The 115343-nt window shown below is 35.4% G+C and carries 99 protein-coding genes, 2 tRNA genes and 1 other RNA gene (1 of these 102 running past the window's edge); 42 read left to right on the top strand and 60 right to left on the bottom strand.

The window, feature by feature from the left end; translation table 11 throughout:
* Nucleotides 1-325 precede the first annotated feature (325 nt).
* The 3 genes from M4I44_RS20945 to M4I44_RS20935 all read left to right on the top strand — a co-directional run bounded on the left by M4I44_RS20945 (nucleotide 326) and on the right by M4I44_RS20935 (nucleotide 2293).
* The gene (locus tag M4I44_RS20945; protein WP_249965985.1) at nucleotides 326-904 is read left to right on the top strand and encodes a DUF4833 domain-containing protein; all 579 of its coding nucleotides are present in this window, start codon (nucleotides 326-328) and stop codon (nucleotides 902-904) included.
* A 517-nt stretch (nucleotides 905-1421) separates the two neighbouring features.
* Nucleotides 1422-1889, top strand: a complete 468-nt coding sequence (locus tag M4I44_RS20940; RefSeq protein ID WP_249965984.1) for a Panacea domain-containing protein — start codon at nucleotides 1422-1424, stop codon at nucleotides 1887-1889.
* Nucleotides 1886-2293, top strand: a complete 408-nt coding sequence (locus M4I44_RS20935; protein ID WP_249965983.1) for a hypothetical protein — start codon at nucleotides 1886-1888, stop codon at nucleotides 2291-2293. Before M4I44_RS20940 ends, M4I44_RS20935 begins: the two co-directional genes overlap by 4 nt.
* A gap of 54 nt (nucleotides 2294-2347) precedes the next feature.
* Here M4I44_RS20935 and M4I44_RS20930 read toward each other — a convergent pair whose 3' ends face one another.
* The 5 genes from M4I44_RS20930 to M4I44_RS20910 all read right to left on the bottom strand — a co-directional run bounded on the left by M4I44_RS20930 (nucleotide 2348) and on the right by M4I44_RS20910 (nucleotide 7860).
* Nucleotides 2348-2923, bottom strand: a complete 576-nt coding sequence (locus M4I44_RS20930) for a sce7726 family protein (RefSeq protein ID WP_249965982.1) — start codon at nucleotides 2921-2923, stop codon at nucleotides 2348-2350.
* A 61-nt stretch (nucleotides 2924-2984) separates the two neighbouring features.
* Nucleotides 2985-4001 carry a beta family protein gene (locus tag M4I44_RS20925; protein WP_249965981.1) on the bottom strand — a complete coding sequence of 339 codons (1017 nt, stop codon included), beginning with the start codon at nucleotides 3999-4001 and terminating at the stop codon, nucleotides 2985-2987.
* Nucleotides 4002-5383: 1382 nt separating this feature from the next.
* Complete coding sequence (locus M4I44_RS20920) at nucleotides 5384-5788, bottom strand: helix-turn-helix transcriptional regulator (protein WP_249965980.1); 405 nt, start codon at nucleotides 5786-5788, stop codon at nucleotides 5384-5386.
* Between the two features lie 222 nt (nucleotides 5789-6010).
* Nucleotides 6011-6407, bottom strand: a transfer-messenger RNA (tmRNA) gene (gene ssrA / locus M4I44_RS20915).
* Between the two features lie 250 nt (nucleotides 6408-6657).
* On the bottom strand, nucleotides 6658-7860 hold the full coding sequence (locus M4I44_RS20910; RefSeq protein WP_249967435.1) for a serine hydrolase: 1203 nt from the start codon (nucleotides 7858-7860) through the stop codon (nucleotides 6658-6660).
* Nucleotides 7861-8100: 240 nt separating this feature from the next.
* Here M4I44_RS20910 and M4I44_RS20905 point away from each other — a divergent pair, with 240 nt between their 5' ends.
* Nucleotides 8101-9303 carry an NAD(P)-dependent oxidoreductase gene (locus M4I44_RS20905; protein ID WP_017496137.1) on the top strand — a complete coding sequence of 401 codons (1203 nt, stop codon included), beginning with the start codon at nucleotides 8101-8103 and terminating at the stop codon, nucleotides 9301-9303.
* Nucleotides 9304-9458: 155 nt separating this feature from the next.
* Here the strand turns inward: M4I44_RS20905 and fumC are convergent, their stop codons facing one another.
* Complete coding sequence (gene fumC / locus M4I44_RS20900) at nucleotides 9459-10844, bottom strand: class II fumarate hydratase (protein WP_249965979.1); 1386 nt, start codon at nucleotides 10842-10844, stop codon at nucleotides 9459-9461.
* A gap of 68 nt (nucleotides 10845-10912) precedes the next feature.
* Between fumC and M4I44_RS22545 the strand changes: the two genes are divergently transcribed.
* A complete protein-coding gene (locus tag M4I44_RS22545) occupies nucleotides 10913-11038 on the top strand; it encodes a hypothetical protein (RefSeq protein WP_256472383.1) in 126 nt (41 codons plus the stop codon).
* A 492-nt stretch (nucleotides 11039-11530) separates the two neighbouring features.
* On the opposite strand, the gene M4I44_RS20895 is transcribed toward M4I44_RS22545, so the two are convergent.
* Both M4I44_RS20895 and arsC read right to left on the bottom strand, forming a co-directional pair.
* Entirely contained in the window at nucleotides 11531-14002 is a 2472-nt protein-coding gene (locus tag M4I44_RS20895) for an outer membrane beta-barrel family protein (RefSeq protein ID WP_249965978.1), read from the bottom strand.
* Nucleotides 14003-14091: 89 nt separating this feature from the next.
* Nucleotides 14092-14442: an arsenate reductase (glutaredoxin) gene (gene arsC, locus M4I44_RS20890; protein ID WP_070907284.1), complete on the bottom strand. Its 351-nt coding sequence runs from the start codon at nucleotides 14440-14442 to the stop codon at nucleotides 14092-14094.
* A 113-nt stretch (nucleotides 14443-14555) separates the two neighbouring features.
* On the opposite strand from arsC, the gene M4I44_RS20885 reads away from it, so the two are divergent.
* Together M4I44_RS20885 and M4I44_RS20880 are read left to right on the top strand one after the other, a co-directional pair.
* On the top strand, nucleotides 14556-15488 hold the full coding sequence (locus tag M4I44_RS20885) for a CPBP family intramembrane glutamic endopeptidase (protein WP_249965977.1): 933 nt from the start codon (nucleotides 14556-14558) through the stop codon (nucleotides 15486-15488).
* 11 nt (nucleotides 15489-15499) lie between these two features.
* Nucleotides 15500-16540: an AMP-binding protein gene (locus tag M4I44_RS20880; protein WP_017496130.1), complete on the top strand. Its 1041-nt coding sequence runs from the start codon at nucleotides 15500-15502 to the stop codon at nucleotides 16538-16540.
* 83 nt (nucleotides 16541-16623) lie between these two features.
* Here the strand turns inward: M4I44_RS20880 and M4I44_RS20875 are convergent, their stop codons facing one another.
* The 3 genes from M4I44_RS20875 to M4I44_RS20865 form a co-directional block, all read right to left on the bottom strand.
* A complete protein-coding gene (locus tag M4I44_RS20875; RefSeq protein ID WP_249965976.1) occupies nucleotides 16624-17844 on the bottom strand; it encodes an RsmB/NOP family class I SAM-dependent RNA methyltransferase in 1221 nt (406 codons plus the stop codon).
* Nucleotides 17845-17987: 143 nt separating this feature from the next.
* A complete protein-coding gene (locus M4I44_RS20870) occupies nucleotides 17988-19961 on the bottom strand; it encodes a KUP/HAK/KT family potassium transporter (RefSeq protein WP_017496128.1) in 1974 nt (657 codons plus the stop codon).
* Between the two features lie 133 nt (nucleotides 19962-20094).
* Nucleotides 20095-21306, bottom strand: a complete 1212-nt coding sequence (locus M4I44_RS20865) for a hypothetical protein (RefSeq protein ID WP_089076312.1) — start codon at nucleotides 21304-21306, stop codon at nucleotides 20095-20097.
* 117 nt (nucleotides 21307-21423) lie between these two features.
* Between M4I44_RS20865 and M4I44_RS20860 the strand changes: the two genes are divergently transcribed.
* Entirely contained in the window at nucleotides 21424-22485 is a 1062-nt protein-coding gene (locus M4I44_RS20860) for an oxidoreductase (RefSeq protein WP_017496126.1), read from the top strand.
* 65 nt (nucleotides 22486-22550) lie between these two features.
* Here the strand turns inward: M4I44_RS20860 and M4I44_RS20855 are convergent, their stop codons facing one another.
* The 4 genes from M4I44_RS20855 to M4I44_RS20840 form a co-directional block, all read right to left on the bottom strand.
* Nucleotides 22551-23009 carry a hypothetical protein gene (locus M4I44_RS20855; protein ID WP_017496125.1) on the bottom strand — a complete coding sequence of 153 codons (459 nt, stop codon included), beginning with the start codon at nucleotides 23007-23009 and terminating at the stop codon, nucleotides 22551-22553.
* 17 nt (nucleotides 23010-23026) lie between these two features.
* Nucleotides 23027-23440 (bottom strand): hypothetical protein, encoded by a 414-nt coding sequence (locus tag M4I44_RS20850; protein ID WP_017496124.1) that lies wholly within the window; start codon nucleotides 23438-23440, stop codon nucleotides 23027-23029.
* Between the two features lie 33 nt (nucleotides 23441-23473).
* Nucleotides 23474-24016, bottom strand: a complete 543-nt coding sequence (locus M4I44_RS20845; protein WP_249965975.1) for an RNA polymerase sigma factor — start codon at nucleotides 24014-24016, stop codon at nucleotides 23474-23476.
* A 61-nt stretch (nucleotides 24017-24077) separates the two neighbouring features.
* Nucleotides 24078-25211 (bottom strand): SRPBCC family protein, encoded by a 1134-nt coding sequence (locus tag M4I44_RS20840; RefSeq protein ID WP_249965974.1) that lies wholly within the window; start codon nucleotides 25209-25211, stop codon nucleotides 24078-24080.
* 430 nt (nucleotides 25212-25641) lie between these two features.
* On the opposite strand from M4I44_RS20840, the gene M4I44_RS20830 reads away from it, so the two are divergent.
* Entirely contained in the window at nucleotides 25642-26022 is a 381-nt protein-coding gene (locus M4I44_RS20830) for a nucleoside triphosphate pyrophosphohydrolase family protein (RefSeq protein ID WP_017496120.1), read from the top strand.
* Nucleotides 26023-26084: 62 nt separating this feature from the next.
* Here M4I44_RS20830 and M4I44_RS20825 read toward each other — a convergent pair whose 3' ends face one another.
* Nucleotides 26085-27155, bottom strand: a complete 1071-nt coding sequence (locus M4I44_RS20825; RefSeq protein ID WP_017496119.1) for a branched-chain amino acid aminotransferase — start codon at nucleotides 27153-27155, stop codon at nucleotides 26085-26087.
* Between the two features lie 317 nt (nucleotides 27156-27472).
* Between M4I44_RS20825 and mnmD the strand changes: the two genes are divergently transcribed.
* Nucleotides 27473-28138: a tRNA (5-methylaminomethyl-2-thiouridine)(34)-methyltransferase MnmD gene (mnmD, locus tag M4I44_RS20820; protein WP_249965973.1), complete on the top strand. Its 666-nt coding sequence runs from the start codon at nucleotides 27473-27475 to the stop codon at nucleotides 28136-28138.
* A gap of 166 nt (nucleotides 28139-28304) precedes the next feature.
* The gene (locus tag M4I44_RS20815; protein WP_017496117.1) at nucleotides 28305-28502 is read left to right on the top strand and encodes a hypothetical protein; all 198 of its coding nucleotides are present in this window, start codon (nucleotides 28305-28307) and stop codon (nucleotides 28500-28502) included.
* A 34-nt stretch (nucleotides 28503-28536) separates the two neighbouring features.
* Here M4I44_RS20815 and M4I44_RS20810 read toward each other — a convergent pair whose 3' ends face one another.
* Nucleotides 28537-29481, bottom strand: a complete 945-nt coding sequence (locus tag M4I44_RS20810) for a LysR substrate-binding domain-containing protein (protein ID WP_017496116.1) — start codon at nucleotides 29479-29481, stop codon at nucleotides 28537-28539.
* 107 nt (nucleotides 29482-29588) lie between these two features.
* Here M4I44_RS20810 and M4I44_RS20805 point away from each other — a divergent pair, with 107 nt between their 5' ends.
* From M4I44_RS20805 to can, 4 genes are all read left to right on the top strand, one after another.
* Entirely contained in the window at nucleotides 29589-30068 is a 480-nt protein-coding gene (locus M4I44_RS20805) for a Dps family protein (RefSeq protein ID WP_017496115.1), read from the top strand.
* Between the two features lie 133 nt (nucleotides 30069-30201).
* Nucleotides 30202-30486: a hypothetical protein gene (locus tag M4I44_RS20800; RefSeq protein ID WP_035746393.1), complete on the top strand. Its 285-nt coding sequence runs from the start codon at nucleotides 30202-30204 to the stop codon at nucleotides 30484-30486.
* Nucleotides 30487-30566: 80 nt separating this feature from the next.
* Nucleotides 30567-32219: a SulP family inorganic anion transporter gene (locus M4I44_RS20795; RefSeq protein ID WP_249965972.1), complete on the top strand. Its 1653-nt coding sequence runs from the start codon at nucleotides 30567-30569 to the stop codon at nucleotides 32217-32219.
* 117 nt (nucleotides 32220-32336) lie between these two features.
* Nucleotides 32337-32972, top strand: coding sequence for a carbonate dehydratase (can, locus tag M4I44_RS20790; RefSeq protein ID WP_017496112.1), 636 nt, complete (start codon nucleotides 32337-32339; stop codon nucleotides 32970-32972).
* 36 nt (nucleotides 32973-33008) lie between these two features.
* On the opposite strand, the gene M4I44_RS20785 is transcribed toward can, so the two are convergent.
* Together M4I44_RS20785 and M4I44_RS20780 are read right to left on the bottom strand one after the other, a co-directional pair.
* Nucleotides 33009-34211: an LETM1-related biofilm-associated protein gene (locus M4I44_RS20785; protein WP_249965971.1), complete on the bottom strand. Its 1203-nt coding sequence runs from the start codon at nucleotides 34209-34211 to the stop codon at nucleotides 33009-33011.
* A gap of 116 nt (nucleotides 34212-34327) precedes the next feature.
* The gene (locus tag M4I44_RS20780; protein WP_249965970.1) at nucleotides 34328-34855 is read right to left on the bottom strand and encodes a superoxide dismutase family protein; all 528 of its coding nucleotides are present in this window, start codon (nucleotides 34853-34855) and stop codon (nucleotides 34328-34330) included.
* Between the two features lie 208 nt (nucleotides 34856-35063).
* Between M4I44_RS20780 and M4I44_RS20775 the strand changes: the two genes are divergently transcribed.
* From M4I44_RS20775 to M4I44_RS20765, 3 genes are all read left to right on the top strand, one after another.
* Nucleotides 35064-35501, top strand: coding sequence for an META domain-containing protein (locus M4I44_RS20775; protein ID WP_249965969.1), 438 nt, complete (start codon nucleotides 35064-35066; stop codon nucleotides 35499-35501).
* Nucleotides 35502-35534: 33 nt separating this feature from the next.
* On the top strand, nucleotides 35535-36053 hold the full coding sequence (locus tag M4I44_RS20770; protein WP_017496108.1) for a DUF4251 domain-containing protein: 519 nt from the start codon (nucleotides 35535-35537) through the stop codon (nucleotides 36051-36053).
* Between the two features lie 72 nt (nucleotides 36054-36125).
* On the top strand, nucleotides 36126-36614 hold the full coding sequence (locus M4I44_RS20765; RefSeq protein WP_249965968.1) for a hypothetical protein: 489 nt from the start codon (nucleotides 36126-36128) through the stop codon (nucleotides 36612-36614).
* Between the two features lie 75 nt (nucleotides 36615-36689).
* Here M4I44_RS20765 and M4I44_RS20760 read toward each other — a convergent pair whose 3' ends face one another.
* The 8 genes from M4I44_RS20760 to M4I44_RS20725 all read right to left on the bottom strand — a co-directional run bounded on the left by M4I44_RS20760 (nucleotide 36690) and on the right by M4I44_RS20725 (nucleotide 46509).
* Nucleotides 36690-37784, bottom strand: coding sequence for a glycoside hydrolase family 18 protein (locus M4I44_RS20760; RefSeq protein ID WP_249965967.1), 1095 nt, complete (start codon nucleotides 37782-37784; stop codon nucleotides 36690-36692).
* Between the two features lie 230 nt (nucleotides 37785-38014).
* Nucleotides 38015-39820: an acyl-CoA dehydrogenase family protein gene (locus tag M4I44_RS20755; protein WP_017496105.1), complete on the bottom strand. Its 1806-nt coding sequence runs from the start codon at nucleotides 39818-39820 to the stop codon at nucleotides 38015-38017.
* Nucleotides 39821-39876: 56 nt separating this feature from the next.
* Nucleotides 39877-40254, bottom strand: a complete 378-nt coding sequence (locus M4I44_RS20750) for a four helix bundle protein (RefSeq protein WP_371922988.1) — start codon at nucleotides 40252-40254, stop codon at nucleotides 39877-39879.
* 101 nt (nucleotides 40255-40355) lie between these two features.
* Nucleotides 40356-41537: an acetyl-CoA C-acyltransferase gene (locus M4I44_RS20745; protein WP_017496103.1), complete on the bottom strand. Its 1182-nt coding sequence runs from the start codon at nucleotides 41535-41537 to the stop codon at nucleotides 40356-40358.
* 96 nt (nucleotides 41538-41633) lie between these two features.
* A complete protein-coding gene (locus M4I44_RS20740; protein WP_017496102.1) occupies nucleotides 41634-44024 on the bottom strand; it encodes a 3-hydroxyacyl-CoA dehydrogenase/enoyl-CoA hydratase family protein in 2391 nt (796 codons plus the stop codon).
* A 50-nt stretch (nucleotides 44025-44074) separates the two neighbouring features.
* Complete coding sequence (locus tag M4I44_RS20735; RefSeq protein ID WP_017496101.1) at nucleotides 44075-44533, bottom strand: MarR family winged helix-turn-helix transcriptional regulator; 459 nt, start codon at nucleotides 44531-44533, stop codon at nucleotides 44075-44077.
* 221 nt (nucleotides 44534-44754) lie between these two features.
* Nucleotides 44755-45792, bottom strand: coding sequence for a YafY family protein (locus tag M4I44_RS20730; RefSeq protein WP_249965966.1), 1038 nt, complete (start codon nucleotides 45790-45792; stop codon nucleotides 44755-44757).
* 102 nt (nucleotides 45793-45894) lie between these two features.
* Nucleotides 45895-46509, bottom strand: coding sequence for a hypothetical protein (locus M4I44_RS20725; RefSeq protein ID WP_249965965.1), 615 nt, complete (start codon nucleotides 46507-46509; stop codon nucleotides 45895-45897).
* A 547-nt stretch (nucleotides 46510-47056) separates the two neighbouring features.
* Here M4I44_RS20725 and M4I44_RS20720 point away from each other — a divergent pair.
* From M4I44_RS20720 to M4I44_RS20705, 4 genes are all read left to right on the top strand, one after another.
* Nucleotides 47057-47173 (top strand) — tRNA-OTHER (locus tag M4I44_RS20720).
* A 240-nt stretch (nucleotides 47174-47413) separates the two neighbouring features.
* Nucleotides 47414-49654: a hypothetical protein gene (locus M4I44_RS20715; protein WP_249965964.1), complete on the top strand. Its 2241-nt coding sequence runs from the start codon at nucleotides 47414-47416 to the stop codon at nucleotides 49652-49654.
* Nucleotides 49655-50057: 403 nt separating this feature from the next.
* Complete coding sequence (locus M4I44_RS20710; RefSeq protein ID WP_249965963.1) at nucleotides 50058-51479, top strand: RtcB family protein; 1422 nt, start codon at nucleotides 50058-50060, stop codon at nucleotides 51477-51479.
* A gap of 584 nt (nucleotides 51480-52063) precedes the next feature.
* Nucleotides 52064-52861, top strand: coding sequence for a TatD family hydrolase (locus tag M4I44_RS20705; RefSeq protein ID WP_249965962.1), 798 nt, complete (start codon nucleotides 52064-52066; stop codon nucleotides 52859-52861).
* A 6-nt stretch (nucleotides 52862-52867) separates the two neighbouring features.
* On the opposite strand, the gene M4I44_RS20700 is transcribed toward M4I44_RS20705, so the two are convergent.
* Genes M4I44_RS20700 through M4I44_RS20685 form a run of 4 tightly spaced genes read right to left on the bottom strand, consistent with a single transcriptional unit; the run spans nucleotide 52868 to nucleotide 55653 of the window.
* The gene (locus M4I44_RS20700) at nucleotides 52868-53662 is read right to left on the bottom strand and encodes a sensor histidine kinase (protein ID WP_249965961.1); all 795 of its coding nucleotides are present in this window, start codon (nucleotides 53660-53662) and stop codon (nucleotides 52868-52870) included.
* Nucleotides 53659-54306: a hypothetical protein gene (locus tag M4I44_RS20695; RefSeq protein WP_249965960.1), complete on the bottom strand. Its 648-nt coding sequence runs from the start codon at nucleotides 54304-54306 to the stop codon at nucleotides 53659-53661. The genes M4I44_RS20700 and M4I44_RS20695 overlap by 4 nt, the downstream gene beginning before the upstream one ends.
* A gap of 4 nt (nucleotides 54307-54310) precedes the next feature.
* Nucleotides 54311-55018 (bottom strand): hypothetical protein, encoded by a 708-nt coding sequence (locus M4I44_RS20690; RefSeq protein ID WP_249965959.1) that lies wholly within the window; start codon nucleotides 55016-55018, stop codon nucleotides 54311-54313.
* Between the two features lie 5 nt (nucleotides 55019-55023).
* The gene (locus M4I44_RS20685; protein ID WP_017496092.1) at nucleotides 55024-55653 is read right to left on the bottom strand and encodes a response regulator transcription factor; all 630 of its coding nucleotides are present in this window, start codon (nucleotides 55651-55653) and stop codon (nucleotides 55024-55026) included.
* 225 nt (nucleotides 55654-55878) lie between these two features.
* Here M4I44_RS20685 and M4I44_RS20680 point away from each other — a divergent pair, with 225 nt between their 5' ends.
* Both M4I44_RS20680 and M4I44_RS20675 read left to right on the top strand, forming a co-directional pair.
* A complete protein-coding gene (locus M4I44_RS20680; protein WP_249965958.1) occupies nucleotides 55879-56175 on the top strand; it encodes a hypothetical protein in 297 nt (98 codons plus the stop codon).
* 11 nt (nucleotides 56176-56186) lie between these two features.
* Nucleotides 56187-57341 (top strand): hypothetical protein, encoded by a 1155-nt coding sequence (locus M4I44_RS20675; RefSeq protein ID WP_249965957.1) that lies wholly within the window; start codon nucleotides 56187-56189, stop codon nucleotides 57339-57341.
* 357 nt (nucleotides 57342-57698) lie between these two features.
* Here M4I44_RS20675 and M4I44_RS20665 read toward each other — a convergent pair whose 3' ends face one another.
* Nucleotides 57699-59324: a reverse transcriptase/maturase family protein gene (locus M4I44_RS20665; RefSeq protein ID WP_249965955.1), complete on the bottom strand. Its 1626-nt coding sequence runs from the start codon at nucleotides 59322-59324 to the stop codon at nucleotides 57699-57701.
* Between the two features lie 358 nt (nucleotides 59325-59682).
* On the opposite strand from M4I44_RS20665, the gene M4I44_RS20660 reads away from it, so the two are divergent.
* Nucleotides 59683-60900: a hypothetical protein gene (locus M4I44_RS20660; RefSeq protein ID WP_249965954.1), complete on the top strand. Its 1218-nt coding sequence runs from the start codon at nucleotides 59683-59685 to the stop codon at nucleotides 60898-60900.
* A gap of 540 nt (nucleotides 60901-61440) precedes the next feature.
* Here the strand turns inward: M4I44_RS20660 and M4I44_RS20655 are convergent.
* Complete coding sequence (locus M4I44_RS20655; RefSeq protein ID WP_249965953.1) at nucleotides 61441-61839, bottom strand: helix-turn-helix domain-containing protein; 399 nt, start codon at nucleotides 61837-61839, stop codon at nucleotides 61441-61443.
* 169 nt (nucleotides 61840-62008) lie between these two features.
* Between M4I44_RS20655 and M4I44_RS20650 the strand changes: the two genes are divergently transcribed.
* The 8 genes from M4I44_RS20650 (at nucleotide 62009) to M4I44_RS20615 (ending at nucleotide 71990) form a co-directional block, all read left to right on the top strand.
* Nucleotides 62009-62158, top strand: a complete 150-nt coding sequence (locus tag M4I44_RS20650) for a hypothetical protein (protein ID WP_249965952.1) — start codon at nucleotides 62009-62011, stop codon at nucleotides 62156-62158.
* 175 nt (nucleotides 62159-62333) lie between these two features.
* A complete protein-coding gene (locus tag M4I44_RS20645; protein WP_249965951.1) occupies nucleotides 62334-63275 on the top strand; it encodes a multicopper oxidase domain-containing protein in 942 nt (313 codons plus the stop codon).
* Nucleotides 63276-63292: 17 nt separating this feature from the next.
* Nucleotides 63293-63721 carry a hypothetical protein gene (locus M4I44_RS20640; protein ID WP_249965950.1) on the top strand — a complete coding sequence of 143 codons (429 nt, stop codon included), beginning with the start codon at nucleotides 63293-63295 and terminating at the stop codon, nucleotides 63719-63721.
* A gap of 40 nt (nucleotides 63722-63761) precedes the next feature.
* Nucleotides 63762-65225, top strand: coding sequence for a tyrosinase family protein (locus tag M4I44_RS20635; protein WP_249965949.1), 1464 nt, complete (start codon nucleotides 63762-63764; stop codon nucleotides 65223-65225).
* 340 nt (nucleotides 65226-65565) lie between these two features.
* Nucleotides 65566-68670 (top strand): DUF6493 family protein, encoded by a 3105-nt coding sequence (locus tag M4I44_RS20630; protein WP_249965948.1) that lies wholly within the window; start codon nucleotides 65566-65568, stop codon nucleotides 68668-68670.
* 5 nt (nucleotides 68671-68675) lie between these two features.
* Nucleotides 68676-70004: an SWIM zinc finger family protein gene (locus M4I44_RS20625; protein ID WP_249965947.1), complete on the top strand. Its 1329-nt coding sequence runs from the start codon at nucleotides 68676-68678 to the stop codon at nucleotides 70002-70004.
* Between the two features lie 1257 nt (nucleotides 70005-71261).
* The gene (locus tag M4I44_RS20620) at nucleotides 71262-71765 is read left to right on the top strand and encodes a hypothetical protein (protein ID WP_249965946.1); all 504 of its coding nucleotides are present in this window, start codon (nucleotides 71262-71264) and stop codon (nucleotides 71763-71765) included.
* A 63-nt stretch (nucleotides 71766-71828) separates the two neighbouring features.
* The gene (locus M4I44_RS20615) at nucleotides 71829-71990 is read left to right on the top strand and encodes a hypothetical protein (protein ID WP_249965945.1); all 162 of its coding nucleotides are present in this window, start codon (nucleotides 71829-71831) and stop codon (nucleotides 71988-71990) included.
* Nucleotides 71991-72116: 126 nt separating this feature from the next.
* On the opposite strand, the gene M4I44_RS20610 is transcribed toward M4I44_RS20615, so the two are convergent.
* From M4I44_RS20610 to M4I44_RS20600, 3 genes are all read right to left on the bottom strand, one after another.
* Nucleotides 72117-73895, bottom strand: coding sequence for a long-chain fatty acid--CoA ligase (locus tag M4I44_RS20610; RefSeq protein WP_017496074.1), 1779 nt, complete (start codon nucleotides 73893-73895; stop codon nucleotides 72117-72119).
* 167 nt (nucleotides 73896-74062) lie between these two features.
* A complete protein-coding gene (locus M4I44_RS20605) occupies nucleotides 74063-74494 on the bottom strand; it encodes a hypothetical protein (protein ID WP_017496073.1) in 432 nt (143 codons plus the stop codon).
* 132 nt (nucleotides 74495-74626) lie between these two features.
* Nucleotides 74627-77029, bottom strand: coding sequence for a TonB-dependent receptor domain-containing protein (locus tag M4I44_RS20600; RefSeq protein ID WP_249965944.1), 2403 nt, complete (start codon nucleotides 77027-77029; stop codon nucleotides 74627-74629).
* A gap of 515 nt (nucleotides 77030-77544) precedes the next feature.
* On the opposite strand from M4I44_RS20600, the gene M4I44_RS20595 reads away from it, so the two are divergent.
* The gene (locus tag M4I44_RS20595) at nucleotides 77545-78960 is read left to right on the top strand and encodes a hypothetical protein (RefSeq protein ID WP_249965943.1); all 1416 of its coding nucleotides are present in this window, start codon (nucleotides 77545-77547) and stop codon (nucleotides 78958-78960) included.
* A 125-nt stretch (nucleotides 78961-79085) separates the two neighbouring features.
* Here M4I44_RS20595 and purL read toward each other — a convergent pair whose 3' ends face one another.
* From purL to M4I44_RS20580, 3 genes are all read right to left on the bottom strand, one after another.
* Complete coding sequence (gene purL, locus M4I44_RS20590; RefSeq protein WP_249965942.1) at nucleotides 79086-82757, bottom strand: phosphoribosylformylglycinamidine synthase; 3672 nt, start codon at nucleotides 82755-82757, stop codon at nucleotides 79086-79088.
* 221 nt (nucleotides 82758-82978) lie between these two features.
* Entirely contained in the window at nucleotides 82979-84832 is a 1854-nt protein-coding gene (locus tag M4I44_RS20585; protein ID WP_249965941.1) for an endonuclease, read from the bottom strand.
* Nucleotides 84833-85174: 342 nt separating this feature from the next.
* The gene (locus M4I44_RS20580) at nucleotides 85175-86692 is read right to left on the bottom strand and encodes a hypothetical protein (RefSeq protein WP_249967433.1); all 1518 of its coding nucleotides are present in this window, start codon (nucleotides 86690-86692) and stop codon (nucleotides 85175-85177) included.
* 245 nt (nucleotides 86693-86937) lie between these two features.
* Here M4I44_RS20580 and M4I44_RS20575 point away from each other — a divergent pair, with 245 nt between their 5' ends.
* The 4 genes from M4I44_RS20575 to M4I44_RS20560 all read left to right on the top strand — a co-directional run bounded on the left by M4I44_RS20575 (nucleotide 86938) and on the right by M4I44_RS20560 (nucleotide 89470).
* A complete protein-coding gene (locus M4I44_RS20575) occupies nucleotides 86938-87369 on the top strand; it encodes a PaaI family thioesterase (protein WP_017496067.1) in 432 nt (143 codons plus the stop codon).
* A gap of 5 nt (nucleotides 87370-87374) precedes the next feature.
* A complete protein-coding gene (locus M4I44_RS20570; RefSeq protein ID WP_249965940.1) occupies nucleotides 87375-88442 on the top strand; it encodes a chorismate-binding protein in 1068 nt (355 codons plus the stop codon).
* Between the two features lie 155 nt (nucleotides 88443-88597).
* Nucleotides 88598-89314, top strand: a complete 717-nt coding sequence (gene bshB1 / locus M4I44_RS20565; protein ID WP_017496065.1) for a bacillithiol biosynthesis deacetylase BshB1 — start codon at nucleotides 88598-88600, stop codon at nucleotides 89312-89314.
* An 82-nt stretch (nucleotides 89315-89396) separates the two neighbouring features.
* Nucleotides 89397-89470 (top strand) — tRNA-His (locus M4I44_RS20560).
* 691 nt (nucleotides 89471-90161) lie between these two features.
* Here the strand turns inward: M4I44_RS20560 and M4I44_RS20555 are convergent.
* The 9 genes from M4I44_RS20555 to M4I44_RS20515 all read right to left on the bottom strand — a co-directional run bounded on the left by M4I44_RS20555 (nucleotide 90162) and on the right by M4I44_RS20515 (nucleotide 102469).
* On the bottom strand, nucleotides 90162-91010 hold the full coding sequence (locus M4I44_RS20555; protein WP_017496064.1) for a neutral zinc metallopeptidase: 849 nt from the start codon (nucleotides 91008-91010) through the stop codon (nucleotides 90162-90164).
* Between the two features lie 92 nt (nucleotides 91011-91102).
* Entirely contained in the window at nucleotides 91103-95155 is a 4053-nt protein-coding gene (locus M4I44_RS20550) for a PAS domain S-box protein (RefSeq protein WP_249965939.1), read from the bottom strand.
* A gap of 94 nt (nucleotides 95156-95249) precedes the next feature.
* Nucleotides 95250-96038 (bottom strand): hypothetical protein, encoded by a 789-nt coding sequence (locus M4I44_RS20545; RefSeq protein WP_249965938.1) that lies wholly within the window; start codon nucleotides 96036-96038, stop codon nucleotides 95250-95252.
* 125 nt (nucleotides 96039-96163) lie between these two features.
* Nucleotides 96164-97492 carry an aldehyde dehydrogenase gene (locus tag M4I44_RS20540; RefSeq protein WP_249965937.1) on the bottom strand — a complete coding sequence of 443 codons (1329 nt, stop codon included), beginning with the start codon at nucleotides 97490-97492 and terminating at the stop codon, nucleotides 96164-96166.
* A gap of 77 nt (nucleotides 97493-97569) precedes the next feature.
* Nucleotides 97570-98259 (bottom strand): RluA family pseudouridine synthase, encoded by a 690-nt coding sequence (locus tag M4I44_RS20535; protein WP_249965936.1) that lies wholly within the window; start codon nucleotides 98257-98259, stop codon nucleotides 97570-97572.
* A gap of 203 nt (nucleotides 98260-98462) precedes the next feature.
* Nucleotides 98463-98813: a four helix bundle protein gene (locus M4I44_RS20530; RefSeq protein WP_249965935.1), complete on the bottom strand. Its 351-nt coding sequence runs from the start codon at nucleotides 98811-98813 to the stop codon at nucleotides 98463-98465.
* A 70-nt stretch (nucleotides 98814-98883) separates the two neighbouring features.
* The gene (gene panB, locus M4I44_RS20525; protein ID WP_017496058.1) at nucleotides 98884-99702 is read right to left on the bottom strand and encodes a 3-methyl-2-oxobutanoate hydroxymethyltransferase; all 819 of its coding nucleotides are present in this window, start codon (nucleotides 99700-99702) and stop codon (nucleotides 98884-98886) included.
* A gap of 50 nt (nucleotides 99703-99752) precedes the next feature.
* On the bottom strand, nucleotides 99753-100952 hold the full coding sequence (locus M4I44_RS20520; protein WP_249965934.1) for an SH3 domain-containing protein: 1200 nt from the start codon (nucleotides 100950-100952) through the stop codon (nucleotides 99753-99755).
* Between the two features lie 89 nt (nucleotides 100953-101041).
* On the bottom strand, nucleotides 101042-102469 hold the full coding sequence (locus M4I44_RS20515) for an L-serine ammonia-lyase (protein WP_249965933.1): 1428 nt from the start codon (nucleotides 102467-102469) through the stop codon (nucleotides 101042-101044).
* 317 nt (nucleotides 102470-102786) lie between these two features.
* On the opposite strand from M4I44_RS20515, the gene M4I44_RS20510 reads away from it, so the two are divergent.
* From M4I44_RS20510 to M4I44_RS20500, 3 genes are read left to right on the top strand one after another with little or no spacing between them, the layout of a single operon-like run.
* Nucleotides 102787-104934 carry a cation:proton antiporter gene (locus tag M4I44_RS20510; protein ID WP_249965932.1) on the top strand — a complete coding sequence of 716 codons (2148 nt, stop codon included), beginning with the start codon at nucleotides 102787-102789 and terminating at the stop codon, nucleotides 104932-104934.
* A 25-nt stretch (nucleotides 104935-104959) separates the two neighbouring features.
* A complete protein-coding gene (locus M4I44_RS20505; protein ID WP_017496054.1) occupies nucleotides 104960-105703 on the top strand; it encodes a DUF2625 family protein in 744 nt (247 codons plus the stop codon).
* A 33-nt stretch (nucleotides 105704-105736) separates the two neighbouring features.
* Nucleotides 105737-106099 carry a glyoxalase gene (locus M4I44_RS20500; RefSeq protein ID WP_017496053.1) on the top strand — a complete coding sequence of 121 codons (363 nt, stop codon included), beginning with the start codon at nucleotides 105737-105739 and terminating at the stop codon, nucleotides 106097-106099.
* Between the two features lie 27 nt (nucleotides 106100-106126).
* Here M4I44_RS20500 and M4I44_RS20495 read toward each other — a convergent pair whose 3' ends face one another.
* The 12 genes from M4I44_RS20495 to M4I44_RS20440 form a co-directional block, all read right to left on the bottom strand.
* Nucleotides 106127-106495, bottom strand: coding sequence for an iron chaperone (locus tag M4I44_RS20495; RefSeq protein WP_249965931.1), 369 nt, complete (start codon nucleotides 106493-106495; stop codon nucleotides 106127-106129).
* A gap of 42 nt (nucleotides 106496-106537) precedes the next feature.
* The gene (locus M4I44_RS20490) at nucleotides 106538-107005 is read right to left on the bottom strand and encodes an SRPBCC family protein (RefSeq protein WP_249965930.1); all 468 of its coding nucleotides are present in this window, start codon (nucleotides 107003-107005) and stop codon (nucleotides 106538-106540) included.
* Nucleotides 107006-107097: 92 nt separating this feature from the next.
* Nucleotides 107098-107604 (bottom strand): DUF1772 domain-containing protein, encoded by a 507-nt coding sequence (locus M4I44_RS20485; protein WP_249965929.1) that lies wholly within the window; start codon nucleotides 107602-107604, stop codon nucleotides 107098-107100.
* A 113-nt stretch (nucleotides 107605-107717) separates the two neighbouring features.
* Nucleotides 107718-108299, bottom strand: a complete 582-nt coding sequence (locus M4I44_RS20480) for a TIGR00730 family Rossman fold protein (protein WP_249965928.1) — start codon at nucleotides 108297-108299, stop codon at nucleotides 107718-107720.
* Complete coding sequence (locus M4I44_RS20475; protein ID WP_249965927.1) at nucleotides 108299-108826, bottom strand: GNAT family N-acetyltransferase; 528 nt, start codon at nucleotides 108824-108826, stop codon at nucleotides 108299-108301. The genes M4I44_RS20480 and M4I44_RS20475 overlap by 1 nt, the downstream gene beginning before the upstream one ends.
* A 30-nt stretch (nucleotides 108827-108856) precedes the next feature.
* Nucleotides 108857-109387: a GNAT family N-acetyltransferase gene (locus M4I44_RS20470; RefSeq protein ID WP_249965926.1), complete on the bottom strand. Its 531-nt coding sequence runs from the start codon at nucleotides 109385-109387 to the stop codon at nucleotides 108857-108859.
* Nucleotides 109388-109415: 28 nt separating this feature from the next.
* On the bottom strand, nucleotides 109416-110522 hold the full coding sequence (locus tag M4I44_RS20465) for an MBL fold metallo-hydrolase (protein ID WP_249965925.1): 1107 nt from the start codon (nucleotides 110520-110522) through the stop codon (nucleotides 109416-109418).
* Nucleotides 110523-110524: 2 nt separating this feature from the next.
* A complete protein-coding gene (locus tag M4I44_RS20460; RefSeq protein ID WP_089076536.1) occupies nucleotides 110525-110947 on the bottom strand; it encodes a DUF1801 domain-containing protein in 423 nt (140 codons plus the stop codon).
* A gap of 72 nt (nucleotides 110948-111019) precedes the next feature.
* Nucleotides 111020-111388 carry an ester cyclase gene (locus tag M4I44_RS20455; RefSeq protein WP_017496044.1) on the bottom strand — a complete coding sequence of 123 codons (369 nt, stop codon included), beginning with the start codon at nucleotides 111386-111388 and terminating at the stop codon, nucleotides 111020-111022.
* 69 nt (nucleotides 111389-111457) lie between these two features.
* A complete protein-coding gene (locus tag M4I44_RS20450) occupies nucleotides 111458-112138 on the bottom strand; it encodes an aspartate/glutamate racemase family protein (RefSeq protein WP_249965924.1) in 681 nt (226 codons plus the stop codon).
* Between the two features lie 19 nt (nucleotides 112139-112157).
* Entirely contained in the window at nucleotides 112158-112580 is a 423-nt protein-coding gene (locus M4I44_RS20445) for a hypothetical protein (RefSeq protein WP_249965923.1), read from the bottom strand.
* 77 nt (nucleotides 112581-112657) lie between these two features.
* Nucleotides 112658-113146 (bottom strand): SRPBCC domain-containing protein, encoded by a 489-nt coding sequence (locus M4I44_RS20440; RefSeq protein ID WP_249965922.1) that lies wholly within the window; start codon nucleotides 113144-113146, stop codon nucleotides 112658-112660.
* A gap of 264 nt (nucleotides 113147-113410) precedes the next feature.
* Here M4I44_RS20440 and M4I44_RS20435 point away from each other — a divergent pair, with 264 nt between their 5' ends.
* On the top strand, nucleotides 113411-115343 hold the 5' portion of the coding sequence (locus tag M4I44_RS20435) for a M14 family zinc carboxypeptidase (protein WP_249965921.1). Its footprint extends 575 nt past the window's final position; only the first 1933 of its 2508 coding nucleotides appear in the window; the start codon lies at nucleotides 113411-113413; its stop codon lies off the right edge, out of view.

The following is a 115343-nucleotide window of genomic DNA, read 5'->3' as shown; positions in this document are numbered from 1 at the left end:
GAGAAATAGCCAGTTGGTTGTAATTCGTGTTTTTTCTATGTGTTGAAAAAATAGCCACAGATTAACAGAATAGAGAGATTTGAAAATCTGCAAAATCTGCAAAATCTGCGTGAAAAATATGTAACACATAGTCCCGATGCATCAGGATATATGTTATAGAAGAAGACAAACGGAAACTAGTTTCTAACACATAGCGAACTATGTTTCTTTTAAACAAGTGAAACGCCTTTTTTAAGCGTCCTAAACCTATGTTTCTAGCCTGTACTGAGCGGAGTCGAAGTGTGTTAAAGTAATTACATCCAAAAGCTTATATAAAATTTAGTTTATGAACAAATTATCCTTTAAAGATTTCACAAAATCACTGATCGTTATAACGATCTTAGTATATATAATTCCAGGAAATCTATTGGCGCAATCCAAAAATCCATCGCCATTAAATTTCCCGACGCCTAAGAATGTAGATAATATGCTATTCTATATTCAGCGAGATCCCAATATAAACACGGCTATTTATGCCATAAACTACCAGGAAAATGGAAAGATAAACAAAAGCAATCCCATAAAAGCCTATTGGATTCGATATGCTGAGAAAGGAGAAAAAAAAGATTTCAATTATTTACAACGCAAATTTGCGTACGGAATAGAAACTAAAACTCTCGAAAATGAAGAGTTTGAGTTTAAATTTGTGTCATATAAAAAGCTGTCCTTGACCTTGAAAAAGATAGAGGCGGATCAAAAATACCATGTTTTCGCAAATGTAAACCAGAAAAAAATACAGGTAGAAAAAATATTTGTGCGTATTGAAGGAGGTTCTTTTTGGCTACCTAATGTAAAGTATGCCGAAGTGACCGGGATTGATGCTCTCTCCAATAAAACCATTACGGAAAGGATGTTGTTGAAATAAGATACCCTCGTTCTCCGAAGTTTTCTCATGAAAAGCTGCGCAAATGTCTCTGACTTTGCGCTTTTTTTGTTCCTTAGGAATTATAAACGGGATAAAAGTCTCCCGACTTTTTACGTTTAGATCTTATTTATTGTCGTGGATTTTTTTACATTCAGGGAAATATTCTAAGAAAGTTATTTTTAAAGTCAGAGACTTTATGAAGCTCCTGTTTTTCAATTATATTTGTTTAAAATGGCGCAAAGTCAGAGACATTTGCGCAGCGTAAAGGAGGACACTTCGGAGAGCGGGGGATTTTTTACATTCAGGAGAAATATTCTGCGAAAGTTATTTTTAAAGTCAGAGACTTTATGAAGTTTCTGTTTTTAATTGTATTTGTTTAAAAAGGCGCAAAGTCAGAGACATTTGCGCAGCGTAAAGAAGAACACTTTGGAGAGCGGAGATATACTTTTTATATATTATTTTAATCGACTTATTTTTAGTATTTTTACTGATAAAAATAGCTTCAAAAAAAAATATTATGCCTTGTAAACCTAGTGAAATAGCAAATTATTTTTTGCACAAAGGTCAGGATGATCCGAATATGACTCCTATGAAGCTTATAAAATTAGTTTATATAGCTCATGGTTGGAGTCTTGGTTTATACAAGAAACCGTTAATTAGTGAGTCACCGCAAGCGTGGAAATTTGGTCCTGTAATTCCAACTTTATATGATACGTACAAGAAATTTGGAAACAAAAAAATTGAAACTGAAATTAAATCTTTTGATGACTTGCCAGAAGGTGTTACAGCTTTTTTAGATAAAATTTGGGACGTTTACGGTAATTTTAATGGTGTTCAGTTGAGTGCGAAAACACATCAACCAAATACACCGTGGTCAATTACTTGGGAAAAAGCAAAAGATTATTTTCATGCATTTTCTTTGACAATTCCAGATGATCTTATTAAAAAACATTATTCATCTAAAATTGAAGGTGTAGAATTATGATCGAAGATTTGCTAGATAGTATTAGAGATACTGCGCCTGAAGATGATATTGATAATAGGGCTTATGCTGAACAAAATAGTTATGAGCAACAAAATGATCAAAGAGAGCTAACGGAAAATGATCTTTTAAAAGCACAAGTTTTAAAATTAGCTCTTAAAAATAGTCGTTACAAAGATAATACTGAAATTAGAAAATCTCTAGTTATAGCCTTTACTACTATTATAGTTTTTTGGTTGGTGGCTGTATTATTAATTTTAGTTGGTAACAACTCAAACAATTATCAATTATCAGAGAATACCCTAATTGCCCTACTTGTTACATCAAGTGCTAATGTAATTGGTATGATGATAGTTATTTTAAAGAATTTATTTCCTCAGGTGCAATCGTCTTCAAAACCATCATAATAAAGAATAAATATTACTTTGCATAATATTTATTCTTTATTCAAGTAAGCTTAATTAAAAAATATTTTCATCCTCTTTCCAACTCTTTCTTTTCTTTAGCTTATTTCTAACTATATTCGATATCGAATCTGTATCAAGATTATTAGATAAAGCTTCACATAAAAGCCAGTTTCTATCTTTTTTTCGGAATTTTATTTGAAGTTCTTCTAGGCATTCTATTAATTCTTCTCTCCAGAGAAGTTTAGCAATATAAATCGATTCTCTGCTTTCATTTTTGATAGGTTTTCGTAATTCGTTAATTGATTTAACCCCATTATTTTCATTGCAAATCAGAACTCCAATCCAGTCTGGTACATAATCTAGAATTTTTTGACCATATTTCTCTTCCGTTACAATTGATAAATAATCAAAGACCTTTGTGTATGCTTCAATTTGTGCAGGTAATCTTTGAAGAGTATCTGAAGCGCTTTTTATCTCATAACCATGTAGTGAACCATTTATAACGGCAATATCTATTCTAGCTTTTGCAACTGGAAGACTCAATTCTTCAACAATTTTGGAATCGTTATCGTTGATATAATGTTTAAGTTCAGTAGTTCTAAGCAATTCACGAATGCATGGATCTTTCATTTTAAGAGTAGTTTAGGAGTTACAAAAGTAAGCACTTTAAAGGAATTCAGCTGATAGATTCTTATAAAATAGATGCTAATAGGGTAATATGATGATTTTGTGAGATTTCAACCCAACTTCCAGCATTTCCAGTTTTTCTATTTGGATCAGTAAGTAATTGTGAAGCAAAGAAATCTATCCTTTCGTCCCCCCAAGAAAATGTTATTCCACTGTAATCTGCACTTGCGATTAGTTGGCTAGCAAAAGTTATATATTGACCATTGCCATCAGGGTGGTTACTGGATATCTCTCCTCGATAAATGACATATTCATTTATAACTGTGTATTTGATACTACAGCTACCTTGAAAACCAGCTTCGCTATAAATGGGATGTTTAGTTCCATAATCACTATATTTAATTGTCCCTTTGATTTTGGTTTGTGTTTGTAAAGTGGACCATAGTTGCCATTCATATCTCGGGAGCCTGTAAACTCTTCCCGCAGGATTAAGGCTTCCTAAATTGTCAAGGAATGAACCTGAAGAAATAATAACGTTATCATAATTATCGCGATTTGTGATAGAAGTTATCACATTTACGGCAAATGCCTCAATCAAGGCATAATTTGTTGTTCTTACAAATCCAAAATCCAGAAGGAGTGATACTTGGGAAGGGGTTGTTCCTAGAGTATTAATTAATGTTTCAATAGTTGTATTAATGTTAAGAAACCCTCCGCTATCATTTGAAAAGCGTATACAGATTTTATCTATTTCTAAGTTATTTATTAAGTTTCCAATTAAAGTTAGATATCTTTGGTTGCTGTTTTCTTGAACTACAGGAACTACATTAACACCATTAGATTGTAAATGTTTGATGAGTTTTGAAACAGTCGTTGAGCTAAAAGACTCAATTAGAGAAAAGTCTAAAAATAATTCATTGCCTTTAAAGTTCCAATGAGAATAAAAAGCTTCAAGTTTTTTTATTTGCTCAGGCAAGACTTGAATAATAGGGGCTACTTCATCCTTTGTTGTTTGACTTAATTTGGAAAGAGCTGTAAATTCTCCTGCTTTGGATAGAAGTATTGGGTAATATTTTTTCATTATTTATTGTTTATGATTAATAGATAGCTAAAATCAATTTTTAATTTTGAAGTTATTTACGGATTTCCATAAAAAAGTGAATAAAATTAGATTTTATCAAAGCTATTCATTCATAAGTGATTAGACCCAAGTAGAATTACCTGTTTTAAGTTTGACAAAACAGCGGAGTGCCTTAAAGGTAAATACTAGGAGTTTGTCAAAGAAGATATTGAGGTTGCTGTGAGCAAATGTCTCTGACTTTGCACTTTTTTGTTTCTTAGAAATTATAAACGAGATAAAAGTCTCCCCACCTTTTACGTTTAGTTCTTATTTATTGTCGCGGATTTTTTTACATTCAGAAGAAATATTCTAAGAAAGTTATTTTTAAAGTCAAAGACTTTACGAAGGCTCCGTTTTTCAATTACATTTGTTTAAAATGGCGCAAAGTCAGAGATATTTGTGCAGCGTAAAGAAGAATGCTTCGGAGAGCGAGCGGAGCGGGGCCTTTTTTAATTCTGTACTGTTTTTGTATTTTATAAAATGAAAATACAATGAAAGAGTTCGTAAAACTTGAAAAACTGTCGCTGGACTTAAAAAGTTAGAATTAGAGTAGGCATTTTGCAAAATCTCCAAAAACAAAAGCAATTAGACAGAAATAAAACAGTAAGAATAATTTGCTTTTTATTCTAAAAAGTATATATTCTACAGAAAATAAACTATTAGTTTAGGGGTTATGTTGTTGGTTGTCAGTGAAATAAATATTGAATGAAAAGTACCTCAATTTATGACTGTTGTTAAAAACTACGCCTGATTGTGAACAAGTTTGGCTTTTATTTTTAGCAACAAATGACAATCTTTGTAGAACAATGAGGGACAAAAAAAATGAGCCTAAGGACCCAGAAAGTCTATGGCTCAAATTTAAGTTTGTCACTATGTCGTTAATTTCGTTTGGTAGACTGGTTTACGACTGTGTGAAATTATTTATCGAAAGATAGAATAACTATTGTGGAAGCCGTAGATGTTATAAAAACATTTACGGTTTTCCTTTTACAAATATATACAAACAAAACAAATGTTTTCATTTTCAATACAAAAGTTAACTTTATTTTTATCAACAATAATATCTACTTTTTCATAACTAGAATCTTTCCTTACCACTTCTATAGTAACTACACCCACATATATTTAAAAACCTTACTTATCATTTATTTTAATAGGTACTATTTTATCTATTAAATAATCCTAATTACTAATTTGTTCCAATGTAGAGTTCCAGTTCTTCCAAGAGTTCTCATGAAAAGCTATACGAATCTCTCCTGACTTCATACCCATAATATAATATTCTAAAACAAAAAAAGAGACTCAAAAGTCTCTCTATAAAATTATATATCTTCTATAAATAATTATTTACGAATCAATTTTTCAAGCCTAATCATCATCTCATCTTTTTCCTTCAACATACGTTCGTATAATGCAATTTTTTCTTCGTGAATCTTTAGCACTTGCTCTATAGGATTAAAAATAGGGTTGTCATTTTTTTGGTATCCGATACTATTATCGCCAAAAGTATTAGAAATAATATTTATCGCTTGTTCCTCATCAAAATTCTGAAAAGCTTCAACAGGAATTTTTAATACCGCCGAAATTTGTTTCAGCAGACTGTCTTCAATTACATCTTTCTGCTCCAGCATCGAAATTTTCTTTTGGTTCCAGTCTGCGCCCAGATCATAAGCTAATGCTTCCTGCTTGATGTTGAGCATTTCTCTGAAGCGTTTTACGTTTCTCCCTTGATGTATTTTCTGTTCCATAATGCGTATCAATATTTCTAAAAGCTCAAAGATAAAGCGATTTTGATTAAAAAACCTGAATTTCAAAGATAAAAAAATATCCAGTAAAACATTCTTTTTTGTCAGATATTATGTCTGTTTTTAGAATAGACTATCCTTCTGGAAGAATAGAATCCCTGCTCTTCGAAAAGTTCTTATAAACAAAAAATCGCAATGATCTAAGTTTAGATTATTGCGATTTTTTTGTGGAGTCGCCGGGAATCGAACCCGGGTCCAAACAAGCAACTAAAGAGCTTTCTACACGTTTATTTCCTGATTGGATTTTCGATGTTAAGCTAGGTCAGGAACAACCACTCAACACTTATCTTCTTAATTTCGATATCCACCCGAAGCTCATGGAAATCTAGGTTTATTTTTACGGTTCCCCTGTACTGACCGCCACAAACCAAGGCTTTCAAGGAGAATCCAGCTTTCCTACCTTGTAGGAACGTGGCGCAATCTTACTATAATTCGGATTATGCAGCTAAAGCGTAGTTATTTTCGCCGTGTAAAATTGTAAGATCTTATATTTACGAGCAAGGTCTCAATGCTCGACGTGCTTACTTTTCAATTCGACTTGCTGTCAAAACCAGTCGACCCCAAAAATGAGTTTGCAAATTTATACTATTTGCAGTTAGTTTTGTAATAAATTTTTCAGAAAATTATATTATTCAGTATTAGCCGAAAGTCAAAAGTTGTAAAGTTTTTAAAGTCAAACGCTTACTTCTTATTTTCTCACAATTGATGGTATTTAAAAAAGATCAAAGCCAATATTGACAACTGCTTTAGGTCTTTAGGTCTTTAAGACTTTCGACTTTACGACTTTTGACTTTTGACTTTCGACTACTGTATTATTCTTCGTCCTTGAAGTTAAACGGGTAATCTCCAAAAATTGGTGCCAGTTTGCGAACTGCATAGGTATTTCGGGTCATTTTGTTCGACAGCGCAATAATGGTCACGTGTTCTTTCATTAAAGTAATATAAGAAGAAGTATTGCCATGCCACCAGCCATTGTGGAAATAAAAATTTTGTCCAGTTTCCCAATTGATCATTCTGATTCCTAATCCGTAATTTTTGGTTCCTTTACGCTCATTACTGTATCCGGTATAAACTTGTTTCAGTAAGGCAGGTTTTAAAAAATCAGGTGAATTTCTGGCGCGGTCAAACTTTAATAGATCTCGCACTGTTGAAAAAATATTTTTATCCCCGTAAACATTGTCCAGATAATCAAAACCAATTTCTACACCATTACCTTTATAAGAAGGAACGATTTTCTTTCTGTCTTTATCATCGTCAAAAACGTAGGTATGTTTCATGCCCAAAGGTTTGAAAATCATTTGGTGCATGGCATCTTTATACGTTAGGCCCGTAATTTTTTCAATAATCAAAGCCAGCATCGCATAGTTGGTATTGCAATAGCTAAATCGTGTTCCGGTTCTGGATTCCAAACCAATGTCTTTGGTCGCTAAAATGTCCAGGATATCTTTATTGGTAAGCTGATTGTGCCTGTCCCAAACAGATTTGTCTCGGTCTGTAAAATAGGCATAATTACGCATTCCGGTACGATGGTCTAGCAGCATTCGGATGGTGCAGTCTTCGTATGGAAAGGTTTTTAGAATCGTATTTACCTTTTGATCTAAATCGATCTTACCGGCATTAACCAGTTTTAAAACAGCAGTAGCAGTCAAAACCTTGCTCACAGAAGCAATCTGAACTGGAGTTTCTGCGGTTATTTTGGTGCCTTCGTTTTTATTGGCAAAACCATTATAGCGTTCGAAAATAATCTGACCGTTTCGGGCGACCAAAAAACTTCCGTTCATCGTATTGTTGGGCCAGTTTTTATTGTAAAAGTGATTTATTCTTCCTGCAACTGAATTGATATAGGCCTGCGAAATTCTTTTTTCAGGACCTAACGGTTTCATTTTCGGTAATGTATCTTCTGTTGTAGTGGTAGTATCGGCGGTTGTTTTTTTATCATTACCACAAGAACTTAAAACTAAGAACAGGAAAAGTATTTGTGGTATATTTGTTTTTTTAAGGAGGCTCATTTTCATCATTCTTTAAAAACAAATATATAGAATTCAATATTTATGTTTGGCTGTTTTGAGAGGCTCCAAAAGCATGATTTAACAAAAAATTAAGATTTTGTTTATTTATTTTGTTGTTTGTCAGCTTTTAACGGTTTTTAAACATTCTAAATTGTATTTTTTCAACAAAATTTTAACTAAATTTGTTATATTTGAAACAAATAAGATGTAAAAAGTTATATTAATAATTATTTTAAACCCGTTTAAATGAAATTTGGAATCATAAAAGAAAGAAAAAACCCGCCGGATCGCAGAGTTGTTTTTGCTCCTAATGAACTTACAAAACTCAAACAGCTTTATCACGAAGCAGTAGTTGAGGTAGAAAGTTCTGATATCAGGATTTTTTCGGATATACAATATAAGAGTATGGGAATCACCGTTACGGAAGATGTTTCTAATTGTGATGTATTATTTGGAGTAAAAGAAGTTCCGGTTGAGAACTTGATTCCGAATAAGGCTTACTTCTTCTTTTCGCATACCATTAAGAAACAGCCTTATAACCGAAAATTGTTACAGGCTATTTTGGAAAAAAATATTGATTTATACGATCATGAAACTATAGTTGATGCTCACAACCGCCGTTTAATTGGTTTTGGAAGATACGCAGGAATGGTTGGTGTTTACAACGGAATTCGTGCTTTTGGGATTAAGTTTGAGTTGTTTAAGCTGCCAAAAGCAGAAACACTTGACGGAAAAGAGGCTTTAATTAAACATTTGAAGCGCATTACCATGCCCGCTTTGAAATTTGTGATTACCGGAACGGGTAAAGTAGGGAGTGGTGCCAAAGAGATTTTGGATGCTATAAAAGTAAAAGAGGTTACAGTTGATAATTATTTGACTAAAAATTATGCGCAGGCTGTTTATGTACAGTTAGATGTTTTAGAATACAACAAGCGTATTGACGGTCAGGTGGTTGATTTTAAAGATTTTGTAGCACATCCTGAAGAATATGTTTCTGATTTTGAGAAGTTTACAAAAGTAACGGATATTTATTTCGCAGGTCATTTTTATGCGACGGGAGCACCGATGATTTTAACACGTGAAATGCTGAATGCGAACGACTGCAAGTTAAAAGTAGTTGCCGATATTTCTTGTGATGTTAACGGACCAATTGCCTGCACGTTAAGATCTTCGACAATTGCCGATCCTTTGTACGGTTATTTTCCTTTAGAAGATATAGAAGTGGATCTTTTTCATCCAGCGGCAGTAGCAGTGATGGCGGTTGATAATTTACCATGCGAAATCCCGAAAGATGCAAGTGAAGGTTTCGGAGAGCAATTTATGGAACATGTAATTCCGGCTTTCTTCAATGGTGATAAAGACGGAATCTTAAAACGTGCTAAAATAACCGAGAAAGGAAAACTAACAGAACGATTTAGTTACCTGCAGGATTATGTAGACGGGAAATAATTATTAATTGTGAATTATTAATTATAAATTATCGCAACAATTCGTCATAAAAAAGAGCTTTCTAAATTTTAGAAAGCTCTTTTTTCTTATATGTGACATTGTAATATTCAAAGATTGAAACAATTCACAATTAATAATTCATAATTCATAATTAACTAAACCATCTCCTCCGGTTTTACCCAGGTATAAAAATCTTCCGGGCTAACGTATCCTAAACGAACGGCTTCCTCTTTAAGTGTAGTTCCGTTTTTGTGAGCGGTTTGAGCAATTTCGGCAGCTTTGTAGTAGCCTATTTTAGTGTTTAAAGCTGTAACTAACATCAGTGAATTGTCTACCAGTTCTTTAATGCGTTTGTAGTTGGGTTCGATTCCCTGTGCACAATGTTCCTCAAACGAAACACAGGCATCTCCTAATAATCTTGCCGATTGCAGAAAGTTGGCTGCCATAACCGGTTTAAAAACATTTAGTTCATAGTGTCCTTGCATTCCGCCAACAGCGATTGCCATATCATTTCCAATTACTTGAGCACAAACCATGGTTAAAGCTTCACATTGGGTTGGATTTACTTTTCCGGGCATGATAGACGATCCCGGTTCGTTTTCCGGAATATGAATTTCGCCAATTCCTGAACGTGGTCCTGACGCTAACATTCTCACATCGTTGGCAATTTTGTTCAGGGCAACTGCCAATTGTTTTAAAGCTCCGTGAGTCTCTACAATCGCATCGTGTGCAGCCAAAGCTTCAAATTTGTTTTCGGCAGTAACAAAGGGATGATTCGTGAACTTTGCAATATATTCGGCTACTTTTACATCGTATCCTTTTGGAGTGTTCAATCCGGTACCAACTGCTGTACCGCCTAAAGCGATTTCAGATAAATGCGCTAAGGTGTTTTTCAGGGCTTTTAATCCAAAAGACAATTGAGCGGCGTAGCCCGAAATTTCCTGCCCAAGAGTTAGGGGGGTAGCATCCATAAGATGTGTACGACCGATTTTTACCACATCCTTAAACTCGGTTGCTTTTTTTACCAAAGTAGCGTGTAGTTTTTCAACTCCCGGAATGGTGGTTTCAATAATCATCTTGTAAGCAGCAATATGCATTCCAGTTGGAAAAGTATCGTTAGAAGACTGTGATTTATTTACATCGTCGTTTGCTTTTATAAATTGTTCGCCTTCTCCAATGTTAAATCCTTTCAGTACTTGTGCGCGATTGGCAATTACTTCATTCACATTCATATTGCTTTGTGTTCCCGAACCAGTCTGCCAGATGACAAGAGGAAACTGATCGTCTAGTTTTCCTTCAAGAATTTCGTCACAAACTGCTGCTATAGCATCTCTTTTTTCGATTGGTAAAACGCCCAGATCGTAATTGGCATAAGCGGCTGCTTTTTTAAGATAAGCAAAGCCTTCAATAATTTCCGGTGGCATAGATCCCGCTGCACCAATTTTGAAGTTGTTTCTGGAACGTTCCGTTTGTGCTCCCCAATATTTATCTGCCGGAACCTGAACTTCACCCATCGTGTCTTTTTCTATTCTGTATTTCATTATGTTGTATGTAAAAAGTTATTTGTAAAGTGTAAAATGTTTGCTGAAAACTGAAATTTCTTATGAAAATGAATGCACTAGCCTTGATGGCAGCTGCATCCTTTTGTGCCGGGGTTCGGCACAAAAGATATAGCGAACAGCAGGAATTAGCTTCTGAAGATTCTCATGTTCTTGTGCATGAGATTGTTCAGTAAAATGGCAGTTATCCATAAGAAAAAAAGCTTATTTAAAATGAGTATAAATATAAGTATAAATGTTATTTCCAGAAAATTGATTTGGATTTTATTGGTAACGAAAAATATAAGGCTTACATTTGTCCTTACATTCAAAAATTCCGGAAAACATGTTTGAATTTTCACAGTACTTAGGTTTTTTACTTTTCTTGACCATACTAACTATAGGGTTTTGGTTGATGTTTTTCTTAGTAGGTTTCGTATCTTATTGGGTTACGGGTGCTAGCTGGGAAATGTTCAAAGAGAAAAGAGCAAAGAAAAAGCAAGAACAATCAGCTTAAATTTTAGTTGATTTCAATAAAAAGGACTCGTTTTGCGAGTCCTTTTTTTATGCTGAAGAATGAAATTTTAATAAGCAATATTCAAATTCCAAAATCAAAAAAAAAATCCAAATTCCAATTTTGTAAAACTTAATTGGAATTTGGATTTTTTTTATTGGATTTTTAAGTGAGATTATCCAGGGAATTCTCCTCCGCCGTCACCATCATTTTTAGGTGCGCCCGGTTTTTCTCTGTCACTTTTTGGTTTGTTGAAACGGTACGTAAACGATAGATTGAATTGACGTTTACGGAATTGCATTTCGCCGTAAGATGTTTGACTTTCAAGAGTGGTGTCATTTTGAAGGTAAGTATACGATCTCATGATTCTTGAGTTAAAAATGTCACTGATATTAAACGCAATTGTGGCTTTGTCTTTCAATACATCTTTACTGAAAGCAGTATTCATTCCAAATTGGTCTAAAATTTTACCCTGTGCTGTTTTTTGTGAACCATTGTAGGTACCGCTTAACTGCCAGTCAATTTTGTATGGCAATGTAACTTTTGAACTAATTCTGGCAAACCAGGTGTTGGCCTGATTGTTCAGATTTTGTACAATCACTTTATTGTTTGTGTCTGTATACGTGTTCTCCCCGGTTGTTTTTACATTGTAAAGGTTGAAGTTACTGTTTATTTTCCACCATTTATACGGACTGTAATTGAAGGTGAATTCGAAACCATATTTTTGCTCTTTTCCTAAGTTGATAGGACGGCTTAGAATAACAGGAATTCCGTCTACTTTATCTCCATTTGGAGTTCTGACAAAGCTGAAAACATCTTTTGTATTTTCGAAATAAGCTGAAGAACTAAAGGTTACTTTTTCCCATCTTTTAATATATCCTACATCAAATTTATCGGTTAATGATGGATCTAAGTCAGGATTTCCCTGGAAAATATTAATGTTACTGGCGTAATTAAGAGCTGGATTCATGAAACGTCCTCTCGGTCTTGATAAACGTTTGCTGTAACTGGCAGTGAAGTTACTCTGATCTGAAATTTCATAACTAACAAAAGCACTTGGGAACAAGTTGTTGTATTTTTTGGTGTTAAATATACTATTGTCTAATAAGTTCACTTGAATATTAGTGTCTTCCCAACGTAAACCAAATAAATAAGAGAATTTATTGACTTTCAGTCCATACTGTACATAAAGTGCATTGATGTTCTCTTTGTATTCTAAAGTATTTGATTTTTTTGGATCTATAACATATTCTCCGTTTATAAGATTTGTAACGTTGTACTCGTTGTTTAAGTCACCAAAACTTCCTTTGTACCCCGCTTCAAACTGACTTCCTTTTCCTAATGGAAGAACATAATCTGTCTGAAGTAGTATTTGTTTTTGTACCTGATCGTTTAGAGTAGTATTAGAAGTAGGTAGTGCGGTAATAAGCCCGTCACTATCGTCTGTATTTCTGGAAACCGATAAATCGGCAGTAAGTTTGTGTCCTTTATTGTTGAAATTTTTGATTAAGTTCGAAGTGAATTCTACGTTCTCGCTTCCGGTATCGGCATTGTTAAAACGATTAGTTGTTCCTGTAAAAGCGTGAGCGGCGTCAAAATTATTGTAGTTAATATAATCTTTATCCTCGCCCGAGTTTTTTTGATAATTAATGGCATTTGTCCAGAAAGTATTAGGAGCAACCGTCCATTCCATACCTGCTCTTGCATTAAAACCGTTTCGGATTCTTTTGGTATCACGATCTTCATCTAAATAACCTTTTGGAGATCCATCAGCATTATAATAAGAAGTATTGGTTAAACCCATACCTTCATTGGTTCTGTAGTTGTAACCTGCAGTCGTAAAATAGTTTAGTTTTTCGGTTTTATAATTTAAGTTGGCACTCAAACCATAAGTTTCAGGAAGTCCTGTAGAAGCAATAAAAGTTCCGTTGAACCCCTGATTTTTTCCTTTTTTAAGAATGATATTGATGATTCCTGATCCTCCCTCTGCATCATAACGTGCTGATGGGTTGGTGATTACTTCTACTTTGTCAATAGCATCTGCAGGAAGCTGACGTAAAGCTTCTGCCACATTGATCGCATTTGAAGGACGTCCGTCAATTAAAATTCGGATATTGTCACTGCCTCGCAAGCTTACGTTTCCTTCGGAATCAACAGAAACAGAAGGAACATTATCTAAAACATCACTTACTGTTCCACCTTTAACCATCATATCCTGTCCGACATTATAAACCTTTTTGTCCAGTTTTATTTCGACACTTGATTTTTCGGCACGAACGACAACTTCACTTAATTGTGCAGCGTCTTCTGATAAATTTACAACACCTAAAGCAGTGTCTCCGGAAATTGTTTTTCCTTTAATAAAAGTAGGTTTAAACGAAATAAATTCAACTTTTATATCGTAAGTACCCGGAGCAATAGCCACATCAAACTCTCCTTTTGGATTGGTGATTCCACCAGCAATAACTTTGGTGTCATTTGGGGCTGTGATCGAAATGGTAGCATACTCAAGAGGTTGTTTGCTTACTTTTTCGAGAACTTTCCCGGTAACCTTTACCTTGTTTCTGGCAGGAGGTGCCTGTTGTGCATAGTTGTACAAACTTGTAAATAGGCATACAAGTAATACAGCAAATTTGATTTTCTTCATTGTGATTTTTGGTTTCTTTTGTTCTTTAGACGGCAAATGTAACTTTTGGTTTAAAGAGAAAAATCACAAAAATTTGTTAATATGGTTCTTTATAATTGATCTAAAAAAGAAGCTACTAATTCAGGGTCTCTGCCAATGATTGCTTTGTCGTCTTTTACAACAATCGGGCGCTCGATCAAAATAGGATTTTCGACCATAGCTTCAATGATCTGGTCATCGGTCAGTTCTTTTCCTTTGTAATTTTCAATCCAGATTTTTTCCTTAATTCTAACCAATTGCAGCGGTTTAAGGTTTAATTTTTCAAGAAGTTTTTTTAAATCATTAAAGTTCGGCGTTTCGGTCAAATAAGGGATAATTTGATATTCCTGTTTTGTATTTTCAATAAAAGCCAGGCAATTTCTTGATTTTCCGCAGCGTGGGTTGTGATAAATTTGTATCATTTTGTTATATTTAAAATGTTGTAAGATAATTAAACCGAAATAGGTATTTTAGCAGTGCCAAAAATAAGATTTAGTTATTAAATCGAATTCTCATTTTTTAAATTATTATCAATATGTTTTTAGAACAAGGAATTAAACCTCATAATAAGTTCTGGTTGTATCTTTTAGGATCCGTTTTAATTATTATAGCATCTTTTATCGGTCAGATTCCTTTTTCTCTTGCGGTGTTTTACAAGAGTTGGATTTCCGGCAAGGGGTTTCCCTCTAATGATGCGGCGGTTATGAAAATGTTTGAACCCAATTTGACCTTGTTTCTGGTGATGATTTCTTTTGCTTTCGCCTTTGTAGGGATTTATTATGTGGTAAAATATATGCACCGTCAGACTCTTTTATCCGTTACTACTTCAAGAGCAGAAGTAGATTGGAGACGAGTTGCTTTTTCTTTTTTATTATGGTCTTTGTTCTCTGTTTTGAGTTTTGTGGTATTGTATTTTAGTTCTCCTGAGAGTTTTGTTTGGAATTTTAAATTAGTACCTTTTTTAATTTTAGTGGTAATTGGAACGGTGTTAATACCGATACAAACCTCTACTGAAGAATATGTCTTTAGGGGGTATCTCATGCAAGGATTTGCCAATTTAGCGCGAAACAGGTGGTTTCCTTTACTGATGACTTCGGTTATATTTGGTTCGATGCACGTCTTTAATCCTGAAGTTGTAAAGATGGGGTATATCGTAATGGTCTATTATATCGGAACTGGTTTGTTTTTAGGAGTGATTACCTTAATGGATGAGGGAGTGGAACTGGCATTGGGTTTTCATGCTGCTAATAATTTAGTCGGAGCTTTGTTGGTGACTTCTGATTGGTCGGTTTTTCAAACGCATTCACTTTTTATTGATATATCAGAGCCTTCGGCCGGTGTAGATGTACTATTGCCGGTGGCTGTAATTTATCCTGTTCTGCTTTTTATTTTTAGTAAGAAGTACAATTGGAGTAACTGGAAAGAAAAATTAACGGGGGAAATAAATGTTGTAGAATCTTTAAATTAAAACACACAGTCATGTCAAAATTAACACATAAAAATGTCCATAATTACTTTAAGTTAAATGGTTATCATTTAAATGGGAAAGATTTATGCCGTATAGGTTACAGTTACATCAAAGAAGGAGATGTATACGAAAAAGCTATTGGTGAGTTTTTGCTGGATTGGTTCGATAAAAAAGAATTTATTGAAATGACAACTTCCGGCACGACCGGACTTCCAAAATTAGTCCGTCTCGAAAAACAAGCGATGATTCAGTCCGCTTTGGCAACAGGTGATTTTTTCGGATTAAAACCCGGTGATAAAGCCTTGCTTTGTTTGCCTGTACAATTTATAGCCGGAAAAATGATGTTGGTTCGAAGCCTGATTTTGGGTTTGGATATTGATGTTGTTTCGCCAAGCACGGCACCTTTGGCTTTAAATAGAACTAAATATGATTTTGTTGCCATGGTTCCTTTGCAGGTTCAAAATTCTGTTGAAGAATTGAAAAATGTGAAGAAACTTATCATTGGAGGGGCTAAGATCGATAGTGCGCTTGAAGAGCAATTACTTCCGCTAAAGACCGAGATTTACGAGACCTACGGGATGACGGAAACTATTACACATATCGCTGCCAAAAGAGTAGGAGAAAAGGCATTCTCGATTCTTCCAAATGTGAAAATCGACAAGGATGATCGTGACTGTTTGGTAATTCATCTGGCTTCGGTTTCTAAGGAACCTATCGTTACAAATGACTTGGTGGAGCTGGTTAATGAAAATCAGTTTGTATTTTTAGGAAGAATTGATAATGTAGTGAATAGTGGAGGAGTGAAGTTAATTCCGGAACAAATCGAAAGTAAGCTGATAGGGAAGATAAACAGCAGGTTTTTTGTAACCGGAGTTCCGGATACTACTTTAGGGGAAAAACTAATTCTGGTGATTGAAGGAGAAAAACAAGAGTTTGCTTCTGATTTTTTTGATGTATTGGGCAAATATGAAAAACCAAAGGAAATTGTTTTTGTTCCGAAGTTTAAAGAAAATGAGAATGGGAAGCTGTTGCGAAAGCCTAGTTTAGTTTAATAAAATTCCAAAAAAAACAAATTCCAAATTCCAACAGTACAGTTTGGAATTTGGAATTTGTTTTTTTTGGAATTTTAAAGAAATTAATTAGTTGCTTTTCTTTCCAATAAAGCCATATAGAATCCGTCAAATCCAGATTCTGAGGCTAGTATTTTACGATCTTTAATAAATGTAAATTGCTTTCCGATTTCGGTCTTTAAGAATTTCTCTACCTGTTCCTGATTTTCCGATGGTAAAACAGAGCAAGTGGCATAGACCAATTTACCGCCCGGTTTTACAATTTTCGAATAGCTTTCCAGAACTTCAGTCTGTACTTTTCGAATGTTATCAATAAATTCAGGTTGCAGTTTCCATTTAGAGTCAGGATTTCTTTTTAAAACTCCCAAACCACTACAAGGCGCATCAATTAAAACACGGTCTGCTTTTTCATGTAATTTTTTGATCACTTTTGTAGTGTCAATTATACGATATTCGATATTAAAAGCGCCATTTCTTTTGGCTCTTAATTTCAATTGTTTCAGTTTGCTTTCGTACAAATCCATTGCAATTAATTGCCCTTTGTTTTCCATTAACGAAGCAATGTGCAATGTTTTTCCTCCCGCTCCTGCACAGGTATCTACCACACGCATTCCAGGTTTTACATCCAGAAAACCAGCTACTAATTGCGAGTTGGCATCCTGAACTTCAAAAAGTCCTTGTTTAAAAGCGTCCGTTAAGAATACGTTGGCTCTTTCTTTCAAAACTAAAGCTTCAGGCTGATCTTTTAAATATTCCGTTTCAATATTTAAATCCATCAACGTGTTTCTCAAGTTTTCCTTGGTACCTTTAAGCGTATTGGTTCTTAAGATAACTTTAGCCGGCTGATTTTGAGCAGCAATTTCTTTTGCCCAAACTTTCTCTCCTAATTCTTTTACTCCTAATTCATCCATCCAGTCCGGAATAGATTCTTTTAAAGCTCTAATTTTAGAAAGCTCATCAAAACGACCTTTTATTTTTCTCTCAGGAGTTCCTTCCAATTGTCTCCAATCCGGAATAGGGTATCCTCTCAAAACTGCCCAAACCGCAAACATTCTCCATAAGTTATCTCTGTCGTATGGTTCTTTTACTTCTGCAATTTCTGCATATAGTCGCTTCCAGCGAACAATTTCGTATATCGTTTCAGCAACAAACTTCCTGTCGGAACTTCCCCAACGTTTGTCTTTTTTTAAGGCTCTGGCTACCACTTTGTCTGCATATTCTCCTTCATTGAAAATAGCATTTAAAGAATCGATGGTAGTATAAACTAAATTTCTGTGTAATCTCATTTTAATTATTTGAGTTGCAAAGGTACTATTAATTGATTGAAAGTTAAATTTTTAATTTTGATTGTTCGTTTAACTTCTTTTTAAAAGAAAAAACACTCTAATAAAGTTTAAAAGAGTGTTTCTTAATGATGTTTTGGAATGATTTATTTCGTAATACGTGTCAGTCCAATATTTTCAGGAGCGTGAAGCACCATTGGGAATTTTTCAATTTTTACGGAACTACTGTCTAAACCAAAAGCCCTTTCTTCAGATAAACTCAGTTTTTTAATGAAGAAATAAGAACTCATGATAATGTTTTCATGCCATCTTAGATCGTTGTCGTTAGATAGGAATTTCTCTGATAAAACAAATTTAAAGTCTCCGATAATATTGTTTTTGTTTAAAGATTCGTAACGGCTTGTGATGTCTACTTCGCCACGTTTTACCATATCGCGAATTACTTCTCTAAACATTAAATTAATTTTTGTAGGCTCTCTGAATCCTAAATTAAAATCGATTCTGTAAATATCGTCCTTAGCTATTTCGGTAACTTTGTATTGTGTTTTGTACGGTTCCGTCAAAATGTTTACGTGTACAAACCAGTAAATATCAGCTCTTTTTGGACGCTTTTGTAAAATAGAATAGATTACTTTTTCCTCTAATTCATCAACGCGATTAGCATTAGTCATATAAACCAGGTGAGTAGCGTATTTTGGGATAGATAAGTCTTCGCTTAGTTCCATCAGTACCTTTTTATAGTCATCAATTTTGATGATTTTGGTGTAGCTTTTGTTGATTTTCTTAGCCAGGTACCATATCGTCATGATAGAGATTAAAGCAATAGCAATAATTAAAGTTACGTAACCGCCTTCGGCAAATTTAGTAATGTTAGCAATCAGGAAACTAAACTCAATCAGTAAATAGATAGTGATTAACGGCACCATCAGGTACAGTTTTACACGTTTCATGATGAGATAGTAATTCAGTAAAATGGTCGTCATGATCATACAGAGAATAATGGCAAGACCATAGGCGTGCTCCATATTTCCTGATTTCTCAAAGTGTAAAACAATTCCAACACAACCAAAAAACAATAACCAGTTGATCGATGGAATATACAATTGTCCTTTTACTTCGGTAGGGTATTTAATTTTAACTTTCGGCCAGAAGTTCAGTCGCATAGCCTCGTTGATCAAAGTAAATGATCCGCTGATAAGTGCCTGAGAAGCGATTACCGCTGCCAAAGTAGCTACCACAATTCCGAACGGAAGGAACCAGTGTGGCATAATCAGATAAAAAGGATTTCCATTTTCTCCACCCAGTTGTTGCAGTGTACTTCCTTCATGATGGATTAAGTACGCAGCCTGTCCGAAATAGTTTAAAACCAAAGTAGTTTTTACGAATACCCAGCTAATTCTGATGTTTTTTCTTCCGCAATGTCCCATGTCAGAGTACAAAGCTTCGGCACCTGTTGTACATAAAAATACGAAACCAAGTACGAAGAAACCGTCAGGATGAATGGATAATAAATGATAAGCATAATACGGATTTACCGCTTTAATTACTTCAGGAAATTTTAGAATTTGAATTGTTCCAAGAGTTCCTAACATAGCAAACCAGATCAGCATCATTGGAGCAAAAAACTTTCCAACTAGTTTGGTTCCAAATTGTTGTATGGTGAAAAGAATGAATAAAATTGCGATAACAATATAAACAATAGTCTCCGTTTGCATAGTCGGATAAAACGCCCGGATTCCCTCTACAGCGGAAGAAATAGAAATTGGAGGGGTAATAATCCCGTCAGCTAATAAGGCACTTCCTCCAATAATCGCGGGGACAATAAGCCATTGAATTTTGGTTTTTTTGACCAGGGCATATAAGGCAAAAATTCCACCCTCACCATGATTGTCAGCACTTAACGTGATCAGTACATATTTTATTGTAGTCTGAAGCGTCAAAGTCCAGAAAACGCATGAAATTCCACCAAGAACGATATCAGAATTAATGGCGTAATCACCAAGAATGGCTTTCATTACATACAATGGAGAAGTACCAATATCTCCATAAATAATTCCCAATGTTATCAGTAAACCCCCTATAGACAACTTACTATGTAAGTTTTTATGCGATGCGCTCATGTATATTTTTATAAAAGACGGTTGCAAATTTAACGTTTTATAATAAACTAACCTCACTTATAACTAAAAAGATAAAAAAAAGCACAATCGTTAAATTGTGCTTTTCATTTTATATAAGATTGGAAATTTGGTATTAAATTCGTCTACCGCCGTAACTTCTTCCGTTAGAACCGCTCTCTCTTTGTGGTTCACTGCCTCTGGATTCCTGAGTTGCTCTTGGAGATTCGTAACGTTGCGTGTTTTGCGAACTCTGTCTCTCTGAATTTCCTCTGTTTTCTGAATAACTTCTGTTAGACTCATTTCTTTGAGGAGTCGCAACCCTTTCCGTAGTTCCATAGCTTTGTGAATTTCCTCTGGAAACATTCGAATTGTTTTGACCGTAATCTCTTCTGCCGGTATTTTCAACTCTTACAGGATTTGTGCTTATGCCTGAATTGTCTCTGTTGTTAGAAGAGGTTCTGTTTGTAGTATAAGTTCTGTCAGATGTTGTTCTGTTCTCTCCATAATTTCTGGTTGAGGTTCTGTTGTCTGTAGTAGATACTCTATCTGAATTGGATCTGTTTGTCGTGTATGTATTTTGATTTCTTCCGTAATCTCTGGTGGTAACACGTCTTTGATCTAAATCATATCTGTTAGTAGCATTCGAATTTCTTTGTGCAAAACTATAATCAGGACGTCTGGTTTCGTAACCGTATGTACGTCTTGTTTCATAGATAACAGGAGCTCTGTAACTTCTTCTCGTATTTACATAGTTGTAGCTATTGTTTACATTAATACACAAATTAATGTTGTTTCTGTATCTGTAAATTGGGTAAGGTCTCCAGGCATAGTAATATCTTGGATAGTAATTCCAACTCCAGCTAGAGTAATACGGTCTGTAATTGGTTACCCAAAACGAAGTGTAAATTACCGGAGCTACATTGTAAACAGGCTCGTAAATGTAGTTGGCTCCATACAAGTAGCTGTTTCCTACGATCTGTACATTCACCCTGTTGTAGTTGTCTCTTTCTACATCAATTGTAGCAACGTCCTGATAAACATCACGATCTAAGACCGCCTGAATAATTACAACGTGAGTTCTGTTTTCTACAGATTCGATTACACGTAAATAATCGACCTGATTATCATCGTTCAAATCAAGATTGGAAATTTGATATTTAGAGTCGTTTAAACGTCTCTCAAAATCTTGCAGATTAGCTGATTCTCCAAAAATAGACGCAACAGCTCTTAAATCTAAGTTATCGCTTATGTCTGAGTTTTTTGCATAAACAGTAGTTTGGCTTTGTACTGGTACAGAACTCAAACCTATTGCCAGGAGGGCTATAAAAAGTAGTTTCGTTTTCATTTTTAAATCGTATTATGATTAATATTTTGAGGTATCCAATTACTGTGCCAGAAAAAAAAGCGAAACTTATTTCAAGTGTTATAAATAATTGTATTTTAGCGCTAAAAAACTAATTTTATGAGAAAAGTAATATTCTTTTTTGGTGCTTTAATTTTGTTAATGTCTTTTAAAACCTTGAATAATAATGGTAAAGGGATTTTTAATACGGGTTTTACATCAATTCAGATAGATACTTTATTTCAGGATAAAATTAGTATCAGAGCCATCTCAATCGATAAAAATAAAATTTGGTATGGAGCTGATAACTCCCGTTTTGGGTTTTATGATTTGGATAAAAAAGAAAAATTTGAAGATCATATTTACCGTGATACGTTGAATTTGGAATTTAGAAGTATTGCTCAGAATGCAAACAATATTTTTTTATTGAGTGTAGGAAATCCTGCATTGCTTTATCAGGTGTCTAAAAAAACTCAGAAAGTAAAATTAGTTTACAAAGAAGTAAATTCGAAGGTGTTTTACGATAGTATGCAGTTTTGGAATGATAAAGAAGGAATTGCGATTGGCGATCCTACAGAAGATACTTTTTCTATTATCGTGACACGTGACGGTGGCGAAACCTGGACCAAAATTCTATCGGATAAATTACCAACCAATGCAGAGGGTGAAGCGGCTTTTGCAGCCAGTAATTCGAATATAGTAATAAAAGGAAATGATACCTGGCTGGTTTCGGGAGGAAAAAAGGCACGTGTTTTTTATTCGCCGGACAAAGGAAGAACCTGGAAGGTAATTGAAACACCAATTGTACAGGGAAAAACAATGACCGGTATTTTTACAGCTGATTTTTACGATTCAAAACACGGGTTTATCGCTGGTGGTGATTACGAATTTCCGGAACAAAAAAAGGACAATAAAGCCTTTACTACTGACGGAGGAAAAACCTGGCAGCTAATTGGTCAGGGTATGGGATTTGGATATGCTTCGTGTGTGCAATACGTTCCGGGTGGAAATGGTAAAGAAATTATTTGTGTAGGTTCTGAAGGAATTCAGTATTCGCAAAATGGAGGAGAGAACTGGACGCAATTATCAACGGATACAAAATTGTTTACCATTCGTTTTCTGAATAGAAATACTGCAATTGCAGCAGGCCATAATAAAGTAATCAGAATCCGGTTTAAATAATAAAAACCCCAAATAATAAAGCAAGTTATTATATGGGGTTTTCGCTGTTGTTGCTTTTTGTTATATTAGTTTTTTCCGGCTTTATCGCGATATTGTTTTAATAGTTTGCGGTTAAAGTCGTCTTCTGATTTTTTAAGCTTTAAGATTTTCTTAGCAGAAAGAATCTTTTTTAAGTTGCTGTTGTATTTGTCTCTCAGTGTATATAATTCTTTGTCTGCGCTTTCCATTTGTGACAGGAGTGAAGCTGCTTCTTTTTCAGACATGGTACTAATGTTGTCATCATCTAGTTTACGCAAATACATTTTCATTTTTTCGTGACGCAATTCATATTGTTTGTCATCGTATGTATTGTAAATGGGCCAGAATTTTTCGGCTTCTGTGGAGGTGAGTTCCAATTCTGTTGTTAAAAAAGAAACTTTATAAGCTTTAATCTTTTCCCGTTTTTCGTCTGTTTTGTCATTCTGTGCGTAAAAGGAGAATGTAATAAAGAATAGAAGTATCGGAAGTATATTTTTAATTTTCATCTTTTGAAATTTTAGTTTTATTCTGAAATTAAATTTTCAATATTAGGGTTGGTAGCTAAGATGTCTTCAAGAGTTTCCTGTTCAAGAGCAACGTTTTTACCAAGTTTATCAATGTCTTTTGTGTCCAGTTCACGAATCAAATCGTATTGATTTAAGTTGGATTGATAAGATAAATACGTTTCCAGAGTGTCTTCGTCAAGATCTTTGGATGTATTGTAATGGTTGATCACAGGAATCAGTAAAGCTGCAAAAACAACTGCGGCAGCCACAATCGAAAGTACTTTTTTACGCTTGTAAAGCGGTATTACTTTTACTTCTTTCTCTTCGTTTATTTGCTGTAAAACCTTTGTTGAAAAAGTATCAAAATAATTCTCCGGAGTTTTAAATCCGGTTTTTATTTTCGGTTCGTTTTCTAAATTAAATGTTTTCATAGTAGCTATAAGACAGTTGTTGTTACAAAAGGTTTAATTTGAGGTAACATATATTTCAATTTTTTTTACTGCGTGATGATAGGATGCCTTCAGAGCGCCGACTGAGGTTCCCAGAATTTCAGCGATTTCTTCGTATTTTAATTCTTCAAAATATTTCATTTTAAAAACCAATTGCTGTTTCTCCGGTAAGGTTACAATCGCTTTTTGAAGTTTGATCTGAATTTCGTCTCCTTCAAAATAAACATCGGCTTTTAAATTGTCGATGGCTTTATTTTGTAGTGCTTCAGAAGTTATTCCGTTCAGTTTTGCTTTTTGACTTAAAAAGGTCAAAGCTTCGTTGGTTGCAATTCGATACATCCAGGAAAAAAGCTTGCTTTCTCCCTTGAAGTTTTTTAAATGCTGAAAGACTTTTACAAAAGTATTCTGTAAAACATCATCTGTATCATCATGATTTAATACAATGTTTCGAATATGGGAATACAGCGGTTTTTGATAATCAGATACGAGCTTTTGAAACGCGGTATTTTGCGTTGCAGGATTTAATAATTGTTGAATAAATTCCTTCTCGTCTGCCAAATTCCGTTATTTATGGTGTTAGAATGAATTTTGAACAAAAGGTTTAATGAGCCAAATTATTTTAGAATTCTGACTGTTCTTCTTCTGCCGGCTTTTTAGGTGTTTCTACAGGTTTTGCTACTGCCGGATCGGTAGTGGCTGGTCTGTAAACAGGAACTTTAGCGACCGGAACTACTTTAGGTTTTGTTGGATAGTAAATTTCAGTCATTAACTTAAACGGACTTTTTACATCTAGTTTGCTCATGGTTAAGATTTCAAGATGTGACCAGCTTAAATCAGGTGTGATTTTTTCGTTGTTGATAAAAGTAGTTGTTTTTTTAAAAGCTTCGTTAAGATGCGAATAATCACCTTTTAAAGTGGTTTTTACGGCTTCAAATCCGTTTAGTTTTCCTCCTGAAATATCGCTTCCGGAAGTAGTTACGATTTCGCGGCTGGTAGGTAAGCAAATCGAAATTTTAGCCAGTCCCGTTGTAATGTCGTAAGTGTGGTAAATAATAAATGGTTTTCCATTCGTGGCTAACCCATTGTTTTTACTGAATTCGATTAGTTTTGGAATAACGATTTTGGCATTTTTACCAACTTTTCCAATTTCACTCGTAAAGGTTTGTCTGATATAAGGAGTTTCAGTCTTTCTTACTAGTCCGTTAACTTTTATAGCGTATGTTTTTGTTTCGTAATCTAAGTTTTTGTCAATATTGGCAAGACTTTTTTCGTAGATAGTTCCAATTACTTTGTCCGAGCCTCCGTTTAGAGCGGCGTAAACTTTAAATAAAAAACTCATCGTTCCGGATGCTTTCCAGGTTACTTTTGTTTTTCCGGCCAACGTATCTTTAAAAGTCCAGTTTACATCGGCTTCGGTTCCGTCATACTTCATTTTTTGCTGTATGCTTTCTCCGTCTTTTGTTTTTAGAGTAATTGCGTTTCCATTTCCTTCAGATCCAGTCCAATAAAAAGAAGCTCCGTTTCCGACTGTTTTGTTAGGAAAGGTCATCTTCATCGTAGGATCTTCAACAGACCAGGATTCAAAATCTTCATAATTTCTAAAATCATTAAGGTAATTGTATACCGTAGCTTTTGGTGAATTGATCACTTTACTTCTTTCCACAGAAAAGATTCCTTTTTGCGTGGCAACAAAAACGGTAAGGGCAACAAGGCTTAATAATAGTAGTAGGAATAAATATTTAAGAATCTTCATTGTAGTGGTTTATTTGGAGTCGTAAAGTTATAAATTTATTACTAGTCGCACTAATAACACTTTGGTAAAAGTACATTTTATACCATTATCGGAAGAGAAAATCAAATAAAATGTACTCAAAAAGGTTTTATTTGAAATCGAAAACTTTCTTTTCGGTCTTATCGTTTGAAGAAAAATTTAATTACAAATAAAATGGCAATAAAAAGTAAAAATACGAGTAGTACTTTATAATTGCCTTTGTAAAAAACCTTGTGTAAGGCAAGATCTTTTCGATAAGCGAATATCATTACGATTACGAATGCAATAAAAAAACAGAGTCCGAATATTAATTGTCCTTGACTAAACATAGTTGAAAATAATTTTTGGCAAATTTAGAGAATTGTATACGAATTGTTGCTAATTTGGTATTTCATTTAATCAAAATAATATCATGAAGAAACAACTTGATGCGGTGACTGAGTTTCATACTGCTTTTAAAATAGGACATAGCCTTGAACCGATTGCTGATTTGGGAGAGACAAAGAAGCTGCTTCGTTATAATTTAATGAAAGAGGAAAACGAAGAATATCTGGAGGCGGTTCAGAATAACGATTTAGTTGAAATTGCTGATGCTTTGGGCGATATGATGTATATTTTGTGTGGAACTATTATTGAACACGGTTTGCAGGACAAAATCGAAGCTGTTTTTGATGAGATTCAACGCAGTAATATGAGTAAATTAGGAGAGGACGGTAAGCCAATTTACAGAGAAGACGGAAAAGTAATGAAAGGGCCAAACTACTTTAAGCCTGATTTTTCAAAATTGCTTTAGCATAAAAAACCCGACAGGTTTTATAGCCTGTCGGGTTTGTTTTATATAGAGCTGTCTTTTGCTTATTGTACTTTTACAGTCCAGCCAAAAGTGTCTTCAGAAAGTTTGTTTTGAAGACTTGTTAGTTTTTCTTTTAATAAAGAAGCATAAGAATTCTCAAGAGGAGCCATTTCGTAATAAGTATCCTGATAAGAGAAACCTTTAATTACACTTACTACAGCAGCAGTTCCTGCTCCGAAGATTTCTTTTAAAGATCCGTTTTTAGCCGCTTCTACCAATTCTGATACAATAACAGGACGAACTTCAACTTTAAGTCCTTCTTTTTCTGCGATAGCGATCAAACTTTTTCTGGTAATACCGTCTAAGATTCTTTCGCTTGTTGGAGCGGTTAATAAAGTATCATTGATTCTGAAGAAAACGTTCATAGTTCCCGCTTCTTCCAGTTTAGTGTGTGTGGCATCATCTGTCCAGATTACCTGTTGGAAACCATCTTTGTTGGCCAGATTGGTTGGGTAAAATTGTGCAGCGTAGTTTCCGGCAGCTTTGGCAGCTCCAATTCCTCCGTTTGCCGCTCTACTGTAATGTTCAGCGATAATTACTTTCACTTCACCTCCGTAATAAGATTGTGCAGGAGAAAGTAAAATCATGAATTTATATTCGTCAGAAGGATTTGCTACAACACCGGCACCGGTTGCAATCATAAAAGGACGGATGTACATACTGCTTCCATTTCCTTTTTGAATCCATTCCTGATCAATTTTTAATAATTCATTCAAACCGTCCATAAAAACAGCTTCAGGAACTTCTGGCATAGCCATACGAACTGCTGAGTTGTTAAAACGTTTGAAGTTTTCATCCGGTCTGAACAACCAAACATCATTATTGTCATCTTTATAAGCTTTCATTCCTTCAAAAATAGCTTGTCCGTAGTGGAAGACTTTTGAAGACGGATCCATTAAAATTGGAGCATAAGGCTTAATGACAGGATTTTGCCATTCTCCATTTTTAAAATCACACTCGAATAAATGGTCTGTAAAAACAGAACCAAAGCTTAAATTTTGAAAGTCTACTCCGCTTATTTTTGACGAAGTTGCTTTTCTGATTTCAATTTTGTTGGTTTGAGTTGTACTCATAATTAATATGTAAAGTTTTTTTATGTAATTAGCATTAATAATTAAAGAAAATCTAAAGCTATGATTTGGTGAGTGATAGATTTTTCTCAATGCAAAATTAAGTAAAAATATATAATTTGCTTAGTAAAACTGCATTATTTACGCCCTTTAACTGAGATTTATATATCTTATAATAAAGTGAAAAAATTAAGACATTTTTATAAAGAATTTATGAAAAACGAACCGTTTTTTAAGGCTTTACGCATTTGTTTTGACTAAATTTGGCACTTAAAATGCCCCATATATCAATAGATAAAGATTGTTAATTCCGAAATAAGGTGAAAAGAGAAATAATTAAAACGCTAGATGGCTCAACTACAATTCATTTGCAGGAATGGAATGAGTCTTATCATTCCAAACACGGAGCGATTCAGGAAGCTAAACATGTATTTATAAAAAACGGTCTTTCTTTATTTGATGCTGCTCCGGTAAGTATTCTTGAAATAGGTTTTGGAACGGGGTTGAATGCGTTTATTACTTTTTTGGAATCTGCACAAAAACAGCAGCAAATTGATTATGTTGGAGTAGAAGCTTATCCGGTTGATGCGAAAGAGGTCGTTGAAATGAATTATGTTGCTGAATTGGAGGCTGACAATTATAAGGATGTTTTTGAAAAAATGCACGAATGTGAGTGGAATCAGAAAGAGGTTATCAGTGCCGATTTTATGTTAACCAAAAGGAAACAATTTTTTGATGAAATTGATGATTTTGAAATTTTTGATTTGATTTACTTTGATGCCTTTGGATATCGGGTGCAGCCGGAGCTATGGAGTACTGAAATTTTTCGAAAAATGTACCAAAGTTTAAAGCCAAATGGAGTTTTGGTAACGTATGCTGCTCGCGGAGTTGTTAAAAGAAGTATGATTGAGGTAGGATTTACGGTTGAAAAATTGGCGGGACCTCCCGGAAAAAGAGAAATGTTTAGAGCCTTTAAAAAGGTTTAAATGAGTTGTTTAGAATGATTCTATATTGATTTATGTTTATTAAGAAATCGTATTCGTTGCTAAAGTTTTTAAAAAAATAAGTTAAAATCGGTACTTATGAATGATATTTGTTTAAATTTGTTGCGAGTTTAAAAATATAGATAACCCCAAAAAATCTTATTTTATTATGTCAAAAATGATGTTTGATTACACGAAATCAATACTTGAGAGAGTGAGTTTCGACCCGATACTTTTCTGCAAAGAATTAGAAAAAGCTATCAAAACACTGTTACCGTACGAAATGGAACAATTACAAGAATGGTTATTAAATTTCATTATTGAAAAACCAGAATTAAAGCAAAGTCTACTACTAATTAAAGTATAAAAGAAAAGGAGCCAAATTGGCTCCTTTTTCATTTTTATTTCTTTTGTTGTAGCGGGCTGATGATCTGAACGTTCTGAAAAACAATTGCTCCTTTAATAACTCCTGCAATTGTAGATCTTAGGGCGTCAATGATTTGTATTTTTAATTCGCTCTTCGGGTAAATCAAACTTACCTCACGAGCAGGTTTAGGTTCCTTAAAGTTACGCAGTTTTTGTTTGTCGGAATCTTTTAAGTCTAAGGTGTGCAAGTACGGAAGTAGCGTTGTACCCAAACCTTCGTCGGCTAATTTTATCAGGGTCTCGAAGCTTCCGCTTTGTATCTGAAAATTATTCTGATCCAGGTCGCTGGCATTTTTACACAAATTTAAAATTCCGTCTCTGAAACAGTGCCCGTCCTGAAGCAACAGGATTTCATTAATGTTTAAGTCCGCAACTTCAATTTCTTCTTTTTGAAAACTGGCATGATGTTCCGGTATATAAGCCACAAAAGGTTCAAAATACAAAACGATTTCTTTTATTTTTTCGTCTTCAAGCGGAGTTGCGGCAATAGCAGCATCCAAATGACCATTTTTTAACTTCAGGATAATTTCATCCGTGTTAAGCTCTTCAATTAAGAGTTTTACTTTTGGGTATTTCTTAATGAAATTGTTTAGAAACATCGGTAAAAGTGTTGGCATAATGGTTGGAATAATTCCCAAACGGAATTCTCCTCCAATAAAACCTTTTTGCTGCTCTACAATATCCTTAATACGATCAGCCTCATTTACAATATTCTTGGCCTGGTTTACAATTTTCTGACCAATATCTGTAAGTTGAATGGGTTTTTTGCTTCTGTCAAAAATTTGAATACTAAGTTCTTCCTCGATCTTTTGAATCTGCATACTCAGTGTAGGCTGGGTAACGAAACATTTTTCGGCAGCAAGGGTAAAATTTTTATGCTCGGCAACAGCTAGTACATATTGCAATTGAGTTATAGTCATCTTGATAGTAATTTTTGATGCAAAAATAAGAAAATATAACTTTTTTTTATATTATTTTAGGAGAACTTATTTTAAATTTGTAGTAATCACATTATAAAATGAGAACTATGAAAACAAATATTTTAGGTTTACCGGTAAAGGAATCAGAATTGTTAGTAAAAGAATTAAATGTTCTGTTGTCAAATTTTCAGGTATATTACCAGAATTTAAGGGGGTTGCATTGGAATATTCGTGGGAAACGTTTTTTTGATTTGCATGTAAAGTTTGAAGAATTGTACACAGATTCCCAGTTGAAAATTGATTTGATTGCAGAAAGGGTTTTAACTATCGGCGGAACTCCTTTACATACTTTTGAAGATTATATTAAAAATAACAAATTAGCTGTTGGAAAAAATATTTCAAATGATGAAAAAGCGGTTCACTTAATTGTAAGCTCTTTAACGGATTTATTGAAAATCGAAAGAGGAATTTTAAAACAATCGGATGAAATTAATGATGAAGGGACAAATTCGATGATGAGTGACTTCATTTCAGAGCAGGAAAAAACAATTTGGATGATGAATGCATGGCTTGAAGAAGAGCTTTAATGTGTTGTTTCTAAAGTGATTACTATAGCAGAATGGTCGGGTTTGATCATTCTGTTTTTTATGATTGTTAAATTTGTTTAAATTTTTTGGCCTCTCGCTTTGATTTTAGCTGTTTAACACTATTTTTGTTCCAATGAAATTAGTCGCTCGCATATTATTATTCATCTTTATTGCCTTCTTATCTACTCCAACTATTGTGACGGTGATGAAGAAAAGCAACGATGCGTCGATATTTTTCAGTTTTTCTGAAGAGGAACATTCACATAAAGAACTTAAGGCTGCTGTTTATCCGGCAATACTTCAACATGAAGTTGTTATGCCAGTTTATATTGAAAAAAAGACCATTGTGTCTGAGAACATTGTGAAATTAGACAATATTTCTCCGAGCATTTTTGCTCCACCTCCTAACTTGGTATAATACTTCCGATTATTTTGAATTGAACTGCATTTTAATAAATGTGGTAAAACGTTAATGAATAATTTTTTTAGTATTGTATTATGACAAAAAAAATCAATCTTTTTGCCAACCTTAAATCTGATTTTGCGTCAGGTTTAGTGGTTTTCTTGGTAGCTCTTCCATTGTGTTTAGGTATTGCAATGGCCTCCGGAGCACCGTTATTTTCGGGAATTATCGCAGGTGTTGTTGGAGGTATTGTGGTAGGTTACTTAAGCCAGTCTCATATTAGTGTTTCCGGACCAGCGGCTGGACTGACCGCTATCATTTTAACTGCTATTACAGATTTAGGTGCATTCGATGTGTTTTTAATGTCTGTTTTTATTGCTGGATTAATTCAATTAGCATTAGGATTTTTAAAGGCCGGAAGTATCTCCAATTATTTTCCTACCAACGTTATTGAAGGGATGTTGGCAGGTATCGGAATTATTATTATTCTGAAACAATTACCCCATGCTTTTGGATACGATGCCGATTTTGAAGGAGATCAGGCATTTATTCAAAATGACGGAAGCAACTCTTTTTCTTTTCTATTCGATGTTTTAAATCACATACATTTAGGAGCGGTTGTGGTTTCACTTGTTTCTTTGGCGATTTTAATTTCGTGGGAAAAAGTTCCCTTCTTAAAAAGAATGAAATTAATTCCGGGAGCACTTGTTGCTGTTGTTACAGGAATAATTTTAAACGAGTTTTTTACTTCAACGGGAAGTTCGCTGGCAATTGCAAATGAGCATTTGGTTTCTTTGCCGGTTCCAAAATCTTTTGATGAGTTTAAATCAATCATAATTTTGCCAAATTTTGCTGCGGTTACCAACCCGCAAGTTTGGGTGGTGGCGATTACAATCGCAATAGTTGCTTCTATTGAGACGTTGTTGTGTATAGAGGCGTCTGACAGAATGGATGTTCAAAAACGTTATACCAATACCAATGTTGAGCTTAGAGCGCAGGGAATTGGTAATGTAGTAAGTTCGCTTCTGGGCGGTTTGCCGATGACATCCGTTGTAGTAAGATCATCTGCCAATAATAATGCAGGAGCAAAATCAAAAATGTCAGCCATTATTCATGGTGTACTTTTGCTAATTAGTGTATTGGCAATTCCTACGTTATTAAACAAAATACCATTGGCAACTTTGGCAACGGTTTTAATTTTAGTAGGGTATAAATTGGCGAAACCTGCCACTTTCAAACATTTCTGGGAAAAAGGAAAATATCAGTTCGTACCGTTTATTGCCACTTTGGTATTTGTTGTAGCGACAGATTTACTTAAAGGGGTTGCTTTAGGAATTGTGATCAGTATTATTTTTGTATTGAGAGGAAATCTGAAAAGAGCGTACAGTTTCAAAAAAGAAGAATACGAAGATGGTGATGTCATTCATATCGATTTAGCACAGGAAGTTTCATTCTTGAATAAGGCTGCGATTAAGTCTACTTTAAGTGAAATTCCGGAAAACTCTAAAGTAATTATCAATGCTGCAGATACAGAGTATATTGCGCATGATGTTTTAGATTTGATCCGTGAGTTTAAAGAGACACGAGCAATTGACGAAAATATTAAAGTAAAGCTTAAAGGATTCAAGAAAGCATATGAACTTGAGAATTCACCGGACATTAATAATCATGTATCGATAGAGCATTATTATGATGTTGCGAAAAGAACTTTAGTTCAAAAAGAAAAGGTAAAAGAGAATTTTAAATAAATTATAATTAATTAAGGTATTTCTTGATTGTGAGAAGTATTAAAATTAGATAACTTTACGAGAAGTTTTTTTTTAGTAGATTTAAGCAAACAGGATTACCACACAAAAAACAAAAAAATGAGAGAGTTTTATAAGCAGTTACTTGAAAATAACAGACAGTGGGTTGAAAAATCATTAGCATTAGATCCTAATTATTTTGCGGATCTTGCAAAAGGACAAACACCACCATTATTGTGGATTGGATGTTCAGACAGTCGTGTTCCGGCAAATGAAATTATTGGAGCTAAACCGGGTGAAGTTTTTGTACACCGTAATATTGCTAATATGGTAGTACACTCTGATATGAATATGTTGAGTGTTTTAGATTATGCAGTAAATGTATTGAAAGTAAAACACGTTATTGTTTGCGGACATTACGGCTGTGGTGGTGTTAAAGCTGCTATGGGCAATCAGTCTGTTGGAATTATCGACAACTGGATTCGTCACATTAAAGATGAATACCGTCTACACGATAAGTACCTGAATTCAATTGAAGATGAAACAGAACGTTTCAATGCTTTTGTTGAAATCAATGCAAAAGAGCAGGTTTACAATTTAGCGAAAACATCTATCGTTCAGGGAGCCTGGAAAAACGGACAGGATTTGATGCTTCACGGATGGGTTTACGGTTTAAATTCCGGTTTTGTAACCGATTTAAATGTGAATATTGCTTCAAACGAGGAGCTTGATGAAGTTTATCAGTTAGATCTATAATATAAAAAAGAAAATCGCCCCAAAAGGGCGATTTTTTTATTCGTTTTCGTCGAGGTTTTCATTAAAAGCTGACGGAAGTAAAGTTGGAATAAATTTGATAAGAATCGGTAATAACAAACTTCCTCCGGGCAGTAAAAATATGGTGAGCGACGGAATCGTTTTACAGATGTCTAAAAGTTGTTTTTTTACCTTTTTCTTTTCTTTAGCATCCAGATCTCTGGTGGTAGAATAAGCCAGCAGAACCATTAACTCTTTGCTTTGAATGATTTCCTTCACTAATCTGTTTTTGTTTCTTACAATCAGCTTTACCACACTGTGGGTCATTTGGTCGTAAAAATGTTTTACAGGATTGGAATAGTTAAAATAAGGAATTTTCTTTTTGTGAGTAGTGATAAAGGTGTTGGTCGTTTCAATGCTTTTAGTTACAAAATCATCAGAAATTCCCATCATTGATCCTAAAGAGTACAAAAAGTAGGCCTCTTCATTTTCGACAACGCCATCGCTCCACAATGCCATTCCGGCCATATCAATGAAATAGTAGTGTTCCAGTTTATGGTTGTAATAGTCCAATTGTAAAGTTTCTAAAGTATCAACCGTAACTTTTGAAAATTTTGAGTATCGGATGGAAGCTTCAAAAAGTTTAATCAGTAAATCGTCGTGCTGAGATTTTATGGTCTTGGTTTTTAAAGCCAGAGCCACAATGCCCATAACGGTTTCTTCGATTCGTTTTAAGTATTTTTCAGGAATTGTCCCATGTTCTAAATATTGTCTGAAAGCCAGGACATCAATAAACAAAAGCGCATTGGTTACTAAATGCGAAAAGTTTTTACTGATAATACTATCATTTGTCTGAACGCGCTGATCTATAATGTTTTCTAAAGAAAGAGAAGGAGTGTCCTTTGGAAGCAGAATTTTAAATATATTAAAACCTTCCGGACTCATTTCCTTATAGAATTTTAAAACTTCAGAAATAAAATTATTAGGTTCAGAGCTTCTTTTTTCCAAACAAAAAACACCGTACAAAGTATTTAATAAAGCTACTTTGGAGATTTCGGTTTTGAACCAGCCTTTTATAGGGATTGGAATCTGAGAATCTATAGCGATGATGTGACCGTAAATAAAACCGGTTTCTCTGACTTTATGGTAAAACGACTCAGCAGTCTCAAAAGGAATAGCTTCTGAAAACTTTTGTTCGTTAAAAAACTTATCTATCCAGCCTGGTGCCGATGGGTTAATCATTAACTTTATAATTTATAGCTGCAAAGCTATATCTTTTTCTTGTTTTAGTGTAAATTTAAAATGAAATAACCACTAGATTTTGTGAAAATATAGTGGTTATTACTGTTTTATGTTTTTTATTTAATGATTCCGGCGCAGGCAACTCTTCCGCCCGCATTTCCTGTAGGCTGTGTGGTGAAATCATCAGATCCCTGATGAACAATTAATCCTTTTCCCAGAATATCTTTACTTTCATCTCCGCAGCCAATGCACCATTCATCAGTAGTTAGTGTTATAGTCCCGTTACCATTTGCATCAGCGGTAAAGTTTCCGATATCTCCTTTGTGGTATTCGGCAACACCCCATTTTCCATGTTTTTTAAAAGTTGGATTCCAGTGTCCTCCGGCCGAACTTCCGTCTGCAGCACTACAATCTGCCTTTTCATGAATGTGAATTGCATGTACTCCCGGCTGTAACCCCGTTATTTTTGCAGCAAAAGTTACTTTTCCTTCTCTCTCGGTAAAAGTGGCTGTTCCTGCTACTGTACTTTTGCTTTTTGGCTCTAAAGCTACCCTTAAGGTTTTGGCATCATTTGATTTTGTACTGGTTTTACAACCAATGATTAAAGCTGTAATTATGGCGAAGGAAACGATTATTTTTTTCATAGAAGAGTCTTTATTATTATAGTTTAAGTAAAATTAACATAAAATACTGACATGGATTGGTACCGATCGTTAAAAAAAACTAAAACTATTGATCGGAATTTAAAGTAACTTTAGCTGATGAACCCAAAAATATTGCGTAAATTCGTGTAATTATGAGTTTATTTGCTTGAAAATCAATGGTTTTATTTTTAACTTAATTTTAAATATTATGATCAAAAGTATTTTATCTTTCGTTTTTTTAGGAATTGTTCTAACTTCCTGTAATTGCTCTAAAGGAGCAAAAGGGGGCGATGCTTCTAAACTTGAAGGAAACTGGGAGCTTAATTATATCTCCGGTTCAAGTGTTGATTTTGATGCTTTGTATCCCAATAATAAGCCAACTATTAATTTTAATCAAACTGAAAAAAGAGTATCCGGAAATAACGGATGTAATTCTTTCAACGGAGCACTTGTGGTAACGGGGCATAAAATCGATCTGACAGGTCCAATGGCTGTAACCAAAAAGATGTGTCCACAAGCACAGGAAGGGGAACGTCTTTTTATGGGGACTTTGCCTAAAATTACATCCTATGATATTACAGATGAAGGGAAAACACTTCATTTTATCTCAGGAGACATTGCATTGATGCGATTTACCAGAAAATAGTACTCTTCTTTTCTAATCTAAAATTTGCACTTTATGAAGACTAAATTATCCATTTTATTGTTACTGTGCTGTTTTTTGAATGTTTCAGTTTTTGCACAGGATAAGACGAAGAAGGAGCTAAGGGCAGAAAGAGATTTACAGCAACAGAAAGAAACAGAAGCATTGATTGATTCTAAAAAGTTCGATTTTGAAGCGCAGAAATTAAATCCGCAAGGAGGAAGGCTCATTATTCTGGATTATAATATTTATTTTTTAAGATTTAGCAGCGATAAAATTATTTGTGATCTGCCTTTTTTTGGGCGTGCATTCAACGTTGCGTATGGGGGAGACGGCGGGATAAAATTTGAAGGAGCACCGGAAGATATTAAAGTCGAAAAGAAAAAGAAAAGTTACATTTTAAGAACTACCGTTAGGGGAAAAGATGATGTATATAATTTGCTTTTCACTATTTTCAATAACGGAAGTACGACGCTTTCAGTCAACAGTAACAATAGGGCGTCCATTTCTTATGATGGCGTAATTAGAGCGCCAAAAGCGGTGGAGAATAAGTAATCTTTCTTTTTAGAACCTTATAAGTATTTTTTATAACGGATGAATTTATAAAACAAATTTAAAATCAGAACTATGAAAAAAATAAGCCTTATTCTTATCATGGCCATTGTTTCATTTTCTTCTTACGCTCAATCAACATTTAAAGAAGATGTAGATGTTGTGCAAAGTATTTATGGAAAATCAAAAGGGGATCTCGTAAAAGAGTATATGAATTTATCCGATAGTCAGGCTGCAGCATTTGCAAAAGTGTATGATAGTTATGAAGCGGATCGCAAGGGTCTCGGGCAAACTAAATTTCAATTGATTAATGATTATGCGGTGAATTATGCAACGCTTACCGATGAAAAAGCCGATGAGCTGGCAAAGGGAACTTTAAGAAACCATATGGGATATGAAAAGTTATATTTTAAAACCTATACACAGGCAAAAAAAGTGATAGGCGCCATCAATGCAGCGAAGTTCATTCAGTTAGAAGTGTATTTACAGACGATAATCAGAGCAGAAATTTTGGAGACAATTCCTTTTATAGGCGAACTGGATAAGAGTAAAGTTAAAATTTAGTTTTAAATTTTTACGATAAGCAAAACGGCAGCTATTTTTTGAACAGCTGCCGTTTTTTTTATGATCTAAAGTTTTTTATTTAGCGATTTTAACGTCGTAAATTGTATTGACCATTCCGTTACGTGTGGCATCCAGAGGCAATTCCCAAAACATGATTCCGCCTAAGTTTTTAGCTTTCGCATATTCTGCTTTTGCTTTTATAGACGCCAGATTGTCTCCTGTAGCAAATGTTTTTTCTTTTTCATTGTACCAGTGAGGTGCTTTGGCTTTTTCATCCCAAAAGTATTTCCATCCATTGGCTTCTGTATAAAAAGTGCTATAATCTTTAAAAGAAACTCCCTGAACATGCTCACCTGACTGATATAAACCATTGTTGATGTTTTCTACATTTTTCCAGGTTCTGGTATAGAAAGCACCTCCTATAACTAGTTTTTCAGCAGGAATTCCCAGTTTCAATAAATATTCAACCGCTTTGTCTGTAGATTCTTCTTTTGGATTAGTGCTGTATAAAGGCGTATGGTGTCCGGTAACTTTTGAGTATCCGTTCACTAAATCATAACTCATAATGTTTACACGGTTTACTAGAGGCATTACTTTTTTCCAGTCAATCGATTCGTCTAAGGCTTTTTGAAAACCTCCGGCAGCAAAGCTCAATTCGTATTTTTTACCTAAAGTTGAACGTAAAATTTTGATTAGTTCGGTGAAATTTGGCTTGTCAGCCGGTTGAAACAAATGTCCTGGCAGTCCCTCAATTGCCGGATATTCCCAATCTAAATCTAAACCGTCTACTTTAAAATAATGGCTTACTTCTTTTACTGATTTGGCAAAAGTAAGTCTTCCTTCGGCTGTTGAAAATGCAGCAGAACAAGGCTCGCAACCTCCCCAGCCACCTAGTGAAAGAATAATTTTTAATTGTGGATTGGATGCTTTTAATGAAACCAAATGTTTAATCGTGGTAGAATCTTTCGCAGAATCAACACTTAGTTTCCCTTCTTTTAAATGGCAAAAGCTAAAAATGATTTGGTTTAGTTTACTTACTTCGTATTCGTTAATTAGCTTGTCATCACCTGTATAGTAGGCTATGATGTCCATTTTTTTGCTTTTTTGCCCAAATGTACTTGTGGTAAAGTTGCACAATAGAATCAGGGCAAACAGGTTAATTTGTTTCATTTTATGTTTTTTAAAGTTTTTAGAATGCTAAATATAAAGTAATACCGCCAATATTTAACTATTCTATAGGGGTCTAAGAGTTAATTTTAACGAATATTTTGCAAATCGTTGCAAAAATATTGCGAAAGCTCCTTCTTTCGATTTAGTCAAAAAAAAATAAATAAATAAACCCGCACTGTTTCGGATTAGTGCGGGTTTAAACAAATTAAAAGCTAAAAACTATTTTTGTATTAGAAGCAGTATTCGTTTTCTGCAACTAATTTAGAAGTAATAACCTCTCTTAAGGCTACCACATTTGGATTGTTTGTGTATTTTGTGAAACGTTTAAGTCCCATTAACATCATACGTTGTTCGTCACCTTCTGCAAAAGAAATGATTCCTTCTTTACCATTTAGGTTAACGATATCTACTGCTTTGTACAAGTATAATTTTGCCATTGCAATTTGCTCTTGTACTTTAGCTTCACCTTCTTTTTTGGCTAATTTTTCAGTTCTTAAAATAGTACTTTCAGCCATGTAGATCTCGATTAAGATGTTAGAAGCTGCCATCAATAATTGTTGGTGAGAATCTAAATCCGGTCCGTATTTTTGAACAGCGCTTCCTGCAACCATTAAGAAAACTTTTTTCAGGTTAGCGATGATTCCTTTTTCTTCTGCAAATAATTCAGAGAAATCAGGAGTATCAAAAGATGGAATTCCCATTAATTCTTCCTGAACTTTCATAGCTGGTCCTAATAAATCAACATGACCTTTCATAGCCTTTTTGATCAACATACCCACTGAAAGCATTCTGTTAATTTCATTTGTTCCTTCGTAGATACGTGCGATACGAGCATCTCTCCAGGCACTTTCCATTGGAGTGTCTTCAGAGAATCCCATTCCGCCAAAAATCTGAATTCCTTCATCTGAACAGCTTTGAACGTCTTCAGAAACAGCTACTTTTAGTATAGAACACTCGATAGCATATTCTTCAACACCTTTCAATTCAGCTTCCTGATGAGAAGTTCCTTCTGCTTCACGGGCAGCGATTCTGTCTTCGATGTCTTTTGCAGCACGGTAAGAAGCACTTTCTCCTGCGTAGGCATTAGTTGCCATTTCAGCCAGTTTAGAACGGATAGCACCGAAGCTTGAAATCGGAGTATTAAACTGAATTCTTTCGTTAGCATATTTTACAGCTCCTGTAGTAACTCTACGTTGAGCATCTAAACAAGCAGCAGCTAATTTAATACGACCTACGTTTAAAGCGTTCATCGCAATTTTGAAACCGTTTCCTCTTTCAGACAACATGTTTTCAACAGGAACTTTTGTATCGTTGAAGAAAACCTGACGTGTAGAAGAAGCACGGATTCCTAATTTATGCTCTTCTTCATTCATAGAAATTCCGTTTGACGGATCATTTTCTACGATGAAACCTGTAATGTTTTTATCATCTCCAATACGGGCAAAAACGATGAAAACGCTGCAGAAACCTGCATTCGAAATCCACATTTTTTGTCCTGTGATCGAATAGTATTTTCCATCTTCAGATAAAACTGCTTTCGTTTTTCCTGAGTTAGCATCAGATCCTGCTCCCGGCTCTGTTAAGCAATAAGCTCCAAACCATTCTCCTGAAGCCAATTTAGGAACGTATTTTTTCTTTTGTTCTTCAGTACCATAAAGTGTAATTGGCATAGTTCCAATTCCGGTATGTGCACCAAAAGCTGTAGAGAAAGAACCCGTTGCTCCTGAAATGTAGTCACAAACCAACATTGTAGAAACAAATCCCATTCCTAATCCGCCATATTCTTCCGGAACAGCAACTCCAAGAAGTCCCAGTTCACCTGCTTTGCGCATAGAAGATTCTGTATAAGCGTAATCTTTCTTCTCGAAACGATCTTTATGCGCCCATAATTCTTTGTCTACGAACTCTTTTACAGAGTCACGCATCATTAATTGCTCTTCCGAAAAATCTTCCGGTGTGAAGATATCTTCGCATTTTGTTTCTTTAACTAAAAACTGACCACCACGAGTCACGTTTTTTTCGATAGTATCTGCCATTTTGTTTTTGTTTTTTTATGAAAGAAAATAGAATATAGAGTAAAGAACATAGACTTTTACTTCAGTCCGTTTTGAAAACTCATTGTCATTCTTTGAAATTCTTCTATTTTAATTTCTAATTGGTTAAATTGTTTTTCGTTTATATACTTTCTATGTGTTGCAATTAATAGTTGTGTAATTAATTCAAATGAAGAACCGAGAGAAATGTCTAAAAAATGACTGAAAGATTTATCAGTTCTTGAAGAACCTTCAGCAATATTACTAGGCATAGAAACTGAACATCTGCTAATCTGAGAACTCAAATCGTATCTTTCGTGTTTCGGAAACTCTATTAATATATCTGAAATTTCATTAGCGATTGTAATTCCGAGTTGCCAAATCTTCAAGTTCTTGTAATTATGCCTCATGTTTTTCGAGCCAAGATAAGAAATCATAAGTGTAAAGTAAGTTTTTTATTACTTTTTATAATCTTTGTTCTTTTCTCTTTACTCTAAAAAAAACATCTATTCTCTTTATTCTATATTCTATTTTCTTTTTACAACACCTCGTAAATCCCTGCAGAACCTTGTCCGGTACCTACACACATACTTACGATTCCGTATTTGTTGCCTCTGCGTTTCATTTCGTCGAATAACTGAACAGAAAGTTTAGCTCCTGTACAACCCAGTGGGTGACCTAATGAAATGGCTCCACCGTTTACGTTTACGATTTCCGGGTTGATGTTTAATTCGCGGGTAACTGCTAAAGCCTGAGAAGCAAAAGCTTCATTCAGCTCGATTAATTCGATATCATTCAACGTTAATCCTGCTTGTTTCAAGGCTTTCGGAATTGCTTTTACAGGTCCGATACCCATGATTCTTGGCTCCACACCAGAAGACGCAAAGTTTACCAAACGTGCGATTGGCTCCAGGTTTAATTCTTTTACCATTTCTTCGCTCATGATTAAAACAAAAGCAGCACCGTCACTCATTTGAGACGAGTTACCGGCAGTTACACTTCCGTCTGCTGCGAAAACGGGTCTTAAACCTGCTAAAGCTTCTTTAGTTGTTCCTGCTCTTGGACCTTCGTCTTTATTTACAACGTATGATTTTGTTTCTTTTTTACCATTTTCATTGATGAAAGTCTGTTCGACAGTAATCGGAACGATTTGTTTGTCAAATTTTCCTTCTGCTTGTGCTTTCAATGCTTTCATATGAGAGTTGTAAGCAAACTCATCCTGATCTTCTCTGGAGATTTTATATTGATTGGCCACCGCTTCAGCAGTTAAACCCATTCCCCAGTAATAATCCTCATGACCTGCAGCAGCCACTTTATAGTCCGGAGTTGGTTTGTAACCTCCCATCGGAATATAACTCATACTTTCTGCACCACCAGCGATGATACAATCTGCCATTCCGGATTGAATTTTTGCAGTTGCCATTCCGATAGTTTCTAATCCGGAAGCACAATAACGGTTTACTGTAACTCCGGGAACGTCTTCTACTTTTAATCCCATTAACGAGATCAAACGTCCAACGTTAAGACCTTGCTCAGCTTCCGGCATGGCATTTCCTACCATAACATCATCGATACGCTTTTTGTCAAAATCAGGCAGTTCATCCATCATAAACTGAATGGTTTCAGCCGCTAATTCATCAGGTCTTTTGAATCTGAAAACCCCTTTTGGAGCTTTTCCAACTGCGGTTCTGTATGCTTTTACTATATATGCTGTTTTCATTTGTTTTTGTTTTTTAAGATTTATAGAAGCAAGAGGCAAGAGAAAAGACAAAACTTTGTTTTGAAATCTTGCTTCTTACATCTTTCTTCTACTTTTCTAGTTACGAAGCGGTTTTCCTTTAGTTAACATATATTGAATACGCTCCAGAGTTTTTCTTTCTGTACATAAACTCAAGAAAGCTTCACGTTCGATATCTAATAAATATTGTTCAGATACTAAAGTAGCTTCAGATAAATCACCACCAGCCATTACGTAAGCCAGTTTGTTTGCAATTTTTCTATCGTGCTCAGAAATGTATTTTCCAGCTTGCATTTGGTCAGTTCCTACTAAGAACATTCCAAGAGCCTGTTTTCCTAGCACTTTTACATCTGTTCTTCTGATAGGTTGCGTATAACCTGCTTCAGCCATTAACAAAGCATGTTTTTTAGCTTCTGCAATCTGACGGTCTTTGTTGACTACGATAATATCTTTTCCGTGTTGTAAAAGTCCGGTATCAAAAGCTTCATAACCAGAAGTCGAAACTTTAGCCATAGCGATAGTCAGGAAATACTCCTGAAGAACGTTTAATTCAACATCATTTTTGCGGAATAAATCAGAAGCTCTTAAAGCCATTTCTTTAGATCCACCACCACCAGGAAGTACACCAACACCAAATTCCACTAATCCCATGTAAGTTTCAGCCGCAGCAACTACCTTATCAGCGTGTAAGCTCATTTCGCATCCACCGCCAAAAGTCATTCCGTGAGGCGCTACGATAACTGGAATTGAAGAGTAACGAACGCGCATCATCGTGTCCTGGAACAATTTGATCGCCATGTTCAATTCATCGTACTCTTGTTCCACTGCCATCATGAAAATCATTCCGATATTAGCTCCAACAGAGAAATTCGCTGCCTGATTTCCAATCACTAAACCTTGGTATTCTTTTTCAGATAAGTCGATGGCTTTATTGATAGCCTGAAGTACATCGCCACCAATAGTATTCATTTTAGATTGGAATTCTAAGTTTAAGATTCCGTCTCCTAAATCTTCTATAATAGCGCCACTATTGCTCCAAACTTTTTTGCTTTCACGGATGTTGTTCAGGATAATGAATGAATCTTGTCCAGGAACTTTAGTTTGTGATTTTGTTGGAATATTATAGAAGAAAGTTGCTCCTTCTTTTACAGAATAGAAACTATCGCTTCCGGAAGCTAACATTTCAGTAACCCAGGCAGCAGGCGCTAAACCTTCGGCTTTCATGATTTCGATTCCCTTTGCAACACCAATAGCATCCCAGATTTCGAATGGACCATTTTCCCATCCAAAACCAGCTTTCATGGCATCGTCAATTTTGTATAATTCGTCTGAGATTTCAGGAATTCTGTTGGACACGTAAGCAAACATTCCGGCGAAACTCTTACGGTAGAATTCTCCCGCTTTGTCAGTTCCTTTTACTAAAACTTTAAAACGATTGATTGGTTTATCGATAGTTTTTGTTAGTTCAAGAGTCGCAAAATTTGCTTTTTTGGCAGCACGGTATTCTAAAGTATCTAAGTCAAGAGAAAGAATATCCTTGTCTACTTTTTTGTAGAAACCTTGACCAGTTTTACTTCCTAACCAATTATTTTCCATCATTTTGTTGATGAAATCCGGAAGTTTAAACAATTCGTGTTGTTCATCTGTTGGACAGTTTTCGTAAATACCGTTGGCAACGTGTACCAAAGTATCCAATCCAACCACGTCAACCGTACGGAAAGTAGCCGATTTTGGACGGCCAATTACTGGTCCGGTTAATTTATCCACTTCTTCAATTGTTAATCCCATTTCTTTTACCAAGTGGAATAAACTTTGGATTCCGTAAATACCAATTCTGTTTCCAATAAACGCCGGAGTATCTTTAGCAACAACCGAAGTTTTTCCTAAGAATTTAGATCCGTATTCGTTTAAGAAATCCAATACCTCAGTTGAAGTTTTTGGACCAGGAATAATTTCAAATAACTTTAAGTAACGCGCAGGGTTAAAAAAGTGTGTTCCGCAGAAGTGTTGTTGGAAATCTTCGCTTCTTCCTTCACTCATGAAGTGAATTGGAATACCGGAAGTATTAGAAGTAACCAAAGTTCCCGGTTTACGGAATTGCTCGATTTGTTCGAATACCAGTTTTTTAATATCCAGACGCTCCACAACTACTTCAATAATCCAATCAACATTGGCTATTTTTGCCATATCATCAGTCGTATTTCCAGTGGTAATTCGGTTTGCGAATTTTTGACTGTAAATAGGAGATGGTTTTGATTTTAATGAATTCGCCAGATGCTCATTTACTACTCGGTTGCGAACAGCTTTACTTTCAAGCGTTAATCCTTTTTTAGCTTCAGCTTCTGTCAACTCGCGTGGTACGATGTCAAGCAGTAAAACTTCAACACCAATATTGGCAAAATGGCAAGCTATTCCCGAACCCATAATTCCGGATCCAATTACAGCGACTTTTTTAATTGTGCGTTTCATAGTTAATATTTTGTTTTTTATTTGATTTGAATGTTCCTTATGAATTAAGGTTATTCATTTTCTGATTTTTCTGTTTGATTGAATATGTTTTTATCCTGAATTAATTCGTTTATAATTTCAGAAACCTCGATAAAATGGTTTAGTTTCTCATCAGAAACATGTTTTCTTACCGTTTCATTAAATTTCAGAACCGTATTTTTAGATAAATCTCTTTTTTCTTTTCCAAATTCAGTCAGGTAAATCAAAACACCACGACCATCAGTTGGGTTTTTTTTGCGAACAATCAAACCTTTATCTTCCATAGATTTCAATGTTCTGGTAAGACTTGTGGCTTCCATGCCCATTCGGGGACCCAAAGCTGTCGATGGGGTTCCTTCTTCCTTATCTATACTCAAAAGGGCAAACCCGGTAGCCATTGTGGCATCGTACTTAGCAGCCTCTTCATTGTACATTCTTGATACAGCTTGCCATGTAGCACGCAGAATATAATCTATTGTTTTCTCTTTCATATGTAACTATATCGATTTCAAATATAATTAAAAAATACTATGCATGCATATAATTTTTTAATAATTTTTTGGTTAGTTAAAAAATCCCTTTGATTTATAGGGGTTTACGGTTAAAAATTAATTGAAATATACTATTCTTTTTTGATGTTTTAACAAAATTAATGCTGTAAAAATTGTTTTATGGTTTTAAAATAAGATAAAATTCTGCATTTTGTAAAAAATTATGGCTTTAATTCAATGGTGTTTTCGGGTTCATATCTTGAAATTGCCTTTTGAAGTATAGCTTTTACTCTATTTCTTAGATTTTCAGGTTTGATAATTTCGATGCCGTCTCCAAACCCTAAAAGCATACGTTCCATTTCGTAATTTGGAGAAATGAACAAATGAACGATAATACTTTTGTCGTCATTTTCTTTAATGAGCCGCTGTGTATGATGCAGAGGTTTGGTTATCACATAAGGTGCATTAGTTGCATCTATCCAAAGTTCGATCTTTTTGGGTTGTAAACCTGTATTAACGGTTACCCCAATTACGTTTTTATAAAAGAGCTCTGCATCAAAGTTTTCTTCTAAATAGGGAATGTTGAAATCGTAATCTATAGATATAATTCTGTCCAGGGCTAAATTGGTAATCGGTTGTGAGCTTTTTTTCTTTCCTACCAAAAACCAACGGTTATTGAATTCCTTTAAAATAAAAGGGTGAAAATGAAATTTGCTTTCTTCCTGAGATTTAAAAGATTTATAGGTAATAACCAAAGCCACCTTTTTGATGATGGCCTGATAAATCTCATCCAGATAATGAAGCCCTTTTAGTTTTTCATTTTTGTCGAGATAGATAACGGGTTTAGTATGCGATTTTTCGGCGTAGATTTTATCCTCCAAACGCTGTAGAATATCCGATACATCACTAAAGAGAGAGAAATCTTTAAACTGCTTTAACATCGAAACAGTTTCAGTGAGCACATTCATGTCTGTTTCGGTTAATGGTATATCGGTTATGGTGAATTCGTCATCTTCATATTTATAGTACTTTTTATCATATACTACAATGGGGGCATTGTACCCCAGTTTCTCACTTCGCATGAGCTGAATATCCATCTGAATGGTTCGTTTGCTGATGGGGTTAGCTCGGCCTTCGTATTCAAACAAAGCATCAGAGCAGCATTCGATTAAGTCGTCTAAAGTCCATTGCCGATATTTGTTTTGAAGACATTTGTCTATCGTTTTGTACCGAATTAGGGCGTTTTTGTTTTGTGACATGGTTTGTATTTTTGGGCGTGTCCCTCCGGGTCGGGCTTTCGGCTATATCTTTTGTTTCGTTTCTCTTCACAAAAGGATACCGCCTCAATCCCTCACGCGCGTTTACGTTAATAAGGAAATCTCTTTTTCAATATTCAATCTCGCTTTTTCTTCATATAAATTCCTAAACTCATCCATTTGAAAAATAAACTCGTTTTCCAGAAAATGTTTCAGCGCCTTAGCACGCCCAGGTTTGTAGAGAAAATCAGGATAAATGCGATACTCTTTTCTAATTTGCTCGAAATAGATCTTATAATCCTCCCAATCATGGGCCAGAATCTTCAAATCAAAATCGATTAACCAGTTAATATCTTCAATTGTATTGTGTAAATGCTGCTGTGTAGCACAGATCGCATCAAAAATGAATTGTTTGTTTAGGGTGATATTTTCAGGAAGAATTGACAAAGCGAATTCGGCACTTTTAAGTTCATTGTCTTTTCTGGAAGAAGAGTAAACAATATCATGATAAAAAATGGAGAATAATACTTCATTCGGATTTTCAAGTTTATTCCGATAGACCTCAAAGCTCTCCATCATTTCTTTTAAATGCGTGAGATTGTGATAATGCCTTGATTTTTTGGAATAGGCCTTTTCTAAATCCATCCAGTTTTGCTGAATTTCATTCAGGGGAAATCCAATGTTCAAGAGTAATTCAGAATAGATTTTTTCTAAATTCATATGGTATTTTTTATTTAAATCTAATGAGAAGCTCTGTAAGAGCTGAATATTTACAACCAAATTTTAGCACAGAATCAAAAGCTCCAGCGGCGCGACACCTTTATTTTCCTTTCATTGATAGAATATGTCGCCCCGCTGGGGCTCTTCAAATGCATGTGAAAAAATCTACAAATATGTCGTCGCTCTGGGACTTATACTTTTGTAATCTGAAAAAACTATAGTTATAACGTCCCTCTGGGACTTACAGACTTTTTTAAAATTAATATTTACTCAAATTTAAAATTCTTTTTTTACTGCGCAAAATAATTGCGTAGTGGTTTTGAAATCTTTGCTCAAGAAATAAAACAAATAGTATTTCTAAAAAATGAAACAGAAATTTTACTGCGCAAAATAACTGCGCACTGGTTTTGGAATCTTTGTTCAGAAATAAAAAACAAACGTTCATAGAAATTAAATAAAGAATAAAACAGGTCAAGTTTGAGTTACTTCAGAAAACTTTCCAACGTACACACTTACACCATTACCTTTTTATTTTACAATCATAATAGAGGCAGTAGCTCAGCGGTAGAGCAGGTAGTTTTGAGATTATCGGTAAAAGGTCAATCAAAACTTACTTCGTACATTTCTAATGTCCGGGTCGTGGGTTCGAATCCCATTTGCTTCACTATTGATGATCAATTAAAACTTACTTCAGACAATTGGTAACTTTCGGTTCGAGTCCGAACAAGTTTTAAAATTATCATTAATAAATGAGGGTCAAGATTAACTTACTTCTTCGCGGTCGCCCGCTCCATTTTAGCTTAGTTAGTCTATTACACTCCAATTTAAGGTCAAGTGCTTCTTACTTCAAAATCTTTTAGGTAGAATCAGAAGCACCATTATCTAAATTTTAAAAATTAAAAAAATGAAAACAACAACATTATTAAAAATCAGTTTGCGTCAGAACGCTATTTTTATTCCATCAGAAATGATTACGAATGACGTTAAAAATTTATCTGGAACAACATCAGTTTTGCTAGCCAATGTTTCCAAATTGGGATTTACATTTTCAGAATCCTTACTTCAGGCTTTAAACAATGTTAATCCGACTTATAAAGTTGAGGTTTTAGAAGTTTTGAGAGAGGTTTTAGGAACGGATAAAAATTGGACACCATTAGTAAAAGAATGGAATGTTCCAACAGGAGAATCTGTTTTAGATCATATTATTACGTATTTCGGAAATGTTTTTAAAACTAAAAACGGAACAACTTTATCCTGCGGTCACATTATTCCAGATAATACTTTTCCGTTAGAAAGATACAATGGTTGTCCCTTCTGTGGAACTCCTTTTGAATTTGGTAAAATCGAAAAAGTGGGACAGGGAAGCAAATTAAAAATGCTGGAATTGTGGTCAGAAAAAGATTTAAATGATTTCTATATATCGTTATTGCAGTCCAAAACTGCTTTAGACGCTACTCAGACAGATACCTTAAAAATGGTTATGCAGTACTTGCCTTTACCAAAAACTGAGGTAGCAATGAAGGAAACTTTAATGCTTGTAATCGATCTTTTGATTGAAAACGGTAAAGAAGACGAAGCATCGCAATTTTTGAAAACACCAACGGATATTTTAAGATATTTATGGTTTAAAAATACAGGAATGCTTCAGATTATTGAGCCAAAAACCATTGTTAAAAGAGCTGCTAAAAATGGACAACATTTTCATACTGTTTTGGATACAAGTGTGCAGGCGAGAATGGCATCTCAAAAAGATTTGAAATTGAAATATTCAAGAAAAGAATGTTTGATGGTCGCCAACTGGTTGAATAATATGGATATGGAAGTTGAAGCCATGTGCGAAACGATGCATCCAAAAAGAGGAATGTGGGTTCGTTTTATCCGTGCCTTGCGTTTGGCAGAATACAGCAAAAGAAAAGGATTCGAAAAATTGAATTTTTTAATGGATGTATTTTACAATCAGGTATATGACGTTTGGCAGGGAAAAGTAAATTCGTCAAGACTAAAGTTTGATGCTGATAAAACATTTGCGTTGTTAAAGCAACGTCCGGGTTTGTTTGCCCGTTCTTTATTTTCGAATATGCTTTGGTTTGGAGCAGACGAAACGATTGCTCATTTTTCTGAAATTATCGATAAAGTTCCGGCTAGACTAATCTTTACGCTGAACATGTATGCATCAAATTATTTTGATAAAAACATACAAAGAAGTGTAAAGCCTTTAGGAGGAACCAATAAAAGAGTAAACCCAAACGCATTGTTGAATTTGTATGACGAATCACAGTTGGAGGAGATGAAAAATCAGATTGAGGATTTGTGTCTTTTGGCAATGAAAAAAAGATTCGCGGCGGTTAAAAATACCAATAAAACCATCTATATTGATCCGCAATTATTCAACATTCCGGTTTCAATAGGCGATCGAAGCGATACGGTTCAGGATTTACCTGTAGCTTTAATGGGAACGCGTTTTCCGGTTGAAGGCAACGAAGTACGATTGTTTATGCAGTGGGGTGCAGGTTTGCCTGCTCAACATCTGGATATGGATTTAAGCTGCCATATTGCTTACGAAGATCGTTCTGATATTTGTTCGTTCAGCCGATTGACGACTACGGGTTGCCAGCATAGTGGAGATATTAGAAGTATTCCGAATAAAATTGGAACTGCCGAATATATCAACATCAACATTGACGAATTGGCAAAAGCCAAAGCTAAGTTTGTGACTTTTACCTGCAATGCTTATAGCAACGGAAGTATCACGCCAAATCTGATAGTAGGTTGGATGAACAGCAAACATCCGATGAAAATTTCGGAGAAAACCGGAGTTGCTTACGATCCGTCTTGCGTGGATCATCAGGTTCGTGTGACGCAGAATGTGGCGAAAGGTTTGGTCTTTGGAGTTTTGGATGTAGCCAAAAGAGAAATCGTTTGGTTAGAGATGACTTTCGGAGGTCAAGTTGTACAAGGTTTGGACTTTAAAGGAGTTCAGGCTTTGCTTGCCAAATTGAACAGTAAATTGAATATAGGTAGTTTGTTACAGCTTAAAGCGGAAGCCCAAGATTTAACAATCACCGAAGATCAAAATGCTGATGAGGTTTATACAGCCCAATGGGCGATGAATCCAGCAGTGGTTACACAATTATTAATTGATTAATGTTTGTAAACCCGACAGGTTTTTGAAACCTGTCGGGTTTGATGGACAATGTTTGGAGGTATAAAGGTGCAGAGAAGCAAAGGAACAAAGGAACAAAGGTTTGTAGAGAGCAATGATTAATCACACTGTTTGTCATCCTGAGGAACGAAGGATCACATAAGAAACTCGACAAAGATTGACGATTCACTTTGAGGAATATTGGATGTGATCCTTCGTTCCTCAGGATGACATAATAAGGAGAAAAATCATTTTAATCCTCATAATCTGTGGCTTAAAAAAAAATATATCCTTAGCGATTCTGCGACTTTGCGAGAAATAAAAAACTACGCAAAATAACTGCGCAGCAGTGCAAAACCTTTGCACCTATGAACCTTCGGGCCTATGTCCCTTAAAAAAAAGAAAAATGAAAACACAAATAAACGGTACAGAAATATTAGAATTAGGATTTCCGGAAGGGAAAATAATCGGGATTGCCTTAAAGATAAACAGCAAAAGAAACGGATTTACAAGAGACGAAATGATTGCTCATTACAAAAATGTCTTAGAAACTCCGGAGAATTATATAGACGATAAAGTGTTCAGCAAACTGGCGGTTGCTTTAATCGAAAAATCGAACGAGAAACCGGAAGATTTTATTGCTTTAAATCAAAATCCAAATGCGTATTCGGCTTACGGACTGGATCATATCGAAGACGGAGCCAGAAAACAAATGGAAGTAGCCATGAAACTGCCTGTTACGGTTGCCGGAGCTTTAATGCCCGACGCGCATCAGGGTTACGGATTACCGATTGGCGGAGTTTTAGCCACAAAAAATGCCATTATTCCGTATGGTGTTGGAGTTGATATTGGGTGTAGAATGGCGTTGTCGGTCTATGATATTCCGGAAGATTTTTACTTTGAAAACGAAGCCAAATTCAAAAAAGAATTGATTAAGAATTCTATTTTTGGAGCGGGCCACGGATTTCACGGTCAGTACAAATCGGATCATGCGGTTTTGGAGAACGAGACTTTTAATATGAATCCGTTTGTGAAAAACTTAAAAGATAAAGCCTGGTCACAATTAGGATCTTCGGGTGGTGGAAATCACTTTGTGGAATTCGGAATCATGGAATTTGCTCAGGACGATGCTGTTTTGAACATTCCAAAAGGAAAATATGTCGCTTTGTTAACGCATTCGGGTTCAAGAGGAATGGGAGCTACAATTGCCGGACATTATACCAAAATTGCAAAAGAGGTTTGTAAACTTCCGGAAGTAGCTAAAAACTTAGCCTATCTGGATATGAATACCCAATTGGGACAGGAATATTGGATGGCGATGAATTTGGCGGGAGATTACGCTTCGGCTTGTCACGAGATCATTCATAACAAAATGGAACGTGCTTTAGGAGCGACGATTTTAGCCAAAGTCGAAAACCATCATAATTTTGCCTGGAAAGAAATCTGGAACGGCGAAGAAGTGATCGTGCATAGAAAAGGAGCAACTCCGGCCGGGAAAGGCGTTATGGGAATCATTCCGGGAAGTATGACCGCACCGGGATTTTTGGTGAGAGGAAAAGGGGAGGAGAACGCGATCAATTCGGCTTCGCATGGAGCGGGAAGACAAATGAGCCGAACTCAGGCGATTAAAAACATTACAGCAACAGAGATGAAATCGATTCTGAGTGATCATGGCGTTACGCTTATCGGAGCAGGACTGGACGAAGCGCCAATGGCCTATAAAGACATCCATCAGGTGATGAAAGCGCAGGAGGATTTGGTGGATGTAGTGGCTAAATTTACACCTAAATTAGTGAGAATGGCGGAGGATGGGAGTAAAGAAGATTAGTTCTTCTTTTAGGTTCAGAGGCGCAGAGGCTCAAAGCGACAAAGGTTTTCTGTAGAGGCGCACTGCAGTGCTTTAATGCTTTGTGGTAATTTTAACCGCAAAGAGCGCTGAGATCTACGCAAGGTTCGCAAAGGTTTTTTCCGCATTTTATGTCATCCTGAGGAACGAAGGATCACACGCGGGATTCGACAAAGATTGGTGATATTTTGTGCGGAGTTTCAAGTGCGATTTGCTTCGCCTGTTCATGATCGCTCGAGTCTCCTCACATCGAAAGGATAAGCTTTGTGGTTATTTAATCGCAAAGTTCACAAAGTTTTTTTTTGAGCAGATTTAGCAGATTCAGCACATTTTTTAATAATCATTCTAATCCTTTAATCTGTGGCAAAAAAACTTAGCGACTCCGCGCCTTTGCGAGAGTAAAAACAGACCAAAGATAAAAAGCAAAACAAAATATAATAAAAAGACTCAAAGAGGAAAACCTCTGAACCTTTGCCTCTTTGAGCCTTTGTAACTTTAAAAAAAATAATTTGGTTCCAATGAGGAAGAAACCTTAGCCTCTCAGAATCTTAGCAACTTTAAAAAAAATGACATATATAGACATAGGTATCAACCTAACCAATAAACAATTCCAAAACGACACAGACGATGTCGTACAAAACGCACTTGATGCCGACGTATCGCAAATGATACTCACGGGCACCAGCATACGAAACAGTGAAGAATCCGCGAAGATGGCGAGGCAGTACCCGGGCGTGCTGTATGCGACGGCGGGAATTCACCCGCATGATGCGAAGAGTTTCGATGCGCAGAGTATTTCGAAACTTCGAAATTTATTAAAGCAGAAACAAGTCGTTTCAGTTGGCGAGTGCGGACTCGATTTTGATCGTGACTTTTCGCCCAGAAATGTGCAGGAAACCTGTTATAAAGCCCAACTCGAATTAGCGATTGAAATACAGAAACCTTTGTTTTTGCACGAAAGAGCAGCTTTTACCAAGTTTATGAACATTACCAAAGACTATTTACCGCAATTGCCCAAAGCCGTGGTGCATTGTTTTACGGGAACGCTGGAGGAAGCCAAAACCTATCTTGATCACGGATTCTATCTGGGTTTTACGGGAGCGATTTCTGATACCAAACGTTTCGCTCATTTAAAGGAAGTGATTCAATACGTACCGCTCGACCGTCTAATGATCGAAACCGATGCGCCGTTTATGCTTCCTAAAAATGTACCGAACAGCCTTTTGAAGAAATACCACGAACGCCGTTGCGAACCTGCTTTTCTGCCTTTTGTGGCCGGTACCATTGCACAGTTTAAAGGAATTACTTTATCTAAAGTGGCGGAGGATACGACTCGAAATTCTAAAAGCTTTTTTGGGATTTAGATAAACTTACGATTTAAAAGGATAGATAAACAATAATGATGTTCCTTTTTCAACAGCTAATGTTTTAAAAGTTCCATTTATGGCTTCCATTCGAAGCGACATATTGTTGATACCATTTCCTTTTTGAATCATATCAGAAAATCCAATTCCGTTATCATTCACCGTAATTTTAAGATCATTCTCAGTCTGTTCAAATTGAATTTGCAGAGTACTTGCCTCACTGTGTTTGTAGACATTATGAACAGCTTCTTTTACTACCAAAAAGAGGTTTCTTCGGGCTTTTACAGATAAATTGGTTTCTTTTTCAATAATACTCGAATCTAGCTGAAATGTTATAGTCGTTTTGTCTAAAAAACGTTTGACATAGAAACTCACATATTCTATAAAATTACCAATAGTATCATTTTGAGAATTCAGACTCCAGAGAATTTCTCTCATGGCTAAATTCATATCTTCTGAAGTAGCTATAATGACTTCCAGATCTTCCGAAAAACTTTCTTCAGGTATTTTATATTTTAAAAATTCTGCCTGAAGTTTTATGGCCGAAATTCCGGCACCCAAATCATCATGCATATCCTGTGAAATTCGTTCTCTTTCCAGTTGAATGGCTTTCTGACGCTCTAATTCTTTTTGGAGCAATTGGTTTTGAAACTCGCTTTCTTTGATTTGATTTTCCTGCTGCTGAATAAGCTGTTTTTTGTTGTAAATAAAAACCATCATAATAATGAAGCATACAAACAACAACATTATAATAATGGCGATAATATAGGTTAGTTTTATTTCGTGAGGCAGCTCGCTCATTTAGCTGAGGTTTTTGTGATTCGCTCATATTTTATAAGGGCATAATAAAATAGAGCATACATGATAAAATTGACTACAGAGCTAATTTTTCTTAGAATTTCTAAGAAAAACAGATCTTCTTTTTCGAATAAATACATAGGTGTAAACCTAAAAATGATGTAAGTACTCCAGAAAAGTAAAGCGGTTGAAATCCAGAAATTCTGATCGTCGGTAATCTTACCTTCAACCGGAATTTGAAGCTTTTGATAAAACCACAAAATTGAATTAAAAATGTAGAATAAAGCGACCAATATTCCTAGTTGTGGTAAAAACTTTGTGCTTAGAATATCAATAAAAATGAAACAGTAAGATAAAAGGATGAATGAAACGAATAACCCAATTCGCTTAAAATTTCCGATATAGATTTTTGAAAAATAGATTCCAAAAAATAAAATGCAGAATATTGCATATATATTATAATAAACAGCAAAGTCAAATTGCTTTAAGTAGGCTTTAATTTCTCCAAAGACTTCTAAGCTTAAAGTCCCAATTAGATAAATACCCAAATAGTTTTGAGCCGGAAATGTATATTTCCAGCCCAAAACTATTGCTTTTAGTGTTGTTATGCTTAAACAACTTATGTAAACAATTTGTAATACTTCCATTTAGTTAAGGATAAACTCTTCCAAAGTCGTATGCTTGAGCTCTGCCTTTTGAAACACTTTGTGCACGAACAACGATACTTAATTTATTTTGATTTGTAGGCTCTTCAGCATTTTCTTCAAATTTAATCATTTCAAAAAACAATTCTGAGTAACTAGATTCAGGTTTAGCATTAATTAAAAAGTGCTTTAGAATAAAAAAATAGAGGTCTTTAAGTTTATAACTAACTGCTTCTGTATTTTTGATTTGGAGACCACCTATCCAGGTTTTTGAATTAATTGATTGAAGTAATTTATTTTTATAATTGTTACTATATTTTATAAAGACTTCTTTCTCAATTTTTTCTATTTTTTGAGTATTAATTTTGAAAAAGAAATCTTTATCTCCAATTTTTTCGGTTTCTACAGAAGATATAGAAAAACAAATTGAAAATAGATCATTATCATCTTGTATGAAGTATATTTTAAAGTAATCTAATATCTTCTTTTCTTCTATGGGTGCATTATCATAAGAATTAAATATTTCAGAAATGAAATTTTCTGAATCGATAGAGAAATCATAAATCATATTATCGATTGCTAGTTCTCTTAAAGCTTCATTTCTTGAATCAACCTCTACATCCGGCATAATTTTAAGAACTATTGGTGCGAATGTTTCATAATTTTTTGAGATTGTTTTTTCAGTAACTTTTTCTTGTAGTTTTAGAGTGTCCATAATTTCTAGTTTTTGGTGTTAAACTTGTTAATTGCTTCAATTTTGTTACTTACCTGTAGTTTTCGGTAGATATTGCCAATGTGTTTTTTAATGGTGTCGATGGTGACATTTTTTTTATCGGCAATTTCTTTGTAGAGAAGTCCCTGCGCCAGCAAGTCAAGAACTTCTTTTTCGGTTACAGTCAGTAACGACAAGGTTTGTACTTGTACTTTTGTTTCCTGAAAATGTTGTAAAACGCGCTTTGCAATGGCAAAACTCATAGGGGCACCGCCTTTGTGAGCTTCCTGAATCGCCTGAATTATCTTGTCCAGCGGATCTCCTTTTACCAGATAACCACTTGCACCTGCACGTAATGCCGAAAATATTTTTTCGTCATTTTCAAAACTGGTGCACATAACAAAGGTTGTGCCCGGCATTACGTCTGTTAATTTAAAAACAAGATCAATACCTGATAAATCCTGCAGCTGAATATCCATTAAAACCACGTCTGGTTCCAGGGCTTCCAGTTTTTGCAAAGCATTTTTACCGTTAAAAAACTGAGCCACACATTCCATATCCTGCTGGAAATCGATGATATTTTTTAAGGCCTGATTGTAATTCTTATCATCCTCTACTATGGCTACTTGTATCTTCATGGCGTTACATTTTCTTTTACAAAGTTGTACAATAAGTTCATTGACCGCAATTACCCTTTTGGGTGATATTAGAAATTAACTCAAAAAAGACAAATGGTATTTATAGAATAAACTTACAAAAAATAAAGTGAGAATTGTAAAAAATAAAATATCACCCAAAAGGGTAATTGATTGATATACTGTTATCAGAATACTTTTGAGATGTTAACTAAAAACATAGAAATCATGAAAACAATTAAGGTAAAAGTTAGAATTAGTAGCGGATCAGCACCCGCGCCAATTAAAGTTGAAATTACAAACGTGGATACTCGTAAAGAAATTGAGTATGAATCTTCAACTTCTTTTAATCAAGATTTTAATATAGAAAGCGGTCGATATACCATTAAACTATTTGGAATGAACCCTATAAATGGAAAAACTGAAATTGAGGTAGTGGGTAGTTTTACCAGAGGACCATTTCATAATGCTAAAAGAGTGACAGCAAAGCCATTCATTACTGAATTATTTTATTTCGAAATTTAAATAAACAGATCATGAAAAAATATTTTATAAGCTTGCTACTTTTAATGTCTGTTCATGTTGTGTTAGCGCAAGATGAAGAAGTACAAAGATTCAGAGAAGCTACGGATAATTCAAAATCAGGAAATTACAAAGAAGTTTTGTCTAATTTATTTCAATTAGGAACTAGTAATTTAACGGGGCCAAACAAAAGTGTCGAATTTAATTCTACCTTATACGGTATTAAATCTATTTTTTGGGATAATATCACAACAGATACGGTTTTTTCTAAACAGAAATTTTCAAGAAATTTTGAGTTCAATACGAAGCTTAATTTCGATGAACAATTTAATTACAAAGGATTTTCTGGCGGAATTACTTATGCTTTGATTAATGAGAGAGACAAAGACGTTGCCAATTTCAAAGATACAGAGCTATACAAGAATTTACAATTTTTAAATAATGAATTATCTGAAATACAGATTGTTTTAGTTAATGAATTAATTAAAACAGGTGACGCGGAGTTAAGTGCAAAAATAGAAGCCATAAACATAGCAACCTCTATACTTATAAATAAAGAATTTGATAAAATAGAGGAATTAAGTAAATCAAATCCTTATTTTGGTGAAATCCTTACTGAATTTGAAAACCGAAACAAATCGATAAAATTGAAAGATTATATTACGAAAATTCATGAATTAAGAGACAAAGAATATTCCGATCTTGAAAAAAAAGCATTATGGACGGTTTCTTTAAATGGAACTACTAATGATAAGGGAAATAATAAGAAACTTACTTTCGGGACTGTTTTTTTGCAAGGTTTTAAAAACCTGGAATTAGATATTAGATCAAATTTAATTTACTCCGACACTTTAATAGAGAAGAGTGTTCAAAGATTAGAATTGAGAAATTCTGCCGGTCTTAACTATAAAATGTTTAAAAGAAATGAACAAAGTGTATTTGAAATAAAATTATATATGGAGTATAATTCGATTTTGAAAAATAAATTAGCTGATGAAAAAAGGAATACATTTTTAGCGAGTTCCGATTTCAGAATTCGTGTAACTAAAGATATTTGGATTCCTTTAACGATCAAGTATGATATTGAGAAATCTAATTTTCTTGGTTTTTTAAATATTACTTATAATTTTGGAAAAGAGGACAAAGATAAACTCGTCTTAAATGAATAAATGGTATAGTTTTTCATTGAGTAAAACACTGCTGCGCAAAATAATTGTGCAGCAGTGTTTTTATTTTGGAACTTAAGAAAAAGCTTTTGTTTAAATCAGGTGTTTGTACTTGGTTTGGTGGCTTTTTGTTTATATATATATGAGACATATTCAATTTCCTGATGCGCCGTTATGCTTCCTAAAAATGTCCCGAATAGCCTTTTGAAGAAATATCACGAACGCCGTTGCGAACCTGCTTTTCTGCTATATGTGGCCGGAACTATTGCCCAGTTTAAAGGAATTACTTTAGCTAAAGTGGCGGAGGAAACGACTCGAAATTCTAAAAGTTTTTTTTGGGATTTAATAATTGTAATTAGATTAATTTAAATGTTTTTTTATTGCTGTATAAACTACATGCTTACTTTTACGTATTTGATTTTTAAAGCTATTATCTTCAAAAATTTCACAACATCTTTTAATGTAACTCACATAATTTGAGTTTCTTTTTTTTGATAATACTTTTTTGGAAATTAATGTATATTCTCCTTTTTTATTTAATTGAAGAAATGATTTTTTACGTTCTTTTTGTTTTAAGTCATTATTTTCAGAATCAATTTCTCGTAAAGGAGAAGTATATAATTTTTTTATTTGATTTAAATAGATTGCCTTTTTTTGGTTTGGGTCTTTTTCAATTCCTTTTATTGATCTCTTTGCTCTTCGCTTTATTATGCTTATCAAACGTCTATAAAACTTAGCCAAATTAGTTGATTTTACTACAACATTAAATCCTCTAAATTCAAAACCAAGATATATTAGAGGAGAATTGATTGATTGCGAGCCATCATTATTAATTCTAATAGATGTTAATCGTGTATCATTAGAGCTGTTATACGATAAAAAATCGAATACGAAAGTTTCAGTTTTTGTAGTGCTAATTTCTAATTTACTTTCTTTAATTAAATCTTCAATGTATGTTTTTACATTTTTTATATCCTCAACATTGCAAATAAGAATAATGTCATCAGAATATCTTCTGTAATAATTGTTTTTTTGTTCAACTAAATTTTCAATAATTGCTTTGTCAAAATCATATAAATATATATTTGCTAAAACAGCACTAATTGGTAAACCTTGTGGTATCCCAATCATTGATTTTTTATTATCTATATCAGTTTTTCTAAAAGGATTATCATAAATTCTTAGCTTTCCTTCTTTTATATGTTTTCTAAAATCAGCATTTGATTCAAAAAAACACTTAAATCCTTTTTCTCTCCTAATTTTTGAAAGTTTCCTTTCATCAAATTCTGATTTTCTGCCATTTTTTTTCCTTCTTGTTCTTAAATCATCTTTAAGGACATACCTAAAATTGGTGCAAGATTTGAAAACATTATAATGATCTTTTGGTAGTTTTTCTTCGTTCAGTATATATGCCCATCTTTCTTTTAAAATTTGATGATCTAAAGAAGAGAAAAAGCCTTTAATATCAAATGTTAAAACTGCAACTTTTTGGTATTGTGAACGTTTTTTTATTTCATCAAAGACTTCTTTAGCAAAATGAATAGTACCTTTTCCTTTATTTGATTTGGTGTCAATTTTTAGTTTTCTATAAGCAGTAATACTATTAAATAGTTTTTTAGATTCTTCAAGTTTTTTTTCATATTGTTCATTTAACAATGATGAATAATAGCCATATATGAGTGAATCAAAGTGACTGGCATAATGTAAAGGTCTTAGTTTTTCGCTTTTTTCAGATGCACCATTTTTAGAATTGATGTGTTTATGAGCTCGACCTGAAGTTGAATGTTTTTGAGGATCTGACTTTTTGTATTTTCGTTCTTTAATAAAAGAATGAATTAAAGGGTAGAAAGCATACTTCGAAATAAATTCTTTGTTTTCTATTTGTTTTTTGATTCTTAGCCAATCGTTGTCAATTGTGAGACTTGGTGAAAGATGTAAGTATCCCTTTGTTTTTAACCATTCCGGGATATTTGTAGCTTTATTCATAAAAACCTTGTGCATTAAGTTCTAGCAATAATAATATTTATTTTACATACACCCAAATGGGGCGGACTAGTACCCAATTACTGAGTCATCGTTTGTTTCGTAAATTATAACTTAAACGCATTACCAACTGAAATGATATTGACTTATACTAAATTATTGATTATATTTGCAACAGCGGTATCCCTTGGAGGGGAACTGTTTCTAATAAATTCTGAACCTGAAATATCTTAAATATTCAGTAAAGCGAAATGCCCTATAGTCCTAACTAGATGTAAAAAATCAACTTTTCTGCACAAGGTACGCAAATGTAATACTTAAATTCTTATGTTTACAATAAACATAAAATTATAAGTCTATTATGAACATTAAAATCGGGAACTTAGTTTCTATTAAAAATCACCCATATGGTTTAGGCTCTGAAAATGTTAAAATTTCAGCAATTGCATCTATGACACCGCCTATCATGGTTGTTTCAGAAATGATGAATTCAGTAAAAGAGTTTGATAGCGAGACGGGTGAAGAAAAACCAAAGCAAGTTAAATGTATATTTTATTCTCATAAGTCACATAAATTTGAAAGCTATTGGTTTAATGTAAATCATCTAAAATTAATTGAGGAATTAATTTTAGATGATTTACGAGAAGAAAGAAACGACATTAATAAAAGAGGTGAATTTAATACATCATCCGAAGTAAATTTATCTAGCGTTGGGATACAATACCCGAAATCAACTATATTAAATGAACTGAAAAGAAGCTTTTTAAATAGACAAGTTGTTTTAAAATCTTGTGATCATGAATTAGGAAAAGTTAAAACAACTTTTTCTAAAGTTGATAATAAGTCATCGCAAAAAAATAATTCGCATTTAGATTTTTTACCTCCAGTTTTAACTGTTATTGATGTACTGTTAAATGATGAAAAAGTCTCTTATAATACAAAATCAGGAAATCAAAGAAAAATAGTTTCTTATTTTTTATTAAAATGTAAATGGTATAATCCACTCTCAGGGCATTTTTCTGAAGGTTTCCTTCCTATTGATACAGTCAAATTAGTGCCGATAGCAAAATCATTAAAATTTGTATCAGAAATTATTTCGGCGAAGAGTTTTATAAGACAGAATTTTTCGGGACATATAGTACTTGAAAGCGGTATAATAATTGAACATACCTATATTCAACCAATTGAATTAATATTTAATCATTATTATTATAAAGTAAAATACTATGATTTCTTTAAGAATAAATTTAGTGAAATTGATTTATTAGAAATTAGTTTAAATGAAGAGATTGTAGAACTAAGTGATTTTATTGTAGAAAAAATTCCTGAATACAAGGTACAATTGCAAGATTTTAGCAGTATTAAAGATTACGTTTTTAATATTGATACATATTATAGAATAACTTACAAGGATCTGCAGGACAAAATTACTCGTAGAGTTATTTATGTTAAGGAATTTATAAAAGATAAAGTAATTATAGCTGATTGTTTACTTAGAGATGGCGAAGAAAGACATTTTAGGTTGAAAGATGGGAGTATTTTAAAGATAGAAATTCTTGACTCTAATATTTTTAGATAAAAACCCCGCTCTGCGAAGTCTTCCGACTTTGTAGCGACAACGTTAAGCAAATATCTCAAATAAATGAGAGATTTTAAATTACATAAAGTAAATAACAGTAATAATAAAATTGAAAAAAGCGCAAACCCTTAAAAGTTTGCGCTTTTCAATTTTATATAATAGAAAGAGAAAATCCCTATTTCACTTTCAGCCTGAATTCATTTTCAAATCGTTTGGACTTGGTGCCTAATGCTTAGTAATACCTTAAGAAATAAAATTTCCTTCATCAACAAAAAGTTGTGGCAAAAACATTTTTAATTTTCATTTTGTCACAGAAGTTGTAACAAAACAAAAATAAAATCAATTTTGTTACAACTTCTGTGACAAAATTTCTGTGACAAATTTTTTATTTTTTATTTTTTTGACACAGAAGTTGTGTCAAAGTTTTTGTTTTTTTAAATTTTGACACAACTATAAAAAAGAAATGACAACAAAAAAAATGCGCAAAATCAAAAGGATGATTTGCGCATTTTGTTATCAGAAGTTCTCTTGGTGAGAATGTTATTTCAATTTCATTAATTTTTCTAAGTATTCGACCTTTTCTTTTTCTGCCTGAACCAAACGTTCGTACAGCTCGACCATTTTATCAAGAGCATTGAATGTGCAATGATTAAATGGGCCGTTTACTTGGCCATGATTAGCACTATTATCGTAAAAATTATTAAAGAAATTAAAAACAGATTCTTCTGTAAAATTTTCAATCGCTTCTACCGTCACGCCAAGTGCTTTTGCAATTAGTACTAGTTTTTCTTTGTCAATATTTTCGCTGGCTTCAATATTCGAAACAGATTGCTGGCTTACTCCAATAGCTTCTGCAAGAATTTCTTGTTTCATTCCGCGAAGTTCTCTTATACGGCTGATATTTCGGCCAATATTTCTGGGTCTGGTTTCTGTGCTCATAATTCAAAGATATTTAATTTTTTTGATAAAAATAGCGATCCGTAAAATACAGGGTCAATTTGGTAAGGTACTTTCGGGTGTTTTTTTATCCGTTGTAAATATATTCTTTTTCTTACTTTTATGAAAGCTGTATTTGTCGCATAAATCGTAAAGTGGATTATTTAAAAGTATGAATTACAAAATGTCATTTAAGGAAAGAGCGGAGTTGGGTATGAAAATATTAGCGAAGCAGAAACCTGTTACCTTAGAACAGGCCAGAGCGCAAGCAAAACGGCTTAGTGAAAATAGCGTTACAAAAGAAAAAAGGAAAAGAATCTAAAAGAAACTTTTTCACCTCATTGCAATCCGGGAAGAATTGTATTCTTAAAAAATAGAACTCAAGGCAGATTTTTACTACAAAATCAGGTATTTCTACGGGGTCTCAAAACCACCATTAATTCTAAATTTGAATTGTGTTGCTAAATGTATTGGCAATGAATGATTTAAGTTAAGAAATGAAAGGATGCCCCAAATCCATAGTGCTTTTTTGCTTTTTACTAAGCAATCTGTTTTTGTTCTCTCAAAACGAACATTTAGTGATCGGGAGAACAACAGGTAAACTACTGCTTAAAAATAACGTCTCTGTCCGGACTTTTGGTTTTACGAACTCTCTTTCGGGGCAGGTTACTTTGCCGGGATCTGAGATAAAGGCAAAGGTTGGCGATACTGTTCGGGTTGATTTTTGGAGCATTTCGCAGGGAAATCCGGTCTCTTTATTCTGCAAAGAAATTGATTTTGTTCAATGGGACAAAAACAATAAGCTGATGAAGAAGAAAGAGGCCATTCATCATATGGAGCATGGGTTTTATTCTTTTTTGGCCGAAAAACCGGGCACCTATTTGTATTACAGTCCCGAAAATTATCCGTTCAACCTTCAGGCGGGAATGTTTGGTCTCATTATTATTGAACCAAAAGAAAAGGATCCTCTGGCGGCTGAGCCTTTGCGTGAAATTCTTTGGTGCAGCAACGAACTGGATACAAAATGGCACACCGATGCCATCATGGGTACCGAATACGATCCTCGAAATAAACCTATTGTTCTTCCGCCCTACAAACCCAATTATTTTTTAATTAACGGACAAGTTGCTTCTGATAGTAAGGGCTTACAATCGTTAGATCGTAAAAACGAAACGGTGCTGCTTCGATTGGTCAATTCGGGATTGTATTTTCATGAAATTGTATTTCCGCCAAACGCAAAACTAAAGCTGAGGTTTGGAAGTGAGACCGCTCTAACAGAATCGGCTAACGGATGCACAGTGGCACTTCATGCGGGAGAAAGTCTGGAAATACTCGTTTCTCTGGAAAATGTGGGAGATACTGAACAATTGATCTACTATTTTACTGATCCTATTTCAAAAAAGAAAGTTTACGAAACGGCTATTGCTGTTTTCAATTAAAATTTAAATCGACGATTATGAAACAACTGTACTTTTATTGGATACTCCTTTTTTCGGTTTCTATTTCATTTGCGCAAAACAAAGCTACATTTTCGGTAGTGGGAACTGCGGTCAATAAAGAAAGTGTGCTGAAAAACAAACGGCTTGACATTTCGAAAATCAAGGTCGAAAATATTTCAAATAAACCCATTTATCTGGTTTGGGAAACCGTATCGAATACATTTCCAAAGGAGTGGGATTGCTCGATGTGCCAGCACGGCGCCTGCCAGATTGGGATTCCGAAAGGATCTTCTTTTAATAAACTTAACCCGGATCAGCAGGGCTTTATTGCCATTCATGTAATTCCTGCCAACAAAATAGGCAACGGAACGGTGAAATTTAAAATCTACGACAAAGCAAATCCTAAGTATGCTCAGATTTTAACTTTTGAAGTCGAAGTGCTTTAATGTTAACTACCAATTTATTAATCACCCAAAAACAAAAAAAATGAAAAAAATTACCATTTTAATCTGTATTATTTTGACTATGGGAATGTCCTATGGTCAAAATAGAAATAATGCGAAATACATTCGATGGAACGTTAATACGCCTCAGGGATTAGCGAATCTGGAAGCGATGAATGTAGCTTTTAAGAAAATGCGCGAAGCGGGCTGCGAAAAAGGAATTTCCTGGTATTATCAGGGAGCGATTCACAGTGTTCCGAAAGAGATTACAGGTCCCAATAAGCTCTGTCCGCAATATCAGACCATCAATGATAAGTTATGGGCATGGGCCGATTGTACGCATAACGGAACACCAAATGCGAAACTACATTTCTTATTATGGCACAGATTTTACATTTGGCATTTAGAAAAAATTATTCGCGACCTGTCCGGAAAAGCCGATTTTGCGCTTCCGTACTGGAATTATGGCAGTAAGGCGGTGTCTCAGAATGTGATGGCAGAACCTTTAAGAGTGCAGTCCGGTTCTCTTTATACTGCGGCGCGATACAGCATTTTGAACAATGGAAAACCAATTTTGCCGAGTCAGGTCAATCAGATTCAGCTGGCTTTAGAAGAATTAAAAACCAATCCTTCTTTTACAGGCGACGCGGGATTTAGCAGAAGCCTTGAGGGCGCCCCTCATGGTTATATGCACAATCTTATCGGTGGGGGATATGCCGATCCAAGTGAAACGTATTACAACGAAATCTACCAAAAAGTGACTTCGGGTTTAATGGCCAATGTAGAGTCGGCCGGATTTGATCCTGTTTTCTGGCTGCATCACAGTATGGTCGACCGTATTTGGGATTCCTGGGACGTTTCGATTTACGGACAGCGCCCTACCTTAGAGCAACTAAAAGCAGATCCGTGGCAATATCAGTTTATAAATCCCGACGGAAGTCGTGTAACGTATACGATGGAAGAAGTATACAACACTGTTTACAACTTAGATTATAAATACGATGATTTACTTTACGGATCTAAAACTCCGGTTGTAGCGGCTAATGAGGCAGCAAAAGCTAAAATTTCGTTTCAGGATTCAAAAGAAGAAGTGATTTGGGAGCAAAAAGTGAGCAAAGTATTAGGCACTTCGGCTTTTACCCATAAAGTAAGCAATACCTTTGCGAAAAACACCAATAGAGTTTTTAAAACTGCCAATTCTAAAATAATTCTGAATCTTGATGTAGTGGTTTACAAAGAGCCAAAAGATTATTATACGGTTTATTTGCGTTATCCCGGGAAAAAAGATCAGTATGTGGGTACAATGACTTTCTTTGGAGTAGCTCATGATCATGGAACCGGAGACAGCCACGAAATTGGATCAGACGGTGTAAAACTTAACTACTCTTATTACATTTCGGATGACTTAATTAATTCAGATTCCAGTTATGATATTATTATCAAAAAGACCGGAGGCGGAGATGCTAAAGTTACTCTTGAAAAAATTAGTGTGATAAAAGCAAATTAAGTTTTTTAGATTTTCTGAAAACGACATTCCAACCATAATCCAAACCCTGCAAATACTGATTTGCAGGGTATTTTTTTGAAATTTAATGCTGCTTTTTTTCGTAGGATTTTTTAACATTTAAAAGATGTTCTTTTAAGAAGATCTTGCTATAAAATTCTTATTTTACAGATTGAAAATAAAAGTCGATAAAAGGGAATAGAAGCACACCAGTTCAGGATTTAGGCTTACAAAAGAGAGCTTCTTCAGCAAAAAAACGACGATTTTCATTACAACAACATTCAATTACTTTACCTATTTATAGTATACATTTAGAAATAACACTTGTTTTATACGATTACTAATGAAAAAAAGTCTCAAATACATTGATGGAAATTCAGATAAATTCTGGGAAATAAACGTGACAGGATTTGAATTTACGGTAACTTACGGTAAAAACGGAACTTCGGGAACTTCACAGACCAAGAGTTTTTCAACAGATGAAGAATGTTTGCGAAATGCTGAAAAATTAGTCAGCGAAAAACTGAAAAAAGGATATTCTGAAAACGGAGAAGTGAGTATAACTTCAAAACCAAAAACGGGTAAGGCAGCAAATTCTGCTGCTGTTTTAGAGGAATATGATGCCATTATAAAAGCAAAAGATATTCATTTGATGCTTCCTTTTTTAAAAGAAAATGCAAAAGGAAATGTAGACGCTTTAAAGAAACACATCAAAAAAAATAAAAAATACTGGACCCAATACATCGATTTATCCAAAGAACCGGAATTTTTGAAGAAGAATAAAACCGGTAACAATTGGGGATCTTCGTGGGGAACAAGAGGAGATCAAAAGCAAAAAGAAATGATCACCCTGAGCGCTATCGCATTGTTTGATAAAGCCGATATTAATTCGTGGGATGAAGTACTGCAATTGCTGGATGAAGCCGATCAGAAATCCTATGTTCTGGACACATTGTTATGGGCAAAACCCAATTGGCTGGAAACTTTTATTCTGGATAAAGTAAAAAGACAGGACTGGGTAAGCGTCAATTATCATATTCTGCGAAAGTTTGAAGAGGAAGGGCTGCTGCAATTCAATCCGGAGTTGTACGCTTTAAGCCTCGCAGCAACAAACGAGTGGCGTGCCAAGATGAAAACCAGAAAATTCATTAATACCCTTGTAAACGATACAAAAGGATATCAGAGAGATATTCCGGAATTGTTTAATTACGAAACCATACTTCACAACAGCTTTTTTCGGGATAATGACAACCAAAGTTATGACGAATTTCAGACCTGGAGCATTGTCTACAAAACTTTATTAGACGAGAAAAAAATGGACCGCAGTTTCTTTATTGAAAATGCCATCCAGATTCAAACCAAAGAATGGAACAACAATCTAAAATCTTTTTTCAGAAAAAGAATCGAAGAATTTAATGCGACAGAAGAAGAACTGATTGTTTTTCAGGAAAATATATTTTCGTTTTTGCACAACGCGTATCCGCCCATTACGAGTTACGGAATTGAATTGGTGAAGAAAATTTATGCACATCCAAAATTCAAAACCAAATCATTTCTGGAATGGCTGGAACCTTTAATGATGCGTGGCGACTGCAAAGCAGCCATAAAAAATGCTCTTCCGATCTTAGAAAAAATAAGCAAAGCCAATCCGAAAGTAAACAATCAAATTGCCTCTATTCTGGCAGATGTTTATGTGATTTCTGATTTGACTTTACAGGAAAAAGTGTCTAAAATTATTCTGAAAATCGGTTCCTCAAAAGATAAAGTACTGAAAGAAAAACTGAGCACCTATGTTACTTTGATGCAGGGAAATATTAAATCAGGTTTAAGTCAGTTTTTAGATGAGGATGCTTTGATGCCGGACGATGCCGGATTTGAAGAATATCAGTTCCAACCTCAAAAAGAACTGGTATTGACCGAAGAAGTGCAACTGCCAAAGGACTGGAACGAAATTTTATTTCAGTTCGGAAACTTCATTGCTTCTGAAGAAGTTCTGGACACCGAAATCCTAATGAATACTTATATTCAGCAAAGAGATTTGTTTCCCGCCGATTACAGCGCGCAGTTACAGCCTTATCAAAAACAATTGAACAAATTCTATTTTGAAAGTGTTCATAAGAACTATATGAAATCGTTTTTGTCTCAGAAAATTGAAAACATCAACAATAAGTTAAGTACTAGAGACAGTCATTACTTAAAAATTAATACACTGGTTTTAATCCGGCCGTTATTAGAAAAAGTGCAGCAGAAAATAGAATCCAATTCAAAACTGCCATTGCTTTCTTTTCCTAGTCATAAACCGTATTGGGTCGCTCCTAAAGTTTTGTTGGAACGTGTAATTGCCTATCAAAAAGCAAACGAAGAAATTGATTCTCTGGATTTAGCAATTGCCATTGCACGAATGCCAAGAGAAAATACTCATGAAGCACTTCCTTTATTGAATGAAATCGAGGGCGAATTAAAAGCTTTGCTGTCCTACTGTTTGGGAGCAGAAGATAAACTGACGATTGATTCGGGGTCATTAGTTTCAAAACTTTTGGCAACATTAGGAAAAACGACTAAAGAAAGCGGAATATTATCTTTATGGGCCGTTGCAGCCCGAACATTTTATCCGGACCATACTTTTAACGAATTTGAAAATACCTATTTAAAACAAGTTCCATTTGTGGTTTCGCCATTTCAAACCGAATTCTCTTTTAAAGAAAAATGGAACGAGTGGAACAATTATAAAACACACGAAAAAGAAAGATCGCCTTCGTGGTACGAACTTCGTTTCGAACTGCCACAATACATCAAAACGCCCAATTATTTATTGTACAGTCTTGATATTTACAAAAGATCGAACAGTTGGGATTACAATATAAACTATGGCGGAAATACATTTTACTGGCACAGTCTTACGCCACAAAATCCAGATGCTTTAGTGATGACTTTATTGAACAACTGTGTAGTTCCGGACGGTTCAAAACCGGAATTAAAAGGTTTTCTGGATGTTTTAAACCGACCGGAAATGAGGTTCTCGGATAATGTTTTATTGTTATTCGCGCTTTGTTTCTTCCAGGAAAAGAAAGATTTACGCTTACTGGCCTCCGAAACTTTAATGAATCTGATTGAGAAACAAACAATCGATATAGAGAAGTTTGCTGAGAAGGCGGCTTTTGCAGCAACAGGAAAATATGGTGCTTTTTCTAGATTAACCGATGGAATAATTGCCTTAAAAGATATTTCACCTTTACACAACAGCGCATTACTGCAGTTCTTTAACACCTTTTTTGCTCGTTTGGAAGTGAGCGAAAAGCTACCGACAAATTTCAAGAAAATGGTCGAAAACTATGTTGATGTTTTAATCAAAACCAATCAGAAACCTTCAGAAAGCGTCATTGCGTTTTTTGAACAGTGGAAAGATAATGCTTCGCTTAAATCCTTGATTAAGCAAATTTTAAAATAAAGAAAATGACAGATTTAGAATATAATTATAAAGGAATTTCAACCTATAGTAAAACAAAGGGAATCAATAATTTGGTTTTGGCTCATCAAACCGAAATTGAGGAAGTCAATAATATTCCGTGCTTTTTCTGGGGAAGTTTAACAGATCCTTATGTCACAGCAAAATGCTGGAGCACGATTGCCAAAGTAGTGCGTTCGAGTTTTGGACCAGTTCCGCCCAGCCTTCGTGATCCAATTGTTTCTGCAGGTTCAGAAAGACTTCGTTTTGAGGGATTTTCGTCCTGTAATGGAGTTTATGTAAGATTGGACATGAAACCCGAAGCCATCGACGGCGAATTTATTGCAAATGGAACGACTAATGTTGATTTTAACGATCCAATGCTGAATGCGCTAAATGCGATTCAGAAGAATGAAAAGGTAACCCTTGCCGTTGGTCAGCAAGACGTTCAGGTGATAACCAGCAAAGCAAAAGTGGTCGAGAAAAAAGTGACTTTGCCCATGCGCTGGATCAAAGGATTAACCAGTGTGCAGCTTTATTTGGCTGATATGGATCTGAAGTTCGAACTTAATAAAATACAAACGATTCAGCTTTTTCAAAGTCTGCCGAAAGGAAGTGTAAAAGGTGATTTTTTTATCACCAAAAGAGCCGGAAAGTTTATGTTTTCGACTTTGGCAACTTCAGACAGCGTGAGAATAGGGGGCGTTCAAAGACTGCGTTTGTTAGAAGGGATTCTGGCCATTGTAGATAAGATTTTTATCTACGAATCAGATGATAAGCAAACTTGTGCTATTGTATGCGAATTTGGTAAAATGCAGCTATTGATGGCTTTTTCTCCGGATTCTTACCGTGGTTTTTCAGGTGAAGGAAATGTTCTGGAAACCATGACAGAAAATTTACCGATGGAATGGGTGTACGGATTAAACAGTTTATTAAAATCGAATGAGATGTTTGACCCAACCATGCTTTCGATTGAAAATGATATTGATTTTGGTACGATGGATAATCTAACCTCCAATTTATCTTCCATGGGATTATTAGGGTATGATTTAAGCGAAAAGGCTCATTTTTATCGTCGTCTTCCCTTTAAAACAGAACGTATTTTATCTTTAAACCCAAGATTGAAAAATGCTAAAAAGCTAATTGATAAGGAAGAAGTAGAAATCACAGAACGCAGAGCCAATTATATTGAAGCCAAAGTAAAAGGTTCCGGTGTGGTGCATAAAGTAATCATTGATACTACTTCTCAAAAATGTACCTGCGACTGGTTTACGGCTTATCAGGGAAAGAGAGGAATCTGCAAGCATATTTTGGCAGTGAAAATGATACTTTCTTAAGAATGAAAATTAAAGACATGCTCTATAAATCTTAAAATAAAGTTAAATTAATTTCTAAAAATGTTATATTTGTACCTGAAATGGAAATGAAAAATATAAATATTAATCTGTCAGTAGGACTATATAGTGATCGTTTAGCAGGATTTGCCACTGTTAAGGGCTCAGGATGTGATCTGTATTTTTATGAAATCGAAGTGTAAATTGAAGTTACAAACTCAACATAAATATAGCAAAGCGTCCTCTTTTTAGGGCGCTTTTTTTGTTTTGGGGATAATTCAGCAGGATAAAAAAGATGGAAAATGATTACAAATTGATCGTAACAAAAAAATATTTAAAAAAATTACACATTAAATGTTTAATGAATTTTAAAAACACCAAAATATAGTCTTGAAAAGTAATCTGATGAGTAACAGTCATTTGATTTGATGAAAGAGCTGCTTCGATAAGTGGACAGGGATTTCTATGGCTTAACTTAAGGGTTTAATAAATTGAAAATCAACAAGTTGAAGTATTGAAAGATTTGGAAGTATGATTTTTTTGACATTATCTTTGCCGAAGAATATCGGGACACTGAATTTCAAAAAACAATAGAATTTAAAAATAAAACAATATATAAAATGGATTTCATTTTTAATACATATAACGTAAAACCAATAAACGCAAGTTCGGCCCTTGAAGGGATTTACATGCTGGTGCATCATTATAGGCAATATGATAATTATCGTATTTGTTATAAAGCACCTTTAATCGGGTGCTTTTTTTATGGTTCAAAGGATCAGAGGCGCAAAGAGGCAAAGAAACAGAGGTTATAAAAAGGCTTAGTCTCTTAGAATTTTAATAACTCTGAAGAGTTTAAAAGAAAGTTAGCAAAATAATTGCGCAGTACGATGGTACTATTGGTTTATTAAAAGATCGTCGTGAAGTAAAAAGGAGTGACTATCAACAGCAGCTGCTGATAGTTTAAGTTTGACAATAAAAAATTAAGGATGAATCAAGGAACAGGATTTGCGTCGGACCATAGTGCTGGTCAAACAGAAACAACAGAGTTTGATGAGTCGTCATTTGCCTCAATTCAAAAGAGGAATTTGAAACTCATTAAACGTGGGAATGAAAAGGTAAATTTTAGGAATCTTATATATCATTTGGAGATATTTCTCTGGTAGAGCAAGGGCGCTTTTAAACTTTTGTGATATTGGATTTCCCTGAAAAACCTTCGATTTCCTGAGATTCTCAAGAATTACAAAAAAATAAAAAACCATGCAAAACAATACATTAGAAAAATACAAAAGAGCAATTAGAAAAAAATACGAGATAGAAAGAGAAGGAGAATACTTTGATTATTTGTACAAGCCTTCTCGTGCAAAACTTCGTGATTTGTGCTGGCTCATTTTCGAAAATAACCCAACAAAAGAGGACTTGAATGTTTTTAGCAATCTATTGGGCTTAGATTTCGATCATACCCAAAAGAATAAGTTTAAGGAGAAGAAAGATAAGTTCAGACCTATTGAAACCTTCTTTAAAGGAGAAACAGATCCGTCCAGTATGGATGTCATCAATATGGCTGCAATTTTGGTTGATTTTCACCCTCGTCCTCTCAAGAAGTTTTACGAAAATTCTAAAAAGGAAGATGCAAAACCAATCAGGAAGATTGAAAAGACTAAAGAGGTTTTTGAAAAGAAGAGTGCTGCTAAAAAAGAAAAGCCTGAAAAGAAATCTAAGAAAAGAAATTTCTTTAGGGATATTAAAAGTATGTTTTTCTAGAGAGGAGAATTATGAGTAAAAGATTTAAACACCATTATTTTAAAAATTGAAAAAATAAAAATTATGAATACAATTAGTAATATCGTTTTAGAAGAAAAGCATAGTAGGCACACAGTTGTTGAAGAACAGGAAAGTACAATTACTGAATATGGATTGGCTGTTTTAAAGGCGAAAAGGGATGAAGTAACCCAAATGAATGGGTTTTTAATTCGCCCACAAGCCTAAAACGTAAGTCCGCTTTGTATAGCACTCACAACGGTTGTTGACTATTTAAAGTGATGTTTGTACCATTAAAAAACGGCTATCCTTATGAGATAGCCGTTTTTCGTTGGTTAGTATTATATTGGTTTATTAATTTTGTCCGTATATTTTAGCGTAAAGATCTTTGTAAATTTCTTTAATGATTTTACGTTTTAATTTTAGGGTAGGAGTAAGTTGTCCTCCGTCAATCGACCAAACGTCTGGAGTAAGTTCAAAACGCTTGATTTTTTCCCAGTGTCCGAATTTCTCGTTAATGGTTTCTACTTCTTCGTCAATACGTTTGATAACCTGTGCGTTAGAGCTGATGTCTTTGTCGCTGTTTCCTAAAGTTATTTTGTGAATTTTAGCCCATTCTTTTACAAATTCAAAGTTAGGCTGAATAAAGGCTGCCGGCATTTTTTCGCCTTCACCAATCACCATGATCTGCTCGATAAAACGAGATTGTTTCATGGCGTTTTCAATCAACTGAGGAGCGATGTATTTTCCTCCCGAAGTTTTGAACATTTCTTTTTTACGATCTGTAATTTTAAGGAAACCTTCGCTGTCAATTTCTCCAATATCTCCGGTGTGGAAATAACCGTCTTGTAAAGCTTCGGCCGTTTTTTCAGGATCTTTAAAGTAACCTAACATTACGTTTGGCCCTTTGCAAAGGATTTCACCGTCTTCGGCAATTTTAACTTCTACATTGCGAATTGGTTTTCCAACAGTTCCAATTTTAAAACCTTTGTTTCTTTGGTCGTTTACGGCAATTACCGGTGATGTTTCAGATAAACCGTAACCTTCCATTACCGGAATTTCAGCAGCAGCAAAAACTCTCGCTAAACGCGGTTGTAAAGCAGCACTTCCGGAAACCATTAAATCTAAGTTTCCTCCTAAACCTTCTTTCCATTTACTGAAAATAAGTTTACGGGCAATTTTTAACTGAAATTCGTACCAGGCACCATTAGCACCGTAAGGCTGGTAGCGTAGTCCTAAATCAATGGCCCAGAAAAATAGTTTTTTCTTAATACCGGTTAATTCTGCACCTTTTGCGTAGATTTTATCGTAAACTTTCTCTAAAAGTCTTGGAACAGCTGTAATTACATTTGGTCGTACCTCTTTTAGGTTATCGCTGATTTTATCAATCGATTCACCAAAGTAAACCGAAATACCATAATATTGATAGATGTATAAAATCATTCTTTCAAAAATATGACAAATAGGAAGGAAGCTCAAAGCCGAACTTTTTCCCGGATCAAACGGGATTCTTGGCGCGCTGTCTAAAACATTAGAAACAATGTTATGGTGAGAAAGCATAACTCCTTTTGGTCTTCCTGTTGTTCCGGAAGTATAAATAATAGTAGCTAAATCTTCTGGTTTAATACTGTCTTTTCTGGCTTCAACTTCGCTTTGGTTGCTGTCGTCTTCTCCTAGTGTTAACAATTCAGACCAGTGTTTGCAACCTTCAATTTCATTAAAAGAATAGACTTCTTTTAAAGTAGGAACGTTTGCTTTGATCGCGTTAACTTTGTCAAGTACTTCTGTATCGGATACAAAACAGAAAATACTTCCACTATGATTTAATATATATTCGTAATCTTCTTCGGCAATAGTTGGGTAAATAGGTACGTTTTGAGCACCGGTTTGCAGGATACCAATATCCATAATATTCCACTCCGTACGATTGTTAGAAGTGATTAATGCAATTTTATCATCTTTTTGAACACCCATGCGCAATAATGCTCTTGAAATAGCATTTGCTTTTGCAATATATTCCTGGCTAGATGTCTTTTCCCAGACTCCGTTTTTTTTAGTTGCTAAGGCAACCTGAAGGTTATAAGTTTCTTGTTGATAATAGGGAAAATCAAAAAGGCGTGTGATTGAAACCATGTTAGTATATTGAATTTTATCGCAAATTAAATAAAAATTAGGTATAATTTTTATATTTATCGAAATTTATGGGAAAAATTATAAGTACTTTAGAAAATCTACGAAAACGTTTTCTTTTTTGTAGTAAAAGGTATAAAAATCAAGAAAAATTGATTTTTACGTAGTAATTATTGTACGTTATAATCTACATATTCTTTTACTCTTTCCCCCATCAGAAACATCTTTTTCTTGGTAAAATGGATAGAAAATTGAGTGTAATTCCACTCCTCACTGTCATTGGTACGGTACCAGAAAGTATAGGAAGCACTGTTGAAACCTTCTTTAAAAACTGGAATACCTTCTTCGGTACATTCAATTCCCCAGTTGATCTTTTTTTTGCTTAGATCTTCATATTGAATAATTCCTGTTCCGTCCGGATTTAAAATGGTAGAGGGTTCTTTTTTTCCGGCTGGCAAAAAAGTTCCGGGTACCGGATACCCAATAGTGGTGGTAATAAAATGGTCACGGACTTTATAAGTGATTCGGTCTACGTGAATTTGTGAATGTAATTTTACGGCACTAAATAATAAAGTAAAAAGAAATACTTGCAGGGTTTTCATTCTATGTAGGTTTAAGGGTTCTTGGAGCTGCCAAAAAATTCGGGGCACGAATTTTTTGGCGAATATAGTTCAATTTTTACTAGAAAAATGAATCCCGATTACAAGAATGATATTTTTTACTTTAATGTAATGTTACTCTGTCGAAAACTGATTTTCCAGTAATTTTTCTTTAAAGTCAGATTTGAAGGTGTAAGCAAAAGTAAGCATCAGAGCGCGTGTGTCTGATTTTGAAGCACGGTTGTTACTGAACAAAGCTGTATTGTTTTTAAAACCGCTTTCAAGTGTGTTGAACATATCAGTTACCACTAAACCTAAACGGGCATTGCCTTTACCCAGTTTTTGCTGAAATCCCATGTCAACATTATAGATCGGAATTCTTTTTCCCTGTGCAGTAGCGAGAGCCGAATTGTAATTTCCAATAATTTGCAGTTTTCCACCTTTCCAGGGAACAAAATTATTGATGATCTTTCCGTACCAGCTGAATGCATTGTTGACTACATCCTGAGCCAGATTGGAGGCATTTATATTTTGCTGAAAAGCGGTAATACTGATATTGGCATCGTAGAATCCAATTGGTTTCAGACTGAAAATAGTTTCAAGACCGTAAGTAATGGTGCTTCCAATATTTCTGGGCTGTTGCAAAACCACTCCGTTGTCCTGTAATTCGGCATACTGTCTGATTGTATTGGTCGCGTTTCTGTAAAAAGCATTGGTCGAAAGGGAATATTTGGACCATTCTTTAGAATAGCCTGTCTCAATAATATGAATGATTTCCGGTTTTAAGTACGGATTTCCTCCATGCGGATTCAAGGCATCGGTAATATCAATAAATGGATTTAAGTTGTCTAAGTCCGGGCGGTTGATACGTTTGCTGTAGCTCATTTTTAGAAATTCGTCTGATGCTAAATTAAGTTGTAATGAGGCAGAAGGGAAAAGTTTTACATAATGATTGGAGAAGTTATCACTGTTGTTTTGCGTTTTTCCGTTGTTTGAAACCTGCTCGGCACGTAATCCTAAATTGTACTTCCATTTGGGAGTTTCTTTAGTGCCAATATAAGAGTTTAACATTCCGTAAACCGCGTTGATTTGCTCGTTGAATTTAAAGCCGTTGCTTGCTAAAGGATTTACAACGTATTCTCCATTTTTTTGATCGGCACTTTGAAAATCGGAGTCGAAGAACCGGAAGGTTCCTTTGTAACCCGTCTCTAAAATGGTTCTTTCAGAAACCGGAAGCGCATAATTTACAATAGCGTTCGAGATATTTTCGTGTTCGTAATTGTGTGTTCTTTGCCATGCAGCATCACCAATCAGGTTGTAGTACTGATCGAATTGATAGGTATCGATATCAGTGTTTTCTCTGTGTTTATTGAAAGATGAGGTAATACTGGCGTTTAGGCTTTTTCGGTCATCGGCAAATTTTCGGTCGTAGCTAAAAGCAAGTTCGCCTACCTTAGAACGCTCGAGTTCCAAAGAATGTCTTTTATTGCTCGAGAAAAATTGATTGGCACTGTTGTTTACCTGCGTGTATAAAGTTTCGTCATTGTCCTGACTTTCCATATTTCCCAAAGCTTCAAAAGAAAAGCTGTTGTTTTCATTTGGTGAAAAATCAATGTTGAATTTCAAATTCTGCAAACCTTCTGTACGCTGGTCGCTTCTGTTTTGATTGATATAATGTTCGTCATCGATCAGGTAATTGATTCTCTCCCCTTTGATCTTTTTAGTTCTTCCGGCAAAGCGATTGTCGTATCCCAGTCCGAAATTCCATTTATCGGTTTTCTGATTTAAGAGCACAGAGCTGTTTAGTCTGCCTTTGGCTCCAAATCCGCCTCCTAAAACCACCGCGCCATTCATACCGCTTTGGTTGTTTTTTTTAAGTCTGATATTGATAATACCGCTTTCTGCATTCGCATCGTATTTGGCAGTAGGATTACTGATAACCTCAATACTTTCAATACTGCTCGCTGCAATTTGGTCCATATTGGTAATGGCAGAGTTTTTTCCGTTAATCAAAATCATTGGAGATTTTCCTCTTAAAGTAATTCCTCCGTCTGCATCCACAGCTATTGTAGGGATGTTTTTGAGCATATCGGTTGCAGTTCCGCCTGTTTGTGTAAGATTCGAAACGGCATTAAAAATGAAGCCTTCGTTGGTTTTTTGAATTTGCTTTTTATGAGAATTTACAACAACAGTGTTTAACAGATTAGTGTCCGTTTTTAAAGTTATGGTTCCAATAGAAATTGGAGTTCCTGTAAATTTTACTTTTTGCGTAAGGGTTTTAAAACCGATTAATTTGAACTGAATTTTATATTCACCTGAAGTAACATGGTCTAAAGAAAAATTTCCGGAAGCATCTGTAACGGCATATCCGGCAACTTTTGTTGAATCGGTAGTGTTTTTTAAAACCACATCGACAAATTCGATGGCCAGTTTCCCGTCAGAAACAGTTCCTTTTACAGAAGAATTTTGGGCAAACGTGACTTGGCTTATAATAAGTAAGAGGAGTAAAAGCGATAATTTTAATGTCCATTTTTTCATGAAACAAAGATATCTATCACATTAAAAATGTGGGAAAAAGTAGCCTTAAGATAGAATTAAATTAGTCTTAGAGTCTTTTTAAATGGAGGTTTTTTTGAAAAGGTGAGATGTGAGATGTGAAAAGTGAATGGTGAAAAGTGAATGGTGAAAATCTGTGAAGTCTTTGGCAAAAAATGTAGCCGATAAATTCGGATGTTCTTAATTGAAATATATTTTTTAGCTTTTCTCAATTCTTTTTCCGGCATTTATAAAAGCGTGAAACGTTGTTGTTTCTGTCTTTTGTATTTCTGATTCTCATCGGGAGGTGTTTTCCTATGAATTTTATTCAGAAGTTTTGTGAATAATACTGTTTGTTACAGGAATGATGCCGTTTGATACAAGTGTAAAGTGCACAAAAACCTGGTGTTATAACTTTGGTTTGAATTTAAAGAGGAAGAACACTTCTTAAGAGGTATTGTAAATCATTAAATGATGACTAAAAAATGAATTACTATTATATAATTAAAATAAATTTAATGAAACACATTTCTCAAAGCAAAATTTACGTCTTATTAGTTGTTGCCTTATTGTCGTTAGGAGCATGTAGTAAAAATGTAGAGGATCCGGTAGTTGATAATACAGGAGGTACGGGTGATAAAGAAGACAGTGATGTTGGTAAGGGGCTCGAATATTCCTCTTTTGAAGTAAATCTGCCTGAAAATCTTCGGCCACTAACTAATGATGCTTATGCTATTTATGCCGTAAAGCCAAGCATTCGCTTTTCTGTAAACGAAGATGGTAATCTGGATACTTATTGGGAAGGGGAATTAGCACCAACTGCTGACGGACACCGTCATTTAAGCAGAATTTCCCTTACTAGTAAATCTATTGTTTCTGAAATTTCTTTTCCTCAAGTACTAAATTTAGGTAATACCACTTTCCTGGGTTACGAGTATTTTGGTAATAATCGTTACATGATGGGAGCATCGGAAGTAAACACAGATGACATTGCACGAAAGAGGCCTGTGTACTATTGTTTTGATGGCTCAGGTAACGTAAAGTACTCAATAGATTTGTGGCAGGCTCCTCCTGACCCCTCAGATACTCATGCGGCAGGAAGATCCGGACAGGGTATTGTCGTTTACAATAAAAAACTGGATAATTTTGGTATTTATTTAGCTCGCAGAGGAATGGGTGAGCATCAGGCAGCCTGGCTTAGCTTTCACGAGGCAGCGACAGGCAAGCAAACATTTGTGCGCCCTTGGTATATATCCCATAACTTCGACCAGAGGTTATTACCCCTTAATGATGGACGTTATCTTGCGTCTGCTCATGCAGATGCGTTGCCCTCAAGAGGTCTTTTAATAGAAGCCTGGAAATTTAATGATGACCCGTTTAATCGTACATGGTCAAATGTTTTTCCGCTTCCCAATTCTGCAACTGGAAATGATAATATTACCAATACAGCTACCGGTGATATATTAGAATTGCCTAATGGAAATATTGCCGTTCTTTATACTACACAACATGAGTTTACTGCTAATGATTTGCGTCGTGATCTTCGCTTGTCTATATTTTCGGGCGTAGGTGCTGCAAAAGGAAGCGCAGTCAAAGTTAAGGATGTTTGGTTAACCAGTTATAAGGCTACAGAAACTGCCGGCTGGGGAGCGCAGATGGCTCATTATTCAGAGGGAAAAATATTTATAGCCTGGAATGTCTTTGATATGTCTAAAAATGATAAAGTTTTAAAAACCTCGCTTGCGACCGTGGATTATGATGCGAATGTGCTTACTACTAAAGATGTTTCTTTGTCTAATGGGAAGGACGATAATTCCCGACTGGTACAGCCTAGTCAAATTATTAGAAAGACAAATGACGGAAAGTATTTGGTTTTTATGTCTGAAGGCTCTGCTCCAAACAAGCTTCGCGTTAATTTGGTAGCGATTAATTAATACAGATAAAAATTGTTTTAAGAGTTTTGAAAAAGCTTGATGATCAGTTAATTTGAGTTGTACTCTTTTTTTTAAATAAAAAAAAACGCCCGATAAATTCGGGCGTTTTTAATAAAAATATACTTTTAGTTTTTCTCAATCCATTTTCTGGCATTAACAAAAGCTTCGTGCCAAGGTGAAACCTCGTCGTTTCTGTCTTTTGGATAATGTGCCCAGTTCCATTGGAAGGTTGAACGCTCGATGTGAGGCATCATTACCAAATGTCTTCCGGTTTTGTCACATAACATTGCTGTATTGTAATCAGATCCGTTAGGGTTGGCAGGATAACCTTCGTAAGCATATTTAGAAACAATGTTGTAATTTTCTTCGGCTAAAGGCAATTTGAATTTACCTTCTCCATGAGAAACCCATACTCCTAAAGTACTTCCGGCCAACGTCGATAGCATTACCGAGTTGTTTTCCTGTACTTTTACAGAAGTAAAGATACTTTCGTGTTTCTGACTTTCGTTGTGAAGCATTTTTCCGTGAACTTCATGCTCCGGATTGATCACTTCTAATTCCATGAACAATTGACATCCGTTACAAATCCCGACAGATAGCGTATCTTCTCTTTTAAAGAAATTATCGAGAGCGGTTTTTGCTTTTTCGTTGTATAAGAAAGCTCCGGCCCATCCTTTAGCAGAACCTAAAACATCTGAATTAGAGAAACCTCCAACAGCTCCAATAAACTGAATGTCTTCCAGTGTTTCACGTCCTGAAATCAAATCGGTCATGTGAACGTCTTTTACATCAAAACCGGCTAAGTACATAGCATTTGCCATTTCACGCTCAGAATTACTTCCTTTTTCACGGATAATAGCCGCTTTTGGTCTCTCGACTCCGCTCGAGATGACTGGCGCCTTTCCTGTGAAATGTGCAGGGAAAGTATAGTTTAAAGCCTGATTTTTATAGTTTTCAAAACGTGCCTGTGCTCTTCCGTTTTTAGATTGTTTTTGATCTAATAAATAAGAAGTCTCGAACCAGATGTCTCTGTATTTCGCAACATCCAGATTATAAGTTCCAAATTCCAAACTTGGTGTACTTTGAACGGAACCAATTTTGAAGAATTCGATGTTGTTGGCATTTAACTTAGCTTCAACAGCAGCATCTGATTTTGCCTGAAAAACAATACCAATGTTTTCTGCAAAAAGGATTTTTAATAAGTCTTTTTCTGCGAAAGCGCTGAAGTCAATTTTTGCTCCAAGGTTTACATCTGCAAAACACAATTCTAATAAAGTTGTGATCAAACCACCGCTTCCGATATCGTGTCCGGCTAAAATTTGGTTGTCACCAATTAATTCCTGAATGGTATTAAATGCATTTTTGAAGAAAGAAGCATCTTTAATAGTAGAAGTTTCTTTTCCGATTGTATTTCTGATTTGTGCAAAAGAAGAACCTCCTAATTTGAAATCATCCTGTGACAAATTGATATAATAGATTGAATCTCCGTTTCTTTGTAAAACTGGTTCTACTACTTTTCTGATATCGGTACAGTTTCCTGCTGCCGAAATAATAACCGTTCCCGGTGCAATTACTTCGTCGTTTGGATATTTTTGTTTCATCGAAAGGGAATCTTTTCCGGTTGGAATATTGATTCCTAATTCGATTGCAAATTCAGAACAACCTTCTACGGCAGCGTACAAGCGAGCGTCTTCACCTTCGTTTTTACAAGCCCACATCCAGTTGGCAGACAATGAAATACCTTTTAACTGATCTTTAATTGGTGCCCAGATAATATTTGATAACGATTCTGCAATAGCATTTCTGGATCCCGCAACCGGGTCAATCAAAGCAGCGATAGGAGCATGCCCGATAGAAGTAGCGATTCCTTCTTTACCTAAATAGTCCAGAGCCATAACTCCAACATTATTCAAAGGCAATTGTAATGGTCCTGCATTTTGCTGTTTGGCTACTTTTCCACCCACACAACGGTCTACTTTATTGGTCAACCAGTCTTTTGAAGCTACAGCCTCTAAGCGCAAAACGTCTTGTAAATAACTTTCGAAATCTGCTGTGTTGTAAGCAACATCAGCATATTTTCTATCAATTGTTTTATCGGTCATAACCGTTTTTGGAGAACTTCCGAAGAAATCTTCCAAAGCATAATCCATCGGTTTTGAACCGTTTGTTTTAGATTCGAAAGTAAAACGGTGATCGCCCGTTACGTCTCCAACCTGATACATTGGCGAACGCTCTCTGTCGGCAATTCTTTGTAAAGTATCGATATCTTTTTGACCAATAACCAATCCCATTCTTTCCTGAGATTCGTTACCGATAATTTCTTTTGCAGAAAGCGTAGGGTCTCCAACAGGTAATTTGTCTAAGTCGATTAATCCTCCGGTTTCTTCCACCAATTCAGAAAGACAGTTTAGGTGTCCTCCAGCTCCGTGATCGTGAATTGAAACAATAGGGTTATTATCGCTTTCTACTAAACCACGAATCGCATTGGCAGCACGTTTTTGCATTTCAGGATTCGAACGCTGAATCGCGTTTAACTCAATTCCTGAACCAAAAGCTCCGGTATCTGCAGATGATACTGCAGCACCACCCATTCCGATTCTATAATTTTCTCCTCCAAGAATTACGATTTTATCACCTTCTTGTGGTTTCTTTTTGATTGATTGATCCAGTTTTCCGTAACCGATTCCACCCGCCTGCATGATTACTTTATCGTAACCAATTTTACGGTCGTTTTCTTCGTGTTCGAATGTTAAAACAGAACCTGTAATTAACGGCTGGCCAAATTTATTTCCAAAATCAGAAGCTCCGTTTGAAGCTTTGATTAAGATATCCATTGGAGTTTGGTACAACCATTTTCTTTCTTCAACAGCATTTTCCCATTTTCGGTCACCCTGAGCGGAGTCGAAGGACTTTAAACGTGAATAGGATGTCATGTAAACCGCAGTTCCTGCTAATGGCAATGAACCTTGTCCTCCGGCTAAACGGTCACGAATTTCTCCTCCTGATCCTGTTGCTGCTCCGTTGAAAGGTTCTACAGTGGTTGGGAAATTGTGTGTTTCGGCTTTTAATGAAATAACAGAATCGAATGCTTTAATTTCATAAAAATCTGGTTTGTCAGCTGTTTTTGGCGCAAATTGCTGCACTTTTGGTCCTTTTACAAAAGCAACGTTGTCTTTGTAAGCAGAAACAATATCGTTAGGATTTTCCTGTGATGTTTTTTTAATTAATTTGAATAAAGAAGTTTCTTTTTCTTCTCCGTCAATCACAAATGTTCCGTTGAAGATTTTGTGACGACAGTGCTCTGAGTTTGCCTGTGAGAAAGCAAAAATCTCTGAGTCAGTAAGTTTTCTTCCTAATTTAGTAGAAAGATTGTTTAAGTAATCAACTTCTTCTTCGCTTAAAGCTAATCCTTCTGTTGTATTGTAAGCGGCAATATCATCAATTTCCAGAATAGGTTCTGGTTGCACATTGATCGTGAAAATTTCCTGATCTAATTGGCTGAATTTCTGTAATAACATTGGGTCAAAATCTGAAAAATCAGCTGTTGCCGGATGAAATTCTTCAATTCTGATAATGCCTGTAATACCCATGTTTTGAGTAATTTCTACAGCATTTGTACTCCATGGAGTGATCATAGTGGCACGAGGACCAACAAAAAAATCCGTCAGTGCGGATTTTTCGATCTTATTGGAGTCGGCAAAAAGCCAGTTTAGTTTTGAAATGTCTTGAGCCGAAATTTCGTTTTGCGTCTGTACTGCAAAAACAGTTTTGCTTTGGTTTTCAAAGAAATGGATCATTGTGATGTGTAGTTTGTTGTATTGAAGTGCAAATTTAGTTTAAATATCTAGCAAGCGCAAATTTGAAAACAAACTCTTTTAAAAAATATGATACCGTTCTGAAATTGGGATATTGTCGTGCAAAGTTTTTATTTTCACGCAGATTCAGCAGATTCTAGAATGCTGGAACTATTTATAAGTAGTTCCAAAAAAAATCTGCTAAATCTGAGTGAAAAGTATTTTTAGTTAATGATTATTTTCCTGATGCTAGTTTTCGAATCTTTAACAATTTTTAAAATATAAATACCACTTGGTAAATGACTTACTGAAATGGTGTTTTCTGTAGTGTTCTGTTTTTCAAAAACTTTCTGTCCTGAGAAGGAAACTATTTCTACAGCATAAGAAGAGCCAGATTCGCTTAAATTTATATTGAAATTCCCGTTAGAAGGATTCGGATAAACGATAATTCCGTTATAATCTGCAATGTTTTCTTCTCCTCCGGCTACAGTAGACTGTACTTTTTTACTGCCTAAATTAGCACAGGTATCTTGTGAAAATGAATCCCATTGTGCACTCAGATTAAAAGTGGTACTTGGTGAAGTTACAGTTGATTTTCTTCTTAAAGTAACGTCAGCTCCAAAATTAGCAGTTCCGCCATTGAAAGTTCCGATGATGTCGATTAAAACGCCATTTTTGAATAAACCAATAGGATCATTTCCGTTAAAGGCCATTTCAGTTGCTGTTGTCGAAATATTAGCCGCACTGGTTGAATAACAGCTTGAAGATATGGAGCTGTTTACAATGACAAATTTACTTCCCGAGGCTAAGGTTCCGCTCAAAGCCAAACCGGTACTCCAGGAACCGGAACCGTTTGTTTGTTTTTTTATCGTATACGAAGCTAAACTCACAGAACTTCCTGTGTTATTGGCAATTTCAATTGCTTTATTGTTTCCGGAACCTTCGACGTATTCAGAGAAAAGAAGATCCGTTGTAGATCCTGTTCCGCCACTGTCGGTTGTAACTGAAATGGTATTACTTGAAGCGGAAACATTTCCTGCGGCATCTTTTGCTTTTACATAAATAGAATAAGCTGTTGCCGCGGTTAAACCTGTTATTGTTGCAGTTACACCGGAAACAGTGGTTTTTAAAGCGTTGTTTGCATAAACATCATAAGCTGTAACGGCTACATTATCGGTAGAAGCAGTCCAGGATAGTGTAATAGAAGTTGCTGTTTTTGAAGTCGAAGCTAAGCTTGTCGGTGCAGTTGGAGCCTGAGTGTCTGAAGAAGGTGTTCCTCCCCAAATTTGATTGACATATTCCGGATGATCGATATAAGGGTTTCTATTGTTCTGACGGGCATAAATCGCATTGTTTCGGGCAATTTCTCTGGCGCTTACAGGATCTTGTGTGTGCCAGGTTATTAGAAGATTTAAGAATGCCGTAGTAAAAACTTTATTGCCGGAACCGTCAAACATAGGGAAAGAGTAACCCGCAACGGTATTTTCATAACGAGTAGCAAAATAAAAATACATTCTGGCAATATCGCCTTTGAATTCGTTTATAGGTTCAAAAACGGTTCCGGAGTATCCGGATACCGAACTGGAGCCTAATTTACCTCCATTTTGAGAAGTATAAGTAGCAGAACTAACAGTTCCGTGAGGATAGTTGGATCGGATTCCGTTTACTTTTCCATCTGTCGGAGTGATAAAATGTGCATCGGATACCATTGGAGATTGTTCGTTAAAAACGGATTGCGGAATGATATGCTCTCTGTTGTAGCAGTCACCTTCTGAAACGTAGTTCCCACAACGCTGTGTTGATCCTGTGGTATAATTGTATGGGTCAGTTCCGGATGGGTTTTCGGAATACATGTCTAAAACAGTTCCGTCATTTTCAAAAAAATTATCGACATCGGAGGTTTGATAAGTGGTGTACAATCCCGCATATCCGTTATCGGTATGACCTTTAATAATGTTGTACAATTGTGTTTTTAACGTATAACCTGTTCCTGTTGCGGTGTTGTAATAGCCGGTGGGAATTTGCGCAAATGCCGTTGCGGCAAACATCAATAACAGTAAAAAGTAGTTTTTTTTCATAGTTAATAGTCTTTAAGATTTGGTTGTTTTTCTGTTTTTAAAATACTGAATTTTAGAATGTTGAAAATCAGTTTTAGCAAATCTACTATTTTTATGAATTATATAAGTTAAGTGATGTTTAATTTTGGATATATTTTCTTACGAGTGTTTTTTGGGGTAGAAAATGTTTAACGTGTGAAGTTTTTTACCATGAATTGAACGCAGTTTGTCATTTCGACCGAAGGGAGAAATCGCACGCGAAACTCCGTCCCAATTGTCGCCAATCTTTGTCGAATCCCACCTGTGATTTGTTTCGCCTGTTCACTGTCGCTAGAGTCTCCCTTCGCTCGAAATGACATGAAACTACTTAGGAAAAGCGGCGTTTTGATAAGCTCCTAAATCCGGAGGAGAAGTTCTTGTTTTTCCAATAATGTCTAAAGGAATGTTATAGGCCTGGTTTCCTTTCGCGAAAGCGGAAGAAGTATTGTCAATGTTGAATAGGTTTTTAGCAACATTAAAGAACTTGGGATTTTCGTTCAGAATGATCTGGTTGTAGTGTGCCGGGTCCGTTTTGAACTGGTAATCCGGATTGGTGGAAGAACTGCTGAATTTTAGCAAACAATTATTGAGTTGGTACACAAAGGCGGCAGTGGTTTTTTTGTTTAAATTGAACTCGTTGGTTCCAGATCCGTAAATGATACAGTTGTTAAAAGTTGCCTGTGTCAGCGGATTTGTTTCCGGAACAGCATTGGCCAGGCTGTTACTTAGGCTAACTGCAAACTGAGAATTATTTGACCAGCTGTTGTTGAAGGTACAATGGGTGAATTTGTAATCTCCCCCATATACACAAGATAAACTGGCGAGACCGGCATAATTGATAACAATGTTTTCTCCATTTATACGGGCATTTTGTGCCAGTATTCCATATTCGACAGTGTTGTAAATCTGAGTGTTTTTGATTTCAATAGTCGAAGCAGGATTCGGATTCTTGAAATTTAAACCAATGACCGCATTTTTCAGGGTAAGATGATTGATGGAGTGATTGGTACTTCCGTTAGCAAAAATAACAGAGTTCCACTGTCCGGGAATATTATCGTAAAGCGATTCTAATCGATCGCCTTCAAAAACAACTTCATTTTCTAATTTTGGAGTTGAAGAAGTGGTTCCTTTAATTTGTAAAGAAGCTTTATCGTCGACAAAAAGACCTGAATTGGCATGGAAGTATACGCGTGCACCTGCTTCAAAAGTCACCGTTTTGTTTTTAGGAACACCGGCAAATCCGTAGATAACATAAGGTTTTTGTTTGGTGAAAAGCAATTCGTTTCCGTTGACAGGATCGTTATCATTCAGGTAAAAACCATCTACATCTTTGCCTTCAATTTTAATTTTCTCTTTGGTTCCATCAGGATTTTGTTGTGGATAAAGAAAAATAGCGTCCTGAATCAGTGTGACCAAAGCGACTTGTTGTAGATTAGCGCCGCTGTCAAACTGAATCTGATCGGTATATAAAAAATCGGTTGGATTTGCATCTGTAATATCTGCGGTGGTTTCTACAAAAATGTACAAACTGTCTTTAGCTAAAAGTGTGACGTCTTTGAAAATTTTACCATTGTTTCCACTCATGCCGTCAACCGTCATTCTGTATTTTGAATTTAAACCGTTTTTGAGCTGAATAATAGGAATGGAGATGTCGTTTTTACTTCGGTTGTATACTTTAAGCTGGTAAGTAGCAGAGCCAATATTCTTGAAAACAGTGTCCAAATAAACGGTGTCTTTAGAAAACTTTAAATCTCCGGAACTGGCAACGGTATCAAAATCAGTTCGGCAAGAACTAAAAGCTAGAATTATTCCGAAAATGAAGAGTACAAAGTATTGACGCATTTGAATGATTTTTTTGCCACGGATTAAAAGGATTAGAATGATTTTGCACGCAGCAAAAATATAATCTGTAATAATCTGTGCAATCTGTGGCATAAAAAAAAGTCTCAGCAACAGATTAACAATTAATGTTTTTGTAAAAATAACAAAAAACTTACACGTTTGAAGTGGATTTTTAATTTTAGAATGGGATTTTCAAATTTGTATCTCATCTTTTCTTTAATTTTACGTTTTTAAAGACTATTTTAATGAATTATACAAAAGAGCAGATTTTAGCGCGCTGTAATGAGTTCTCAAAAAACACATTGATGGAAACGCTAAAAATAGAATATATCGATGCAGGGCCTGATTTTTTAACTGCAAAAATGCCTGTAAATCCTTCTGTTCATCAGCCAATGGGCTTGTTACACGGTGGAGCTTCAGTAGCTCTGGCAGAAAGTGTTGGTAGTGCAGCATCCTTCTTTTTTATCGATATGAAAGAACAGGAAGTACGTGGCATAGAAATTTCGGCAAATCACTTGAAAAGTATTCGGGAAGGCTGGGTTTTCGGAACCGCAAGAATCATTCACAAAGGAAGAAGTATTCACTTGTGGGAAATCAAGATTACGGATGAAGAAGGAAATCTGATTTCGCTTTGCAAACTGACCAATATGGTTTTGGAAAAAAAGAAAACAGTATAGGAAGTATGAATGATTTTTTTTCTAAAATTAAAGTACAGTACGAAAAGCGTTTACCTTTTGTAATGTACTCTAAACCGAATTCTACTACCATTTTTGCGCTTTTGCAGCAAAATGACACGTTACATAAAATCTCCGATTACAAGGAAAAAGGTTTTGTTTTTGCTTCTTTTGATGAAAAACAACTGATATTGATTCCGGAGAATGAATCCGAAATTTTAACAGCAGAACAGCTGGAAATTGCTTTTGAGGCTGCTGAAATTGAAGATTCAGGGATTGATAACGAGGCCAGGTTACACTATGAAGCATTGGTTTCAAAAGGAATTCAGGCGATTCAAAACGATGAGTTCAAAAAAGTAGTGCTGTCCAGAAGCGAAAAAGTAACTTTAAGCGAGTTCGATTTTGTGTCTACTTTTCAGCACCTGATTCAATTGTATCCCACGACTTTTTCATATGTTTTTTTTCATCCAAAAATTGGTTTATGGATGGGAGCCACACCGGAACGATTGCTGAAAGCCAATGGAAATGTTTTTGAAACAGTGGCTTTGGCCGGAACACAAAAAGCAACCCTGGAAACGGATATTTTATGGCAGCAAAAGGAGAAAGACGAGCAGCAATATGTTACGGATTTTATTGTAAAAAGATTACGTGAAGTAGCTTCTTCTGTAGATGTATCTGAACCTTACAGTGTAAAAGCGGGATCGATCTGGCATATCAAAACAGATATCTCGGGAGTTTTAAATGATAATTCGACGCTTGAGGAAGTAATCGATACATTACATCCAACACCCGCAGTTTGCGGTCTGCCAAAGAAAAAGGCAAAGGCATTTATTATTGAAAATGAAAATTACGACAGGACTTTTTACACGGGATTTCTAGGGGAGTTGAACAGCAGTTTTGCTCATGATGAGATCAGTTCTGATTTCTACGTAAATTTACGCAGCATGCAAATTCAGGAGAATAAGGCGATTCTTTACATGGGTTGCGGTATTACAAAAGAAAGCGTTCCCGAAAAGGAATGGGAGGAAAGCGTGAACAAATCGATGACAATGAAAAGAGTGTTGAAGATAAAATAAGTTGGAAAAAAGTTTCAAGTTTTGTTGTTAACCTGAAACCTGAAACTTGAAACAAAGAAAACTTGAAACCTGAAACAAAAAAAAGAAAAAAGAAAAAAGAGTAAAGAAAATAGACAAAACATCAATTTTGATTTTTGACATTGATATTAAAAATTATGAAACTAGACATATTAGCATTTGGTGCACATCCTGATGATGTAGAATTGGGTTGCGCAGGAACAATTTTAAAAGAAGTATCACTGGGTAAAAAAGTGGGTATTGTCGATTTGACACGTGGAGAGTTAGGGACGCGTGGTACGGCGGAAATTAGAGATGAAGAAGCAAAAGAGGCAGCAAAGATATTAGGAGTTTTGGTTCGTGAAAATCTGGGCATGCGTGATGGCTTTTTTACGAATGATGAAAAACACCAGCTGGAGGTTATTAAAATGATTCGAAAGTACAAACCAGAGATTGTATTGTGTAATGCAATTGATGACCGCCATATCGATCACGGGAAAGGGAGTAAATTAGTTTCGGATGCCTGCTTTTTGTCAGGATTGGCAAAAATCGAAACCTCGATCGATGGAGAGCGTCAGGAAGCCTGGCGACCAAAGGTGGTGTACCATTATATACAGTGGAAAAACATAGTGCCTGACTTTGTAGTGGACATCACAGGTTTTGAAAAGAAAAAGGTTGAAGCCGTTTCGGCATATAAAACTCAGTTTTATGACCCAAATTCAAAAGAACCTGCTACGCCAATTACGAGTAAAAACTTCTTTGAGAGTTTAGATTATCGTGCGAAGGATCTAGGAAGGCTTGTTGGGAAAGATTTTGCTGAAGGTTTTACTGTTGAAAGGTGTTTGGCTGTCAATAGTTTAGAAAATTTACTGTAAATTTTTCATTTTTTTCTTTGTAGAACTCAACATTAGTTATATATTTGCACTCGCTAAGCAGAAATGCACAAGCAGAAAAATGGTGGTTGTAGCTCAGTTGGTTAGAGTAGCGGTTTGTGGTGCCGCGGGTCGCCGGTTCGAACCCGGTCAGCCACCCAGAAATTTAAAGCCTTGAAGAAATTCAAGGCTTTTTTTTGTTTTTATACAAAAACGAATCTTGAGAGTTTTAAAATTTCAGGTTTCAAGTTTCAGGTTTCAAGTTCCAAGTTTCAAGTTCCAAGTTTCAGGCTTCCGTTTCGAGCTTTGTGGGTAATATAGTAAGCTGTTGCTCTAAAAGAGTCTTAGCGACAGCATAGTGCAAAGCACTATGATCTGAGTTAGGTAGTGTCGTCCAGAAAAGGAAAGAGCAGATCAGCTACAGAATTTCATTATCAAATAAAAAAAATAATTTTCTATGATTTTAATCATGTAATGGGTTGAAGTTCAGTACTACCTTTACAATGTAAAAGATAAGTTCTTAACCTATAAGATATGGTCTAATAAATTAAAAATGGTAGCACTGTAAGGTAGATCCTAGCATTTCTCCTGAATCGAATTTAAAATTTGGAATTTGAATAATTTGTAATAAACCCCAATAATTACAAAAAAATCTAAAGGACAATTTCGATTCAGGAGTTTTTAATTTAAAAGGGATGGTTGTGAAATAATAAGTAATGAAACTTACAGCGTTTATGAAGATTCTTAAAGCTTTTTTAGTGGATTTGGTGAGCTGGTGAGAGAAATAAACAAAAAAGCATGATTCTAAAAAAAATCATGCTTTTTTGTTTATTGTAATTTAGTTTGTGAACTATCTTATTTCATCAAAGGTATTCCCTTGTTTAATGTCTCCGGTTTGGAAACCTTTTTTGAACCAGAACATTCTTTGCGCGGATGTACCATGAGTAAAGGAATCCGGAACCACTTGTCCCTGCATTTTGCTCTGAATGGCATCATCTCCAACAGCGTTGGCTGCACTTAAGGCTTCTTCAATATCGCCAGCTTCTATATATTGTTGGTTGTCATGAGCCCATACTCCGGCATAAAAGTCGGCTTGTAATTCCAGCGCTACAGATAGTTTATTGGCTTCGGCTTCACTTTTTCCTTCCTGTGCTTCTCGCATTTTTGCCGAGGTCCCCAACAGTGTTTGTATATGATGGCCTATTTCGTGCGCTATAACGTACGCAATAGCAAAATCCCCACCTTGGGCACCAAATTTAGTTTTTAGTTCTTCAAAGAAGCCTAAATCCATATATACCTTTTGGTCTCCCGGGCAATAAAATGGCCCGGATGCAGATGATGCACCTCCACAGGCTGTGTTTACGGATCCTCTGAAAAGTACTAATTTAGGTTTTTTATAAGTAAGTCCTTCTGCTGCGAATTTTTTCTCCCAGGTGTCTTCGGTTTTAGCTAAAACAGATCTTACGAAATGTCCCATTTCTTCATCTTCTTTACTCAATGGGGCAGCAGTCTCAGTGGCTTGTTGTCCGCCTTGCATTTGCTCCAATACATTACCTACCGTTTGGCCGGTTTCACCACCAAAAACATTTAATAATAGAATAATAATACCGATAACGCCACCGCCAATGGCAACTTTTCCGCCAGAAATTGATCTTCGGTCTTCAACATTATCGCTTTCTCGCGTTCCTTTCCATTTCATAGTAATTTGGATTTTAGTTCGTAAAGGTTTGTGTTGTACGAATTTATATTTTTTTTAGGAATAATGACGTAATAGCCGAATTTAGTTTTGCATTATTTTAGCCATTTTACTAAAGCTTCTTCAACACTGCCTTTCATTATGGGCTTAGAGATGTAGTCGTTCATTCCGGCAGAAAGACATTTGTTGCGTTCCTCTTTTTCGGCGCCGGCAGTCACGGCTATGATCGGAATGTCTTTTCCTATAATGGTATTTCTGATGGCTCTTGTGGTTTCATAACCGTTCATAATAGGCATCTGAATGTCCATAAAAACCAAATCAGGATTGATGTTTTCAAATTGACTTACGGCTTCGTAGCCATTTTCGCATTCGTGTATGTAGGCACCGCTGTACAGATTTTTGATGATGGTTTTTAAAAGCAGCATGTTGACCTTATTGTCTTCAACAATCAAAAAGGTAATACTTTTTTGATTTGAAACTGGGTCGTCGGAATTTAGTTCGAGACTGGTATTTTGAAGTTCAGTATTGTATTTCTCGCTAATGCTTTGATTGCTTGTTTTTAAGTTCAGGTCAAAATAAAAATTACTTCCTTTGTCGATTTTACTTTCCAGTTGTAAGCGGCTTTCCATTAAAGCAAGCAATTGATTTGAAATTGTCAGTCCTAATCCCGTACCTCCAAATTTTCTCGTCGTAGAGCTATCCTCCTGAGAAAAGGCTTTGAAGATTTTCTTCTGATTTTTTTCGAGAATTCCAATTCCGGTATCCACCACCGAAAATCGGATAGTGCAATCGTTGTTGCTGCTTTTTTCTAAAACGGAAACATTAAGCTTGATAGAGCCTTTGTTGGTAAACTTAACAGCATTTGAAAGCAGATTGATTAAGATTTGTTTGATACGCACAATATCTGTCCAGATGTATTTGGGAACATCGGGTGCGACATTTAATTCTAACTGCAGATTTTTTTGATTGGATTCGTATACAATTAAATCAAAAACTTGTCCGAGTACTTTTTTGATGTCGTATAAATCGATAAAAAGTTCGAGTTTTCCCGCTTCGATTTTAGAAAAGTCAAGAATGTCATTGATGATATCCAGTAGCGAATGCGCTGACTGGTTAATCGTAGTCATGTATTTTTCCTGAATTTCTTCAAGGCCGGTATTCATCAGTAAATGTGTGAAACCAATAATACCATTCAAAGGGGTTCTGATTTCATGCGACATATTGGCCAGGAAATCAGATTTAGATTTATTGGCTGCCTCGGCAAGCTGCTTGGCTTTTATGGCATCTTCGCTTTCTTTTTTGTTGGTGATGTCGAAATAAATTCCACCCACAAATTCAATTTCATCCCCTTTTTTAATCACGTCTCCAAATTCTTCTACCCAGATAAACTCGCCGGTTTTCCGCCGGATGCGATAGATATTGTGCAGCGGCATTCCACTTTGTAAATTATCGATTTGGTTGTTGATCACTTCGTCTTTGTCATCAGGATGAATAAGAGATAAAAAGGATAAATTATTTTCAATAAACTCTGATTTGGAATAACCGGTAAGATTTAAAATTTCATCGTTGAGAAATATTTTAGTAGAGAAAGCATCAAATTTTGACAAGTATACCGTGCCGGGAATGTTGTTGGCGATTAATTTGAATTTTTCCTCACTTTCGAGAATTTTCGTTTCGTTTCGGTTTCTTTCCAGTGCCGATGAGATGTTATTTGCCAGAACCTGAAAGATGTAAATTTCTTCTTCAGACCATTTTCGCTCTTTGGTGCAATCGTCGAAGCCTATGAATCCGGTAAAGATATCGTTGATGTACAGCGGTAATATCAGAATCGATTTGATTTCATTGGCAATCAGTAGTTGTTTGAAAAAAGTATTGTCTAGTTTGCGGGTAAGTGTATTGACGATTTTTTTGTTCTGAGCAGCATCGTAAATTTCTTGCAATTGATCTTTTGTTAATCGCTGTAATTTTGTGATCTGATGCTCAATACCCTGTCTGGACCATTTGTATTTCTGACTTACGGTATTTGTTGTAAAATCTTTTTCGTAGTAGTACATATGGTCTACTTTGGCTGCTTTTCCAATTAAATTGTAGGTCTCCTGAAACATTTCCTGAGTAGATTTACTCATTAGAAATTTTTCGGTACACAGGGAAAGGGCTGACAATAGCTGACTTTTGAATTCTAATTTTTTTTCGGCCTCCAAACGCATTTGTGAGGAGATTGCCAATGAGATTACATCCGAAATGGTGCGGGCGTAATTGATATCCTCGTTGTCCCAGTTTCTTTTTTCTTCGGTACTTTCAAAGCAAACAACTCCAACAAGCTGTCCGTTTAAAAATATAGGGACATCCAACATCGATTTGATGTGGTTTTTAGTAAAGTATAATTTTTGAAATTCGGATGTTTCGAGCTTATTGAAAACGTCCGGAGCATTTATGATTGCTTTGCTTTTAAGCGTTTCAAAGTAAATTGGATACGATTGTTTGTCCAGTATATTTTTGTCATTAAGATGCTGTTTGTCAATGCTGAAAAGATTCTTGCAGCTGATTAAGTCTTTATGACATTTCCAAAAGCTCACCCGATTGGTTTTGGTTACTATTGCGGCTTCTTTTATGATAAAATCAATAACCGTATTTAAATTGTCGTATTGGCTAAAATCTGTAGTCGAGAGTTTATTAATCGAATTGTTATACGATTCGATTTTCTTCAGACGTTTTCTTTTGTCGTTCTCAATATTTCTAATTTCAGTAATGTCACGGGCTATTCCGGCAAAGCCAATTGTTTGTCCGAGGTCATTTTTTCGAACAATAATCTTTTGCGAAATCCAAAGCTTTTTCCCGTTTTTCTTCAGAATAGGAATTTCAATGGTGGGAAAATTATTTTCATTCATTTCCAGGTTTTCATAGAAATCTACGGCATTACGCTGATAGTTTTCATGGATGAAATTAGAATAATGCTGAGAGATAATTTCGTTCTCAGAATACCCCAATATCGAAAAACCAAAGTCATTGATAAAGGTAAAATAGCCGTCAGAGTCAATTTCAAAAATGATATCCGTAGCGGTTTGGATCAGGTTTTTGTATTGATCACGAACGGTAATTTGTTCTGTAACATCCTGACCGATACTAATAATTAAACCCTGAGAAAATCTTTTATCTTTCCACTGTATGTATTTGTATTCCCCGTTTTTGCTTCTTAATTTCCGGATATAAAGTTTGTCTTCTTCATGATTTATATTGCTGAGGTTTTCAGGATCGTCTGTTTCATTTGTTAATTTCCAAAATTTAGCTCCCATAACTTCGTCCGGTAAATATCCCAGAATAGAAGTGATAGTTTCACTGCAAAATAAGACTTCGTTTTTTTCATTTGTGGCAATAGTCAGTGAATTTCCTTTGTGTACAATTTCATTGGTGAATCTGAAATTATCACTGTTGTTTAGTAAAACGACATATTTAACCTGATTAAGAATGAAAATCAGAACACAGTAGTTGATTAAGATAATGGATGATTTTACGGGAATTAATTGATAAACAACCGTTGTAATCAGAAAGGTAAAAACTAATCCAACAAAGAACCAGTATAGTTTTATAGGTTTTAAGATGCTGTAGGAGAAGTAGAAGAAAATTAAAAAAGCAATTATAGGAATAATATCGTTGGTGCGATAGATGATGTTGTATCCGATATAAAAGAGATAAACAAAGAAGGACAGAATAAATATCGACTGAACCCGCTCTTTTAAAAATTCAATTTTACCAATGATAAAATAAAATAAAAGCATCGAGAAGCCTATGCTTACATTTACTAAAAGCAAACTCTTTGGCCTGATTTTAAAAATTTCGTTGATGATTTCGATTACAATCAATGCAATACCAAAGAACAAAATATAGAGATGATACTCTCTGTTTACTGTTTCTGTTTCCGGTTTTCTTTCGATGAAGTAGCCAATTCTGGTCTTGATCCGGAAGAATTGATATACGAGAAGGGTCAGAAAGGCAATCATCGACAATCCTAACATAATGAGTTTAGGATTGTTGTAAAATATGATATCTGAATTGATAACATACCACTTCGTAATAATTGATTTCAGGGCATTACCAAGTATGGCAACTCCTGGGATCAACGAATTGAAAAGACTATAGTTTGCTACCATAGAATTCGGGGGTATGTTTGGTTTAGTAAATCTTTTATTTTGAAAATTTCAACAGAGCAGGTTAGACTCTTTTTTAGCTGAAATTTTATATTTTTTAAAAATCAGACTGACCGATAGAGTCAATAGGATCTTCTTTATCCGTTTTTATAATAGCACAATATATGGCATAAGTCATGGAATAGCTAAAAGGGATCGTAAAAAGTACTCCAATACAAAATGCACAAAGACCAACTAGTATAGCGCCAACTATAGTAATTATAAGTCCTAATAATATCAATGGCTGTTTGCTTATCAAGATGAGACTTGATTTAATGGCATCAATGGCTTTTAAGTTTCCAAATACGATAAGTGGAATGGTTAAGAAGGTAAAAAAAGATAATGTCAGTGAGAAAACTAATCCTACGGCATTTAATTTTTGAACTTCTAAAAAGGTCGTAACGATAACGCTAAACAATGAAATCAAAAAGGTCGCCGCAAAAATTTGTGCGAAATGGCGGCTTTTGTAATAGGAAAATATTGTAGAGACATTAAATTCCTGATCTTTTTCTGCACAATCGGCCATTTTTAAAAACCCTGCCGTAAAAGGACTCATAATTGCCGATACGAAGGCTGTTCCAATAATATAAAGGACTAGATAAATTTGAGACAGATTTTGAGGCTGTATGTTCAGGAAGTTTGCATTCGTTAATTTGTCGATGCCAAAAAATGCAACTAGTATGAGATAAACAATAGCACCAAAGAATACCGAAAAAACCAATAGCATTAATCCGGCATAGACGGCTATTTTCTTGTAATTTTCAAAAGCATGATTGAAAACAGTTGAAAAATCTAAGGTATATCCATGATTTTTAATGTCTTTGATCTGATCGAATGTAGATTTCATTTTTATTGGAGTAGAATTATTTTATATCGACGAAATTTTAAATAATTAATGCGCCGTAAATATAATATTTTTAATCAATTTGATATGAAAATCTGGAAAACATTGCGAAATTGTTTTTTTACAGATTACAACCAGTTCAGTAAACGTTTCAGGGATATCAGTTTGTCTTTGTAAGGAGCATAACGCATAGGTAAATCAAGCCAGTTTCCTTTTTTTACGACAGCTTTGTGGTGTGAGAAAATATCAAAGCTCAATTGACCGTGATAAGCGCCAATACCGCTATGACCAACTCCTCCGAATGGTAGTCTTTTGTTTGAGAAATGAACCACGGTATCATTAATACAGCCTCCTCCGAAAGAATGGGAAGTAATTAGTTTTTTAGCAAAATTTTTATTTTCACTGAAAACATAAAAGGCAAGAGGTTTTTCATAACGACTGATCACGTTGTGTATGTCAGCCTCTGTTTCGTAAGTCAGAATAGGAAGGATAGGACCAAATATTTCTTCCTTCATGACCGGACTGTCCAAAGCGGGTTCTTCAATTAAAGTAGGAGAGATATAGTTTTTTTCAGCATCCGTTTCTCCTCCAAAAATAACCTTTTCGCGTTCGATCATACTGTCTAGTCGGACCCAGTTTTTGGTGTTGATGATGCGGGCAAAATCAGGAGATTTGTCTATTTTTTTGCCATAAGCTTTTAGAATTTCTTCTATCAGAAAAGAAATAAAATTGACTTTCATGTTTTTCTGAACCAGGATATAGTCCGGTGCAATACAGGTTTGTCCGGCATTGATGAATTTCCCCCATACGATTCGTTTTGCGGCCAGCTTTAAATTCGCGGTTTCGTCAATGATACATGGGTTTTTTCCGCCTAGTTCTAAAGTTACGGGAGTTAAATTTTCGGCAGCAGCTTTGGCTACAATTTTTCCAACAGTAACACTTCCGGTAAAGAAAATATAATCCCAGCGCTGTGCCAGTAATTGGTTCGAAACTTCAACACCTCCTTCAATAACTTCAACATGTTTGACGTGAAAGGTCTTCTCAATAATTTTAGCAATCATTGCTGAGGTGTGAGGTGTTAGTTCTGAAGGTTTTAAAACCACTCTGTTTCCGGCGGCTACAGCTGAAATTAAAGGACATAAAGCCAATTGAAACGGATAATTCCAGGGAGCAATTACCAAAACATTTCCGTAAGGTTCTTTAAAAATGTAATCGGTAGAAGGGAAATTGAGCAGAGAAGGCAAAACGCGTTTTGGTTTCGCCCATTTATTAATGTTTCGAATAGTATCCTTTAGATCCGAAATTACATAGTTGGTTTCGGTTAAAACAGCTTCAAATTCAGGCTTTTTAAAATCATCGTACAAAGCTTTTACAATCAAATCCTCGCTTTTCTGAATGTTGTACAACAATTTCTTTAACGTTTCTTTCCTGTAGGCAATGTTGTTTTTATAGTCCATAGTGTATAATCCGATTGATTTTTTGCTTCTGCAAGTTAATCGATAAAACTTGATATTTTAACAATTAAATCATAAAATCATAGCGCATTCCAAATAGTCTCGTCGGGAGTAGGAGCGATTATCGTGATGTTTTCTTTAGAAACCGGATGTACAAAAACTAATTTTCGGGCATGAAGATGTATTCCGCCGTCAGGATTACTTCGGTCAAAACCATATTTTAAATCTCCTTTTATAGGAGAGCCAATCGCTGCCAGTTGGGCACGAATCTGATGATGACGACCGGTATGCAAATTGATTTCGAGTGCCACATAATTTTGAAGCTCTTTGAAAACAGTATAATCCAGACTGGCCAGTTTACTGTCTGGAACTTCCTTTAAATGTGCTTTTGAAGTATTGTTTTTCTCGTTTCTTTTGAGGTAATGAACGAGCTTCGCAGTGTTTTGTTGCGGTTTATTTTTAACAACCGCCCAATACGTCTTTTGAGTTTCACGATTACTGAACATTTCGTTCATACGTGACAATGCTTTACTGGTTCTGGCAAAAACAACAATTCCTGTCGTAGGTCTGTCCAGACGATGAATGACGCCCAGAAAAACATCTCCGGGTTTATTGTATTTGTCTTTGATGTATTCTTTTACAATATCAGATAAAGGTTTATCCCCGGTTTTATCTCCTTGTACAATATCACCCACACGCTTGTTGACCACAATGATGTGATTGTCTTCGTGAAGAATTTGGAGGTTGTTTTTGTTGGAAAGTACTTTCAAAATCGATTTTTAGATTTTTAGATTGTTTGATTGTTCGAATTTTTTAGATTGAGATTGTCTAAATTAAAAGAGATCAATTGTTGTGTTTTAATAGTTTTAAATCTTGTAATCTGTTTGTTACCAGCGTTACTTAATTTAATTTCAGTTGAACAATTCAATAATCTTAAGATCGAAAGATCCAAGTTAGTGTCGTTCAACTGAAATTATATTAGAGTAGATTTAAACTTTGAGGTCATTTTTACAATTCTATCGAGATTAAAGCACAACTCATCCAGTTTTTCCTGATCGAGATAGCCTAAATCAAAAGAGATTAATAATTGAGTTTCAATTTCGAAAATAGAACCGATTGCAATTTCGAGAAATCTTGAAAAATCTTTGCTGCTGCTTCGTGAGCATCCTTCAGCAATATTTGAAGGCACAGACACAGAGGCACGACGAAGTTGATTTGTTAAACCAAATTTTTCTGATTCAGGGAAATTAGATGTAATGGCGTAAATTTCGGAGCAGAATTTTCTGCTTGATTTCCAAATTTCTAAATCTTTAAATCTATGCATTACAGGTTTTTCTTAAATTGAGTTAATTGCGATCTAACAATCCAATAATCGAACTATCGAAAAATCTAAATTAATACTGTTCCCCTGAATTCGGGAAATCTGCAGATTTAACGTCGGCAGCATATTGGCTGATAGCCTGAGTCATTTCTTCGTATAAATTTAAGTAACGGCGTAAGAAACGAGGACTGAATTCGTTGTTCATTCCCAACATATCATGAATTACAAGAACCTGTCCGTCTACACCGCCGCCGGCTCCGATTCCGATTACCGGAATTGAAATGCTTTTAGCAACCTGCTCGGCTAAATGAGCCGGGATTTTTTCTAAAACAATACCAAAACAGCCAATTTTTTCGAGAAGTTTAGCATCTTCAATTAATTTTTCGGCTTCTTCATCTTCTTTTGCACGAACGCTGTAGGTTCCGAATTTATAGATGGATTGAGGTGTTAAGCCCAAATGTCCCATAACCGGAATTCCTGCGTTTAATATTTTTTTGATAGATTCTTTAATTTCTTTTCCTCCTTCAAGTTTTACCGCATGTCCGCCGCTTTCTTTCATGATTCTGATCGCAGAGCGCAAAGCTTCTTTTGGATCTGACTGGTAACTTCCGAAAGGTAAATCTACCACTACTAAAGCTCTATCTACAGCGCGAACTACAGACGAGGCATGGTAAATCATTTGATCTAAAGTAATAGGCAATGTCGTTTCATGACCTGCCATAACGTTTGATGCAGAGTCGCCTACCAGAATAACATCGATTCCTGCGGTATCAACAATTTTTGCCATTGTAAAATCGTAAGCGGTAAGCATTGAGATTTTTTCTCCATTGCTTTTCATTTCGATTAATGACTTTGTGGTGATCTTTTTATAATCTTTTTTTGCTACTGACATTTTTGAGTTTTTTTGAATGTGTAAAAGTATTGAATAATTATAGATTGAAATCAGCAATAGAAGATTATTTCAATCGTAAATAATTTCCCCTCTCTGAATTCTAGTCTAAATTCGCTGTCTTCCAGTTGAATAGCGTACAGGTGTGGGTTTTTCATGGAAGCGCCGATATAAGTCCCGTATTTTTCAATAAATGCTTTTTCGGTCAGAGTGTGATTGAGAGAAGCCGTTGGACTGAAAACAAGTTTGTTGCTTTCGTTGATAAAAACCTTCGTTATTTCAGCCTGATTTTGTTTTTCATCTACTGAAACTTCAAAATCCGGATAGTAGTAAAAAAGCTCACTGAGGTAAATACCGCATTCGTCGCTTACGGTTCCTTTTTTAGTAGGTTTTCCAAAGTTTTTGACTAAATCTTTTTGCGAAAAAAAGAGTGATTTTGTTTTTACACCTTTTAAAAGAAATTCGGCTTTTTTACTGAAAGCGGTAATTTCTTCCGGTTTTTTGGTTTTCGCTAATCCTTTGGCAATAGCGATATTCAGTTCAGTATCGGCCAGAAGTTTTGGATCGTTTAATTGTTTTACAACTTCATAATATCTTTGATATGCGGGTGCCAGTTTTGCATTTTCACTGTTCCAGGCCAATTCTACAATTCGTTCGCCAATCGTTTTGCGTTCTGCAACCGCATTGACATTCAGCTTATCAAAATCTTTGAGTAACGAATTAAAATCGGGTCTTTTTCCAAGGAATTTTCCAAGTGTAAATTGTGCATACTCAGGATCACTATGACCTTGTATGTTTACCCATTCGTCCGGGTTTTTTGGAAGATAATTAACCGCTACAGGATCACCGGTGAACAGAATGGCTCTGATTTTTGAGTTTTTATCCGGTAGTGCTCTTGCTTTTAAACCGGCGACTAAAACAAAAAGATGGCTGCTGCCATAGTAATTGTCGTTACCTTCAATAATTGGATTTTCGGGATCTTTTGTTTGAACATCTTTTGCGTTTAACCTTTTTGCAATAAATTGCTCAGGAACATAACCTTCTGAGAAATTATCGGATCTTACTTTATACCAGCCATTTTTACTTTCCGAAAGAAGCTGAACTTCTGCTCCATATTTAAAATAGCCAAGAAAGTCGCCTGCAGTAGTAGTTGAAGTATAGAGACGAGTATCAGAATTAAGAAAGTAACGTTCTTGCGAATGAATCAGAGCAGAGCAAAACAGTATCGCTATAAGTAAGAAGTGCTTTTTCATGAAGTAGTTTTTTCGCCACAGATTAAAAGGATTGAAAAAGAGCTGTAATAAACTTAATTCAAACGTATTTAATCTGTGGCAAATGTTCTTTAGCAATCCGCCATGTTTACGGCAATGGCCAATCCGCCTTCAGAGGTTTCTTTGTATTTGGAATTCATGTCTTTGGCAGTTTGCCACATGGTATTGATCACTTTGTCTAAAGGCACTTTTGCATTTTTAGAATCGGTTTCAAGCGCCAGTTCAGCCGCATTGATAGCTTTTATGGCTCCCATTGTATTTCTTTCGATACACGGAATCTGAACCAAACCGCCAATTGGGTCACAGGTAAGACCTAAGTGATGTTCCATGGCAATTTCGGCAGCCATTAAAACCTGAGCAGGAGATCCGCCCATTAATTCGCAAAGTGCTGCTGCAGCCATTGATGAGGATACACCAATTTCGGCCTGACAGCCTCCCATTGCGGCAGAAATGGTTGATCCTTTCTTGAAGATACTACCAATCTCTCCGGCAACCATTAGGAATTGTTTGATTTCTTTTTCGCCTGCATTATGGTTTTCAATTACCAGATAATACATTAAAACAGCCGGGATTACACCTGCACTTCCGTTTGTAGGAGCAGTAACTACACGACCTAAAGAAGCATTTACCTCATTCACGGCAAGTGCAAAACAGCTTACCCATTTCAGGATTTGACGAAATTTAACCTCTGTTTTTCTGATTTCTTCCAGCCAGCTTTGTGGATCTGAATAGTTAGATAAACCGATTAAATTCTGATGCATGTCAAAAGCACGTCTGCGAACATTCAGACCGCCCGGCAGAATTCCTTCTGAATGACAGCCAATGTACATGCATTCTAACATGGTATGCCAAATGCGCATTAATTCGGAGTGAATTTCAGCTTCCGGACGCATCGATTTTTCGTTTTCATAAACAATTTCAGAAATCGATTTGTTTTCGGTCACTGTATAATTTAAAAGCTCAACAGCATTTTGAATCGGGAAAGGGAAGGCACATTTGATCTCTTCTTTGATTTTAGCATTGGTGCGTTCTTCTTTAACGACAAATCCTCCTCCAATCGAATAAAAAGTAGATTCATATTCAGAATCGTCAGCTTTATAGGCTGTAAATTTTAATCCATTAGCATGAAAAGGAAGGAAATCTTTATTGAAAACAATGTCCTGAAGAAAGTAAAACGGAATTTTATATTCGTTAGCCAGAATAATTTCGTGCTGTTCTTCAATGTTTTTAATAATTCCGGCAATGTTTTCAACCGGAATATACTCGGGATCTTGCCCGCTTAAACCCAGCATTACCGACAAATCGGTAGCATGACCTTTTCCGGTTAAGGAAAGAGATCCGTATAAATCGACTTTTACACGTTTAGTCTGGTCTAAAATTGATTCGTTTTTCAGCTCTTCCAAAAAACGTTCAGCGGCTCTCCATGGCCCTAAAGTATGTGAACTTGAGGGACCAACGCCAATTTTAAGCATATCAAAAACAGAGATACATTCTTCCATTGTGCAATTTTTATTAAGACAAAGATAATTGAATAATGCAATCCTGCTCAATTTTCTATTGTTAATGTTGCAGTTTTGTTAAAATAAATATTAAATATTAATAATTTGGCAACGAAACAAAATTAATTGCTTAATATGCCATTTTCGTAGAAAGTTCGCAATTTTTTTAGGTATTTTTGTAATGAAACAATCACTAAAGAAGCCGTTTTTTCTGCTTTTCGAAGAAACGACAAATAATAACTTCTGAGATTTTATTTTGCTTTTGGCGCTTTTTTCTGCGGAGAATTAAAATATTGTTAAGAAGATAAAATTACATTATGATAGAATTTTTCAGGCATTTTTTACAAGAATTCGAATTACCACTCAGTAATCCGGTATTGATTTTTTCTTTGATCCTTTTCATCATCCTCTTGTCACCGATTTTACTTAAAAAAATAAATATCCCGGGAATTATCGGACTTATAATTTCAGGAGTCATCATTGGGCCTCACGGATTGAATATTCTGGCCAAGAACTCTGCTGTTGATTTGTTTTCGACAATCGGACTTTTGTATATCATGTTTATTGCGGGTCTGGAACTGGATATGAACGAGTTTAAAGCCAATAGAAACAAGAGTTTATTGTTCGGTTTTTTCACCTTTATTTTTCCGTTAACGATTGGTTTCCCGGTTTGTTTTTATCTGCTGAAATATGATTTTAATGCGAGTTTTTTAACAGCCAGTATGTTTGCCACCCACACATTGGTGGCGTACCCGATTGTGAGTAAACTCGGAATCGCAAAAAATCAGGCAGTGGCTATTACAGTTGGAGGAACTATTTTAACAGATACTGCCGTTTTGATTATTTTGGCAGTGATTATGGGAAGCAGTCAGGGAAGTTTGAATCAGGCTTTCTGGATTAAATTGACGGTTTCACTGGCCATTTTTTCGGCCATCATGTTTTTGGTTATTCCAAGGATAGCGAAGTGGTTCTTTAAAAAATTGGAAAGTGAGAAACACGCCCACTATATATTTGTGCTTTCAGTGGTATTTTTTGCTGCATTTTTAGCAGAGGTAGCGGGAGTAGAGCCTATTATTGGAGCATTCGTTGCCGGTTTAGCATTAAACCCTTTAATTCCGCATTCATCAGCTTTGATGAACAGAATTGAGTTTATTGGGAATTCACTATTCATTCCTTTTTTCCTGATTTCGGTGGGAATGCTGGTAGACATCAGCGTGATCCTAAGCGGACCAACCGCTTTAATTGTAGCAGGAACTTTGAGTGTGGTGGCTATTTTTGGAAAATGGATCGCGGCCTTTTTTACACAGATTGTATTTAGATATACCAAAACCGAAAGACAGCTTATTTTTGGATTGAGCAGTGCACATGCTGCTGCGACTTTAGCCGTTATTCTGGTTGGATTTAAAGCAAAAATCTTAGACGAAAATATCCTGAACGGAACAATTATTTTAATTCTGATTACTTGTATTGTGGCCTCTTTCGCGACAGAAAAAGCAGCTAAAAAGATTGCTATTTGCGAAGAAGAAGTTTCAAATGAAGATGCCAATGGCGATCAGATTCTGGACGAACATATCCTGATTCCGTTAGCCAAAACGTCGGCTACGGAAAGTTTGCTGGATTTCGCACTTTTGATAAAAGATAAAAAATCATCTAATCCGGTGACGCTATTAACGATTGTACCGAATAACGATCAGGCTGAAATTAATATCTTAAAATACCGAAAAGCTGTTGATAAATTTGTTATTCAGGGGTCAGCTTCAGAAGTAAAAATCAATACGATTGCCAGAATCGACCATAATCCGGCAAGTGGAATTGCGAGAACGTCCAAAGAAATCATGTCCGATATTGTGATCGTGGGATGGCCCAGAAAAACCGGTTTTTTGGATAAAATTTTCGGTGAAAATGTAGACTCGATTATCAATAATGTAGACAAATGTTTGTTCATTTGCAGGTTTCAAAAAACATTTATTGAGGAAAAAAGACTGGTTTTTATCTGTCCGCCTTTCTCTGAAAGAGGTGTTGGATTTCACCTGCTGCTGCAAAAGATCTCTCGATTATCTCAGGAATTAAGTATTCCGATCGTCGTTTATGCCGAATACAAAACACATGAGGCCATTGTGCAGATTGCCACTAAATTGAAATTAAATGGCAAACTAGCTTTTAAAAGTATTTTGAACTGGGATGATTTTGAATCGATCTCAGATGAAATTAAAGCTACAGATCTGATTGTTTTTAACTTCTCCAGAAAAGGATCCGTTTCGTACCAATCGATTTTTGACAGATTGCCACAGAAATTTGAAAAATCATTTAGCGATAACAATCTGATTTTGGTTTATGGACAGGAAGACCGTAAAGAGACTGCAATGGATGCCTACGATGATTTCACTGCAACACCATTGACAAAAGGTCTGGAAGCAATAGAACAAATTGGTCGAGGTTTGGGTAATATTTTGAAAAAAGGCTAGAATAAATAATTTGTAATTTTCTAAGATGGTACTAAAATTTCCTTTAATTGTATTGACCTTTTTAACTCTTACAGCAACTGCGCAAAATAAAATGAAAAAAGCCGAAGAACTTATAGACAAAGCCGACCCAGGATGGACTCAGGTCGAAGAATGGATTAAGACAGCAAAAAATAAAGTTGAAATTTTGCCGGTTGACGCCTTAAAAGCAAAAGAAGTTTTGTACAAAATTCAGGTTACCACCCGCTCGCCAATGGGAGCTATTGTGTACCATACAGGAGGTCTTTTGATCGACGATGGCTGGATTAGAATTCTGGGTTCAGGAAATGCAAAATTCAATCGTACGCTTCCGGATTGGAACAAAGGGAAATCGTTTAATGATTTTGGCGAAACAGCGCCTTTTTTATTAGTTGCCGACGATGCTATTGGAGGTTTCTACCTTCTAAATGGAGGAGGATTAGGAAGTGATGTTGGAAAAATGTATTATTTCTCTCCTGATAATCTGGAGTACGAACAGCTGGATATTACGTATTCTGAATTTTTAGGATTCTGTTTTGATAATGATCTGGATAAGTTCTATCAAGGCAACAGATGGAATGGATGGAGAGCCGAAGTATCAAAATTGAAAGGCGATGAAGTCTTTAACTTTTATCCTTTTTTATGGACGGCGGAAGGAAACGATATTAATAAAAATTCACGAAAAATAATTTCGGTTCAGGAACAATACGGACTGAATTTAGATTTGCGAAAACAATTGGGTTTTGATAAATAGAAAACTGTTTTTTAACTTCTAAAACGAGCAATTATGAAGCACAAAGCAATATCGATCCGACCTTTTATAGGAGCCAAAGATTTTGAGATTTCCAGAAGTTTCTATCAGGATTTAGGTTTTGAAGAAGGAGTTTTAGATCCAAAATTTTCTGTTTTTGAAGCGGGAGATTTGTCCTTTTATCTTCAGGATTATTACGATAAAAGCTGGAATGAAAACACCATGATTTTTTTAGAAGTAGAAGATGTCGATTACTATTACAAGCAGCTTTTAGCACTTAACTTAACGGAAAAATACGGAGTAAAATTAACACCTATCGTTCATCAGGATTGGGGAAGTGAATGTTTTTTACACGATCCTTCGGGTGTTTTGTGGCATTTTGGGAAGTTTAATAAGTAGTATATAAGTTGTCAGATTTGTGCCTCCTTATTTCTTTTTTATTTTTTCCAGATTTTCTTTTACTCTGAATTTTACAATTTCGGTAATTAAATCATAGGGCATAGGCTGATTTAAAGGAAATTGTACAGAGCCTTTTCCTGATTTGTATTTTGACAGTTCTTCTTTAAAAGCATCATGCCCACTGGGCAAAGCATAAAGTCCAATATGATTTTTGAAAGCCGCAAAATAAACTACGATTCCGTTTTGCTCAAAAGCTGGCATAGAATAACTGATTTTTTCTTTGGCATCAGGAGCTGCATTCTGAACGGTCATTCGAATCCTCTCTAAGATTTCCTGAACATCATTTGGGAAAGCACCAATATATTCATCAATGTTTTCCGGTTTCTTTGTTTCCATGCGATGGTCTTAAATTGTTTAAAGTTTCAGGTTCTTGGTTGTTTATTCCAATCCTTTAGGGAATCGATCCAAAACTAAATTGAGTTGAATGTTGTGTTCTAAATAAGCTTTTGCTCCGGCCAGTACCAAAGTAAAGCCTTCGGTAGAATTTCGAACCTGATCGATGATTTTATCGGGATCTCCTTTTAAATCTGAATTGGTGATACTGACAAAGGTTTCATTTTCGTTTAACGGACTAAATGTCCATTCGACTATGGTGGTTTCATTAGGATTTCCCCATTCGATTACAATTTTTTTATTTTCCTCTAAAATATGAGTAGTCACCGTTAACGAGAATCCATACATTTCCCAGGCCCATTCGGTTGTTGTTCCGGCGATTAGTTTTCCTGAACTTTTTGTAAACCAAAATTTACTGGTGATTTCCGGATCTGTAAACGCCTGAAAAACTTCTGAGACAGGTTTTCTGATCAGCATTTCGGCTTTTGCGAAGTGGTTGTTTTTTGTTTTCATGTTTTTTGATTGTGAAATGTAAAATGAGTTTTGTGAAAGCTGAAATTTAGAACTTTCAATTTCATTTTTCCCCGACCTCTAATTTATAAAATTTATGGTTTCGTTTTTAGCAAACAGCTAACGATCAAAAGTAAAAAAGAAATTATAGAAGCCACGATTCGGAAAAGGTGGAGATTGTTCCATTTTGCTTCAAACTTACTTCGTAAAAGGGCAGCCTCCTGAATTGAGGTATGAACCAGATCTGTTTTATCAAGCATTTCGTTAAGCGGAATGTTTCCCAAAATAGTAACCAGAATAACACCTGCGAAATAGATAATCGCAGCACCGATCGTCAGACTTAAAACAATCGTATTTGATTTATTAAAATAAGCCGCTGCAAAAGAAAACAGGAAAGAACCAAAAAAGACCAGAAAGAATACCGGATTCTGTATGGTGCGATTCATGTTTTGAAAAGCCCTGAGATAATTGATGTCATCCAGTTTTCCAATTCCCGGAGTTACAGCGTTGCCCCAGGTTAAAAATATTCCGGCTAAAAGCCCTGTAAATAAGGTAGCCAGCAATAATGTAATTGTTTTAGTATCCACAATAAAAGTATCCATGATTTTAGTTTTTTGTTAATACTGTAAAATTAGAACTATTGATTGGCCGATACTTGTTCCGGAAGCACTATGATTTGTCTGAAAAGAATTTCGCTGCAACTATTTTTCAGATACTAGGATTGTGTTGTATCAATCCATTTTCCGGTGGTTGGCGGAACGTAATTTCTCATTTGATGTAATAAATCCTCAATAGTATCGCTCACCAGAAGCATTTCCTGATTGACAGGCTTTAATAAACCTTTCTCTACCATAACTTTGGTTAGTTCAATCAGAGGATCATAAAAGCCATTGATGTTCAGAATGCCGATTGGTTTTTTATGCAAACCTAATTGTCCCCAGGTCAGCATTTCAAAAAGTTCTTCCAAAGTTCCAAAACCACCCGGTAATGCAATAACACCGTCGCATAAATCATTCATTTTGGTCTTTCTTTCGTGCATGCTTTCCACAACGATTAATTCGGTCAAACCCAAATGGGCAATTTCTTTTGATCTTAAAAAGTTGGGGAGTACACCAATAGCTTTTCCACCTTCGTTCAAAATACCATCGGCGACAGCGCCCATCAGGCCTACATTTGCTCCGCCATAAACCAACTCTATATTTTGTTGGGCTAAAGTTTTTCCAAGCAGTGCTGCCTGTTCTTTATAAATTTTGTCGGTTCCAAAACTGGAACCACAGAAAACAGTTATTCTTTTCATTATTTTTTTAATTCGTATACAAAATTATGACGCGATGGTTCATTGTAGTAGGCAACGTTTATTTCTTCTACTTTAACAGCACCCAGTTTTTCTATGGCTTTTTGCGAACGGTAATTTTCCGCTCCAATATGAAACTGGACTTTGTCAACTGCTCTAAAAGCATAATCCAGCATCATTTTTTTTACCTGAGTATTAAATCCGGTGCCCCAAAATTTTCTTCCATAGAAGGTATATCCAATAAAAACAGCTTTGTTTTCAGGATCGTATTCATAAAATCGGGTGCTTCCGGCAATTTCTCCGGTTGATTTATCGATGATCAGAAAAGCGCCTTTGCTTTCCATAGCACCTTCAAAGAAATTTTGAAAAACTTCTTTTTCATAACGGTTTTTATTCGGATGCTGTTCCCAAATCAAAGGATCTGAAGCCACTTTGTATAATTTTTCAAAATCATTTTCCTGAAGCGGCAGTAATTGAATCAGATCATTTTCCAGAATTTCAGGCTGCAGATTTAAAAGAGAGGTATTCATTTTTTGAACTTTTTAAGTAACAGGTTAGTTTTAGGAATTAAGCGGTAAACGAAAGCCAAATACTGCGAGTTCACCTTGCATAAAGTCTAAGTCTTCAGATCTTTTGAAACCCAATTTTTCATACATTTCCCAGGCTGTTTTCATGGCTAAAGTCGAATGAATGATCAATTGAGTACGTTTGTTATTAGCCGCTTTTTGGATGCATTCCTGCGTTAGAAGCTTACCAATTCCTTTTCCGCGGGCAGTTGGCGCAACTCCCAGTAATCGAAATCCGGCTGAGTTTTGTTCCTGAGTAGCAATTCCGCCCGAACCGTAGTTTTTCATGTCGTTAAAATAGATTACAGCACCAAGAATTGTATTGTTTTCGTCAGCAGCGACTAAAAGTTCGGTTTGCGGCTGATGGGTAAAATCGCCAATATTGGCCAGCATTTTATAATAGTTGGGCTGCTCATTTTCTTTAGGAAAACCTTCTAATTGTGAATAAACACTAATGAGTAATTTTCCAATTTCTTCAAATTCGGAAGGGAGTGCACTGCGCAGGGTATAAGCTGAAGGAATCATTTTTATTTTATTAATTGAAGAATGCGGGTTATTTTATGCCTTTCCACCACTGTTGGAATTGCTGTTTTTCATTTTTTAGTTCCACTAATTCTCCAATCATGGGAGTAATCAACGGAATTGGGTTTTCCGATAAATTATTTAATTCAGTGACTTTATTCAAAGGTTCGTCCCAGGAATGAGGTGCCAATGAAAACTTGGAAGAATGCACCGGAAATACTCTTTTGGCATTCAGATCTTTCATGGCTTTGATAACATCTTCGGGTAAATTATGAATGTATTTCCAAGCGGGATTGTATTGGCCGTTGTCAATTAGAGCGATGTCAAAAGGACCAAATTGAGTACCAATCTCTTTAAAATGGGTGTCATAGCCGCTATCGCCGCCCAGATACATTTTAAAATCTTTGGTTTCTATTACAAACGACGTCCAAAGCGTGTTGCATCGTTTAAAACTTCTGCCCGAAAAATGCCTTGAAGGAGTAGTATAAAGCGTTAAATTCTGATCGAGTTCTATTTTTTCAAACCAGTCTTTTTCAATGATGTTTTCAGTTGGAAATCCCCAAAATTCAAAGTGAGAGCCTACCCCAAGAGAACAGATTATGTGTTTGGTTTTAGGTTTCAATTGTAAAATGGTTTCATAATCGAGATGGTCATAGTGATCGTGCGTGATCAGTAAATAATCAATTTCCGGAAGATCATCAACTGTGTAAATATCCGTTCCTTTGAATGCTTTTGTGGTGCCGGGAATCGGGGAGGCATTACCGCTGAAAACGGGGTCAATCAAAAAGCGTTTCCCTTCAAGCTGGATGAAATAGGAAGAATGTCCAAACCAGATTAGTACCTCTTTTTCGGGCGAAAGTTCCAGTAAATTGGTTTTGATGGACGGGATTACGTCAGATGGAGTCTTTCTGTCTACTTTTTTAAGGAGAAAATCATATAATACTTGTGGATAGCCGTAACCTTCAGCCAATTCCGGTGTATGGTTTTGATTTTCGAATTTGCCATTTTTAAATTGAGGTGATTTTTGAATCAATGTCAATCTTTCTCCTGAAGGTGCTTTACCAAACTTTGGATGCTGTAGAAAGAAGTAAAGTGTAATGCCTAAAATCAGAATTATAATTAGAAAAGGTGTAATCATTTTTATTGAGGGGGATATAGTTCTTGTAAGTGCTCAACTGACACGGAAATCATTTTTTTAAGAATTTCGAGGTCAATATCGCTTAATTTTTTGACATAAATACAACCTTTTTCGGCTTTGTATTTTCCAAATTCGGAGAGTAGCTCCTCTCTTTTTTCAGGTGATGCGTACATATAAAGTGAAATTGCGGCTTTTCTTGGTGAAAACGCCACCAATGGGGCATCGCCTTCACGGCCGCTGGCATATTTATAATGATAACTACCAAAACCTATGATACTTGGTCCCCACATTTTGGCTTCAAAACCCGTTTGTTCCTGCATCAGCCTGACCAGTTCGAATGCATCATTTTTTTTGGTTGTATCTTCGACAGCGTTGATAAAATCGGCAACACTGTTTTCTGTTTCTATAGTTTTATTTTGTGCCATTTTTTACAGATTTAAGACATTACTTTTGTTCTTTAGATTTTTGAATCTGAATTCGGAAGAATAAAGTTTTTTTTAGAACATCCCATTTTCATTAATCATTTCGGTAGGAATGGATTGCCCTAAATCCCAAAATTCTACAATTTTATCCAATTCAAAACGAAGGATATGTACGACAGCAAAACCAATGTCAGCAGGAGTCTGTTTCAGGTGCGAATGTACGGCGACCAGATCTTTATCTTCCAGAATATGATGAATAGTTAAAGTTTTATTGGGATTTTTTCGGGTTGATTCTTCCATGGCCAACATCAGCGTTTCGGCATCTCCTTTAAAATAAGCATTGTGATGTTTGAAATTTTCGCCGGCATGAAGACGAAAAGCTTCGTGCGAATGTCCGTTTGCGGCGAGTTTTAAAAAGTCGCGGGCGATTTCTTTCTTAGTCATGGTATTTAAGTTTAATGAGTTAACTAAGTTATGAAATTAATTGCACTAAACGGGCTTAAGTGCTTAATTTTAAGATAGTATAAAGTCTACGATAGCTTGAGAATGTATTTTTGTAGTGTCAAAAACAGGTACAGAAAAATCAGACTGATTTAACAGTAACGGAATTTCGGTACACCCTAAAATGATGCCTTCGGCACCTTGCAGAATAAGTTCGTTTGCAATTTGGATATAATTTTGTCTCGAATCGGGATTGATAATTCCTCTTCCAAGTTCTTCTTTTAAAACATATTGTATGTAGTCCCGCGTTTCCTGTTTTTCGGGTATCAGGACATTCAGTCCAAAACTTTTAAGACGATCTTTGTAAAAATCCATTTCCATCGAGAATGAAGTTCCTATAAGTCCAACGGTTGTGATTTTTTCTTTTACAATGACTTTTGCGGTCTCCGTTCCGATATGAATTAGGGGCAGTCCAATTTCATTTTCGATTTCACGGGCAAACATATGTGCTGTGTTTGCACACAAAACGATAGCATCAACACCGCTGTTTTTTAAACTTAAGCAGGCATTCCATAAGAGTTCATAGGAATGAGCCCAAGTTTTTTCCTGTACATCACCAAAGTTTAGTGAATAAATCAGGCATTCCGCAAATTGAAGTCCACCTAATTTTTTATTTACTCCTTCGTTAATAAATTTGTAGTAATCTATGGTAGAAACCCAGCTGATTCCGCCCACAAGCCCAATTTTCTTCATTATTTTATAAAGCGGAGTTTTACGATTTAGAATCTTTTTTTGCAAACAATTTTACAGCCAGATAAGCAGTTGGTATATAGGCAAAGAAAAGGTCTGTGATCGTAAACCAAACCGGTGAAGGCAATGAGCACACATTTACAATTCCCCCAAGTAAAAAGAAAGCACCAATAACCAGTCCTAGTTTTGTTTTATTACTGATTGCAATTAAAACAGTTGTTCCCGCACCTGCAAACGTACCTATTGCGTGCGCCAGAAAGGGAAAAAGAAAATGTTTGGGTTCAAACAAATGCATAGTTGCTTTTAGTCCTTCCATGGTTGTGACATCAGCACCATGGGGAGGCGGAATGACAGAACTGCTCATTAATATGATAGCCATATTGACAATACTTCCAACAAAAAGACCTGTTATAACTGCTAATGTATTTCTTAAAATAGGGTTCATAGTCATCGTTTTAGTAAAACGAATGTATGAAAATTATAGTTGGTATTGTAATTAAATGATGCTTTCGGGTTTGTTTTTTATTCTTTTTCAGAAAGTTTTTTTTCGTTTTCTGTTTGTGGTTTTCCGGTTGCGTTTGGTTCTCCTTTTCCGGTTGTAATTAGTTTAAGCAAACTATTTCCGATATAATTGGTCCAGGCGCCTTTGCAAATTTCAAAACATTCATATTCAGGTACCAAACCCACATGAGTAAAACGAAGTTCTGTTTTGCCGTCTTTTTCAGAAATTTCAAAAGTAGGATGAGTTCCCGTCCATTCCGTTTTATCTTCTGTAAACTTGAAGTAATTTTTTTCCACTAACCAGACTATTTTCTGATTCGGAATTACTTCTGTGATTTTTACTTTACAACGATGGATATCTTCGTAATGGTAGTCAAATTCATCGTTTAGTTTTGCACTATTGCCTTCGATTTCTTCCGACCACCAACCGCGCACATTCGTAACGGCATCAAAAACTTCCTGTGGAGACTGATCTACTCTTATAACTGTGGTAAAATTTGTTGCACTCATTGGGTAAGGGTTTAAAAGTTAGAATACAAATTTAGGTTTTAATTATCAAGGTGTTAGGGGTGTGAAGAGACAAGATTGAGGGGTGAATCAGACAATTAGATAATTAGATTGTTAGATTATTGGATTGTTAGATTGTTGAGTTTTCGGCTTGCATTTTACATTTCACAACTCATAACTTATAACTCATAACTTTTCCTCGCTAATTTTCTAAAAGAGATGAAGTTAATTGTTATTTTTAACCAACCATCTAAAACCAAATTATTTATGAAGAAAATATTCTTTGTAGCAGTTCTGCTGTTAACCATTTCTTTTTCTGCCTTTGCACAATTAAAAGCACCTTCAGAATTTATTCCGAATTACGGAAAACAAATTAGTTATTACCATCAGGTCGAAGAGTATTTTAAATATCTGACGGAACAATCGCAATCGATCAAAAAACAAAAATACGGCGCAACCAACGAACAGCGGGATCTGAATGTTTATTATATTTCGACTCCCGAAAACTTGGCAAATCTGGAACAAATTAGAAACAATAATTTAGCCGCCATTGGACTATCAGATAAAAAAACGAGTGGAGTTGAAAATAAAATTATTGTCTGGCTGAGTTTTAACGTTCATGGAAATGAGTTTGCCGGAACCGAAAGCGCCTTAACTGTGGCCTACGAACTTTTGAATCCGTCAAATGAAGCGACAAAACAATGGCTCAAAAATACCATTGTCATTCTGGATCCGTGCATCAATCCCGATGGTTATTCGCGATATGGAAACTGGCTGAGAGAAATCTCCGGAAAAAAAACACATCCGGGTTTGTATGACAGAGAACATATGGAAGTCTGGCCGGGTGGAAGATACAATCATTATCTTTTTGATTTGAACCGCGACTGGGCATGGCAGACACAAATTGAATCGCAGCAGCGCATTAAATTGTACAACCAATGGATGCCACAGGTACATACCGATGTGCATGAAATGAGTTACAATTCACCTTATTTTTTCCCACCGGCTGCAGAACCTCTGCATGAATTTATTGAACAATATCAGAAGGATTTTTATACGGTTTTAGGTAAAAATATCTCGCAGAAGTTTGACAAGGAAAACTGGATGTACAATACCAGAGAGCGATTTGATTTGTTTTATCCGAGTTACGGAGATACCTATCCAACCTATAATGGCGCCGTAGGTCTTACGCTTGAAAAAGGCGGAATAGGAGCAGGACGTGAAGTAACCATGGAAAACGGCTCTAATGTTACCATAAAAGATCGTTTGACACAGCATGCCGCAGCAGTTTTGACTGTGGTAGAAAGCGCCGCCTCACAAAAAGAAGTATTGCTGAAAGGTTTCAGGGATTTTCATATCAATGCCCGTAAAAAAGCAAAAGGGGTTTACAATACGTATGTTTTGAAAAATAATCCTAAGCTGGAACAGCTGGTGGAGCTGCTTCAAAAGAATGATGTTGAATTTAGTTACGCAGAGGCGCCCGGAAGCGCCTCCGGATTTCATTATCAAACTAAGAAGAACGAGAGTTTTAAAATTGAGCCTAATGATTTGATTATTAAAGCAGATCAGCCAAGATCGGTTTTAACACAGGTATTGTTTGAACCCAATCAGAAATTAAATGACAGTTTATCGTATGATATTACTGCCTGGGCACTTCCTTTAGCTTATGGTGTTGACGGTTATGCGGTCAAAAATAGTGTTCAGATTAAAACAAAGAATAAAATCGAGTCTGCAGAAAAAAACATACCGGAATCCGTTTACGCCTTTTATGTTCCGTGGAATAACAGAACCTCGGCTCAGGTTGTTTCTTTGCTGCATCAGGCGGGAATTAAAGTTCGTTCGGCCATGAAAAAAGCAGTTTTCGGAACCGTTACGGTCGAGCCGGGAGGATTAATTATCAGCAGAGCCGATAATCCAAAAATTACAGATTTTGAAAAGACAGTCGGCAATATTATCAAAGTCAAAACCGATTTTAGTTTTATCAGTACAGGATTTTCGACTAATTCTAAAGATATCGGAGGGGAGAATTTTACGTTACTTAAAGCGCCAAAAATACTAATGTTGTCCGGAAAAGGAGTAGTTTCAACCGAGTTTGGAGCGACATGGTTTTATCTGGATGAAACAGTTGCTTATCCGGTGAGTATTGTAGAAACGGCAAATTTAAACAGAGTTAAATTGTACAACTATAATACTTTGATTC

It is taken from the genome of Flavobacterium sp. B183 (assembly GCF_023539155.1).
In the GTDB taxonomy this organism is placed as follows: domain Bacteria; phylum Bacteroidota; class Bacteroidia; order Flavobacteriales; family Flavobacteriaceae; genus Flavobacterium; species Flavobacterium tructae.
Note: the sequence above shows the minus strand (reverse complement) of the source record. Positions and strands in the feature narration are given on the sequence as shown.

Excerpts from the sequence above, each read along its gene's own strand:
- M4I44_RS20945 (WP_249965985.1), top strand. The coding sequence starts at position 326 with ATGAACAAATTATCCTTTAAAGATTTCACAAAATCACTGATCGTTATA.
- M4I44_RS20940 (WP_249965984.1), top strand. The coding sequence starts at position 1,422 with ATGCCTTGTAAACCTAGTGAAATAGCAAATTATTTTTTGCACAAAGGT.
- M4I44_RS20935 (WP_249965983.1), top strand. The coding sequence starts at position 1,886 with ATGATCGAAGATTTGCTAGATAGTATTAGAGATACTGCGCCTGAAGAT.
- M4I44_RS20930 (WP_249965982.1), bottom strand. The coding sequence starts at position 2,923 with ATGAAAGATCCATGCATTCGTGAATTGCTTAGAACTACTGAACTTAAA.
- M4I44_RS20925 (WP_249965981.1), bottom strand. The coding sequence starts at position 4,001 with ATGAAAAAATATTACCCAATACTTCTATCCAAAGCAGGAGAATTTACA.
- M4I44_RS20920 (WP_249965980.1), bottom strand. The coding sequence starts at position 5,788 with ATGGAACAGAAAATACATCAAGGGAGAAACGTAAAACGCTTCAGAGAA.
- M4I44_RS20910 (WP_249967435.1), bottom strand. The coding sequence starts at position 7,860 with ATGAAAATGAGCCTCCTTAAAAAAACAAATATACCACAAATACTTTTC.
- M4I44_RS20905 (WP_017496137.1), top strand. The coding sequence starts at position 8,101 with ATGAAATTTGGAATCATAAAAGAAAGAAAAAACCCGCCGGATCGCAGA.
- fumC (WP_249965979.1), bottom strand. The coding sequence starts at position 10,844 with ATGAAATACAGAATAGAAAAAGACACGATGGGTGAAGTTCAGGTTCCG.
- M4I44_RS22545 (WP_256472383.1), top strand. The coding sequence starts at position 10,913 with ATGAATGCACTAGCCTTGATGGCAGCTGCATCCTTTTGTGCCGGGGTT.
- M4I44_RS20895 (WP_249965978.1), bottom strand. The coding sequence starts at position 14,002 with ATGAAGAAAATCAAATTTGCTGTATTACTTGTATGCCTATTTACAAGT.
- arsC (WP_070907284.1), bottom strand. The coding sequence starts at position 14,442 with ATGATACAAATTTATCACAACCCACGCTGCGGAAAATCAAGAAATTGC.
- M4I44_RS20885 (WP_249965977.1), top strand. The coding sequence starts at position 14,556 with ATGTTTTTAGAACAAGGAATTAAACCTCATAATAAGTTCTGGTTGTAT.
- M4I44_RS20880 (WP_017496130.1), top strand. The coding sequence starts at position 15,500 with ATGTCAAAATTAACACATAAAAATGTCCATAATTACTTTAAGTTAAAT.
- M4I44_RS20875 (WP_249965976.1), bottom strand. The coding sequence starts at position 17,844 with ATGAGATTACACAGAAATTTAGTTTATACTACCATCGATTCTTTAAAT.
- M4I44_RS20870 (WP_017496128.1), bottom strand. The coding sequence starts at position 19,961 with ATGAGCGCATCGCATAAAAACTTACATAGTAAGTTGTCTATAGGGGGT.
- M4I44_RS20865 (WP_089076312.1), bottom strand. The coding sequence starts at position 21,306 with ATGAAAACGAAACTACTTTTTATAGCCCTCCTGGCAATAGGTTTGAGT.
- M4I44_RS20860 (WP_017496126.1), top strand. The coding sequence starts at position 21,424 with ATGAGAAAAGTAATATTCTTTTTTGGTGCTTTAATTTTGTTAATGTCT.
- M4I44_RS20855 (WP_017496125.1), bottom strand. The coding sequence starts at position 23,009 with ATGAAAATTAAAAATATACTTCCGATACTTCTATTCTTTATTACATTC.
- M4I44_RS20850 (WP_017496124.1), bottom strand. The coding sequence starts at position 23,440 with ATGAAAACATTTAATTTAGAAAACGAACCGAAAATAAAAACCGGATTT.
- M4I44_RS20840 (WP_249965974.1), bottom strand. The coding sequence starts at position 25,211 with ATGAAGATTCTTAAATATTTATTCCTACTACTATTATTAAGCCTTGTT.
- M4I44_RS20830 (WP_017496120.1), top strand. The coding sequence starts at position 25,642 with ATGAAGAAACAACTTGATGCGGTGACTGAGTTTCATACTGCTTTTAAA.
- M4I44_RS20825 (WP_017496119.1), bottom strand. The coding sequence starts at position 27,155 with ATGAGTACAACTCAAACCAACAAAATTGAAATCAGAAAAGCAACTTCG.
- M4I44_RS20815 (WP_017496117.1), top strand. The coding sequence starts at position 28,305 with ATGTCAAAAATGATGTTTGATTACACGAAATCAATACTTGAGAGAGTG.
- M4I44_RS20810 (WP_017496116.1), bottom strand. The coding sequence starts at position 29,481 with ATGACTATAACTCAATTGCAATATGTACTAGCTGTTGCCGAGCATAAA.
- M4I44_RS20805 (WP_017496115.1), top strand. The coding sequence starts at position 29,589 with ATGAAAACAAATATTTTAGGTTTACCGGTAAAGGAATCAGAATTGTTA.
- M4I44_RS20800 (WP_035746393.1), top strand. The coding sequence starts at position 30,202 with ATGAAATTAGTCGCTCGCATATTATTATTCATCTTTATTGCCTTCTTA.
- M4I44_RS20795 (WP_249965972.1), top strand. The coding sequence starts at position 30,567 with ATGACAAAAAAAATCAATCTTTTTGCCAACCTTAAATCTGATTTTGCG.
- can (WP_017496112.1), top strand. The coding sequence starts at position 32,337 with ATGAGAGAGTTTTATAAGCAGTTACTTGAAAATAACAGACAGTGGGTT.
- M4I44_RS20785 (WP_249965971.1), bottom strand. The coding sequence starts at position 34,211 with ATGATTAACCCATCGGCACCAGGCTGGATAGATAAGTTTTTTAACGAA.
- M4I44_RS20780 (WP_249965970.1), bottom strand. The coding sequence starts at position 34,855 with ATGAAAAAAATAATCGTTTCCTTCGCCATAATTACAGCTTTAATCATT.
- M4I44_RS20775 (WP_249965969.1), top strand. The coding sequence starts at position 35,064 with ATGATCAAAAGTATTTTATCTTTCGTTTTTTTAGGAATTGTTCTAACT.
- M4I44_RS20770 (WP_017496108.1), top strand. The coding sequence starts at position 35,535 with ATGAAGACTAAATTATCCATTTTATTGTTACTGTGCTGTTTTTTGAAT.
- M4I44_RS20765 (WP_249965968.1), top strand. The coding sequence starts at position 36,126 with ATGAAAAAAATAAGCCTTATTCTTATCATGGCCATTGTTTCATTTTCT.
- M4I44_RS20760 (WP_249965967.1), bottom strand. The coding sequence starts at position 37,784 with ATGAAACAAATTAACCTGTTTGCCCTGATTCTATTGTGCAACTTTACC.
- M4I44_RS20755 (WP_017496105.1), bottom strand. The coding sequence starts at position 39,820 with ATGGCAGATACTATCGAAAAAAACGTGACTCGTGGTGGTCAGTTTTTA.
- M4I44_RS20750 (WP_371922988.1), bottom strand. The coding sequence starts at position 40,254 with ATGATTTCTTATCTTGGCTCGAAAAACATGAGGCATAATTACAAGAAC.
- M4I44_RS20745 (WP_017496103.1), bottom strand. The coding sequence starts at position 41,537 with ATGAAAACAGCATATATAGTAAAAGCATACAGAACCGCAGTTGGAAAA.
- M4I44_RS20740 (WP_017496102.1), bottom strand. The coding sequence starts at position 44,024 with ATGAAACGCACAATTAAAAAAGTCGCTGTAATTGGATCCGGAATTATG.
- M4I44_RS20735 (WP_017496101.1), bottom strand. The coding sequence starts at position 44,533 with ATGAAAGAGAAAACAATAGATTATATTCTGCGTGCTACATGGCAAGCT.
- M4I44_RS20730 (WP_249965966.1), bottom strand. The coding sequence starts at position 45,792 with ATGTCACAAAACAAAAACGCCCTAATTCGGTACAAAACGATAGACAAA.
- M4I44_RS20725 (WP_249965965.1), bottom strand. The coding sequence starts at position 46,509 with ATGAATTTAGAAAAAATCTATTCTGAATTACTCTTGAACATTGGATTT.
- M4I44_RS20715 (WP_249965964.1), top strand. The coding sequence starts at position 47,414 with ATGAAAACAACAACATTATTAAAAATCAGTTTGCGTCAGAACGCTATT.
- M4I44_RS20710 (WP_249965963.1), top strand. The coding sequence starts at position 50,058 with ATGAAAACACAAATAAACGGTACAGAAATATTAGAATTAGGATTTCCG.
- M4I44_RS20705 (WP_249965962.1), top strand. The coding sequence starts at position 52,064 with ATGACATATATAGACATAGGTATCAACCTAACCAATAAACAATTCCAA.
- M4I44_RS20700 (WP_249965961.1), bottom strand. The coding sequence starts at position 53,662 with ATGAGCGAGCTGCCTCACGAAATAAAACTAACCTATATTATCGCCATT.
- M4I44_RS20695 (WP_249965960.1), bottom strand. The coding sequence starts at position 54,306 with ATGGAAGTATTACAAATTGTTTACATAAGTTGTTTAAGCATAACAACA.
- M4I44_RS20690 (WP_249965959.1), bottom strand. The coding sequence starts at position 55,018 with ATGGACACTCTAAAACTACAAGAAAAAGTTACTGAAAAAACAATCTCA.
- M4I44_RS20685 (WP_017496092.1), bottom strand. The coding sequence starts at position 55,653 with ATGAAGATACAAGTAGCCATAGTAGAGGATGATAAGAATTACAATCAG.
- M4I44_RS20680 (WP_249965958.1), top strand. The coding sequence starts at position 55,879 with ATGAAAACAATTAAGGTAAAAGTTAGAATTAGTAGCGGATCAGCACCC.
- M4I44_RS20675 (WP_249965957.1), top strand. The coding sequence starts at position 56,187 with ATGAAAAAATATTTTATAAGCTTGCTACTTTTAATGTCTGTTCATGTT.
- M4I44_RS20665 (WP_249965955.1), bottom strand. The coding sequence starts at position 59,324 with ATGAATAAAGCTACAAATATCCCGGAATGGTTAAAAACAAAGGGATAC.
- M4I44_RS20660 (WP_249965954.1), top strand. The coding sequence starts at position 59,683 with ATGAACATTAAAATCGGGAACTTAGTTTCTATTAAAAATCACCCATAT.
- M4I44_RS20655 (WP_249965953.1), bottom strand. The coding sequence starts at position 61,839 with ATGAGCACAGAAACCAGACCCAGAAATATTGGCCGAAATATCAGCCGT.
- M4I44_RS20650 (WP_249965952.1), top strand. The coding sequence starts at position 62,009 with ATGAATTACAAAATGTCATTTAAGGAAAGAGCGGAGTTGGGTATGAAA.
- M4I44_RS20645 (WP_249965951.1), top strand. The coding sequence starts at position 62,334 with ATGAAAGGATGCCCCAAATCCATAGTGCTTTTTTGCTTTTTACTAAGC.
- M4I44_RS20640 (WP_249965950.1), top strand. The coding sequence starts at position 63,293 with ATGAAACAACTGTACTTTTATTGGATACTCCTTTTTTCGGTTTCTATT.
- M4I44_RS20635 (WP_249965949.1), top strand. The coding sequence starts at position 63,762 with ATGAAAAAAATTACCATTTTAATCTGTATTATTTTGACTATGGGAATG.
- M4I44_RS20630 (WP_249965948.1), top strand. The coding sequence starts at position 65,566 with ATGAAAAAAAGTCTCAAATACATTGATGGAAATTCAGATAAATTCTGG.
- M4I44_RS20625 (WP_249965947.1), top strand. The coding sequence starts at position 68,676 with ATGACAGATTTAGAATATAATTATAAAGGAATTTCAACCTATAGTAAA.
- M4I44_RS20620 (WP_249965946.1), top strand. The coding sequence starts at position 71,262 with ATGCAAAACAATACATTAGAAAAATACAAAAGAGCAATTAGAAAAAAA.
- M4I44_RS20615 (WP_249965945.1), top strand. The coding sequence starts at position 71,829 with ATGAATACAATTAGTAATATCGTTTTAGAAGAAAAGCATAGTAGGCAC.
- M4I44_RS20610 (WP_017496074.1), bottom strand. The coding sequence starts at position 73,895 with ATGGTTTCAATCACACGCCTTTTTGATTTTCCCTATTATCAACAAGAA.
- M4I44_RS20605 (WP_017496073.1), bottom strand. The coding sequence starts at position 74,494 with ATGAAAACCCTGCAAGTATTTCTTTTTACTTTATTATTTAGTGCCGTA.
- M4I44_RS20600 (WP_249965944.1), bottom strand. The coding sequence starts at position 77,029 with ATGAAAAAATGGACATTAAAATTATCGCTTTTACTCCTCTTACTTATT.
- M4I44_RS20595 (WP_249965943.1), top strand. The coding sequence starts at position 77,545 with ATGAAACACATTTCTCAAAGCAAAATTTACGTCTTATTAGTTGTTGCC.
- purL (WP_249965942.1), bottom strand. The coding sequence starts at position 82,757 with ATGATCCATTTCTTTGAAAACCAAAGCAAAACTGTTTTTGCAGTACAG.
- M4I44_RS20585 (WP_249965941.1), bottom strand. The coding sequence starts at position 84,832 with ATGAAAAAAAACTACTTTTTACTGTTATTGATGTTTGCCGCAACGGCA.
- M4I44_RS20580 (WP_249967433.1), bottom strand. The coding sequence starts at position 86,692 with ATGCGTCAATACTTTGTACTCTTCATTTTCGGAATAATTCTAGCTTTT.
- M4I44_RS20575 (WP_017496067.1), top strand. The coding sequence starts at position 86,938 with ATGAATTATACAAAAGAGCAGATTTTAGCGCGCTGTAATGAGTTCTCA.
- M4I44_RS20570 (WP_249965940.1), top strand. The coding sequence starts at position 87,375 with ATGAATGATTTTTTTTCTAAAATTAAAGTACAGTACGAAAAGCGTTTA.
- bshB1 (WP_017496065.1), top strand. The coding sequence starts at position 88,598 with ATGAAACTAGACATATTAGCATTTGGTGCACATCCTGATGATGTAGAA.
- M4I44_RS20555 (WP_017496064.1), bottom strand. The coding sequence starts at position 91,010 with ATGAAATGGAAAGGAACGCGAGAAAGCGATAATGTTGAAGACCGAAGA.
- M4I44_RS20550 (WP_249965939.1), bottom strand. The coding sequence starts at position 95,155 with ATGGTAGCAAACTATAGTCTTTTCAATTCGTTGATCCCAGGAGTTGCC.
- M4I44_RS20545 (WP_249965938.1), bottom strand. The coding sequence starts at position 96,038 with ATGAAATCTACATTCGATCAGATCAAAGACATTAAAAATCATGGATAT.
- M4I44_RS20540 (WP_249965937.1), bottom strand. The coding sequence starts at position 97,492 with ATGGACTATAAAAACAACATTGCCTACAGGAAAGAAACGTTAAAGAAA.
- M4I44_RS20530 (WP_249965935.1), bottom strand. The coding sequence starts at position 98,813 with ATGCATAGATTTAAAGATTTAGAAATTTGGAAATCAAGCAGAAAATTC.
- panB (WP_017496058.1), bottom strand. The coding sequence starts at position 99,702 with ATGTCAGTAGCAAAAAAAGATTATAAAAAGATCACCACAAAGTCATTA.
- M4I44_RS20520 (WP_249965934.1), bottom strand. The coding sequence starts at position 100,952 with ATGAAAAAGCACTTCTTACTTATAGCGATACTGTTTTGCTCTGCTCTG.
- M4I44_RS20515 (WP_249965933.1), bottom strand. The coding sequence starts at position 102,469 with ATGGAAGAATGTATCTCTGTTTTTGATATGCTTAAAATTGGCGTTGGT.
- M4I44_RS20510 (WP_249965932.1), top strand. The coding sequence starts at position 102,787 with ATGATAGAATTTTTCAGGCATTTTTTACAAGAATTCGAATTACCACTC.
- M4I44_RS20505 (WP_017496054.1), top strand. The coding sequence starts at position 104,960 with ATGGTACTAAAATTTCCTTTAATTGTATTGACCTTTTTAACTCTTACA.
- M4I44_RS20500 (WP_017496053.1), top strand. The coding sequence starts at position 105,737 with ATGAAGCACAAAGCAATATCGATCCGACCTTTTATAGGAGCCAAAGAT.
- M4I44_RS20495 (WP_249965931.1), bottom strand. The coding sequence starts at position 106,495 with ATGGAAACAAAGAAACCGGAAAACATTGATGAATATATTGGTGCTTTC.
- M4I44_RS20490 (WP_249965930.1), bottom strand. The coding sequence starts at position 107,005 with ATGAAAACAAAAAACAACCACTTCGCAAAAGCCGAAATGCTGATCAGA.
- M4I44_RS20485 (WP_249965929.1), bottom strand. The coding sequence starts at position 107,604 with ATGGATACTTTTATTGTGGATACTAAAACAATTACATTATTGCTGGCT.
- M4I44_RS20480 (WP_249965928.1), bottom strand. The coding sequence starts at position 108,299 with ATGAAAAGAATAACTGTTTTCTGTGGTTCCAGTTTTGGAACCGACAAA.
- M4I44_RS20475 (WP_249965927.1), bottom strand. The coding sequence starts at position 108,826 with ATGAATACCTCTCTTTTAAATCTGCAGCCTGAAATTCTGGAAAATGAT.
- M4I44_RS20470 (WP_249965926.1), bottom strand. The coding sequence starts at position 109,387 with ATGATTCCTTCAGCTTATACCCTGCGCAGTGCACTCCCTTCCGAATTT.
- M4I44_RS20465 (WP_249965925.1), bottom strand. The coding sequence starts at position 110,522 with ATGATTACACCTTTTCTAATTATAATTCTGATTTTAGGCATTACACTT.
- M4I44_RS20460 (WP_089076536.1), bottom strand. The coding sequence starts at position 110,947 with ATGGCACAAAATAAAACTATAGAAACAGAAAACAGTGTTGCCGATTTT.
- M4I44_RS20455 (WP_017496044.1), bottom strand. The coding sequence starts at position 111,388 with ATGACTAAGAAAGAAATCGCCCGCGACTTTTTAAAACTCGCCGCAAAC.
- M4I44_RS20450 (WP_249965924.1), bottom strand. The coding sequence starts at position 112,138 with ATGAAGAAAATTGGGCTTGTGGGCGGAATCAGCTGGGTTTCTACCATA.
- M4I44_RS20445 (WP_249965923.1), bottom strand. The coding sequence starts at position 112,580 with ATGAACCCTATTTTAAGAAATACATTAGCAGTTATAACAGGTCTTTTT.
- M4I44_RS20440 (WP_249965922.1), bottom strand. The coding sequence starts at position 113,146 with ATGAGTGCAACAAATTTTACCACAGTTATAAGAGTAGATCAGTCTCCA.